Source organism: Psychrobacter sp. CX5, assembly GCF_057621535.2.
In genome coordinates this window covers 2,883,575-2,998,917 of the sequence record NZ_CM177735.1, presented here as the reverse complement: position 1 = coordinate 2,998,917, position 115,343 = coordinate 2,883,575, and the positions used below count along the sequence as shown (strand labels likewise).

74 protein-coding genes and 1 tRNA gene (1 of these 75 cut by a window edge) are annotated in these 115,343 nt (G+C 40.3%); 36 read left to right on the top strand and 39 right to left on the bottom strand.

Features of this window, described 5'->3' with window-relative positions; all coding sequences use genetic code 11:
• Positions 1–11,630, top strand: partial view of an immunoglobulin-like domain-containing protein gene (locus AC21OG_RS11515; RefSeq protein WP_487376815.1) — the 3' portion only. Its footprint begins 8,902 nt before the window's first position; only the last 11,630 of its 20,532 coding nucleotides appear in the window; the start codon falls outside the window, past its left edge; it ends in the stop codon at positions 11,628–11,630.
• Positions 11,631–11,761: 131 nt separating this feature from the next.
• Here AC21OG_RS11515 and AC21OG_RS11510 read toward each other — a convergent pair whose 3' ends face one another.
• A complete protein-coding gene (locus tag AC21OG_RS11510; RefSeq protein ID WP_487376813.1) occupies positions 11,762–12,514 on the bottom strand; it encodes a YebC/PmpR family DNA-binding transcriptional regulator in 753 nt (250 codons plus the stop codon).
• 394 nt (positions 12,515–12,908) lie between these two features.
• Between AC21OG_RS11510 and AC21OG_RS11505 the strand changes: the two genes are divergently transcribed.
• From AC21OG_RS11505 to AC21OG_RS11495, 3 genes are all read left to right on the top strand, one after another.
• The gene (locus AC21OG_RS11505; protein ID WP_486547908.1) at positions 12,909–13,739 is read left to right on the top strand and encodes an ion transporter; all 831 of its coding nucleotides are present in this window, start codon (positions 12,909–12,911) and stop codon (positions 13,737–13,739) included.
• A 327-nt stretch (positions 13,740–14,066) separates the two neighbouring features.
• Positions 14,067–15,371 carry an ABC1 kinase family protein gene (locus AC21OG_RS11500; RefSeq protein ID WP_487376812.1) on the top strand — a complete coding sequence of 435 codons (1,305 nt, stop codon included), beginning with the start codon at positions 14,067–14,069 and terminating at the stop codon, positions 15,369–15,371.
• 95 nt (positions 15,372–15,466) lie between these two features.
• Complete coding sequence (locus tag AC21OG_RS11495) at positions 15,467–16,141, top strand: YoaK family protein (RefSeq protein WP_487376810.1); 675 nt, start codon at positions 15,467–15,469, stop codon at positions 16,139–16,141.
• Between the two features lie 294 nt (positions 16,142–16,435).
• Here AC21OG_RS11495 and AC21OG_RS11490 read toward each other — a convergent pair whose 3' ends face one another.
• Positions 16,436–16,864, bottom strand: a complete 429-nt coding sequence (locus AC21OG_RS11490) for an Lrp/AsnC family transcriptional regulator (RefSeq protein WP_491185089.1) — start codon at positions 16,862–16,864, stop codon at positions 16,436–16,438.
• 340 nt (positions 16,865–17,204) lie between these two features.
• Here AC21OG_RS11490 and leuA point away from each other — a divergent pair, with 340 nt between their 5' ends.
• Positions 17,205–18,974, top strand: a complete 1,770-nt coding sequence (gene leuA, locus AC21OG_RS11485) for a 2-isopropylmalate synthase (RefSeq protein ID WP_487376847.1) — start codon at positions 17,205–17,207, stop codon at positions 18,972–18,974.
• Positions 18,975–19,141: 167 nt separating this feature from the next.
• Here leuA and AC21OG_RS11480 read toward each other — a convergent pair whose 3' ends face one another.
• From AC21OG_RS11480 to AC21OG_RS11450, 7 genes are all read right to left on the bottom strand, one after another.
• Positions 19,142–19,399, bottom strand: a complete 258-nt coding sequence (locus AC21OG_RS11480) for a YfhL family 4Fe-4S dicluster ferredoxin (RefSeq protein ID WP_486547912.1) — start codon at positions 19,397–19,399, stop codon at positions 19,142–19,144.
• Between the two features lie 161 nt (positions 19,400–19,560).
• Positions 19,561–20,130 carry a YdcF family protein gene (locus AC21OG_RS11475; protein ID WP_487376806.1) on the bottom strand — a complete coding sequence of 190 codons (570 nt, stop codon included), beginning with the start codon at positions 20,128–20,130 and terminating at the stop codon, positions 19,561–19,563.
• 457 nt (positions 20,131–20,587) lie between these two features.
• Positions 20,588–22,069, bottom strand: a complete 1,482-nt coding sequence (locus AC21OG_RS11470; protein ID WP_487376846.1) for a peptidase U32 family protein — start codon at positions 22,067–22,069, stop codon at positions 20,588–20,590.
• An 849-nt stretch (positions 22,070–22,918) separates the two neighbouring features.
• Positions 22,919–24,049, bottom strand: a complete 1,131-nt coding sequence (locus tag AC21OG_RS11465; RefSeq protein WP_487376845.1) for an S-(hydroxymethyl)glutathione dehydrogenase/class III alcohol dehydrogenase — start codon at positions 24,047–24,049, stop codon at positions 22,919–22,921.
• Between the two features lie 220 nt (positions 24,050–24,269).
• Complete coding sequence (locus AC21OG_RS11460) at positions 24,270–25,148, bottom strand: mechanosensitive ion channel family protein (protein WP_487376804.1); 879 nt, start codon at positions 25,146–25,148, stop codon at positions 24,270–24,272.
• Positions 25,149–25,463: 315 nt separating this feature from the next.
• The gene (locus tag AC21OG_RS11455) at positions 25,464–26,936 is read right to left on the bottom strand and encodes an aminoacyl-histidine dipeptidase (protein ID WP_487376802.1); all 1,473 of its coding nucleotides are present in this window, start codon (positions 26,934–26,936) and stop codon (positions 25,464–25,466) included.
• Positions 26,937–27,231: 295 nt separating this feature from the next.
• A complete protein-coding gene (locus tag AC21OG_RS11450) occupies positions 27,232–27,465 on the bottom strand; it encodes a hypothetical protein (protein WP_487376800.1) in 234 nt (77 codons plus the stop codon).
• Between the two features lie 591 nt (positions 27,466–28,056).
• Here AC21OG_RS11450 and nhaC point away from each other — a divergent pair.
• Positions 28,057–29,517, top strand: a complete 1,461-nt coding sequence (nhaC, locus tag AC21OG_RS11445) for a Na+/H+ antiporter NhaC (protein ID WP_487376798.1) — start codon at positions 28,057–28,059, stop codon at positions 29,515–29,517.
• Between the two features lie 517 nt (positions 29,518–30,034).
• Here nhaC and AC21OG_RS11440 read toward each other — a convergent pair.
• A complete protein-coding gene (locus AC21OG_RS11440; RefSeq protein ID WP_487376797.1) occupies positions 30,035–31,021 on the bottom strand; it encodes a glutathione S-transferase family protein in 987 nt (328 codons plus the stop codon).
• A gap of 519 nt (positions 31,022–31,540) precedes the next feature.
• On the opposite strand from AC21OG_RS11440, the gene potA reads away from it, so the two are divergent.
• From potA to AC21OG_RS11410, 6 genes are all read left to right on the top strand, one after another.
• The gene (gene potA / locus AC21OG_RS11435) at positions 31,541–32,689 is read left to right on the top strand and encodes a spermidine/putrescine ABC transporter ATP-binding protein PotA (RefSeq protein ID WP_487376843.1); all 1,149 of its coding nucleotides are present in this window, start codon (positions 31,541–31,543) and stop codon (positions 32,687–32,689) included.
• A complete protein-coding gene (potB, locus tag AC21OG_RS11430; protein ID WP_487376795.1) occupies positions 32,682–33,587 on the top strand; it encodes a spermidine/putrescine ABC transporter permease PotB in 906 nt (301 codons plus the stop codon). Before potA ends, potB begins: the two co-directional genes overlap by 8 nt.
• Positions 33,588–33,597: 10 nt before the next feature.
• Positions 33,598–34,374, top strand: a complete 777-nt coding sequence (gene potC, locus AC21OG_RS11425) for a spermidine/putrescine ABC transporter permease PotC (RefSeq protein WP_487376793.1) — start codon at positions 33,598–33,600, stop codon at positions 34,372–34,374.
• A 9-nt stretch (positions 34,375–34,383) separates the two neighbouring features.
• The gene (locus AC21OG_RS11420) at positions 34,384–35,544 is read left to right on the top strand and encodes an ABC transporter substrate-binding protein (protein WP_487376791.1); all 1,161 of its coding nucleotides are present in this window, start codon (positions 34,384–34,386) and stop codon (positions 35,542–35,544) included.
• Positions 35,545–36,012: 468 nt separating this feature from the next.
• Positions 36,013–38,418 (top strand): substrate-binding domain-containing protein, encoded by a 2,406-nt coding sequence (locus AC21OG_RS11415; RefSeq protein ID WP_487376789.1) that lies wholly within the window; start codon positions 36,013–36,015, stop codon positions 38,416–38,418.
• A 324-nt stretch (positions 38,419–38,742) separates the two neighbouring features.
• A complete protein-coding gene (locus AC21OG_RS11410; protein WP_487376787.1) occupies positions 38,743–40,671 on the top strand; it encodes a protein kinase domain-containing protein in 1,929 nt (642 codons plus the stop codon).
• Positions 40,672–41,027: 356 nt separating this feature from the next.
• Here AC21OG_RS11410 and AC21OG_RS11405 read toward each other — a convergent pair.
• Positions 41,028–41,104, bottom strand: a tRNA-Ile gene (locus tag AC21OG_RS11405).
• A gap of 94 nt (positions 41,105–41,198) precedes the next feature.
• On the bottom strand, positions 41,199–42,407 hold the full coding sequence (locus tag AC21OG_RS11400) for a tRNA nucleotidyltransferase/poly(A) polymerase-related protein (protein ID WP_487376785.1): 1,209 nt from the start codon (positions 42,405–42,407) through the stop codon (positions 41,199–41,201).
• Between the two features lie 334 nt (positions 42,408–42,741).
• Here AC21OG_RS11400 and AC21OG_RS11395 point away from each other — a divergent pair, with 334 nt between their 5' ends.
• Positions 42,742–43,425, top strand: a complete 684-nt coding sequence (locus tag AC21OG_RS11395) for a BLUF domain-containing protein (RefSeq protein WP_487376783.1) — start codon at positions 42,742–42,744, stop codon at positions 43,423–43,425.
• Between the two features lie 430 nt (positions 43,426–43,855).
• Here the strand turns inward: AC21OG_RS11395 and AC21OG_RS11390 are convergent, their stop codons facing one another.
• The 3 genes from AC21OG_RS11390 to AC21OG_RS11380 all read right to left on the bottom strand — a co-directional run bounded on the left by AC21OG_RS11390 (position 43,856) and on the right by AC21OG_RS11380 (position 50,003).
• The gene (locus AC21OG_RS11390) at positions 43,856–46,138 is read right to left on the bottom strand and encodes an NADP-dependent malic enzyme (RefSeq protein ID WP_486547818.1); all 2,283 of its coding nucleotides are present in this window, start codon (positions 46,136–46,138) and stop codon (positions 43,856–43,858) included.
• 322 nt (positions 46,139–46,460) lie between these two features.
• Entirely contained in the window at positions 46,461–48,071 is a 1,611-nt protein-coding gene (locus AC21OG_RS11385) for a protein adenylyltransferase SelO (RefSeq protein ID WP_487376781.1), read from the bottom strand.
• A 459-nt stretch (positions 48,072–48,530) separates the two neighbouring features.
• Positions 48,531–50,003: an acyl-CoA desaturase gene (locus AC21OG_RS11380; protein ID WP_487376780.1), complete on the bottom strand. Its 1,473-nt coding sequence runs from the start codon at positions 50,001–50,003 to the stop codon at positions 48,531–48,533.
• Between the two features lie 529 nt (positions 50,004–50,532).
• Here AC21OG_RS11380 and AC21OG_RS11375 point away from each other — a divergent pair.
• The 4 genes from AC21OG_RS11375 to AC21OG_RS11360 all read left to right on the top strand — a co-directional run bounded on the left by AC21OG_RS11375 (position 50,533) and on the right by AC21OG_RS11360 (position 56,171).
• Positions 50,533–51,864, top strand: coding sequence for an enoyl-CoA hydratase/isomerase family protein (locus AC21OG_RS11375; protein ID WP_487376779.1), 1,332 nt, complete (start codon positions 50,533–50,535; stop codon positions 51,862–51,864).
• A gap of 522 nt (positions 51,865–52,386) precedes the next feature.
• Positions 52,387–53,610: an alanine racemase gene (locus AC21OG_RS11370; protein ID WP_487376777.1), complete on the top strand. Its 1,224-nt coding sequence runs from the start codon at positions 52,387–52,389 to the stop codon at positions 53,608–53,610.
• Positions 53,598–54,932 carry a D-arabinono-1,4-lactone oxidase gene (locus tag AC21OG_RS11365; protein ID WP_487376775.1) on the top strand — a complete coding sequence of 445 codons (1,335 nt, stop codon included), beginning with the start codon at positions 53,598–53,600 and terminating at the stop codon, positions 54,930–54,932. The genes AC21OG_RS11370 and AC21OG_RS11365 overlap by 13 nt, the downstream gene beginning before the upstream one ends.
• A gap of 138 nt (positions 54,933–55,070) precedes the next feature.
• Positions 55,071–56,171 carry a WG repeat-containing protein gene (locus AC21OG_RS11360; RefSeq protein ID WP_491185042.1) on the top strand — a complete coding sequence of 367 codons (1,101 nt, stop codon included), beginning with the start codon at positions 55,071–55,073 and terminating at the stop codon, positions 56,169–56,171.
• 129 nt (positions 56,172–56,300) lie between these two features.
• Here AC21OG_RS11360 and AC21OG_RS11355 read toward each other — a convergent pair whose 3' ends face one another.
• The 5 genes from AC21OG_RS11355 to AC21OG_RS11335 all read right to left on the bottom strand — a co-directional run bounded on the left by AC21OG_RS11355 (position 56,301) and on the right by AC21OG_RS11335 (position 61,184).
• Positions 56,301–56,930, bottom strand: coding sequence for a glutathione S-transferase family protein (locus tag AC21OG_RS11355; protein ID WP_487376772.1), 630 nt, complete (start codon positions 56,928–56,930; stop codon positions 56,301–56,303).
• 10 nt (positions 56,931–56,940) lie between these two features.
• The gene (locus AC21OG_RS11350) at positions 56,941–57,618 is read right to left on the bottom strand and encodes a type 1 glutamine amidotransferase domain-containing protein (RefSeq protein WP_487376771.1); all 678 of its coding nucleotides are present in this window, start codon (positions 57,616–57,618) and stop codon (positions 56,941–56,943) included.
• Positions 57,619–57,810: 192 nt separating this feature from the next.
• Positions 57,811–58,860, bottom strand: coding sequence for an NADPH-dependent curcumin/dihydrocurcumin reductase (curA, locus tag AC21OG_RS11345; RefSeq protein ID WP_487376770.1), 1,050 nt, complete (start codon positions 58,858–58,860; stop codon positions 57,811–57,813).
• A gap of 96 nt (positions 58,861–58,956) precedes the next feature.
• Entirely contained in the window at positions 58,957–60,183 is a 1,227-nt protein-coding gene (locus AC21OG_RS11340; protein ID WP_487376769.1) for an iron-containing alcohol dehydrogenase, read from the bottom strand.
• Between the two features lie 290 nt (positions 60,184–60,473).
• Positions 60,474–61,184 carry a TetR/AcrR family transcriptional regulator gene (locus tag AC21OG_RS11335; RefSeq protein ID WP_487376842.1) on the bottom strand — a complete coding sequence of 237 codons (711 nt, stop codon included), beginning with the start codon at positions 61,182–61,184 and terminating at the stop codon, positions 60,474–60,476.
• 644 nt (positions 61,185–61,828) lie between these two features.
• Between AC21OG_RS11335 and AC21OG_RS11330 the strand changes: the two genes are divergently transcribed.
• Together AC21OG_RS11330 and AC21OG_RS11325 are read left to right on the top strand one after the other, a co-directional pair.
• A complete protein-coding gene (locus tag AC21OG_RS11330) occupies positions 61,829–66,703 on the top strand; it encodes an NAD-glutamate dehydrogenase (RefSeq protein ID WP_487376768.1) in 4,875 nt (1,624 codons plus the stop codon).
• Positions 66,704–67,107: 404 nt separating this feature from the next.
• Entirely contained in the window at positions 67,108–67,464 is a 357-nt protein-coding gene (locus AC21OG_RS11325) for a hypothetical protein (RefSeq protein WP_487376767.1), read from the top strand.
• A 59-nt stretch (positions 67,465–67,523) separates the two neighbouring features.
• On the opposite strand, the gene AC21OG_RS11320 is transcribed toward AC21OG_RS11325, so the two are convergent.
• The 4 genes from AC21OG_RS11320 to AC21OG_RS11305 form a co-directional block, all read right to left on the bottom strand.
• Positions 67,524–71,624 (bottom strand): AAA family ATPase, encoded by a 4,101-nt coding sequence (locus tag AC21OG_RS11320; protein WP_487376765.1) that lies wholly within the window; start codon positions 71,622–71,624, stop codon positions 67,524–67,526.
• Positions 71,625–71,976: 352 nt separating this feature from the next.
• Entirely contained in the window at positions 71,977–73,203 is a 1,227-nt protein-coding gene (locus AC21OG_RS11315) for a restriction endonuclease (RefSeq protein WP_487376764.1), read from the bottom strand.
• A gap of 300 nt (positions 73,204–73,503) precedes the next feature.
• Positions 73,504–74,616: a Fic family protein gene (locus AC21OG_RS11310; protein ID WP_487376763.1), complete on the bottom strand. Its 1,113-nt coding sequence runs from the start codon at positions 74,614–74,616 to the stop codon at positions 73,504–73,506.
• 174 nt (positions 74,617–74,790) lie between these two features.
• Positions 74,791–76,425 (bottom strand): exonuclease SbcCD subunit D C-terminal domain-containing protein, encoded by a 1,635-nt coding sequence (locus AC21OG_RS11305; RefSeq protein ID WP_487376762.1) that lies wholly within the window; start codon positions 76,423–76,425, stop codon positions 74,791–74,793.
• A 607-nt stretch (positions 76,426–77,032) separates the two neighbouring features.
• On the opposite strand from AC21OG_RS11305, the gene AC21OG_RS11300 reads away from it, so the two are divergent.
• Positions 77,033–78,229, top strand: coding sequence for a methyltransferase (locus AC21OG_RS11300; RefSeq protein ID WP_487376761.1), 1,197 nt, complete (start codon positions 77,033–77,035; stop codon positions 78,227–78,229).
• 179 nt (positions 78,230–78,408) lie between these two features.
• On the opposite strand, the gene cysG is transcribed toward AC21OG_RS11300, so the two are convergent.
• Positions 78,409–79,890 (bottom strand): siroheme synthase CysG, encoded by a 1,482-nt coding sequence (gene cysG / locus AC21OG_RS11295; RefSeq protein ID WP_487376760.1) that lies wholly within the window; start codon positions 79,888–79,890, stop codon positions 78,409–78,411.
• Between the two features lie 135 nt (positions 79,891–80,025).
• Between cysG and AC21OG_RS11290 the strand changes: the two genes are divergently transcribed.
• Positions 80,026–80,397 carry a hypothetical protein gene (locus AC21OG_RS11290; RefSeq protein WP_487376759.1) on the top strand — a complete coding sequence of 124 codons (372 nt, stop codon included), beginning with the start codon at positions 80,026–80,028 and terminating at the stop codon, positions 80,395–80,397.
• Positions 80,398–80,799: 402 nt separating this feature from the next.
• Here AC21OG_RS11290 and AC21OG_RS11285 read toward each other — a convergent pair whose 3' ends face one another.
• From AC21OG_RS11285 to AC21OG_RS11275, 3 genes are all read right to left on the bottom strand, one after another.
• Complete coding sequence (locus AC21OG_RS11285) at positions 80,800–81,429, bottom strand: phosphoadenosine phosphosulfate reductase domain-containing protein (protein ID WP_487376758.1); 630 nt, start codon at positions 81,427–81,429, stop codon at positions 80,800–80,802.
• Positions 81,430–81,674: 245 nt separating this feature from the next.
• Positions 81,675–82,304, bottom strand: a complete 630-nt coding sequence (locus tag AC21OG_RS11280; protein ID WP_487376757.1) for a DUF934 domain-containing protein — start codon at positions 82,302–82,304, stop codon at positions 81,675–81,677.
• A complete protein-coding gene (locus AC21OG_RS11275) occupies positions 82,297–83,979 on the bottom strand; it encodes a nitrite/sulfite reductase (RefSeq protein ID WP_487376756.1) in 1,683 nt (560 codons plus the stop codon). The genes AC21OG_RS11280 and AC21OG_RS11275 overlap by 8 nt, the downstream gene beginning before the upstream one ends.
• Positions 83,980–84,280: 301 nt before the next feature.
• Between AC21OG_RS11275 and sat the strand changes: the two genes are divergently transcribed.
• A complete protein-coding gene (gene sat, locus AC21OG_RS11270; RefSeq protein ID WP_487376755.1) occupies positions 84,281–85,552 on the top strand; it encodes a sulfate adenylyltransferase in 1,272 nt (423 codons plus the stop codon).
• A 374-nt stretch (positions 85,553–85,926) separates the two neighbouring features.
• A complete protein-coding gene (locus AC21OG_RS11265) occupies positions 85,927–87,540 on the top strand; it encodes a phospholipase D-like domain-containing protein (RefSeq protein WP_487376754.1) in 1,614 nt (537 codons plus the stop codon).
• Positions 87,541–87,616: 76 nt separating this feature from the next.
• On the opposite strand, the gene AC21OG_RS11260 is transcribed toward AC21OG_RS11265, so the two are convergent.
• Positions 87,617–88,468: a M48 family metallopeptidase gene (locus tag AC21OG_RS11260; protein WP_487376753.1), complete on the bottom strand. Its 852-nt coding sequence runs from the start codon at positions 88,466–88,468 to the stop codon at positions 87,617–87,619.
• 4 nt (positions 88,469–88,472) lie between these two features.
• Entirely contained in the window at positions 88,473–91,781 is a 3,309-nt protein-coding gene (locus tag AC21OG_RS11255) for a type I restriction endonuclease subunit R (RefSeq protein WP_487376752.1), read from the bottom strand.
• Positions 91,782–92,182: 401 nt separating this feature from the next.
• On the opposite strand from AC21OG_RS11255, the gene AC21OG_RS11250 reads away from it, so the two are divergent.
• The 3 genes from AC21OG_RS11250 (at position 92,183) to AC21OG_RS11240 (ending at position 94,256) form a co-directional block, all read left to right on the top strand.
• Entirely contained in the window at positions 92,183–93,325 is a 1,143-nt protein-coding gene (locus AC21OG_RS11250; protein ID WP_487376751.1) for a helix-turn-helix domain-containing protein, read from the top strand.
• Positions 93,326–93,808 carry a PIN domain-containing protein gene (locus tag AC21OG_RS11245; RefSeq protein WP_487376749.1) on the top strand — a complete coding sequence of 161 codons (483 nt, stop codon included), beginning with the start codon at positions 93,326–93,328 and terminating at the stop codon, positions 93,806–93,808.
• A 247-nt stretch (positions 93,809–94,055) separates the two neighbouring features.
• Positions 94,056–94,256 carry a type II toxin-antitoxin system RelE family toxin gene (locus AC21OG_RS11240; RefSeq protein WP_487376748.1) on the top strand — a complete coding sequence of 67 codons (201 nt, stop codon included), beginning with the start codon at positions 94,056–94,058 and terminating at the stop codon, positions 94,254–94,256.
• A gap of 520 nt (positions 94,257–94,776) precedes the next feature.
• Here the strand turns inward: AC21OG_RS11240 and AC21OG_RS11235 are convergent.
• The 3 genes from AC21OG_RS11235 to AC21OG_RS11225 form a co-directional block, all read right to left on the bottom strand.
• Positions 94,777–95,256, bottom strand: coding sequence for a hypothetical protein (locus tag AC21OG_RS11235; RefSeq protein WP_487376746.1), 480 nt, complete (start codon positions 95,254–95,256; stop codon positions 94,777–94,779).
• 122 nt (positions 95,257–95,378) lie between these two features.
• Positions 95,379–96,599: a restriction endonuclease subunit S gene (locus AC21OG_RS11230; RefSeq protein ID WP_487376745.1), complete on the bottom strand. Its 1,221-nt coding sequence runs from the start codon at positions 96,597–96,599 to the stop codon at positions 95,379–95,381.
• A complete protein-coding gene (locus AC21OG_RS11225) occupies positions 96,589–98,145 on the bottom strand; it encodes a type I restriction-modification system subunit M (protein ID WP_487376743.1) in 1,557 nt (518 codons plus the stop codon). Before AC21OG_RS11225 ends, AC21OG_RS11230 begins: the two co-directional genes overlap by 11 nt.
• A gap of 324 nt (positions 98,146–98,469) precedes the next feature.
• Between AC21OG_RS11225 and AC21OG_RS11220 the strand changes: the two genes are divergently transcribed.
• The gene (locus AC21OG_RS11220; protein WP_487376741.1) at positions 98,470–98,799 is read left to right on the top strand and encodes a hypothetical protein; all 330 of its coding nucleotides are present in this window, start codon (positions 98,470–98,472) and stop codon (positions 98,797–98,799) included.
• A gap of 125 nt (positions 98,800–98,924) precedes the next feature.
• The gene (locus AC21OG_RS11215) at positions 98,925–99,323 is read left to right on the top strand and encodes a hypothetical protein (RefSeq protein WP_487376739.1); all 399 of its coding nucleotides are present in this window, start codon (positions 98,925–98,927) and stop codon (positions 99,321–99,323) included.
• A gap of 175 nt (positions 99,324–99,498) precedes the next feature.
• On the opposite strand, the gene AC21OG_RS11210 is transcribed toward AC21OG_RS11215, so the two are convergent.
• Complete coding sequence (locus AC21OG_RS11210) at positions 99,499–100,224, bottom strand: hypothetical protein (protein ID WP_487376738.1); 726 nt, start codon at positions 100,222–100,224, stop codon at positions 99,499–99,501.
• Between the two features lie 364 nt (positions 100,225–100,588).
• Here AC21OG_RS11210 and AC21OG_RS11205 point away from each other — a divergent pair, with 364 nt between their 5' ends.
• The 5 genes from AC21OG_RS11205 to AC21OG_RS11185 all read left to right on the top strand — a co-directional run bounded on the left by AC21OG_RS11205 (position 100,589) and on the right by AC21OG_RS11185 (position 106,221).
• On the top strand, positions 100,589–101,791 hold the full coding sequence (locus tag AC21OG_RS11205) for a sulfate ABC transporter substrate-binding protein (RefSeq protein WP_487376737.1): 1,203 nt from the start codon (positions 100,589–100,591) through the stop codon (positions 101,789–101,791).
• Positions 101,792–102,150: 359 nt separating this feature from the next.
• Positions 102,151–103,281, top strand: coding sequence for a sulfate ABC transporter substrate-binding protein (locus AC21OG_RS11200; RefSeq protein ID WP_487376736.1), 1,131 nt, complete (start codon positions 102,151–102,153; stop codon positions 103,279–103,281).
• A 262-nt stretch (positions 103,282–103,543) separates the two neighbouring features.
• Positions 103,544–104,434 carry a sulfate ABC transporter permease subunit CysT gene (gene cysT, locus AC21OG_RS11195; RefSeq protein WP_486547768.1) on the top strand — a complete coding sequence of 297 codons (891 nt, stop codon included), beginning with the start codon at positions 103,544–103,546 and terminating at the stop codon, positions 104,432–104,434.
• Positions 104,435–104,477: 43 nt separating this feature from the next.
• Positions 104,478–105,395 (top strand): sulfate ABC transporter permease subunit CysW, encoded by a 918-nt coding sequence (cysW, locus tag AC21OG_RS11190; RefSeq protein WP_487376735.1) that lies wholly within the window; start codon positions 104,478–104,480, stop codon positions 105,393–105,395.
• Between the two features lie 103 nt (positions 105,396–105,498).
• Positions 105,499–106,221 (top strand): sulfate/molybdate ABC transporter ATP-binding protein, encoded by a 723-nt coding sequence (locus tag AC21OG_RS11185; protein WP_487376734.1) that lies wholly within the window; start codon positions 105,499–105,501, stop codon positions 106,219–106,221.
• Between the two features lie 262 nt (positions 106,222–106,483).
• Here AC21OG_RS11185 and AC21OG_RS11180 read toward each other — a convergent pair whose 3' ends face one another.
• Together AC21OG_RS11180 and AC21OG_RS11175 are read right to left on the bottom strand one after the other, a co-directional pair.
• Positions 106,484–107,407 carry a universal stress protein gene (locus tag AC21OG_RS11180; RefSeq protein WP_487376733.1) on the bottom strand — a complete coding sequence of 308 codons (924 nt, stop codon included), beginning with the start codon at positions 107,405–107,407 and terminating at the stop codon, positions 106,484–106,486.
• Between the two features lie 141 nt (positions 107,408–107,548).
• The gene (locus AC21OG_RS11175) at positions 107,549–107,878 is read right to left on the bottom strand and encodes an ArsR/SmtB family transcription factor (protein WP_487376732.1); all 330 of its coding nucleotides are present in this window, start codon (positions 107,876–107,878) and stop codon (positions 107,549–107,551) included.
• Between the two features lie 252 nt (positions 107,879–108,130).
• On the opposite strand from AC21OG_RS11175, the gene AC21OG_RS11170 reads away from it, so the two are divergent.
• From AC21OG_RS11170 to arsH, 3 genes are all read left to right on the top strand, one after another.
• Positions 108,131–109,420, top strand: a complete 1,290-nt coding sequence (locus AC21OG_RS11170; RefSeq protein WP_487376731.1) for an arsenic transporter — start codon at positions 108,131–108,133, stop codon at positions 109,418–109,420.
• 108 nt (positions 109,421–109,528) lie between these two features.
• Positions 109,529–110,044, top strand: coding sequence for an arsenate reductase ArsC (locus AC21OG_RS11165; RefSeq protein WP_487376730.1), 516 nt, complete (start codon positions 109,529–109,531; stop codon positions 110,042–110,044).
• A gap of 76 nt (positions 110,045–110,120) precedes the next feature.
• Positions 110,121–110,888, top strand: coding sequence for an arsenical resistance protein ArsH (gene arsH / locus AC21OG_RS11160; RefSeq protein ID WP_487376729.1), 768 nt, complete (start codon positions 110,121–110,123; stop codon positions 110,886–110,888).
• Between the two features lie 187 nt (positions 110,889–111,075).
• Here the strand turns inward: arsH and AC21OG_RS11155 are convergent, their stop codons facing one another.
• The 3 genes from AC21OG_RS11155 to AC21OG_RS11145 all read right to left on the bottom strand — a co-directional run bounded on the left by AC21OG_RS11155 (position 111,076) and on the right by AC21OG_RS11145 (position 115,152).
• On the bottom strand, positions 111,076–111,819 hold the full coding sequence (locus AC21OG_RS11155; protein ID WP_486547760.1) for a proteasome-type protease: 744 nt from the start codon (positions 111,817–111,819) through the stop codon (positions 111,076–111,078).
• 258 nt (positions 111,820–112,077) lie between these two features.
• A complete protein-coding gene (locus tag AC21OG_RS11150; protein WP_486547759.1) occupies positions 112,078–112,863 on the bottom strand; it encodes a transglutaminase family protein in 786 nt (261 codons plus the stop codon).
• A gap of 3 nt (positions 112,864–112,866) precedes the next feature.
• On the bottom strand, positions 112,867–115,152 hold the full coding sequence (locus AC21OG_RS11145; protein WP_487376728.1) for a circularly permuted type 2 ATP-grasp protein: 2,286 nt from the start codon (positions 115,150–115,152) through the stop codon (positions 112,867–112,869).
• Between the last annotated feature and the right edge of the window lie 191 nt (positions 115,153–115,343).

Below are 115,343 nucleotides of genomic sequence, written 5' to 3'. Positions count from 1 at the left end.
ATCAAAGCTTAGAGGTTACTTTAAGCTATAGCTCAGATGCTACCGATGCCGATGACTTTACTGCTGATAGTAAACAAACCACCGTGACCATAACAGGCACAGCAGAGGGCGTATCTAGTACTGATATTATCAACACCATCAAAGATGATTTACTAGGTGAGGGTACTGAAGCCTATACCCTAACCGTCACTGACGTTAACGATGTGAATAATAGCTTTGAGAAAGTCGACATTGACAATCAAGACAGCGTGACCGGTGAAATAGTTGATGATACCGACGTCACCACCATTACCCTAAGCGGTGATACCAGTGTTACCGAGGGCAGTGACGCTCAATATACGGTTGAAATAGACAATGCCCCTGTTACTGACGTAACCGTAGACATCACTTACACCTATACCAATGCGCAAACGGGTGATATCGAAACCAATACTGAAACAGTCACCATCAAAGCGGGTGAAACGACAGCGACCTTTACGGTAGATGCGGTAGATGATCTGCTTGCTGAGACTGATGAGAACTTCACAGTAACCATCTCTAATCCATTAGGTGGTGGACTTGAATCCATTGTTGTCGATGAGACACAAAACAGTGTTAACACGGCTATCGTTGATGATGCAGTAGACACCAATGATACCGTTTACGCCCGTATTGTCACTAATAACAGTGCCGTAGAAGGAGAGGAACTCACCCATAGCGTTGAACTAATCGATAGCGACGGTAACCTTGTGACGGTTGCAAATGGCGAAGAGATTACCGTTACCCTAATCTATGACAACACCGATGTTGCTACTAACCCAGATGGCAGTAGTGATTACACTGGACAAACCAGCGTGACCATTGAAGCGGGTCAATCAAGTACCGTTATCACCAATAGCACCAATGATGATCACTTTAATGAAGTGGATGAGGTTTATACCGTCAGCATTGATAGTGTGACTCAAGCCAATGGCACCTATGAAGCCGTTGCGGTTAGTACAAAGCCTGAAGAACAAAGCGTCACTGGTACGATATTAAGCAACACCAATACCAATAATGAGCCTGAGAGTGGCTACAACAGCAACGATACGGTTTATGTACAACTTGATGGTAATGCCAGTGTTACTGAAGGGGATGCAAACTCAACCCTCACCCACACCCTTAAACTTGTGGATAGTAATGGCAATGCTGTTAATTTATATGACGGTCAAAGCATAGAAGTTGACCTTATATACAGTCGTGATGACACCGTGAATGCGGACTATGAAGGTAATCGAATTGCAGACACTATTATCATTACGGGTACAGCAGATGGCGTAAGCGAGATAACCCTTAGCCAAACTGCATTCGATGACATCCTTAAAGAGGGAGTAGAGAACTACACCCTAAATATAGAGGCAGTACGTGATACCAGCAGTGGTATTAAATTCGAGAATGTGGTTGTTGATACGGATAACGACAGCGTAACCGGTGAAATTATCGACAACACCGATGTCACCACCATTACCCTAAGCGGTGACACCAGTGTTACCGAGGGCGGTGACGCTCAATATACGGTTGAAATAGACAATGCTCCTGTTACCGATGTAACCGTAGACATTACATACACCTACACCAATGCGCAAACTGGTGACATAGAAACCAATACGCAAACCGTTACCATCAAAGCGGGTGACACCACTGCCACCTTTACGGTAGATGCAGTAGATGATCTGCTTGCTGAGACCGATGAGAACTTTACCGTAACCATCTCTAATCCAGTAGGCGGTGGACTTGAATCCATCGTGGTTAGTGACACGCAAAATAGTGTCAACACAGCAATCGTTGATGGTACAGCAACCAATGATGACACCGTTTATGCTGTCATCACAGGTGATGCCACAGTTGATGAGGGCGACACAGCAGATTATAGCGTTCAGCTACTAGATAACGATGGCAATCCAGTCGTTGTGACCGAAGACACCCAAGTGACAGTGACCTTTAACAATGGCACCACTCAAGATGCTGACACCGAATACACCAATGGACAAACCATCACCGTCACCATTCCAGCAGGACAATCAAGTGCTCCTCTAAATGTTGAAACAGTAGATGACTACCTAGCCGATGATGGTGAAAACTATACGTTAACCATTACTGAAGTAGGGGCGAATGAATTTGAAGCCGTCAATACAGAGGGTTATACAGACAGTAATGGCGTAGAGCATAACAACAATGTGACTACCACCATCAATAGTAACACCGATACCGACAGCAGTAACGAGAACGGTTATGACAGCAATGATATCGTTACCGTTAAGCTTACTGGTAATGCCTCAGAGACAGAAGGCAATGACGTTACCTTAACGCATACCTTAGCGCTTGTTGATGCTAATGATAAACCAGTAGATATCTCATCCGGACAAAGTATCGTCGTTAATTTGGCATATCTCCTTGATGACACTAATGCAAGTGACTTTACTGCTGACAGCAAACTTACAGAGGTAACTTTTGACGCAACGACAGGTAATACCATAACTTTAACCAATACTTTAGTCGATGATACCTTAATAGAAGGTAAAGAGAATTATCTGCTTGAAATCAACTCTATTGATGCTTCAAACAGTGGCTATGAGAAAGTTGAAATACATTCTAAAGACAGTGTCATTGGTGAGATTATTGATGATGTTAATACAAACCCAGATAGTAATTCTCTTAAAGAAGATGGTATTACTAAAGTCTCAGGTAATGTGTTAGACAATGATGAAATTGGGAATGGTACAACAGTTACCTTAACTAATTCGCCAACTAATGAAAGTGATTATGGGTCATTAACGCTTAATAGCAATGGCAGTTATAGCTATGAGCTTGATAACACCAGTACTGCTGTTCAGCAACTAGCCGAAGGTGAATCGGTAGATCAAGTCTATACCTACACATTAGCAGATGGCTCAACCACAGAAACCTTAACCATTACTATTGAAGGTAGTAATGATGCGCCTTCTTTAGATTTGTCAGGTAATGACGATACAACATCTGATTACACTACTAATTTTATTGAAGGTGGTGATGCTGTCGCAATCGCAGATACAAGTGAAATTGTTGATATAGATAACAACGATACGGTATCCAAAGTGGTTGTTGAGCTGACTAATCCAGAAGCTGGAGATAGCCTAACTTTAGGTACGTTACCTAGTGGTTTTAGCGTATCAGGCGATGGTACGTCACAAATTGTCATCACTGGCGATGCAAGCCAGCAAGCCTATCAAGACTTAATAAACTCGATAACATTTGACAATAACTCAACGACGCCAAGTGAAGTCGATAGAGTTATTAAAACGGTGATAACAGATAAAAACGGTCTTGATAGCAACACGACGACAACCACCATTAAAGTGGATGCCACACCGCAAGCGGTCAATGACACTACCCAAGTTGCTGAAGGTGGGGTAACGATCACCAGTGACTCTCAAAACCTTAACTTACTTACCAATGATGACTTAGGCACACCTAATACCACTATTACTGCCTTTAGTTATAAAGATATTAATGGCGAAGCCCAAGTTGGTGTGACAGGAACTGAAGTCACAACCCAATACGGTGAAATCATTATTAACAGTGATGGATCATGGGAATATACTTCTGATATAACTGAGGTGAATCTAGAAGGTGTGGTAGAAGAGATTACTTACACCATAACCGATAGCGATGGTGATACCTCAGACGCTTCGTTTGATATCACGGTAACGGATACTAATCCAACGGCGCTTCGTCCAGAAGTGACGGTCAGTGAAGATGATTTAGCTGATGGCACAGATTCAGTTAAAGAGGCATTAATTGCCAACCATAACCTTGATATTATCAAGGGTGCAGATGCCATTAGTAATACGCAATTAACTGACAGTGAGACCATTAGTGCTCTTAATGCGTTAAATCTTACTTCTGCTGGAGAAAGTCTCGAGTATGCTATTAGTAATGACGGACATACTATAACAGCGACTAAACAAACATCTGGTAATGCCGTATTTACTATTAATATCAATAATCCGACTGATAGCACGGGTGAAGATCAATCATTTACATTCGAGCTGTTAGATCAACTTGATCATGCGACAAATACCGATTCATTAACATTGCCCATTGATTATGTCCTTAAAGATACAGACAGCAGTACTACTCAGCAATTTAAAATCATTATTGTAGACGATGGTGTATTAGCGATAGACGATACAGTTGTCGAAGTTGTTGAAGATTCGTTTGACAACACAGATGCTAGTACGAATGAAGCCACAATCGTTTCTGGAGATGTGACGGATAATGATTTAGGTGCAGATAGCAATTTACAGATAAACAATTTTAGTTATCTTGATGAAAATGGTGATGAAGTTAATGATTCTACAGATTTCGGTACAGCCTTACTGACACCTACAGGCACTTTAACTGTTAACGAAGACGGCACATGGACCTTTAAAGCAGATAAAGCGATTGATAACCGTGACCCAGCGCCAAACCTGCAAGACGATGGTTCATTTAGTTATACATTAATTGATGCAGATGGTGATATTTCTAACAGTGCCACGCAAACGATAAGAGTCACCGATACAACGCCTGAAATTGTATCCGATGAAAGTGTTGTATTAGATGAAAATGAATTGTTTGGTGATTCAGGTGTGCGTAGTACTCATGAAGTATCTATAACCAATGCCTTTAATATTCAAGGTAATGCAGATGATATTGCTGATATCTATTTCACAATGGATGATGGGGAGCCAACTAATTTCTTCTTAAGTAATGGTAACCCACTATATTATCGCTACAAAGAGGATAGTTCGGGCAATATTGACTATAGTACTATTTATGCAACAACGACTCAGGCAGGACCTATTAATGATGGTGTAGATGCCCAAGGTGATTTTGATGAATCTGCTAGCAATGTCGCCTTTAAAGTAGAAATCGACCCAGCTACCCTAAGTTATGACGCAACGTTATATAAGACTATCCGACATTACAATAATGATGCCGACAATGATGGTGAGTTAGACAACATCATATTTAAATTAGATTATGCAGTTATCGATGCAGATGGTTCTATTGATGAAGACACATTTGATGTTGAGGTCAAAAACAGGACAGTTAACTTAGATTTAGATTTTGAGATAAATGAAGCCGATTATGGAGATAAAACCGAGGACGGTAGAGATGTCTTAGTTATCAATGTTGCTGAAAGCTTTGATAACGGTAAAGTAGAAATTTACAATCACGATGAGTCTGCAAGTTATGAGATGTCTACTGGAGAAACTATCTATATAGATATTAATGGTAATAAAGTAGGTGCTACAGATGAAACTGCCGTTGGTACTATCAAAAATAACGGTGATGGTACGCTCGAATTTAACCCCGAAGAAAACTATGCCACCTTTGCCAATACCAATAATGGGAATAAAGTCATCTTCAATGTAAGAGCCGTTGATGGCGGTACGCTAATCGATTTGGAAACTACCATTCAAGTTAATCCTATAGAAGATGCCCCAATTATTGTTATAGATGAAAATATAGTTAAGATTGTTGATGATAATTATACTGTCTATGTCGAAGAAGATACGTCAGCACCGTTAGGCTTTTTAGCACCGATAATTGGAGATTTAGGAGTCGAAGCAAGTACAGATTTATCGAATTATGATGCAGATTATGTGACGGGTACATCGATACCTAATGATGATACCAATGGCGGATCCGTTGATCGTAGCGAGCGCTTAAGTGCTATTACTTTAAGCGGTATTGATGACGGCGCTGAACTATTCTATATGGATGGCGTTAATAAAGTCATTGTTTATGCCGATACTGACACCAGTGGAGAGGTTAGTATAAAGCTAAACGATGGTGTTCACATCTCAGATTCTGCATCACAAATGAGCTATGATATAGAGATGACCACAGCTCAATTTGAATCCCTACAAATCACCCCGCCAGCAAATAGTGGTAACAATTTTGATATCACGATGAGCGTAACCGAATATGAGGTTGATGATTCTGGTAATCCTATTACCACAGACTTTGAGACTCATGGTATAGAAACCACAGCGACAATAACCGTTGATGTGCAAGCGGTTACAGATGAACCTTCTATAGCCCTAGTTGATAATGATACCAATGACAATATAACTCTGAGTGATAGCAATAGCGATGGTTATAATGACACCATTAATGCAATTATTGATGAAGATACCTCATTAAATCTTAAAGACATTATTGATGAGCAGTTTCCAGACAACGATGGTTCAGAGCAATATCAGTATCAGTTTGCAGGTTTGCCTGATGGTACAGAGATAGTTGTTGGTAATATTAGCCAAACAGTTGTCGATGGGGATGTCGTGACTTTCGATCTAACAACCGTTGAAGAAACAACAAACCCTATTATTTCTATCACACCACCAAAAGATTTTGCAGGTAGTATTAATGACGCTACCATCACACTCATAACTAAAGATAGAGAAATGAATGGTGAAGCTGATGTGACGGATGGGGCAGACGACACTCAAAACATAGTATCTGAAGAAACTTCTGTTGCTCTAAATATAACGGTCAATCCAACCATAGATGTGACTGTCGAAACACCAGATAGTGGTGAAGAAGATACTGCTATCAATTTATTTACCCAAACGAATGGTGATTCAGTATTTGAAGTCACTGATGAAGATTCAAGTGAGTCAATATCCAAAGTTGGTATTCTTCAATCTGAAATTGATACGCTAATTTCAAGTGGTGCAGTGATTGCTTTAGATGGTACTGCCATTACAACCAGTGAGTTAAATGTTAATGGTGAATACTACCTACTTGATACAGCTACTCTAGCTAATTACACCATCACGCCGCCTGCGCACAGTAGCACTGATATAGATTTAACCTATTATGTAGAAACTACCGATGGTTCTGTTGATAGTAATAATCCTATTGCAGATAGTAAAACATTCGATGTAACCATTGAAGTTACTCCAGTTGCAGAAAGTGTCGATAGTGACAGTGACAATGACGGCACCAATGATGTCGCAATTAATGATAATCATGACTATCAGACTAACGCATTTGAAGATGGTGATGATGATAAAGTCAGCAGTACAGAGCCTGTGTGGTTTGATTTATCTCAAGAAGGGAGCTTCACACTTGCTGAAAAATGGTCAAATGAAGATGATACTGCAAGTTTTGGAGCAGAAGATCATACAGACGGTACGACTGACTCTGAAGAAACGTTTGCTCGCTTAACGATACAAACCAAAGATGAAAGCGGTAACTTCGTTAATACGGCGAGTGCTCAAATTCGTTATGAGATAGACGGTCAAGTTATTATTGAAACGATAGGCATCGATGGTATAGATGTCCCTGCTGAAGCACTTGAGACTCTGCAATTTATTCCGCCAGAAAACTACGCTGGTGAATTACAGATTATCGTTAAGGCAGTAACCATAGACTATGATGAAGATACCGATGCAAAAAGTGCTGAAGTCGAATCTGGAGAATCTATACTAACCTTAACCGTTGAGTCAGTGCCTGATGATGTTCTGTTAAGTGTTCAACCAGCTCGCGGGGATGAGGATGCAGGACGCTCTGATGGTAATCCAAATGGTGAGTCGCCATATATACCAGACTCTACTATAGATGCGCCTGAAAATGGTATCAAGCTAAAAATCAAAGCCCAGTCAGAAGATGAAGATGGTTCAGAAACCTTTAACATTAATATTGCCGATTTGCCAGATGGTGCCGCTTTATACGTCTATGATCCATTAAGCGGTGCATATGTACTAATCGACAAAAACTCATCGGGGATTGCTGAAAGCATTGAAGTTACTGATTCAAGTGATGGTAATTGGTCTGTTAAGTTAGTAGATTATGACAATGCCAATACGCCGTATTTCATTCCTCCATTAAATGATGATACAGACTATACCTTATCAGTAAGCGGTGAGTCTGTTGAAGATGGGGTCGCTAACTCTACGGGTGAGGCTTTAAATCTATTTGTTAAGGTAAAAGAAGTCCCAGACAAAATTCTTAACGACGAGTTGAATCAGATCACTCAAAGTGATGATTCAACGATAGACAATCCTGCCCCTGGCACCCATGCAATTGTCACAGAAGAAGCAAGTGTAGATAGCAATAACAATAATATTGAGTTTAAGTCTATATTTGCGACTTATAATGATGCGGATACGTCAAATGATATTGTATCTTACGACAGTGATGGTTCGGAGGTAGTGACCTATGTCATAACTGGACTTGATGATCGCTTCACGATGTCTGGCAGTGATGTTACTTTCCTAGGGGGTTCAGAAGCGGGACGCAAATGGGTAGTGACGAAGGATGCTATCGAAACGGGTGAGGTTAATATCCAAACTGAAGATAACTTTGCTGGCGTCATAGACTTTGTTATCAAAGGTATTAGTACAGAAGAAGCAGGCGGAAGTGAAACCGCGCAGAATGATCGAGCAGTTAGCATATTTGTAAAACCTGATGCTTCTGACAATGACGTTGGTAATACAACCGTTGATCAAAATGAAAATGCACCAGTAGTTTTGGATTTTGAATCTGCATTCGATAAAACAGATACACCAGAAGATGCAAGAGATGGTGTTGAAACGCTTGAAAGTGTCTCCGTGAATCTTGCACAACTTGACGCTAGGGGTGTTCAGCTCACGGTAGGTGGTACCGTTATAGACAGTAGTCAGGCTGATACTACTACTGGGTTTTATGTTATAAATAGGGATAGCAATGGTGAATTACCTGAGGTTACAATTGAAGCTTTAATAGATGATTCTGAATCTGGTTATGTCAATCATCAATCTGGTAGTGGCGTATATCAATTTGATATTCAATATAAAGTCACTGATTCTGTATACAGTACAGAACGAGTTTCCGACGCTAGCTTAATTTATCAAGAAGACACTATTAAAGATGCTGTTTATACGGTTAATGTCATTCCAAAAACCGATACGCCATTTTTATTAAATGCTGATGAAATCGATGATCCTGCAACCATTGATAATACCAATACAGACGTTAACGATAATGCAGTAGTCAAAACAGTCACGCTAACGTCTCCAGATGTTGATGGATCTGAAGTATTGACGCGCATAGAGGTTAAAGGGGTTCCCGATGGTCTTTTAGTAGAGGTGAATGCAGAGGGCGCTAGTGGCAACTATGTAGAAGCTATTAAAGCGGGTGATACATGGTATGTAGATTTTGCTAATGAAACCATCGATAGCACGGACAGTGCGAGCGTTGACATCAAGTTCAGCATAAAACCAGGCTATGATGTAAACAGTAGTGAAGACTTACCGATTACTGTGAGAGCTTTCAATCAAGACGCCCCAGATTCAGAAAGATCTGCTCAAGTAACTTTCCCATTAACGATAATCACCAATACGACAGGTGGTGATAATGAGGATCCTGACTTAATAGCAGACTTAACTGTGACACCTATCACGCTGATAGAAGATGGAGAAGGTCAGCCATTAAGCGATTATGTGACAGGTACACTTAATGATATTGCTTATAATAATCAAGATTCTGTGCCGTTCTCCTTCACTATAACCAACCTTCCTGAGGATGTGTTGCTCGAATATACTGACGGTACTGTGTCTGGAGCATCGGTAACCAAACAAGGTGATACTTGGTTAATAAGTGGTAATGCAACTCAAGATTCTGATATTGCGGATCTGTTAAGTCAAATCACATTGGTTCCGACAGGAGATTTTAGTACAAATATCACCGATTCAGCTAATCCTGACAATGAAGCGGTTACGTTAGATATTTCGTTTACGGCAACAGACAGTGAAGGTGACTCTAAAACAGTTACCGCTGCTGATGCAGACTTCCCAATAGGTAATCCGGGATCAAATGATAGTACGTTAATTGTGCTACCAATAACTGATTATATGGACTTCAACGAAGCTAATCCTAGTGATCCAGCAAATGATGACAACATAGTCATTGATGAAGATACCCCTATTGAGCTAACCCTAGATCTAACTAATACTGCTGATTCAGGTAGCGTTACTGTGATTAATGGCAAGGTTTACTTAAAAATTGCTGATGATGCAACAGTCAATGGCGTATTAACAGATACAAACGGTAATCCACTAAACGTCGTTAGCAATCCACCAAATACTGATTTAGTAGGCGATTACTATGAAGTGGAGGTTGACCCTAATAATCCTTCGTCCGCTAACTTTAAATTTCAGCCCGCTACAAATGAAGACGGTAATGTAGTTGTCGAAGCTTATGTCGTGCATCAGGAAATTTCAGATATTGCAAATCACGATACCACCATCAAAGTCTCGCGTAAGGATTTCGAAATAACTGTTGAACCAAGTCCAGATACATTAGTTTTAGAATTATCAAACGATTCAGAATTGGCTGTTGATGAAGATAATGAGGTGAGTATTGTCTACGATACAGTTCAAACCGATGAAGATGATCACCCTGCTACTTTTATTATCGAAAATGTAAATGATGATTTTAACGTCGTCTATATTTTGGATGACGGAACAGTTGAGTCAGCTACTAAGACAGGTTTAGGCTCATGGAGTGTACCGAGTACTGCAGATAACCCAACACCAGTCATTAAAATTATCGCGCCTAATAACTATAGTGGTCAAGAAACTATAGATATTTCAGTGCTTAGCGACGGTGGATTACAAGGTGAGACTACTTCTGTAGACATAGAGTTTAAGCCAGTTGCCGATGCTATTGAGTTTGACCAACAAAAGACAGCTGGTACTGCTTACGAATGGGTCGAACTGAATACCAATACACGACTTATTGATGATGACGGTAGTGAAACGTTAACACTAACCTTATCACCCGAGGCAGGGCAGATGTTTAATGACACTATGTTGTTTAGAATTGGCGATTCAGGAGAGGTTATTGGGCTTAATAATGGTGAGACAGCTAATAATGTGACTGTTAATTTTGATCAATCGGCTAATGATGGAGCAGGTGCTTATACCATATCTGGCATAGGCGTTGATGATGTAAATAGCTTGCAAATAATGTATCAGAATTATAATGGTGACATTAATTATACGGCTCAAACTATAGATCCTAGTAATCCAGATTTAGGACCGGAATCAACAGGAGTTGCAACCCTAAAACTTAATAAATCAGTTGATATCACTACTGGCGATGAAAATAATACCATTAATACGACTGATAGTAGCACTATTGTTAGTGCTGGAGCTGGTGATGACGTTGTAAATGGTGGTGCAGGTGACGATACCATTGATGGCGGTGCTGGGGCTGATACCATAAATGGTGGCGCCGGTGATGATATAATCACTTATGACTCGTCTGACATTAGTATTAACGGCGGTGATGGAGAAGATACATTGCTTATACCATCTACTACTTCTGGTGTTATTGATTTCACTACCCTAAGTGATGTATCAGATATTGAATCCATAGATTTAACTGAGTCTACCGTTGAGCTTTCAAATATATCTGTGCAGGATGTTATCAATATAACCAATAATGATAACGTATTTAAAATTGAGGGAAATGCTGATGACAGTGTTTCATTAGTAGACGGAGAATGGGAATCACCAAGTAGCTCAGGCGGTTACTTTGTTTACAAAGCGGTTAATAGCGATGTCACCTTACTAATCAATGACGATATATTATAAGTCCTAAAATAATTTTCTTTAATAAAACAGCCCGCTATGAAATATAGCGGGCTGTTTGTTTGAGTAGATCAGTGTCGAATATGCTTTTTTAATTGTTGCATCTTAGAAAAAGTAATTTAACTTACTAGAGACTAGTCAGCGCCGAGCTGTTCTAAAATATCATCTGGAAAATCAACATTGGTATATACGTCTTGTACGTCATCTAAGTCTTCTAACATGTCGATCATCTTCATGACCTTTTCAGCATCGTCGATATTGTCAATGACTGCTGTTGTAGAGGGAGACATGGTCACTTCGGCATTGCTAGATTCGTAACCGGCGTCATTTAGCGCATCTTTAACCGCACCAAAACTATCAGGCTCAGTGATTACCATTAAGGTCTCACCGTCATTTTCAATGTCTAATGCGCCTGCCTCTAATGCCACAAGCAAGATTTCATCTTCAAGTGACACATCTTCAAAGGTAATTTCGCCACGTTTGCTAAAAAGATAGGACACCGATCCAGCTGTGCCTAGATTACCATCATATTTAGTAAACGCATGACGCACTTCACTTACGGTACGATTGACATTATCCGTCATGGTCTCAACCAAAACGGCAACGCCGCCAACGCCGTAACCTTCGTAAGTCAGCTCATCCATCTCGCCGCCTTCACTATTACCAGCGCCGCGTTCAATGGCACGCTTAATGGTGTCTTTGGTCATATTAGCGGACAGTGCTTTTTCAACGGCGGCGCGCAGGCGAGGGTTACTCTCTGGGTCTGGGTCACCCTGTTTGGTAGCTGAGACAAGCTCACGAATTATTTTGGTAAAGATTTTGCCACGTTTGGCATCTTCTTTGGCCTTCTTGTGCTTAATATTTGCCCATTTAGAATGACCCGCCATAATCTGTTTATCCTTATTAAAAGTGTGATGTCAAATTGTGAAGTAAATATGTTAAGTGAATAGTTCATTAGCTATAATCGGTCGCTAATACTAAAGAATAAAACCTATAAAATTAAGAGTTTGTTAATAGACAGCGACGACCGTAAGAGATGTTTTTAATACGTTGAAGGTATAATTATATCAGAAATATTAGATTTGCAAGACTGCTATCAGAGGATGAAAATAAAGGTTTGGCATTCAAGATAACGTCATAAATAATGCAATTAAAGACACAACTAGGAGGTTGAACAAATCATTAAATGAGCATGACTGCCAACAAAGTTGATGCAATAGGTAACATTGCTGAATTAATCACGTATAATGACAAGGTATTATAGACCAGTTACCCGTATATATGAAAAAACTCACCTTAAATAAGCTCAATACTTTACGAAATCGCATTCATATTGTGATTGAAGGGACGGATACCCCTTTAGGTAAATTTTTTGACATTGTCTTACTGATCGCAATCGCTGCCAGTGTCGGCGTGGTCATGTTAGACAGTGTGCTTTATTTGCGTTTGCAATATGGTTTGATATTTTTCTATGCAGAATGGTTCTTTACCATTTTGTTCACTATTGAGTATCTATTACGGTTATTCTCCGCGCCCAATCGCTTTCGTTATATTTTTAGTTTCTTTGGGGTTGTGGATCTATTATCGGTATTACCCAGTTACTTAAGTCTTATTTTCGGCGGTGTGCAGTATCTAATTGTTGTTCGTATTCTACGAATATTACGTGTCTTTAGGGTACTAAAGCTCAAAGCCTATATGCAGCAGGCGGGTTTTTTAGCCTCTGCACTTAAAACCAGCCAGCAAAAAATTACCGTATTCTTCTTATCGGTATTACTATTAGTCACGATATTTGGCTCAGTGGTCTATGTGGTGGAAGGCCCTGAAAATGGGTTTACCAGTATCCCCGTGTCTATATATTGGGCAATTGTCACCTTGACGACTGTCGGATATGGGGATATGTCGCCTAAGACGCCCTTAGGTCAGGCCATTGCAAGCATGGTAATGATTACCGGTTATTCAATCATTGCGGTACCTACAGGTATTTTCACCTCAGAGCTTTCAAAGAGTATGCGACCGCAGTTGCATCCGATAACTTGTCCAAATTGTGGTAAGTTTGGTCATGCAGCTGCTGCTCAGTTTTGTGATCGTTGTGGTCATGATCTTCATATCTAGTTTCGTTAATTCTAGTTTCGTTATTTATAGTTGAATCCATCAGATGTACTGTCTAATAGTAAGACTTACTTTAATAGTTAGACCTAGAATGGTTAGACCTAATAGCTTACTTTATGATATTCAAAAAATGCCAACCATGCTCTAATAAATGTCGCATTAACCCTTTTAAAATGTTTAGGCAGTCATATACTAAGCCTATACCTATAAACTTACAAAACCATTCACAAACTAAACCCTTAAAGTTAAAAACCATAGAACTTATAAACTAGATGCTTATAAACTAGATGCTTATAAACTTCAAACCTAGAATAAGAAGAACCCGAAAATATGCCAAATTTATTAAAAAGATCGTTAAATGTTGCCAATCGTGTTCGTCACACTGCTAGCGTAGCAGGCCTTTCAGCGTTAAGAGTGGCAAAAGGGGAGCGTCCCGATGCTGTCATGCTAAGAGAAACCTTTGAACAGTTAGGCACTACCTATATTAAGATTGGTCAGTTTATCGCCAGTACGCCCTCGTTATTTCCTCGTGACTATGTGATTGCCTTTCAAGGCTGCTTGGATCAGACCACACCTCTGCCGTTTAAGTATATTGAGCAGGTCTTAACAGAAGAACTGCTTGAGGGCTCAGAGACGCTAGAAGATAAATTCGCCAGTATTGATAAAAAACCCTTAGCTTCTGCCAGTATTGCACAAGTTCACGCCGCCACATTGCATGATGGCCGTGAGGTTGTGTTAAAGGTTCAAAAGCCTGATGTTGATGTCATCATGCAGACTGATCTTGGTGTGCTGCATGCCGTGACTAAGCTTGTTGAGAGGCTGATGCCACAGATGCGTTTTGCTAATATTTCACCAATTATAGATGAGATTCGCATCCGTATGATTGCTGAGACCGATTTCATTGCAGAAGCTAAAAATATTGATGACTTTCAACAGTTTTTGCAAATGACCGGCAATAAGCAAGTTGTGGCCCCCGAAGTGGTGGAAGAGCTAACGACAAAACGGGTACTAACTATGAGCCGGCTACATGGGATGTCAATGGTGGATGAGGTGGCCATGCGTCAATACTGTAATGATCCTGCACAGGTCATGGCAGATACCCTTAATACTTGGTTTGCAAGCCTCATGTTTTGTAATAGCTTCCACGCCGATCTACATGCGGGCAACTTGATGCTGCTGACAGATGGGCGCATTGGTTTTATTGACTTTGGAATTGTCGGTAAGTTAAAACCGGAGAGTTGGCAGGCTTGTATGGGTATGATGCAGGCGCTCAATGAAAATGACTATGTCACCATGGCGCAATGTATGATAGACATGGGCATGACTCATGAGCGTGAGCATGTTGACCAAGCCCAGTTGGCGGGCGATCTTGCTAAGATGATCACCCGTATTATGGCTGAAGATAAAACCTACACCAGTGGTAAAGCTTTTAATAGCAAAGAGCAGGCGGACGAGCTCAATAAAATGATGCTAGAGATCGTCGAGGTGGGTAAGCGTCACGGTATTCATTTTCCTAGAGATTTTGCCTTATTGACTAAGCAGATGCTATATTTTGATCGCTTTATGCGTACGCTAGCCCCTGATATGGATATGTTTAATGATGCAAGGGTTAATTTATTAGGGCGTCAGGCTTAACCTAATCGCATAAATTAAGCGCATAGCTTAATCGTATAAACTATAAGCTGTAAATTAGGGTTTTAGAACTAAAAAGTGTCCCATAAGAAGTTAATATGATAACCAAATTACCTCGGTGGATTTTAGTAGGTGGGGCGGTACTTGCGTTTAGTGCAGGCTGCGTCAATATCATTGCCTTAAGTGGCTTTACACAGCTATCGGTATCACATGTCACAGGTAACGTCAGCTTATTCTCAGCAGCCATTGCAGCAATGGATTGGTCGTCTCTTTTATTTATTGGCGCATCCTTGTTGTCCTTTTTATCAGGTGCTATTTTAAGTGGTTATCTGGTAGGTCAGCATTCTTTAAAGCTTGGGCGTCAATATGGACTGGCTTTATTTGCTGAAGCGGGACTGTTGATCTGTAGCTTTATACTATTTTTTCATCATGATTACTTTGGTCAATTGCTTGCCGCTATGGCGTGTGGGTTACAAAACGCGATGGTCGCAACCTATAGTGGCGCTGTCATTCGAACGACACACTTAACGGGATTGACGTCCGATATGGGTGCTGCTATCGGCAACTGGTTAGCGGGGCGTCGGATTAGTAAGATGACCTTGGGGTTTCAAGCGATTATATGGTACAGCTTCTGTGGCGGCGGTGTGGTAGGGGCTTTTGGATTTTTCAAAATAGGCTATGCCGCTATGCTTATTCCTATTCTGATTGTTTTTTCGGCAGCGGTGTTTTATCAGATAGCCTCAAGTCAATTGCCAGAAAAAAGAGATGCTTAAGTACCCCTATGGCTTGAGTCTATAATCTATAAGGCGCCAATGGTTGCTCATCCAGATAGTTATCGATTTCAAAACTATACCTTTTCTATAAAATAACCCATCAATGATCAATATTTGTAGCGAGTGGTAAAGCGAGCGTAACCCACGGATTTTTAGATCACTCCTATCATTCAGGTTTAGCTATACTTATTGACTCAGTTATTTACTCAGTTATTTAATAGCTTATTTAATAGCTTATTTAATAGCTTATTTAATAGCTTATTTAATAGCTTATTTAATAGCTTATTTAATAGCTTATTTAATAATGCCGCGGTTAAATACTTCGCGTAGCTCAAAGCTGGTATGCACTTGGCTAACGCCTTCAATGCGATTTAGGCGGTGTAATAAAAACTCTTCATAATGGGCCATATTTCTCACGACGACTTTCAGTAAGTAATCTTCACTGCGACCTGTTACGATACTACAGCTGACGACTTCTTCAAAGCTTTGAATTTTATTTTCAAACTCAGCGAAGCGATCGGCAGTATGCTTATCCATACCGACTGCTATATATATAGCTAAGCTATAGCCAAGCTTCTGTGGGTCAACCGATGCGTGATAACCGGTAATAATACCTGCTTCCTCTAAGCGCTTAACGCGTCTTGCGCAAGGTGTGGCAGATAAGTGAACGGCCTCCGCAATATCAGTAATACTCATACGAGCGTCCTGCTGTAGTAAGGTCATGATTTGATGATCTATTTTGTCTAGCTGCTGATTTTCTTTATCAAAGTGGTTATTAATAGACATTTATTAGTTATCCCGTTCAATAAATAGAGATTATCACTAATTTTAATCTAAAATATATAATAAAACACTATTTAAATGACATATTTACTCAAATTTTGGTGATTTAATCGCTAACGTTTTTGGTATGATAGTCAGCATACATTAGGATAGTTTGTATTGTTTAGAATAGATTGTTTAGGATAGATTATTTAGGTTAATTAGCCTATATCCAATTAAAATTAATTATATACCGAAATGATAATTTAAAGACCAAAGAGGGCATCCCATGAGCCAAGTAATGAGCAAAACAGAAACAGTTGAACCAAAAGTGAAACCTAAATTTGACGCCTTTGATTTTCGTAAATATCAGCCTTTTGCTTTTGCGCCAAACCTACCTGATCGTACTTGGCCAAACAAAACCATTACTCAAGCGCCGATTTGGACCAGTGTAGATCTACGTGATGGTAACCAAGCCTTGATTGACCCGATGACCATTGAACAAAAAATGCAATTTTTTAAAGTGCTGGTTGAAGTCGGTTTTAAAGAGATAGAAATTGGGTTTCCCTCTGCTGCCCAAGTTGAATTTGACTTCGCGCGTAAGTTAATCGAGGAGGGTCACATTCCTGATGATGTCACTATTCAAGTATTGGTGCAGGCGCGTGAGCATTTAATTGAACGTACTTTTGAGGCCTTAAAAGGCGTGCGCCGTGCCATTGTCCATGTCTACAATTCTACGAGCCGAGTACAACGCGATAAAGTATATGGTAAGAGCAAGGATGAGATTAAACAGATAGCATTAGATGGTGCAAAAATGCTTAATGACTATGCTGACAAGCATCCAGAGACGCAATGGGTGTTTCAGTATTCTCCAGAAAGCTTTAGCCAAACTGAAACGGACTTTGCAATCGAAGTATGTGATGCAGTCATAGAAGAATGGCAGCCTCAAAACGGTCGAGAAGTTATTATCAACTTACCCGCTACCGTTGAGTCTTCAATGCCAAATATTTTTGCCGATCAAGTTGAGTATTTTTGTCGTCATCTAAAGCAGCGTAGTGATGTCATCATTAGTTTGCATACTCATAATGACAGAGGAACCGCTATTGCGGCGGCTGAACTTGGCATGCTTGCCGGAGCAGACCGTATTGAGGGTACTTTGCTTGGCAATGGTGAGCGTACCGGTAATATGGACATCATGGTCATGGCGATGAATTTGTTTAGTCAAGGTGTAGATCCCGAACTTGATTTTAGTGACATGAGTAAGATCGTCAACATAGTCAGTGAGTGTAATAACTTGCCTGTGCATCCTCGCCATCCTTATGTGGGCGAACTTGTATTTACCGCGTTTAGTGGCTCGCACCAAGATGCCATTAAGAAATCTTTGGATTATAACGAGAAAAATCGCGAAACAACTCAAAATATCTGGGATGTGGCTTACTTGCCCATAGATCCTGCGCATATTGGGCGTAGTTATCAAGATGTGGTTCGTATTAATAGTCAATCTGGGAAAGGCGGGGTCGCCTATATTTTACAGCGTAATTATGGCTTTCACTTACCACGCTGGATGCAAATTGACTTTAGCCGTGTGGTACAACAAAAAGCAGAAGATGCGGCGCGTGAGCTTAAAAATGAAGAGATTTTAGAAGCTTTTGAATCCACCTATTTACAAAATTCAGGCTTTGAGTTATTAGACCATAGTGTTAATAATAAAGCCGGTCAGGTCGAGTTTCAGGGTCAAGTGGTGATCAATGGTGAAATGGTAGAAATTAACGGTAAAGGCAATGGGCCGTTGTCTTCATTTATCGATGGGGTTGCTCGCCATACGGGTAAACAGCTTCATATTATTAACTATTCAGAGCATGCAATGACGCAAACTTTTGCTAATGGTGTTAATGGCAATAATGATGCCATTAGTAATGACGCTAATAATAGCGATAAGACCAATGCTCAAGCCGCGGCATATATTCAATTAAATGTTGATGGTGAGATATACTCAGGTATTGGGACTCATACTAGTACTGTATCGGCGATGTTGAAAGGGGCGTTATCAGCATTGTCACAAGCCGTTTAAACAGAACTATCTGGCTTAAATATATTTTCTTTTAATTCTAAAAAAGGCTTGCCAGTGTGCAAGCCTTTTTATTGGTTTTGAGTCGGACTAAAGTAAAAAACTGTCGTACTATAAACTTTCATACTATTTAACCAAATTTATTCAACCCAAAGCTTTTTAACGCAAAACTATTTGGCCCAAATCTGCTGATGCTTTTGTCTTAATTGAGCGTCGGTTTCGACGCGCTCAGGATCTTGAATGATACAGTCAATAGGGCAAACCTTATCACAGGTCGGAGCCTCATAAAAGCCCACACATTCGGTACATAGACTAGGATCAATAACATAGGTTTTTTGACCCTTTTGTTCATAACTGATCGCCTCATTCGGGCACTCAGGTTCGCATATATCACAGTTGATACAGTCAGAAGTTATCTTAAGCGCCATAACGCTCTCCTAATATCAGTATGGAGACTTAGAATAATTGTAGATAAACCCTTTACGAGCTTTTAGGGAATTCAGCACACTCTAATTTTTACCAATTAACCCTTACAATTTACTAAGGTGTTATCAATATTTACCAAATAGCTTTATTCACTAAGTAGCTTTTAATATTCTCCCAATAACCATCCACTAATATAAGCAAAATACTCACGGAACCACGCATTATATCGTATTGATAGTGGGGTGGGGCTGGCAAGGGCGATGATATTTTCATACCCTTGTTTTTTTGCAATGGCTTTGGAGCGTGGAATATGAAAGTCACTGGTTACAATCGCAATCGGGTCACTGAGTTGAACGCCTTGTTGTTGCAAAATAGGCTGAGTAAATAAGAAGTTCTCTTCGGTACTGGTGCTTTGCTCTTCACGCATAATATGGTCTAAAGGTATGCCATGCAATGCGTATAAATAGCGAGCCATGGACTCACCTTCACTACGTGTCTCTCCCATACCCATGCCGCCACTGGTGACCACTACAGCATTGGATTGGTCTTTAATCAGTGGAGCGGCAGTGTCAAGACGGCTGGCAAGCGTCGGTGTAGGTACCCCATCTTCCACACCACCTCCTAAAATTATAATGGCCGCAACCGGTTGATACGTCTCGTTTGTCTGTTTGATAGTTTCATTCAACGAAAATGCAAATAGCATAAAACTAATCAACCATATACCAAAAGTCACCCAAAGTCCTTTCCATATCCTACCTAGGACCTTATGTGCTCGAATACTGGATAATATACGTTTCCAAAATAGGGCATGGATGATAAAAATTAACCCGATGAAAAAAGGCACAACGGTACCAACGTTAATTTTATCAGCAGCAATTAACAGCGTACAATCTATAGCTAGGACGAGCCCTAGAATTAGGAGTATTATTCTTATCAAATTAGACATAAGTGTTTGACTATCGTTAAGTTTGGTTTCTATTATAACGTCAACTAAACCCTTTAACGATAAAAGTTCGCTCTTAAGTAAGCTGTCTTAAATCAATTTATAATAAATACCTTTTCTATAAATAACCTATCCTCGATAGTCTTGGTCAGACTCATTGAACTTACTCTTAGTAGTGCTTGTGCTTGTCTTACTCGATTGGTTAATATCTAGATTTTGTATACGTATACAGCCCATAGTTTAGCGATTACGTGAAAATTGGTTGCTTAACGTTTTTCATAATTAATGCGAACTCTAGTAGTTTTGCATCGATATCTTTAAATGGATTGATAATTTGAGCGGTCCAACCTGAGCCTAGCGCCGCCTCGATGGCATTGCCTTTTTTGTCCCACATCTGTTCGAGCGTATAGGTCAAGTTGCCAGCTGGGGTCATAATCTCAATGATGTCGCCTACTTCCAACTTGTTCTTAATGTCTAGGGTCAGTTTTTCTGGGGTAATAGCGATGACTTCCGCGACAAATTGCTGGCTATCCGTTTTTGATGCCCCATAGTCATAATTTTGATATTCACTGTGGACGTGGCGACGTAAGAAGCCTTCGGTGTAGCCTCGGTTTGCAAGCCCATCTAATGCACTGATTAATGTCGTATCAAATGGCTTGCCAGCGACGGCGTCATCAATGGCTTGGCGATAGACTTGTGCAGTACGAGCAACGTAGTAATGCGACTTAGTACGCCCTTCAATTTTTAAAGAGTGAACGCCCATTTGAGTCAGTTCGGGTACCAGCTCTACGGCACGCAAATCTTTAGAGTTCATGATGTAAGTGCCATGCTCATCTTCATACATGGCCATCAGTTCACCAGGGCGGTTTTGCTCTTCTAATAAGACCACCTCATCGCTGGGTTGCTGTACGTAATCTTCGCTTGTATCCTTATGTTTGGTAGCCTCATTATTTAAGACCCCTGTATTCAAAACCCCATTGCCATGTTGATTAATCGTTTCAAATGGTGCGGTGTTGGTTTGTTGAGAATTAGACTGACTATTATCAAACTGCTGAGGATCAAACTGCTGAGGTTGACTGCTGGTGCGCTTATTTTGACTTTGTTGTTCATCGTGATCCTTGCTAATAGGAACGATGTCACCGACTTCATTTTCATGTGCTTTATACGTGTTGTAATTCCAGCGGCAGGCATTGGTACAGGTTCCTTGGTTGGCATCACGTTTGTTTATATAACCTGATAATAAACAACGCCCAGAGTAAGCCATGCACAAGGCACCGTGTACGAACACCTCAATCTCCATACCAGGTACTTCGTCAATAATTTGGCTAATTTCTTTTAAAGACAATTCACGAGAGACGATGACACGACTAACGCCCATTTGCTTCCAGAACTTTACGGTTGCCCAGTTTACGGCATTGGCCTGCACCGATAGATGGATTTCCATATCGGGGAAATGTTCACGCACCATCATAATCATGCCCGCATCAGACATAATCAAGGCATCAGGTTGCATTTCAACGACGGGGCGAATGTCTTCAATAAAGGTCTTTAACTTGGCGTTATGAGCTTGAATATTGACTACCACATAGAACTTCTTGCCCAGGCTATGAGCATAATCGATACCGCGGCGTAAATTCTCTTCATCAAAATCATTATTACGTACTCGTAGACTATAACGAGCTTGACCGGCATAGACTGCATCAGCACCGTAAGCAAAAGCGTATTGCATATTTTTAAACGTACCCGCTGGGCAAAGTAGCTCTGGCTTATGAGGTTCTTGAGGTTTATCTGATGCTTTAGTGGTCGATGTGGCTTGATTGCTTTGATGAGAAGATGTCATGTCATTACCTTTGTGTTAGTAACATTTAATGATGGTTTTGCTTAAAGAGGGTGATTTAGCGACTGTTAATCAGCTTTTAGAACAACTAGGTCCTAATGTTAAAAAGTAATTCTTAGACTAAGGGATTAAGGTTTGGTTTTTAAAATAATAAAGACGGGCATATTATAGAGTATACAGGCCTTTCAATAAATCAGAGGGTTATTAAATTTGGACTTACTCAGAATTAAAATTTGTGGGCTTGGTAATCACCTATTTGCATTGTCTGAGAGGTAAAGTCAGATGTTTAATAAGTGATCCTCAGTCGCCTATAAGTGTTTAAATATCGTTATTTACGTAAGTTTAATAAATAATAGAGCCTAAGCAATAAAAACTAGATTTCAAATCAAATTGCATTGAATACAGCTATTAATCCCTGCATAATATGCGGTGAATAGCGACTTTAATCACCGCACTTAATGCACTAAATATAAATCACTTAAAGTACAAGTTGAATGTCACCTTATGAATACGGTTACCTACATACATGAACGCGACAACTGGACACATTAGCCTCATTAAGCCCCCATTAGTAGTAGCGCTCGGTTGCCTTATAACCATTTTAAAGTATATTACCTATCGCTAACCTAAATTGGAAATTAAAAAAAGACCATTTGTTACGTACAAATGGTCTTTTTTTAAAATGGTCTTTTGAATATTGTAGAGTGATTTTGTTAAATGATTTGTTTTACTTAAGCCGTTTTAAGACTCAGATTCAAGGGCATCAAAGTGAATCACACTGCGAATGCTTTTACCCTCATGCATTAACTCAAAAGCCTCATTAATGTCTTCAAGTGGCATGGTATGAGTAATAAAGTCTTGCAATGGAATTTCGCCAGCAAGATAACGTTCAACGTAGCCTGGTAATTCACTGCGACCCTTCACACCGCCAAATGCGGAACCTTTCCAGACGCGGCCTGTGACCAGTTGGAACGGACGAGTGGAGATCTCTTCACCGGCGCCTGCGACACCAATGATAATCGACTCGCCCCAACCTTTATGACAGCATTCTAGAGCAGAGCGCATGACATCGACATTACCAATACATTCAAAGGAATAATCGACACCGCCATCGGTCAGCTCGACAATAACCTCTTGAATGGGCTTGTCATAGTCTTTTGGGTTAATGCAATCAGTAGCACCCAGTTTTTTAGCCAATTCAAATTTGCTTTCATTAATATCGATACCGATAATGCGACGGGCTTTAGCCATCGTAGCGCCGATGACCGCAGATAGTCCGATACCGCCAAGACCGAAGATTGCCACTGTGGCGCCTTCTTCAACTTTTGCCGTATTCATCACGGCACCCATACCGGTAGTGACGCCGCAGCCTAATAGACAGACCTCTTCAAGAGGTGCTTCTTTATTGACTTTGGCAAGTGAAATCTCTGGTAGTACCGTATATTCTGAGAACGTTGAGCAGCCCATATAATGATAAATGGGTTCGCCGTCTTTATAAAAGCGGGTAGTGCCATCTGGCATAAGCCCTTTACCTTGAGTTTCACGTACCGCAGAGCATAGATTGGTCTTACCAGAGCGGCACATTTTGCAGACACCACACTCCGCTGTGTATAACGGAATAACATGATCACCAACTTCTACACTGGTCACCCCTTCGCCTACTTGCACTACAATACCGCCGCCTTCATGACCTAAAATAGCGGGAAAAACACCTTCAGGGTCTGCGCCCGATAGGGTATAAGCATCGGTATGACACACGCCGCTGGCAAATATTTTGACCAGAACTTCCCCTTTACGAGGCAGCATGACATCTACTTCTTCAATTTTTAGAGGTTCATTAGGGCCCCAAGCCACCGCTGCTTTAGATTTAATAAATTGATCAGACTTATCAGACATAGATTCTCTCGCTTATTTTATGTTTGTTAATTAATAATAGAGCGTTACAGATTTAGTATTTGTGACGACTTGTCATCGTTTATTTAATCCCTTTAATTTGAACTCTTTGAAAGGTAGAGCTAAACGATTATGAATAACCTTCAGTCGCCTATAAGAGTTTAAAATTTTTAATTTCCGTGTGTCTTCAATAAGAAGATTAGTTAGAGGATGAATTAAGCGATACATTCGTGTCGCTAGACTTTTTTACGATGTCATCCAAACCAGAAACGTGAATACTGCGCTGCGGGAAAGGAATATCAATACTGTTATTATCTAAAGCGACTTTGAAGTCTTCAAGTAATTGACACTGCATCGCCCACCAATCCTCATTAGATGACCATACATTTAAGGTTAAGTCGACTGAGTTATCGCCTAAGTTAGTAACCCTTACCACAGGTTCTGGATCCTTGAAGGCCAAAGGATTGTTTTTGACAGTATCCAATAAGACATCTTTGGCCTGCTTTATATTAGCATCGTAACCAATACCAACTGTTATATCGACTCGGCGGTTTGGTAACGACGTGTAATTGACAATGGCGGAGGTACTAATATCACTGTTGGGGATGACCACATCGTGGTTGTTGATGGTGGTGATGTGAGTATTAATTAAGGTAATATCAGTGACGGTACCGGTATAGCTGCTAATTTGAACATAGTCCCCACGTACGAAAGGTCGGAATATGACAATCAATATACCAGCGGCAAAGTTTGATAATTGATCTTTTAAAGCGAGACCAATGGCTAAAGCGGCACCCCCCAAGATTGCCACAATAGAGGTCGTATGTATGCCGACTTGATTTAAAGCGGCGAGGATGACAATCACTAGCAAGACGCCATAGAGCAGTCGACTTAAGAAGCTTGCTGCGGTTTCTTCCAAATGACTGCGGCTCATGACACCGTGGGTAACGTTGACAATCTTTTTTGCAACCCAGCGACCGATGACAAAGATTAGTATTGCTAAAATAAGTCGAACAATAATTTGAAAGGCATTCTCGGTGAGCGTATTAATATCGAAGGTAAAGCCTAAAAAATCCATAGCTTATGTCTCTACTGTTTTAAAATTTAAGGATGACTATTTTAAAGTTCAAGGATGATAAAATTAAAAGTGAATATAAAACTAAGACGTATGGTTGATTAAAATTTTGCAACAGGGTTTAAGCTTAAAAAACTGGGTATAAGCTTAAAAAAAAGAGGCTAATACAAAGTTAGCCCCATTTTGAAAGGTAAACCTGTTTGAATAGGTCAGATACAAGAAATATGATAGCAAAAGTTATAATTTATAAGAGAGTTTTATGTTCGGTTAAGCTCTATTAAATATCAATGACAGATCAGTGAAGACCATTGTTAGATGTTAAGCAGACTTTAATGACCCCAACACCTGGACTAACCATTGCCAAAACTTCTCGACGCTTTCAATATTGACTCGTTCATCAGGCGAATGCGGCATTTGAATAGTTGGACCAAACGATACCATCTGCCAATTTGGATAATTGTGCCCTAATAGACCACACTCCAAGCCGGCGTGAATAACCGTGACATTAGGCTCGACGCCCAGTACTTTGCGACCTTGGTTTATGACAGTATCGGTCAGCGGCGACTGTGGGGCAGGCTTCCAACCCGGATATTCTCCGTCTAAATGAGAGGTCGCTCCAAAAGATTCAAACAAGCGTATCATTCTATTAGCCAAGTCATCGCGTGCCCCATCATCCAACGAGCGCAGCAAGTTTTGAATTTCAAGCTGATCCACTTGAGTATCAATTTTAGCAAGGTTAACCGAGGTTTCTACCACACCTTGAGTGTCCATGCTCATGCGATCCACACCATTTGGACACAAACGTAGCACCGTTAAAATATTGGTTTGCGTCTTTGAATTCCAAACTTGGCTTGGTAACTCAGTCGCTTCAATGTTAACGGTAAAGGCTCTGTCTTCAGGAGGTAAACCACGGCGTATGATATCAACTTCAGCAAGAATCTGACCGCTAATTTCGGTAGCCTCTACGTCACTGGTAAATACTGCAAATCCTTCACGGGGGATGGCATTACGTAAATTACCGGCGTTAATCTCAGCCACCTGAATGGCGCTTGATACGCTGTCCAAAAGTCTGGCAACGATTAACGCAGCGTTCCCTCGTTGTTTGATAATATCAATCCCTGAATGACCGCCTTTAAGGCCTTTTACACTTAACTTATAAGCTTGTTTGTTACTCGTTGCTTCCCATTGAATTGGTAGGGTAAAGGTGGCGTCGACACCGCCTGCACAGCCGATACAAATATCGCCTAACTCTTCGGTATCAAGATTTAGCAGTAACTCTCCATTAAGCCAACCTGCCTGCAGCCCTTTGGCACCCACCATCCCCGTCTCTTCAGTGGCAGTAAATAAGGCCTCTAAAGGTCCATGAGCAATATCATCAGATGTTAATACTGCCAAGGCCGCAGCCACTCCAATACCATTATCCGCACCGAGGGTCGTTCCGTCTGCTGTTACCCAGGCATCATCAAGATAGGTAATAATAGGATCAGTGCTAAAGTCATGTTCACTGTCTTCATTTTTTTGTGCCACCATATCTAGATGGTTTTGTAGAATGACACCCGGTGCATTCTCCATGCCTTTTGTCGCAGGTTTTCGTACTAAGACGTTGCCCACCTCATCACGCTCCGCCCAAAGTCCTAATTCTTCTGCAAAATCTAAAACAAACTGCTGCACTTCATCCTCTTCAAATGACGGACGGGGAATGTTAGTCAAGGTTGAAAAGTAGTGCCACAACTCAATAGGCTTTAGTTTAGGTTCAGATTGAGACAGGGCTTGATCAAGGTATAACGGCATAATGAACTCCAACTATAACGTGCATTGACAAAATTATTTAATCGTTTTGAATTAATCCAGATAGTTATAACAAAGGCAAATATTTTAGGTAAATCAGAGATCTTTATTCAATGGTGTGTGGTTTTAAGAATTGTAATTGTCACATCAACCACAAAAAGAGTAACCACATAATTGAATTAAAAAAATACTAAGAAACCACCATTTAACAAAGTCTCATATAGTGTGTCAATGACGTTTTATATAGTGAAAATAAAGTATATGAGTTTAGAATTAACGATATATAAATCGCTGATCTTTAATGAAAACTTAATAACATTTCGATATCTCTCACCGAAAGATTCTTCATCAACGCTTGGTCTTCTACCGACATTCTGTTGAGATGCTCTTTTACCATAAGGTGTAAACCACGCGCAATTTCAGTCGTTGAAGAATAATAAAGGGTAGGGTCCTCTTTTATTAGCTTTTGTAGATAGTATTGCAACAGTTGTTTCTTTTTATTTTGATCAAGATCTAGGGATTTATTAACCATGTCGTGTACTCCTAAGTGACCGTGTACTCCTAAGTGACATCGACATAGTAGCAAATTTGGCTACATATTTCTTTGACAAGTCTTTTAAATAATACCTCTGCAATCCTAGATAAAACTTCCCAAGATTTCCATATTGATACTAGGATATGGCTAAAAAAGATTTTAGTGAATAATGGTATTAAAAGGAGGTAATAGTGATACAGTTAATATCGAACAAGGTATCACAGTCATCTAATTAATAAGTTTATACTCTAACCCAAAAAAACGTCCTCTCGAGGGCGTTTTTTTTATGTCCTGTAATTTCAACTATCTAAAGCTTTAACATCGATCCATAAACTTTAAAACCGTCAAATCATTCAAAATACTTGATAACTTACATAAATTTTTATACCCTTATGACTCTTTTAACCAAACATTTGTCCAATATTAAAACCGCTAGATGCATACGCTATTAGAGATAAGGAGTTGATTTATAGGTACTAATAGTTGCTAAACGTTCAATCATAAGTTGCTATTGTATTTAATAGACTATGGATCCGGCTAAACCTTTTAAGTGTCATAAGATGTCGCATCAAGGAGAACCTATCGATTATGAAACCAAAAAAGCCGTATGATCCTGAGGTAAAAGGCTATAGAGCCTCATCAAGTTTTATATTAGATATTGCCCCCCTAGTACTCACCGCCATGATATTGATGGTGCAGTTCTTCATCTTCAAAGACTTCACCCCTCACATTCCGTTAGCCTGTGGTATTTTGATTACTGCTATTTTTATGGCGGCGCGTGGTCGTAGCTGGGAGGGTATGGAGTCTCGATTTTTAAGAGTGATTAAGGTTGGCCTGCCCGCTATTATTATCTTGATGGGCGTCGGTATGTTAGTCGGCTCGTGGATTATAGCGGGTACCGTGCCGACTATTTTGTATTACGGGTTTGATATATTTAGTCCTTCATCCTTTTTGGTGTCGGTTTGTATTATTTGTGCAGTTATTTCCATAGCGACAGGCTCTTCATGGGGTACGGTTGGTACAGTCGGTCTGGCAATGATGGGTATCGGAGTAGGGCTGGGTTTACCGCCTGAGTTAACGGGTGGCGCGATTGTATCAGGAGCTTTTTTTGGTGATAAGATGTCGCCACTTTCAGACACCACCAATTTAACGCCAGCGGCAGCAGGAATAGATATCTGGGAGCATATCAAGGGATTATTACCGACTACCTTGCCAGCGCTGGTGATTGCACTGGGTTTATATGCTTGGATAGGCAGTGGCTATAGCTCTGACTCAGTAGATATGTCATCAGTGAGGCAGATGCAGGCCACGCTTTCGGCCAACTACAATATTAGTGTCATAACGCTCTTGCCAGCACTGGTGGTTATTGGTGCCGCAGTCATGAAATTTCCAGCCATTCCCACTGTATTGATAGGGGTGTTTGTGTCGTCACTCATCGCTTTCTTTTTACAAGGGGTCGGTGTACATGACATCTTTACAGTATTGCAAGATGGTTATATTAGTAAAACGGGCATAGAGACCGTTGATCAATTACTGACCAAAGGCGGCGTCATGTCGATGACGTGGGTGGTGACGTTGACTATTTTTGCACTCGCCTTTGTCGGTTCTCTTGAGCACTATGGCACTCTAAAAGCCATCATGGCGAAGCTCAACAAAATAGTGAAAACCAGATTTGGTTTGGTAGGGTCCACCTATGCCATCGTAATAGGGGTGGGTACTCTCATCGGTGATGTTTATACGACGCTTGTGTTACCGGGCCGTTTAATGAAAGACAAATACAAGCAGATGGGCTTTAATCGAACCACCTTGACCCGTTCCATTGAGGACGCTGGTACTTTATTATCGCCCCTTATTCCTTGGAATATGGGTGGTAGCTATGTCGCAGCAACGTTGGGCGCAGCGACGCTTACATATGCGCCGTATGCCTTTGTGTGTTGGATTTCACCGCTGATTGGTTTGCTATGGCTAGTTCTTAATAAGTTCATTCCACGTGAAGAGCCGCAACGCGTCGAGGCGATGGAGAACTTAGTGCATCCAGATGCCCGTTAATACGCTTTAAAAAACAAAGCAAAAACTAAAGCAAAAAAACAGGGGGATGAGACGCATAACGAGTCATACATCCTGCTAAACTTAATGGCACAGTATGATTTTATAGATCACAAGCCAGTTAAAAGACGTATTTTAACTGGCTTCATTTATAGCGAATAGTTTTAAGATTTACCCCAGAGTAAGATTATCGGTAAAATTAAAATGACTTAAATAAAACAACTTAAAGTAAGATAACTTAAATAAGATAACATTTGAAAATAGTACTATTAAGCGGTCTATCTATTATTCATCATTGAGCCGTGGGTTTCGCTTCGCTACACCACACGCTACACCTCATATCACAAGTTACACCTAACTCATTATGGGTTAGTCCTAACTTTTTTATCTATCAAAACTATAAAACCCAGTTGGCTTATAAAGCTGCAACTGGGTTTTTATTTCAAGGGTTCGGTTTAATTTAGGCTCAACCGAGGCTCAATTGAATTAATAGAACCAATAACCGAACCCCTAAACCAAACTAAGCAGATAAGGACTCACGACCATGCGGGGTCATAAAGTCTATCTCTGGTCCACGCGGCACAATTAACGTTGGATTGATAGTATCGTGACTGCCATAGTAGTGGGTTTTGATATGATACATATCTACTGTTTCCGCAACGCCGGGTACTTGATATAAGTCACGCAAATAGCCCCATAGGTTAGGGTAGTCTACGATGCGTCTAATATTACATTTAAAGTGACCGACATAGACAGGGTCAAAGCGTACAAGCGTAGTGAATAAGCGCCAATCTGCTTCCGTGATAGTATCCCCTGTTAAGTAGCGTTTACTGGCTAACGTTTCCTCTAGTTTATCCAACGCCTTAAATAAGCTGATCACTGCTTCGTCATAAGCTTCTTGAGTGGTGGCAAAGCCTGACTTATACACTCCATTATTGATGTTTGGGTAGATAAAGTCATTAAAGTCATCAATTTCAGCACGTAGGTCATGGGGTAAGAAGTTAACGTCTTTATTAGCGCCCACTTCATCAAACGCTGAGTTAAACATACGGATAATTTCAGAAGACTCATTACTGACGATGGTGTTCTGCTTTTTATCCCACAGTACAGGCACTGTCACGCGACCTGAATAGTCTGACTTGGCCGCGGTGTAGATTTCATGCATGTAGTTGGCGTTGTGAATAGGATCAGGAATAACGCCTTTGTCCTCTTTAAAGGTCCAACCATGTTCGTGCATATAAGGATTCACCACCGAAACTGATATTAAATCCTCTAGACCTTTAAGCTTACGATATATTAGAGTGCGGTGTGCCCAAGGACAGGCTAGAGACACGTATAAATGGTAGCGATCTGCTTCTGCTTTAAAGCCTTCACTACCTGACGGGCCCGCACTGCCATCTGCGGTTACCCAGTTTCTAAATCTAGCGATATCACGCTGAAAGCGACCACCGGTTGCTTCAGTATCGTACCACTGGTCGTGCCATTTACCGTCGATTAATAAACCCATAAATTACTCCATTTATTGTATTAACTTTAAGTGGATGTTTATCACTGAATGTTTGATCATTAAATGTTTGATCGTTGAATGTATAATCTCTAAAAAAGGATCTTTAAATCTGTGTAATATCAATGGTAACGATTGACTGTGTAACAATAAACAGAAGTTATGGCAATTAATTGTTCTAGTTATAAGAACATTTGTCACTATTATTTAGGTGCTAATTAAATAGGAAGTTTTACAGATTTCATCTGTCACCAATAGGCCTTGAGTTGAATTTAACTTTACATCAACTGAGGATTATTTATTTGACTGTCTGTCTGTTTGGACGGCCTCAAAGGAGGGGTCAAACGGTTAATAAATAATACCTAATTGCCTTTAAAAGCCTAATACAGTTATTTTCGTCAGTCCTAAGCAATTTATTACAGGGTTAACTATTGGATTTTTAAAACAGGTCATGTAGGATAGCGCTTTACGTCATCCTTCCCATGATACGAGACTGACCCTATGACGCTACAATCCCCCTCAATGTCTCCCGTTTCATCTGTCGCAAATAAACCTGATGTTATTGATGAAAAGAAATCATTGCTACGCATTCGCAGTATTAGCAAAACGTATGACAGTACTCAAATTTTAAAGAGTATTGATCTTGATATTTACGATGGTGAGTTTCTAACCTTATTGGGTCCATCCGGCTGTGGTAAAACCACCTTATTACGTTTAATTGGCGGTTTTGAGATGCCAGATAGTGGCACGATGGCGTTAGATGGTGTCGATATCACCAGATTACCCGCTGAAAAGCGCCCTATCAATACCGTATTTCAACAATATGCGTTGTTCCCACATATGAATGTGTTTGACAACATTGCCTATGGTTTAAAATTAAAAAAAGTACCGAAAGCTGAAATTAAGACGCGGGTGCAAGAAGCATTGGCGATGGTGCAGCTTGAGCACACTATCAATCGACGGGCGCAAGATTTATCTGGGGGTCAGCAGCAGCGTATCGCTATTGCTCGGGCCGTGGTAAATCGTCCAAAGATGCTATTACTCGATGAGCCATTATCAGCGCTAGATGCCAAGATGAGGGTACAAATGCAGTCTGAGTTAAAAAGAATGCAACGTGAGCTTGGCATTACCTTTGTGTTCGTAACCCACGATCAAGAAGAAGCGCTATCGATGTCAGATAGAATTGCGGTAATGAAAGCGGGTGAGTTCCAGCAAATCGATTCACCCATTCGTATTTATGAGAGTCCGGCGAACTTATTTACCGCAAACTTTATTGGCGAGACCAACTTATTCAAAGCGCGTGTACTTGAGGTGAATGAGAGCCGTATTAAGGTTGAAGTTATCGAACAAAAAGAGGGTTTTCATCCGATACGAGATTTGCCACGTCCGAAGTTTGAGGTGCAAGTGGGGCAGAGTATTAACCTGTTATTACGCCCAGAAGATATCCGAGTCTACTATTTAAACGAAGGCTATGATGGTCTAGTCGGACACGTGATTGACAGTGCGTATAAAGGCAGTACCCTTGATTCGGTGATTGAGCTGCAAAACGGCAATAAGATTAAAGCCTCTGAGTATTTTAATGAAGATGACCCGAACTTCAACTATAAGCTTGGCCAAGAAGTCAGAGTAGACTGGGTCGACGGCTGGGAGTGGATATTGCCTGATGAATAAATCAACCTTACCAACCCCCTCGGTAGTCAATAACAAAAATAGTGGACGTACCTTTCAGCGCGTCACCCTGTTTGTGATATGGGCATGGCTGATTATTTTTGCATTAATTCCTAATATCTTGGTGGTGCTGGCAAGTTTTCTGACCCGTGATGACGATACCTTTTTAGCACTGCCTTTGACGTTGGATAGCTATCTACGCTTTGTAGACCCTCTGTATGTCAAAGTGTTTTTGCATTCGCTTAGCATGGCAGCCATTACCACTATTATTTGTTTAATATTAGGCTATCCATTTGCCTGGTTAATTAGCCGTGCCTCCAAACGATGGCAGTCGTTTTTGATGCTGCTATTAATCATTCCATTTTGGACCAACTCTTTGGTACGTCTGTATGCGGTAAAGCTGATTGTCGCCGCTAACGGCCTGTTAAGTACTGCATTAATTGGCATGGGACTTATTGATGAGCCATTGCAAATTTTATATACCCAGAAAGCAGTAATTGGCGGGCTAGTATATTTGTTATTCCCGTTTATGGTATTGCCGTTATATGCCGTATTTACTGATTTGCGTGAGGATATTGTCCTAGCATCAAAGGACTTGGGTGCCAATAAATATCAAACCTTTTGGCATATTATCTTGCCATTGACCACACCGGGTATTATCTCGGGCGTGCTGCTAGTATTACTGCCTGCGATGGGCATGTTCTATGTTGCTGATATCTTGGGCGGCTCACGTAACTTACTGGTGGGAAACATCATCAAGTCGCAGTTCTTAGATGCGCGCGATTGGCCATTTGGTGCCGCTGCCAGTGTGTTATTAACACTGACCATGGCGATATTGATAGCCGCTTATTACGCCAGTAGTAAGCGTATCGGCAAAACTGACCATCACGAAGTGACTTAGGGAGTAGGGTATGAGTGGTTTATTTAAATGGCTGGCACGCCTCTATTTAACCCTGATTTATTTGGTGATGTTTGCACCTATCTTGGTGATGGTGGTGTTCTCGTTTAACGCCTCCAAAGTCGGTTATCACTGGGGCGGTTTTAGTTTTAATTGGTATCATGAGCTGTTTAATAATGAAGCCATGATTCAGGCTGCGATTAATTCTGTATTATTGGCGGTGGTTGCCGCAACAGTGACAACAGTGATTGGCGGATTGACAGCTTTGTCGTTTCAGCGTTATGACTTTAAGGGCAAAAGCGTCTTACAAAGCTTGTTGTTTGTGCTAATGATGTCGCCTGAGATTGTGTTGGCGATTTCATTATTGGCGCTGTTTTTAATCATTGGTATCGAGCTTGGCTTTGTTACCTTGTTATTGGCACACATTACCTTTTGTCTGCCCTTTGTGGTGATTACCGTTTCAGCTAGATTAAGCAGCTTAGATAATAGTGTGCTTGAAGCCGCCCGTGATCTTGGAGCCAGTGAATTTACTATGATCCGTACTGTACTGGTACCGATTATCCTGCCTGCAGTGATGGCAGGCTGGGTATTGGCGTTTACGTTGTCGCTTGATGATGTGGTGGTATCTACCTTTAATACAGGGGCAAGCTTCGAGATTTTGCCATTACAGATCTACTCTATGGTTCGGGTAGGGGTCAAGCCTGAAGTCAATGCGGTGGGCACTATCTTATTGGCAGTCTCGTTAATTGGTCTGGTTATTTCACAATTATTGTTACTCAAAAAACGTTAAGGAGCGCATATGTCATTAAATAACGGGTATTCACGCAGACGTTTTTTGGGCATGTCAGGTGTAGGACTTTTAGCCTTATCCAGCATGAGTTTGACGGCTTGCCAGCGTCGCAACTCAGCCTCAGATGGTGATGCTTCAGATGTTGACACTGAAAATACCACTCAGTCCTCTACGAGTAATACAGTAGGTAAAAATGTGGTCAACGTTTATAACTGGACTGAGTACATCTCTGACAGTGTACTTAAAGCGTTTACGGCGGAGACCGGTATTGATGTCATTTATAGTACCTTTGACTCGAATGAGGCCATGTATGCCAAGCTTAAACTGACTAATGGAAGTGGCAACTATGATGTCATATTCCCCGGGACTGACTTCGTCGATAAGATGCGAAAAGAGAATTTACTAGAGACGATTGATCATAGTAAATTATCAAATTTTAAGCATTTAAACCCAACTTTTTTAGATGCAGAGTTTGATCCAAGTAATAAATTTAGTGTTCCTTATTTATGGGGATCATCAGGTATTGCGGTCAATACACAGCGTATTGATAAATCAGGTATAACCTCATGGGATGATCTATGGCGACCTGAATATGAAGGCCGCGTCATGCTTATGAATGACTTACGTGATGTCTTTACCATGGGGCTATTAACCTTAGGATTCCCACCTAGCACTCAAGACCCAAATCATATTAAAGCGGCTTATGAGAAGCTTTCAAAATTGATGCCGAATGTTCGTACCTTTAATTCTGACGCACCACGTATGCCGTTTATGGAAGGGGAGACTTATTTGGGGCTGGCGTGGAATGGAGAGGTCATCATGGCTCAAGATCAGGGAATGCCTGAGCTGGATTTCGTCTATCCAAAAGAAGGGGCTATTATGTGGATGGATAATATGGCCATTCCAAAAAATGCCAAGAACCTTGAAAATGCATATGCCTTTATCGATTTTATACTGCGTCCAGAAAATGCTGCAGTTATTAGTGAAGAGATTGGCTACGGTACACCCAATAAGTCTGCTATAGCACTCATGCCCGAGGAGACTGCAAACAATCCCATTATTTATCCACCAGAAGAGCAACTCGGTCATGCTTTATTTCGTCAAGATGTTGGTGACGCTACTATGGCATTGTATCAAACGTATTGGGACAAACTTAAAGTGGATATGTAATTAAGGTTATTCAATAAGCCAACCTTTTATTTGGTTTGATCTTAATGTTTTTTAAATAGTTTTAATAACAAAAGATAGTATTAGTATCTGCTAATACTATCTTTTTTTTATTAAATTCTTATCCAGTAACCATCAAATAGGGAAGATAGTCATATGCCAAACTTTAATATTGGTTATTTAAGTAAAGTTAATTTAAAATTTTTTGTAAATTAAATCAAAAACATCAAACATCATTAAATTATTTTATTTATAATATTCGGAATAGTTAAATAAATTAATGACTAAATTAAATAATTTATTTAAGTGAAAGATCTAAATGAGATTCTTTTTAAACTAAATATAGTCGGCATACTTATAAAGAGTCATGGTGTTAAACTCGTTAAGCCTACTCCAGTAATACTTGAACTCGGTTGCCTTGTGACTACTTTAAAGTTCTTTGACTATAATATTAATAATGGATTAATCACTTTGAAAACAACTCTTCGCACACTTGATACCGGTACTATATTAAATAAAAACTATAAAATCTTAAAAACACTAGGTTCGGATAGTTATAGTATTTCATATTTAGCTGAAAATATTAAATTTAATAGCCAGTGTACCATTAAAGAGTTTTTTCCCACCTCTACCTTGAGAGATGATCAAAACCGAGTGATTAATAAACCTGATTCTTCAGATATTAACTTTGATAAAGGTCTAAATACTTTTTACGAAGAAGGTTTGCTATTAGCAGACATTAGTCATCCCAACATTGTTAAAGTTGAAGCTATCTTTAAAGATAATGGCACTGCATATGTCGTTATGCCCTATGTAAGTAATTATACCTTAAAGGACTGGATGCAAGACAACCCATATCCTAGCGCTCAGAAGATTGAAGATGTCTTTTACCCAATTTTGGAGGGGTTAAACGGTGTTCATCAAAAGGGTCTATTGCATACTGATATCCAACCAGAGAACATTGTATTTTCTGAAGATGACACTCCGATACTGACAAACTTTGCCAATGCAAGGTTCGGTTTTACAACCAAAACCAAATCTTTAGACACGGCTTTAACTGCGCCTTATGCGCCTATCGAGCTATACACCAATACTACCAACCTTAGTGCTAGCACTGATCTATACAGTATTGCTGCTTGTATGTATCAAGCCATCACTGGTCAAAAGATACCAGAAGCTATTGATAGATCTAAAGGTTTGCCCTTGCTACCTTTAACGGATATTGAGGCCATCAAATCTAAATATCCTAAAAACCTACTTACCACGATAGACAGAAATTTAGCTTTTAAATCCAGTGATAGAAATCAATCCGTTGAAGAGTTTCAACATGGATTGTTAGGAGTTAACCCTTCTAGATCAGCTCCCTCTAAAGTAGTCAACATCAGCAATCAATCGCCACTTCTCAAAAAAAGTCTGATCGGTATTTTGGCTCTGATTGGTATCGCGGGTTTAATTTACGCTGGCATGTCTATGTTTAACAGCAATAGTTCGAGTGGGGGATTAAGTAGCCAGTCGTCAAGTTCAGATAGTATCTCCACACCTAAGTTGGACCCAAATGACTATCGTAATATCAAGGCGGTAATGAATATTCAAGGATCGAATACTATTGGGTCTGTATTGATGCCTAAGTTATTAGAGACTTATTATCAAAACAATAATTCATCACCACTTGGTTTTGCCTCGATTGGCTTAGAGGATAAAAAGTTCATCTATATTGGTGAAGATGGCGATAAACATGCCATTGACTTAGGGAGTCATGGCTCAAGTACAGGTATTACTGCATTACTCAATCAGCAGGCTCAGCTCGCAATGAGTTCTAGACAAATTAAGGCAGAAGAAGTTAAGCAGCTAGCTGATGCTGGGCTCGGTAACATGACCAGTGATGCTCAAGAGATTGTCATTGGACTTGATGGTATTGCCGTTATTGTCAGTCAATCTAACCCAATAAAATCCCTTACCATTGGTCAATTAACAGATATTTTCACAGGAAGAATAACGAATTGGTCTCAAGTCGGTGGAGATGACCAGCCAATAAACCTTTACATTCGTGATGAGAAATCAGGTACGCGTGATACCTTTGATAGTCTCGTTATGAAAACTGAAAAAGGCGCTAAGGCCACCGCCTTTGAAGATAGTGCGCAGCTGTCGGATACTGTCAGCAATGACGCAGGCGCGATTGGTTACATAGGTCTGCCTTATATTAATAGCGCAAAAGCATTAGCCATAGCAGCCAGCGCAGACTCTATAGCACTGTTGCCAACCTCATTCACCATTTCAACGGAAGACTATCCTCTATCAAGACGCTTGTATCTATACCTCCCCAAAAAGGCTGATTCAGCAGCACGCCATTTGGCGAATTTCACCTTATCCAAAGAGGGGCAAACAATAGTTCGTAACGTTGGATTTATTGATGTTATGCCTGACTTGGTAAAAGTGAGCCAAGAACGATGTGACGACAGTAATAACGCGGGTTATAAAACACTGTGTCAGTCAGGCAAACGCATGGACACCAATTTTAGATTCTCTTCTGGCAGCAGTGAGCTTGATAACAAGGCAAAACAGTCATTAAGAAGGGTTGTTGAGCGTTTAAATCAAACGAGGGTGGAAGGTACTAATGTGAAATTTGCATTGGTCGGGTTTACTGATAATAAAGGTAGAGAGTGTATTAATAATCAAATTGCAGTGGATCGTGCCGCTATAGTAGCAAGAGAACTCGAAAAATACGGTGTTAAAGCAGATATTGTACAGGGTATGGGAGCACAAGCACCAGTCGGTGATAACTCTACCGACTTAGGACGCGATAAAAACCGCCGTGTAGAATTATGGACGCTACCTTCCAATCAAACGCTTAAATTTCCTGATATGCCTAAGTGTTGATACTTTCATAATTGGATAAAATGTTTTTTGTACCCCATTCTCAACTCTTAAGGTAGGTTGTGGCTTTAGCCCAACATTTTTGATTAAAGAATTGATTCGCTGGTCTAAAAGCACCAGCCAACAAAAGAGTAATAATTAGTTTAACTAGAAATATTTCACATGTGTGACAATTTTCACTATAATAGGGTAGAAAATTTTTTAATACTTAATTTAATTTATTTAAATAGTTTGCTTCAAGTATTATAAAATTTAAATCAATTTAGCCTACAAATGTCAAGCCTATATTCATTAAGGGGTCTTGTCTTCAGCAAGTGGAAAAAATAAATGTCGATAGAAAATATACAAGGGTTGCCAACAGGCTATTTAATTCAAGATAAATACAAAATACTTGATAAGTTAGGTAATGATTCAATAAGTATTACTTATCTCGTAAGCTTTAATGGTTCGAATAAACTTCATACTATTAGAGAATATTACCCTAAGACTGCTTTAAGAGACACTGATTCAATAGCTGTCATCGGAAATGGCTCTGACATTGAGTCATTCGGATGGGGCTTGAAAAGATTCAAGGAAGAGGCACAATTATTAAATGAGATTGACCATCCAAATATTATAAAGGTGACAGAGCTTATTGAGGCAAATGGTACCCTTTATTATGTTATGCCTTATCTTGGGAGTACAACTTTAGAAGATTGGATGGAAAGTCATCACTATCCAAGTTCTCAAGCTGTTGAAACAATCTTTTATCCACTATTAAAAGCGTTAAAGTATAGCCATAGTAAAGGACTTCTACATCTAAATATAACCCCTTCAAATATTATAATCACTGAAGATAATGCCCCCGTTCTGATTAATTTTGGGGCTGCGAAGCAACTCATAGGTTTAAAATATAAATATTTAGAGGAGGTATCAACCGAGCCTTATGCCCCTATAGAGACTTGCCAAGGCTTACCTCAGTATAATGAAAGCTCTGATCTCTATAGCTTATCTGCATGTATGTACCAAGCTATCACAGGTAAAACAATTGCAGATGCTATAGAAAGATCCAATGGTATGCCAATACTGCCTCTATCAGATATTAAAGCAATCAAAGAAACATACCCTGATAATCTATTGGACGTTATCGATAAAAATTTAGCGTTTAAAGCGTCAGAGAGGTATCAATCTGTTGAAGAAACTCAACATGCTTTATTTGGCGTCAATATATCGTCACCTGCTTCGCCAGATCCTACTCCACAAATAAATGAGCAATCTTCCAATAATAAGGTGTGGTTAGGGGGGATAGGTTTAGTTTTAATTGGAGGCTTAATTTTATCATCTGTCGCTTATTTTAACCAATCTCCCTCTAAGGACTCTTTAAGTTCAGAGCAATCTTCAGAGACTTCAAATAATTCGAAAACCATCGATAAGGGTACACGAATTGAATCTGATCAATCCGCTTTATCAGATTCAAAGTTAACGACTGACAATGATATTAATATGAGTCAGGAAGACGTCTTGCCAGAGGCTGCTATAGTTGATCAAGAAGAATCTCAGAGCAAGGAATCGGACATCGCTGAAGATAATGAAGCACTTGACTCAGAAAATGAAACCAAACCTGAAGGTGATACCATTGCTGATAAGAGAAAGTTAGCTGAAGCCAAAAAGTTAGCGGACGAAAAAAAACGGGCTGAAATAGAGAAAGCGAAGGCTCAAGCTAAAGAAGCTGAAGCGAAAGCTGTTGCGAGAATGGAAACCCAAAACAATAGAGTGTCTAAAAAAGATAATAACAATACAGAATCAAATAAAACTGCAGCAAATGAAGGGGTGGCGAAAAAGACAAATGTTCCTAATAATAAAAGCAGTAATGTTTCTGCATCTACTCGCCAGAATAGTGCGTCAAATGTTAAGCAGTCTACTAACGTTTCAAGCAATAAAGGTCCTTGGGTACCAGAACTGAGAGAAGGTAAATGGGGCTTTGTTAATCTAGACGGAGAACCTTTGACGCCGTTCATGTTCAATCAGGTCATGGCATTTTCTGAAGGGATGGCAGGAGTTCGTCAAGGCAACAGTTGGGGATTTGTTAATACTACAGGTAAGATTGCTATTCCGCTTAAATTTAGCGAGTCATCAGTAGATCGAACAAGTCGTGGCAGTTATCGCGGGGTTCAACCTTTTGTTTTCAAGCGGGGTAAGGCGTGGGTCAGTAATACATCCACCGGGACGCCAATCTGTATTAATAAGTCAGGCTCCTTTACATCTTGCGAAGATTGATAACCAGTAAATGAAAGACACTGCCTTTGAATAATAATGATTGGTAACACTATTACCAGTGAAAACGTAGTTTTATAGAAAAGTATATTAATTTGTGAACAAAGCGTATGTAGGGGTAGGCGGATAGTATCCTTTATGAGGATGTCATTCTCCCATATGCTTTTATAAATTATGTTTACTGAGCAATAATTTATACATCTCATCAAGCTTACTAACGTAGTACTACCATTGGATTGCCTAGACGCTCTATGAGTTATCTAGAATCCTAAAAAGAGAACAACCTAAATAAAAAAAAGGCTTACCGAATATAACGGTAAGCCTTTAATGTCTAGCAGTGTCTATCAGTATTAGAAATATGGTGGGCCCAGTAGGACTTGAACCTACGACCAAAGGATTATGAGTCCTCTGCTCTAACCAACTGAGCTATGGGCCCTAATAATAAGCGATCAAAGTGCTTAATTAGACGCATTATAATACCTGAATTTTTTAAATTTGCAAGCATAAGGTGCTAAAAAATCTCGAATAAATTACATGATTTTCTCAATAGAGCGGATTCTTTCTACAGCCAAAGCATCCCCAATTGCTTTTCCCGTTAATTCACTATTAATGTCATTGATAGTAACACTGTTATAAGCTTGAATATATCGTTCAAATTGAAGTTGCTGGCAAGCCAGTTCAATAACCTTGTGAACTTGCATTAATTCTAAGAGATCATTAGATGCTTTATCCGCTTTCGTATGTGCGATTAAGGTAGCGATTGACTCAGCTGAACTATGAGGGTAAAGATACAAAGAGGGATAATTCTCCGCATAGGCATTGGCAAATTGAGTCATTTTCTTAGGTACTTTTAAACTTATACCCAGTTGCCTTAAGTCTTTAGACCAAGTTTCATCTACCGTTAAGATGTCAGAAGATACTGCCTTATTATCAAAGTCATTAAATAGATAATTTGCAAAACTAACCATCAAAATAGCCCAACGCTGATGCAAGGCTAAGCTCATCTGTCCTGATAGTTGTAATGCTTTAAACACACCCTGTTTTACTGGCGCTTCAGTTAAAGCAGAAGCCAGGTTTGGCATGATATAGGGTAGGGAGCCTATCTGTATTAAACAGTCAAGGAAAGCTTGAGGCGAGGGTTGCATGAATGCGCGACTTGTCTCTTGCCATACTCGCTCTGCCGTTAAATGCTGAAGCTCGTCGTTTTTATTAATGGTTTGAATGAGCTTTAAGGTATCAGGTGCAATACTAAAGTTATGATTAGAAGAGGGTTCATAAAATCGCCCATAAAATCGAGCAATACGTAGTACTCTTAAAGGATCTTCGCAAAAGGCTTCTGAAACGTGGCGAAGCATCTTATCTTTGATGTCTCGTTGTCCGCCATAAGGATCTATGACTTCTCCAGTAATGGGGGTGTCATTCTCCAGTCCTTTAACTTCAATCGCCATGGCATTAATGGTTAAGTCACGTCGTAATAAATCCTGTTCTAAAGTGACTTCAGGTGATGCATATACTTCAAAGCCTTTATAACCTTTGCCAGACTTACGTTCAGTTCGAGCTAAGGCATACTCTGCTCTGGTTTTTGGATGTAAAAAGACAGGAAAATCACTTCCAACCTGAAGAAAGCCAGCGGCTATCATATCTTCTGGAGTAGCTCCTACGACTACAAAGTCTTTGTCCGTAATAGGTCGTTGCAAAAGCTTGTCACGAACAGCGCCACCTACTATATAAACGTGCATTATGCTCCTTAAAATATAGATGTCTAATCGACAGATGATCACGGTATAAAATATATCATTAATTATTATTAAATATTTGAATCATTACAGTTTTCATTAGTAAAATTCAATGTGTACTAAATTTATTTAATGTATTGCTGATGATGATATTTGTTATAATACATTACTAAAGGTCAGTATTTTTTAAATAAAGATGTCTTTGAATAATTAATAAGCGATTTATTAGACTCATGATCGTTATGACTTAAATTCCTACTTACCACCCTATAAACTACCCTATTAACCATCCTATTAACTACCCTGATTATAAATTAGCAGCAAGGAGTTAATACTTGTGATCATTTCAGATTTTAAAGACTTAGAAAGCTCCGTAGCTAATCTTAAAGATAACGATTTAATTAGACTGGTGTATTCAAGTAAAATTAGCAAAAAAGGCAGATCAGATCCAAATTTATTTCAACAAATACAAAAAAGTGCGGAAGATTATAATAAAAGAAATAATATTAAAGGGTTGTTATGCAATGACCATAACTATTTTTTTCAGTGTCTAGAAGGTGAAAAAAAAGTCGTACTAATTTTAATGTCCAAAATCTTTAAAGATAAACGTCATAAACAGCTTAAAGTTATCTTACTGCAAGCTATTGATAACTATAAATTTAGTACTTGGTGTATGCGCTGTTTGAATCTTGATCATCCAAGCTTTCAGCATTCCCCTCAGCGTTCTCATTGTAATGAAATACAGCAATTTTTACCACTTAAACCGCTCAGTTGGTCAGACTGGTATATTGAATACTTTATAGACTCTATGCAAAGGTTCGAAGAGTCAAATAAATATGATGACTCTGAGGAAGATCTTTACAATGTAATAAGAGATACACAGCCCGCAATCACTTCTCTTTTTGACTCTATGATATTACATGGTTTTATGCTGGTAATAGTACTCGTATTAATAATAATAGGTTTAAGGCACTCCTTTAGCGACGTCGGTGTTTTGAGTCTGCCAGGATTGACAAAATAATACCTTATACATAAAACAACCTATCTAAATCAGTTTTACAGATTCTAATGGTTACCCTGTTCTCAACTTATTTAAACTCATTGTAGGCTGGTGCTTTTAGCCCATCAAATCAAAACCTTTAATCAAAAATGCTGGGCTAAAGCCACAGCCTACGTTAAAAGTTAAGAATGGAGTAATGGTTGCTTTTTATGAATTACGCTCGGACTTATCGACCTAATTTGGTTTAGAGCTAGCGTTGGTCTAAGATCTTAATTTTATGACGTAGTTATGCAGAAAGTAGTTATGCAGAAATGAATTATGCAGAAATGAATTATGCAGAAATGAATTATGCAGAAAAAAGCCAGCAAATGCTGGCTTTTTATGTCAACCGTATCTTCATTAAAATGATGGTACGGTTTATGAAAAGGATGAATTAGCGCTTGGGAGAGTCTTAGCTGTTATTCGCATCAATATCTTGAGCTTCAGTGACTGCTAGTGCGGTCATATTCACCACACGGCGAGCAGTTGCCGAAGGCGTCAAAATATGTACAGGCTTATTCGCTCCAAGCAGGATAGGTCCGATAGACGCACTACCTGTGGCCGTTTTAACTAAGTTAAAGGCAATATTCGCAGCGTCGAGAGTTGGCATGATTAATAAATTGGCGGGACCTTGTAACACGCTATGCGGGAAGTCATGCGCACGAATGCGATTATCAAGCGCTGCATCACCATGCATTTCACCATCAAATTCAAAGTCGACATTCATATCAGTGAGTAATTCATAAACCTTACGCATTTTTACTGCGCTATCGCGGTCAGAGCTACCAAAATTAGAATGCGATAGTAGGGCAACACGCGGAGTGATGCCAAAGCGGCGCATTTGATGAACCGCTAACACAGTCATTTCGGCAAGCTGCTCAGCTGTTGGGTCTTCATGAATGTAGGTATCTGCAATGAATAAATTGCGGTTTTGCATTAATATGGCGTTCATTGAGTAAAAGTCTGAAACATTCTCAAGTTTTCCAATCACTCTACGAACATAGTCTAGATGCAAATGATAATGACTGAACGTACCACAAATCATACCATCAGCATCGCCTTTTTCGACCAATAACGAGCCAATAAGGGTGGTTTTACGGCGCACATCACGACGAGCCAACTCAATGCTGACGCCTTTACGCATATTCTTTTTGTAATAGAACTGCCAATAATCTTTGTAACGCGGATCGTCATCTTGATTAACGATCTCGATGTTTTCACCGTCTTTTAGACGCAAGCTAAGGGCATTAATTTGTGACTCAATTATCGCGGGGCGACCCACTAATATTGGATAAGCCAATCCTTCGTCTACCACTACCTGAACAGCGCGTAGTATATCTGGATCCTCACCTTCACAGTACACGATACGTTTTGGATCTTCTTTAGCACGTGCAAACAAAGGTTTCATAACAAAGGCAGAGTTATAGACAAAGGCAGATAACTTCTGGCGATAAGCGTCAAAGTCCTCAATAGGTAGTGTGGCAACACCACTGTCCATCGCCGCTTTAGCAACGGCTGAGGCAATTTCAATAATGAGGTTAGGTTCAAGTGGACCAGGTATTAGATAATTTCTGCCAAATGTCTTGCTAGTATCAATATATTTTTGACCTTGCAGTGGTGTCGCTTCAACGTGTGCCATAGCAGCAATAGCATACACACAAGCAATTTTCATTTCTTCATTAATAGTCGTCGCGCCGACATCCAGTGCACCACGGAAGATATAAGGGAAGCATAAGGCATTGTTGACCTGATTAGGATAATCTGAGCGACCTGTTGCCATGATCACATCACTGCGAACAGAATGAGCAATTTCAGGCATAATCTCAGGGGTGGGATTTGCTAAGGCAAAAATGATCGGATCTCGCGCCATGCGCTTGACCATATCTGCAGTTAATATGCCTGGCATAGATAGACCCAAGAACATATCGGCGCCATCAATGACATCGTTTAAACTAGTTGCTTCAGTATCACGTGCATAGCGCTGTTTACTTTCATCTAAGTTTTCACGCTTCGTGGTGACGATACCGCGAGAGTCGGACATATAGATATTTGATTTCTGAACCCCTAAGGCGCAGATGAGATCTAAGCAAGAGATAGCTGCTGCACCAGCGCCTGAACAGACGACTTTGATATCTTCAATAGACTTATCGACTAATTGCAATGCATTAATAAGAGCCGCACCAACGATAATCGAAGTACCGTGTTGGTCATCATGAAAGACTGGAATATTCATGCGTTCGCGCAATTCACGCTCAATTTTAAAACATTCCGGTGCTTTGATATCTTCTAGGTTAATACCGCCAAAGGTAGGCTCAAGCGCGGCAACGGCTTCGATAAACTTATCTGGATCATTCTGAGCCACTTCAATATCAAATACATCAATCCCTGCAAATTTCTTGAATAAAACCCCTTTACCTTCCATGACAGGCTTAGAGGCTAGTGGCCCTATATTACCTAAACCCAATACCGCTGTACCATTGGTAATGACACCAACAAGATTACTACGTGCCGTATATTTAGCAGCCAGTTTAGGATCTTTTTGAATTTCTAAACAGGGAACGGCAACACCTGGCGAATAAGCCAGGGCTAAGTCATGCTGGTTTGCAATTTGCTTAGTAGGCGTGACAGAGATCTTACCAGGTATAGGGTGCTCGTGGTAATGCAATGCGGACTGCTCAAATTGCTCTTGATTCATCGCATTGATACTATTTGAATCTGTAGATGTGGTGTTTGAAGTGTTATCGCTCATGTTTAAAAACCAATAATCATTTGAAAAAGGAATTCCGCAAACGGGAGACTCGAAATGTGTAGACGTGTTATTAACGTAGATGCATATAAAAATGCTATAACAAATAAGACGCTTTTTAAAGATATCTAGTATTCAAAATATCTAAGCGTCATCAATGAAGTCATAATTATACATAATTCAACACAATATAGCTTGTGAATCAAAGATGACAGTGAAGTTTTTGTATAAATAAGACAATATAGCGGTTACTGTATGAAATAGTAGGGCATCAAGATGAACAACTAATGACGATTGGTTTAGCATCGGCATCAGGTGGCGTTATATCTGCATTGATAGCGATATCTTGAACCTCATAAGGCGTTTTAAGCAAATCAAACAATCTATCGACTTCTGAAAAATCACCTGTCTCAGCTTTGTCAATAGCACGCTGTGCCATTGCATTTCTTAAAATATAGACGGGGTTAGAGGATTGAAGAGTTTTAATAATATCTTCAACAGAGGCAGTAGCGGTTGATTTGTTTTTATTGGCTAAAAGGGTATCGATATGGGTTGAATAGGTTTCTTGCCACTGCTGCCAAACTTGCAATTGTTCATTATCAAGTTCACTTTCCAATCGTTGTAAAAGCTGTAACTCGTAAGGATGATCATCAGGTTGCAATATAGCAATTAGTGCTCTAAAAGTATTAGTATAGTCTAATTTATTTTGTTCTATTATTTCTAAAAATTCAAAAGCCAGCGTTAATGTGGCGTTAATGTTTGATGAGAGGTCTACAGACACGTCATCAGGAATATCTTCAGATAACAGCCCTACACCCTCTTCAGAGGCCATAAATTCCCATGGCAAGCCAAGCTTACGACAAATCCCCTGTTGATAGTGGCGCATAAATTCAGCTTCATAACTGGACAAACAAGTGGCGAGCGTTTCACGCGATATAGTCTCTTTTTTACCCTCAAATATTGCTTTGCCTGAGAGCTGCATAAAATGCATCATCCAAATATTTAAGTTCCAATGACCAATAGCAGGTTGGTTTTGATAGGTATAGCGACCCGTATAATCTGAATGGTTATTGATCCATGCAGGATCAAATCTTTCTAAAAACCCAAAGGGTCCATAATCTAAAGTTGCACCAGTTATAGATAGATTATCCGTATTCATCACCCCATGTGCAAAGCCAATAAGTTGCCAATCAGCAATCATCTTTGCCGTATTACTGATAACTTTAGTTATAAAATCAGTGACTGGTGTATCAGAGGTGGTTAATTCAGGATAGTAGGTTTCAATCATATATTTTGTAAAGCTGACGAGCAGGTCAGGTGCAAAGCTTGCAATCCACTCAATATGACCGAGTCTCACATGACTGTCAGCAACCCGCATTAGAGCAGCACCTTTCTCCATCGTTTCACGACGCACATTGGTATCTGACGTAATGAATCCTAAAGAGTTTGATGAGCGGTAGCCTAGTGATGACATGGCATGACCGCACAAATACTCTCGTATGGTACTACGTAAGACAGCGCGACCGTCACCCATGCGAGAGTAGGGAGTAAGCCCAGCGCCTTTAAGGTGCAAATCTGTCATTTTGCCGTCCTTATTGATCACTTGAGCCATCAATAAACCACGACCATCACCCAGTTGTCCCGCCCATTGACCAAACTGATGACCAGCATAGGCCATAGCTAATGGCTCAAAGCCCTCGGGAACATATTTTCCAGCCAAAATTTCAACCCAATTTTCCATGAGATCAGGATTTTCATCCCAACCCAAATCATCTGCCACGATTGGATTGAAATGCCCGGCCTTAGGATTGTTTAAAGGCGTAGGCGGTTGTTTGTTAAACAGGCGAGGATCTAATGTGGCATAACTGTTATTAAATTGCATAGTGTCTTTTTTATTGAAGAGAGTTATTGATGAATGTTAATAATTAGCTTTAATAATTAGCGTTAATAATTAGTATAAATAATTAATGTTAAGAAGGATGGTCAGTCTATTGGATAAATTAAAATCTGTTTGATCATTAGAGTTTATTTGGAATTTAACATTTAGAGCTTTAGACCTTTAGACCTTTAGACCTTATTTTAAAAACTTATTGTAACAAACTATGGTCATTAAAATTGTGGTGTGAGTGTTGCGGATATAATGACAATCCGATTTTAAAACGACACAACATTACTAGGGCGTCACGAGTACTCATTAAATTGTGACGCTTTGAGTCAACACGTTGATAGTCATAAAAAAACCCTTCACTGTTGTGAAGGGTTGGAGACAGTTGATAAAATTTGTAAGATTAGCAAAAATAGATATTGTCGCCAAGGTCTTAAAGTCTGCAGGATAACACTCTTACAGAGTTTTAAGACCTATAGTGCGAAATGCCTGCTTTAAATTAGTATTATGGCTATTAATTCGCTTTGAAATAATCTTGTACTGATCTTTGAGTTGTTCATCGACATCATGCAAACGCTCAGAAAATTCAGCTTTTTTCATCTGCACGGCTTTGGTTTTAAGAGCTTGCCATTGTTTGACAGTATCGTCAAATAACTGATACTCAAAATGGATACGGTCCGTAAAGTTTTGAAACTGACGAGATAAATTAAAGTCACTCACCAGTCCGCTTTCATCTGTTATTGAGTTGATTTTATTTTGGGCGTTTTTAAATTGCATCTCAACCTCAGCATGCTTGATTTTCATATTATCAACCACCCGTAGATCTGATGCCAGTCCAACTTTTGCCAACAGCGCAATTAACCATTTTGTTGGATCATACTGCCACCATTTCACCCCATTACGATAATCATATTGGAAAAAGTGATGATAGTTATGATAGCCTTCACCCCATGTTGGTATTGCTAAGATAAAGTTGTCACGTGCAGTATTACTATCCGTATAAGGACGAGTACCATACATATGGCATAAGGAGTTGATAAAGAAGGTTAAATGATGGTTTATCACTAAACGAACCAGACCCGCGAAAAGCAAGGTTGCCCATACATCACCGATTAGCCAACCAATGGCACCAATAAGTCCAACGTTCGCCACGACAACCCAAATGCCATAGTATTTATGCTGAATCTGTAGGAGTTTATCTTTGGTTAAATCTGGAATATTTTTATAATCAAAATCGCCACTAGGATAATTGCGTAACATCCAACCAATGTGACTAAACCAAAACCCTCGCTTAGCAGAATAAGGATCATCCATAGGATTATCAACATATCGATGATGAGTGCGATGACCTGAACACCAATCAAAAGCAGAACCTTGAACTGCTAGCGTGGCACCTACTAAGAAAAAGTTTCGAACTGCAGGATGGGCTTTGTAAGCACGATGTGACATCAGTCGATGGTAGCCTGCCGTGATACTCAAGCCCGTCCATATTGCCACAGCACCGGTTACCATCCAAACAGGCTTACTGACTGTGTGAGTGGCTAAATACCAGGGCGCGAGAATTGCTGCAGCTATAGGAGTGGCAACCAATACTGTCGCAGGTATCCAGTTTATAGGGGCATTTTTAAAGGCAAGCTCTTTTAATAAAGCATCATCAGCGGCGTCTTCACTGTGAACAGATTCACCATCTGATACAGCCGTCTTACCACCAAGATTAAGGTTTGGCTGATAGTTTAATTTTTTAGTATGTGTTGTACTTGAAGTCGAAAGGATGTTTGAGTCTCTGTTGAACAGGTCATCGAGAGGCAAAGCGTTTACAATAGAGTTTATAAGTCGTTTGCTACCTAATAAAATAGAATCGATACTAGACGCCGACAAATGATTTTTTAGAGGGGTCTTATTGAAAAGGTTGATTTTGCTAAAGTGCATATTATAAGCGTTCCTTGCGAATAAAAATTAAGGCGGAGTATAGATGACAATAAACGTCAAAAGCAATCACATTAGATACTATAGAAAAATTAAAACTATAACGGTTAAAACTGAGTTAATGCATAATGATTAATAAATAATTTAATCAAGTATTATAATCATATAATCAACCGATATAAGCCGGTATTAGCCAGTATTAAAAAATTAAGACACCTAACATAAGACACCTAACAAATGGACTAAATTAATAAAATAGAGTAATTAGACTTAATAATAAGTAGCATACCTTAAAAGAATACGAAAGTGAACAGCCATGCACTAAGAATTAGGCTTAACTACACTAACGACACTGTTTATTACCCAGTTAAACATCTAAAAAAATAATAGTAACAAAAGTACTGAAAGACGGATCGTAAGCACTACATTCACTAATGACATAAATTGAAAATTAATTGCTTAATTTTGTTAACATTTTATTCTGATATGGTATATTCATTTACCAAATTATTTAGCTGGGGCAAGCGAAAATATGAAAAATGAACAAGAAGATTTAAAGAAAATTAAAGCGTTAGAATCAGGGATTGAAGTAAAAAGTAAAATGGGCACTAGCGACAACTTACAACACAAACCAATTAATAGTGATTCACAACCGCAAGCTAATAAAACGAATAACGACGAAGAGGTTTTATTTGAAGAAATCGATATTAAACATGATTTGAAAATAGGTTTGGTGGTACTAAATCGTGAGAAATCTTTGAATGCATTGACTACTAATATGTGCCGGCGAATGAGTGCCACATTGACTCAATGGCAAGATGAAGCAAGCCTAGTCGCCGTTGTGATTCGGGGAGCAGGTGATCGGGCATTGTGCGCGGGTGGCGATATTAGACAGTTGTTTGCCGCAAGACAGCAGTGGGATGGGGAAGGTATTGCGCCTCAAGAAGCGATAGAATTCTTTGACAATGAATACAACTTAGATACTCAAATGCATGAATACAATAAGCCTATCATTACTTGGGGTACGGGCATCGTGATGGGTGGTGGCATGGGTGTGCTAAGCAGCAGCAGTCACCGAATTGTGACTGAGACCACACGGGCGGCAATGCCTGAGGTGAATATTGGACTGTTTCCAGATGCAACTGGCAGTTGGTTTTTACAGCGATTTCCTGCCAAAACTGGTTTGTTTATGGGTTTAACGGGTGCAGATGCCAATGCCAATGATGCCCTGCTATGTAATTTAGCGGATTATAAAGCCAATAGCCAAGACTTTGATAAAATGCTTCAGCATCTATGCGAAGCAGAATGGCACAGTGCACTGCAACTAAATACTTCAAAACAAGATTGTGAAAATCTACAGTCTAAAAATAGCCTAAGCAGAGATTTGCATAAAATTGCGTCATCAGCACTAAATCAATTTAGTTTAATCTCGGCTAATGACACTCATTTTGCCCCAAGTAATGTAGCCAAATTCATGAAGCCCATTCAAAAGCTTATGAACTGTGGCGGACTTGATAAAATCGATGAGGTGATGCAGTCTGATACTGCGCTTAAAGAATTTTATCCAGAGTTTGCAGATAGTGAGTGGTTCCAAGCAGCGTTAGGTAATTATCGTTATGGCTGCCCAGTCACTAAGGCAATAACTTACGAGATGTACCAGCGCGCACATAATTTATCTCTAAGTGAAGTGATGGCGTTAGAGACCAATGTGGCGCTGCACTGTGTTAATTATCCCGACTTTAGTGAAGGTGTACGGGCATTGCTCATTGACAAGGATAGAAATCCAAACTGGAGCCGAAGTATGGCGGAGTGTTTAGATGAGGAAGGTCAAGCTTACATTCAACGTCATTTTGAAGATTTATAATATCTTTTAATGAGATAACCTATCCTTGATATGCTTGGTCAGGCTCCTTGAACCTACTATTTTTCGTGTTTGATTTGTCGGTTTTGACTTGCTTTCCTCGATAGGTTAATTTCTAGTTGTGGTATAACATGGTAATGGGCTTGTTATAATGCTGTAAGTTTATATCAAATGGTCTTAGGGCAGTAGCTGAACCTTGGAATGGAGATTTTGCTTCGCTACACCATACGCTACTTATTTTGTATATAATTTTGTACTTTTACAATTGTTGATTGCTTTTTTGGTTAAAACTTTTCTTACTGTTCATTATTTAAGATTAAGAGGTTACCCTTAAACTCATAATCTTATAACGACTGACAAATTTTATTTCTATTATTCATTCTCAACTCTTAACGTAGGCTGTGGCTTTAGCCCAGCATTTTTATTAAAGGTCTTGATTTGCTGGGCTAAAACCACCAGCCTACAATAAGTTTAAAAAAGTTGAGAACGGGGTATTTCTATTACTATCCATAAAAGGAAAGCAAAATGGATTTTGCCAATATTTACCCAGACCCAGTTGTGAGTGCTTGGCTAGATATGGATGCACTCGATCATAATATTCGATTGGTCAATCAAAAAACGCAGGCGGTGAACCTGCGTATCGCCACCAAATCAATACGCTCAATTGATGTCCTTAATTATATCAAAGCTAAAACACCAAATTTTATCGGGTTAATGTCCTATAGTGCAGCAGAGTCAGTATATTTGTTAGAAAATGGCTTTGACAATATCCTCTGTGCTTATCCTACCCTAGATATGTCAAATGTCGCCAAAACCATACCCTATACCAAGCAAAATGCCACCATGATTTGGATGGCAGATCGAATTGAGCATTTAAACGTATTAAGTGAGCTTGGTAAAAAACACGGCAGTACTATCAAAGTCTGTCTAGATATTAATATGTCTATGCCACTACCAAAGCTATATTTTGGGACCAAACGCTCGCAGCTACTTAAAAAAAATGACGTCAAAAAGCTCCTTAAGCAAGCCAAATCTTTGGCGGGTGTTAAAATTGTGGCAGTGATGGGCTATGAGGCACAAATTGCTGGATTGTCAGAGCAACTGCCCAATAAAACGTTGTTAGCCCCTGCAATACGACTATTAAAAAACCGCTCAAAAAAACAGGTCAGTCAACGGCGTGGGTCATTGGTCAACTGGATAACCAAACAAGGGTATTCATTGGAGATTGTCAATGGTGGGGGTAGCGGTAGTATGGACTTTACTAGCGCCCAGCCAGAAGTGACCGAGATCACAGTAGGTTCAGCGTATTATAAACCCGCTTACTTCGACTATATGGACAGTATGAGCGAATTTAAGCCGGCCGCAGGATTTATATTACCTGTGACACGCCAACCTGAAAAAGGAGTGGTAACTTGTCACGGGGGAGGATTTATCGCATCAGGAGCTTCTGGTATTGATAAAGCGCCTGTGGTGCACTATCCAGCAGGTTTATCCATCTTGACTGATGAAGGTTTTGGGGAGGTACAAACGCCCTTGATGGTAGATGCTAAGCACTTTAATTCTGATAAAACGACAAGTAATAGACCAAGTATTGGCGATGTGGTGTGGTGTCGCCATGCAAAAGCGGGTGAGCTATGTGAGCATTTTAATGAGCTGATATGCTATCGAGACTCAAAGCCACAACATGAGGCAGAAGGCTTTGCCAGTGCTATGTTTACATATCGAGGAGAGGGAAAGTGTTTTCATTAAAACAATGGCAAGGTAATGCTAAATGGGAAAATTGGGTTGGCTATGTGACCGCTGAGCCAGAACAAAAATTAACCCCATCATCGGTAGAAGAGATACAGCAGATTATTAAGCAAGCACGTGCAGATCATAAACGAGTACGTGTCACTGGCGCGGCGCACTCCTTTAGCGGCTGTGCAAAACCAGAAGAGATTGCTATAAGCTTAGACAGTATGCGCGGACTTATATCTGTGGATAAAGATGCCAAAGAAGCGACGTTACATGCCGGTACTTATCTTTATGAAATCGGTGATGCCTTACGCGAACATGGCCTGGCATTAGAGAATATGGGAGATGTTCAGGCACAGACCATTGCTGGTGCGGTGAGTACTGCGACCCATGGTACAGGTATTACCTTAGGTTCTGTGGCAAATCAAGTGGTGGCATGGGAGTGGGTAGATGGTAAAGGAGAGCGACACACTCATCGCCGAGGAGACCCTGAAACCGATGAATTAGGCAATGCCTTACATGCCAGCTTAGGTATGCTTGGTATCTTTACAAAATTAACCCTTCGGGTAGTCAATCTGTACGGACTTAAAGAGTCAAATGAGCGCTTAGAGTTCGATGAGGGGCTGGCAGGATTTCATGAGATGGCACGTAACCATCGGCATATGGAATGGTTTTTGTTTCCCGGTACTAATAAACTTCAGCAAAAGACATTATCCGTGATCGAGCCGAAACCAATGACACGCGGACAAAAAATTAAAGACCACTTTGACAGTATTGTCATGTTAAATGGTGCCTTTTATATGTTGTCTGAAATGGCAAGAATGAATCCTAAATTGACTAAAAAGGTCAGTCAAATTTCGGCTAGCTCGGTGCCTAACGCACATCGTGAAGGCTACAGTTATGAAGTGTTTCCCACACCACGTGGGGTAAAGTTTAATGAGACAGAATACTTCATTAAGCTGTCTGATTTTGACGCCTGTATCACCGAGGTCAATGAGCTTCTGCTTGCTGACAATAAAAACTCGCATTTCCCGATTGAGGTACGCACCCATAAAGGCGAGACGGGTATGTTAAGTCCGACGCAAGGTGAGGATTGTGCCGTCTTGTCGTTTCACGTTTATAAAGGTATGGACTGCGAGCCCTTATTTAACTGGGTATATCAATATATGAAAAAATGGCAGGGTAGGCCACACTGGGGTAAAGTCAATAAACATACCTGCGATGAGCTTCACACGTTATACCCTCAGCTTAAACGCTTTCTTGAGATTCGTGCAGACTACGACCCTGATAATGTGTTTATGAATACATGGCTCGATCAAAAGTTTTTAGCTCATTAAGCATTTTTTGTTTAAAATTAATGGCATATAGTAAAGTTTTCTGTTATTTTCAAAGTTAACTTCACTTTTATAACAATATCCCCTAAAAACATGATTTTTAAACTTTTAAATGTAAAACAGATTAATACTTTTAAAGCAGTGACTTTTTCTGTCAAACACTGGATTTTTAAGGGGCTTGCTATAGGCGCCACACTTAGCGTATTGAGTGCGCCTGCACATGCCTGTCAAATACCAAAAAGCTACTACTCAAATGTATTTTGTACTGCCAATAGTGGTTATTTTATAGCGTTAAAAGATTCTGGTCAGCCTGTTGCTCTCATTAATAAACAAGGTAGACGGGTGGCAGACTTGATGCGATATCAAGCCGTTGATGTTAATAAATTAAAAGACGGTTTGTTTCCGGTCCAAAGACTTGGAAAAGTGGGATACGTTAATACCTCTGGTACTGAAGTCATACCGCCAATTTATGACATTATTAAGAATGATAGTCAAACTAAGGGCTGGGCACGCGCTGTCAATAACAACCGAATTGTGGTTAAAAAAGGGGGTAAATTTGGGGTAATTGACACCAAAAACCGTGTGATCATTCCTTTTTCTACCAGTTATAAAACTATTAGCGATTACAATAGCAATCTGGCGAAGATTACCACCCAAAGCACGACTAAATGGGTGGATGTCAATGGCAATCCGGCAATCAACCCTGCGACCCTTTTAGCATCTAAGCTGCCTGCAAACGCAGTTAATACTCCTAAGCCTACGGTTGAATCGAGCAGTCAAAACGCAGCTATTTCGAGCAATCAGACAACCTCCATACAAGCGGTAACAACACCTACTAAAATGACCTCGATACCAGAGATACCACAATCAGTTTCAGGAGAGGTGTGGCAACCAGAACAGCGTGACGGTAAATGGGGCTTTGTGAATAGACAAAGTGTGCCAATGATTACTTTCTCCTTTAATCAGGTTACCCCATTTTCAGAAGGATTAGCCGGAGTACGTTTACAGGACAAATGGGGGTTTGTTAATTTAGCAGGTGAGGTAGTGATACCGTTTGAATTTAATGAATCTGACGTTCAGCGCGATAAGATGGTGACCTACAAAGGCGTTCAGCCTTTTGTCTTTACTGGTGGAAAAGCGTGGGTGGCTAATACATCTAGCGGTCTGCCAATCTGTATAAATACCAAGGGTAAATATGTCGCTTGTAAGGATAATGCGTTAGTTTTGATTAGTCCTCATTAAGTAAGTACGAGATATCGATCTAAAAATGAGTTTAACATTTATTAACGATTGAAAAACCTCTTTTAAAAAAATGATCAATAAAAGAACAGCTCACTTGAGCTGTTCTTTTGTATATAGAAGAATATTGGACTATTTTGAACTGTCGTACTTTGCTTCAAGTTCCATAGCACGCTGGAAGCTTGGTAGTGATGATAAGCTTTGAACATACGCTGCAATATTAGGGTAATCCTTCAACTGACCATGCTTATTTAACACGATAAGGTCAAATGACAACATAAAATCAGCTCCGCTTAGCTTATCGCCGACAATAAAAGACTTTCCTTGAAGGGTTTTATCTAGGTAGCCAAGCGTTTTCTCCATTTCTCTGCTGATATATTCTGATAAAAACTCATTATCATTGACGCCAGCCCGTTGTGTAAAGACTTGAAGGAGTAATGGCACCATCAGTGAGCTTTCGGCAAATTCAATCCACTGTAAGTAATCTTCATAGTCAGGGGTGTCTAAGGCAGGACGTAAACTATCAGAGGCAAAGCGATTTATTAAAATCTGAGTGATAGCCGCAGACTCGGCAATGATACGTCCATCAAGTTCAATGACGGGTGACTTACCTAATGGATGAATCTGTTTCAAATTTTCAGGAGCTTGACTTGTCTTAGGATCCCGCTTGTAGCTTATGACTTCATAAGGCTGTCCGAGTTCTTCTAATAGCCATAATATGCGTAATGAGCGCGACTGATTAAGATGGTGTAATTTAATCATTTAAGGCTCCTTAAGACTGAAGTTTATGAATAAGTCTTTTGGCAACCTCTTCAGATGAAGCAGGGTTTTGACCAGTTACTAATAAGCCATCTTCTACGACGTATGACTGCCAGTCAGGTCCTCTTTCGTAAAGACCACCATTTTCTTTTAAAGCATCTTCTAGCAAGAAAGGAACAACATCAGTCAGACCAACCGCGTCTTCTTCAGTATTGCTAAAGCCCGTTACTTTCTTATCTTTTACTAAATACTGACTACCGACTTTTACATTTTTAAGTGCCGCAGGCGCATGGCAAACGAAGGCTACTGGCTTATCGGTATTTACAAAGTCTTCAATTAAGGAAATCGATTTTTTGTCAATAGCTAAGTCCCACATTGGGCCGTGGCCACCTGGGTAAAATACTGCATCATAATCAGCAGCGTTGATATCTGCTAGTTTATGAGTCGTCGCTAAAAGTTCCTGAGCGGCTTTATCTTCTTTAAACCGATCTGTAGATTCGGTTTGAGCATCTGCCGAATCACTGCTGGGATCAAGTGGGGGTTGACCACCAGCAGGCGACGCTAGCGTGATATCTACACCGGCATCTTTAAAGGCATAATAGGGAGCTGCAAACTCTTCTAGCCAAAAGCCAGTCTTCTTACCTGTATCTCCAAGACTATCATGAGACGTTAATACCATTAATATTTTCATTATTTATCCTTTTATCCTTTGTGTGTATTGGTTTTGATTAGGTTGAAAGTGATAAGCATCTTTTTAGTGATGTCACTATGATTGTATAGTCGGCGAACTTATAAAGAGTTAGGGCGTTAACCTCGTTAAGCCTACTGCAGTAGTACTTGCACTCGGTTGCCTTGTGACAACTTAAAAGTTCTTTGACTATATTTATTCAGGGTCAGCAACCTTAACCACTGTTTTACCAAAGTTATTACCCTCTAACATATCGGAAAAGCCTTGTGGGGCATTACCTAGCCCTTCAATGATGTGTTCCTTGGTCTTAATTTTACCTTCTGAGACCAGTTGACCCATGGTTTGTAAAAATTGAGGGAAGTGGTCACCGTACTCTTCAAATATAATAAAGCCTTTAACGGTTAAGCGTTGTCTTAAAATCGTACTCATCAATAAGCTTAAGCGGTCCTTACCCTCTGGTAACTCAGTCTGATTATAATGAGCAGCAAGACCACAAACCGGAATACGCGCATGGGCGTTGAGTAGCGGCAATACAGCATCGAAGACACGGCCACCGACGTTTTCATAATAAATATCAATACCATCTGGGCAAGCTGCTGCTAGCTGCTCTTCAAAGTCATCGGCATAGTGATCGATACACTGATCAAAGCCTAACTCTTCAACCGCATATTTGCACTTATCTGCACCACCAGCGACACCGATGACCTTTAAATCATGCAATTTGCCCACTTGACCGACGGTGGCGCCCACTGGACCTGTCGCCGCTGCAACTACCAAGGTTTCACCTGCTTGAGGCTTACCGATATCCGTTAAACCCATATAGCCTGTAAATCCTGGCATACCCAGCACGCCCAAACCATAAGAGGGATGGCTCATGTCACTGGTCAGTTTATAGACGCCTTCGCCATCACTCACGCTATAATCCTGCCACCCTGAATAAGCAATGACAATATCGCCTTGTTTGAAATTGTCGAGATTTGACTCAACCACTTGTGACACAGTGGCCCCTAACATCACATCACCAATTTGCAATGGATCGGCATAGCTTTTAGCATCACTCATGCGACCTCTCATATAAGGGTCTAGTGACAAATAAAGGGTGCGTAGCAGCATTTCATTAGCCGCTGGGGTAGGAATATCAGCGCTTGATAGTTCAAAATTATCATCAGTGGGCTTACCATGAGGACGGCTGGCCAGTTTTATTTGACGGTTGCTGTCTTTTGACTGTGTGTTTGCAAATGTCATTTTTATAGTCCTAGTTCTCGTTAAAATGTTTACTATTACGAGTTGTAATAAGATTTATTATAAGAGGTGCTTTCTGATTTTAGGTCGGTTTTGATGTTATGAATTGTCCGGTGTTGTGATACCCGCTGCTCGTTGTAAAATGCGACGTGAGACATCTAAGTCATTAGCTTTATGTTCTCCTAACTTGACCATACCATGCTCTTGAAGTTGCTTAACAATAGGCTCAATTGCTGTCTTATCCAATTCAGCGTCCACTAAATTGACAGGTAAACCTAGACTTCTAAAAAATTCTTCGGTATAGATAATGGCGGTTTCGATGATCTCATCTTCAGTTAATGACTCGTCCTCGATATTGATATTCCAGACATTATGTGCATATTGTAGTAGCTTCTCTTTTTTGCTTTCTTTAAGCTCACGCATAACCGAAGGCAATACAATCGTTAACGTTCGGGCATGGTCGATGCCATGTAGCGAGGTAAGCTCATGACCAATCATATGTGTTGTCCAGTCTTGAGGAACCCCAGCGCCAATGAGACCGTTCAATGCCATAGTCGCGGTCCACATAATATTTTTACGAATCTCAAGGTCATCAGGATTCTCTTTAACCGCCAAGCCCTCGCTAATAAGTATTTTAAGTAAACTTTCTGCAAATGCATCTTGTACCTTGGCATTAACAGGGTAGGTTAAATATTGCTCCATGACGTGAACATACGCATCAGCAATACCATTCATCACTTGACGCTCAGGTAAAGTGAGGGTCTTAGTAGGGTCAAGGATTGAAAATTTTGGATAGACAAGAGGGTTACCAAAGGGTAGTTTTGCATGACGTTCATTATAGTTAATGACACCACCAGAGTTCATCTCAGAGCCTGTGGCAGGTATGGTCAATACTGTTCCTAAGTCCACAGCAGAGTTAATATCTTTGCAATAGCTGGTTAATGCCTCCCACGCTTTATCACGAGATACACTACCGTCTTTATCTTTTAACGATGACACTAACGCCACAAATTTACTGCCATCAATGACCGAACCGCCACCGACTGCTAATATGAAGTCAATATCGTGCTGATTCACCATATCCGCTGCTTTCATTAGGGTAGTGAATTCAGGGTTTGGCTCGATACCGCCAAATTCAAAAATCTCACGAGTACCATTAGACTCAAGTGCTGTTTTAACTTCGTCAAGGGTACCGGTACGTTTGGCTGAACCGCCACCATAGGTGATTAATACATGAGCGTTTTCAGGTACCAGTTTTGACAATTGTTCAATCTGGCCTTCACCGAATACGATACGAACGGGATTGTGGTATTGGAAGTTATTCATATTATTTTCCTTTTTAAATATTTGAACCTTTGTTATAAAGGGCTATGGGGAGTCTTCGTATGCCATCATAGGCGGTAGTATTAAGTTAATGTTAAATTATAGTACTTAATGTATAAATGGATTCTACGCTAAGATTAGACCGGTCGTCTAGTAAATTTTACAAAATCATCCTAAATCTATCCAATAATCCTATAGTAAATCTATAAATATGGCTGTTGAGCATACTGTGCAAAGAGGGGAGCGTACACGCAACAAATAGTCGATTTAAAAATTCTGACTAAAATAGAGTATTATTTTGAATCAAACCCTAATTCCTTGGTCGTTGATAGCCACATTTCTTGTAAAGGGATATCAGACTGGCTAGTTTTAGCGATAAGACTGGCGCCTAACCAACCGTAATACCAACGTTTCGCTGCACTTTGCGCAGCTAAAGCTTCTGCTGCATACAAGTCTTCTGTTTCAGAAGTCGGGTGGTCTATATTTTGTGACAATGTCTCAAAATCAGGTTTGGGTAGCGAGCCATCCTTCCAACCTGCCTTAACTTGTTCACTAATCCAGTTAATCGTTTGTTGGTAACCACCAGATAGTGCTTCTCGCATGGGTTCAGAGATATCGGCGACTTCGCCACTCAACTTAACGACCAAACACTTTTCATGATCGCAGCCATTTTGCTGAGTGTCATACCAATATTGAAAATAGGTGTATAACTTCTGTTGGGCACTTATATTTTGATCTGAAATCAAATCCAACCGCGTTTTATAATGATCAAAATACCCTCGGATAACGGCTTCGCCAAACGCTTCTTTAGACGCAAAATAATGATAAAAAGAACCTTTTGGAATGCCCGCTGTATCTAAAATCAGTTTAATACCGACTGCTGTAAACCCCTTTTGCGCCAAAAGTTTATATCCAGTAGCCAATAGGTGAGATTTGGTATCACCCTCAGCTGTGTTAAATGAGGGGTTAACGAGGGATGTATCATTCGGTTGCAACTCTGGCATGAAGGCGTAAGTATCTGATGTTTGTTCAGAGTTAGAGGTATTGTCTAACGCCTCTTTTTCGAAGGGTTTATGCTTATTAGGACTATTCGAAGGTTTGACAGAAGACATAAAGACATCCCGTTTTGCAAAGAGGCATTCAAGTTTAAAAAATGAAAAGATTTTAGTGCAACGATTATTAAGATTTAAAAAGTGATACGATTTAAAAGTGATAAGAGTTAAAAATTAAAAGTCGCCTGCTATTTTAACACATTTAAATTTGACACATTTATAACAGGGTTTCCGCTTACCGCACGGTTTGAACATTAACGATTTAGCTGATTTTTCATTTTATTATTTAGGCCCTAATTGCATACTTATAATTATGGGTAGTATACCTACCTATGAAACATTATTAAACGCTTTAGTCTGTAGTCATCAGAATGTAGAATCTAGGGTTTATAATACGAATTACATCAAATCGTGACCTAATGAACTCATGCCGACAATAAAACTGTACTCGTCCTTAATTTATTCTCAATTTAATCGAACATTGACTATTCTGATGAACTTTCAACCAAAAAACCGATTTAATTACCAAACGAATAATTAATCAATAAAAAACTTAAATAAAAATGTATCCACAAAGTTAACAATAAGGATGATAAATGCAACCATATGCTTCTTTAACCACTGAGCGTCTTGAAAACATCGTTAATATCGCCCAAGACTATGTCAGTGAAGATAAACAATTACTTAAAGACTTCATCACCGTCTATTACCGTAATTTGGCCACTAGGATCGCCGATAGTGAGTCTGATGAAGACTTAGCGGGTATTGCGTTACACCATTTTGTATTGCTAAAGTCGTATCAAGACAACCAGCCCAAGTTAAGTCTGTTCAATCCCAATGTTGAAGAGCATCATTTCCATAGCAGTCATACGGTCTTGCAATTGGTAGCATACAACCGCCCATTTTTAGTAGATACCTTATCCATGTGTATCGAGGAACATGGGCTCGATGTACACAGTATCCATAACACCATAATCGATATTGAAAGAGATGAGTCAGGTGCTATTTGCACTGTCCAGGATGTACATAATAGCGATACCAAGTATTTGTCAGTAATACACTGTGACATTGAGCGCACTGATAAAGCCACCATGGAGGCATTAGAAGCGTTTATTAAAGAGAAAATCTCAACATTAGATATTGTAGTGGGTGATTGGCAAGCGATGCGTCATAAGCTCATCGAAATAAAAGAGGATTTGGGTAAAAACCCAATCCCAGAGGCTTACCACAAAGCTGAAGAGATAAAACAGTTCTTACAATGGATATTAGACGATCACTTTATCTTTTTAGGGTTTAGAGAGTATCGCATCGAAGGTATTGATGCGTTACCCAATCAAGACTTAACAGATTCTGGTACTGTGTCTAATGAAGTAGCGGACAAAATAGACTTGATAGCTGTGGGTAATAGTGGTTTAGGACTCTTGCAAGGTGAATCTGAGGACACGCAGTCGAAAAGCTTTTCTCAATTACCCAGTCGTTTAAAAGTATTGATGACCGCACCACGGGTGGTGTTACTGTCAAAATCAAGTCAACGATCTCCCATTCATCGCCCGGTATATATGGATTTCTTAGGTATTCATAAATACGACGAATCCGGAAAACTAATCGGTGAATACCGCTTTATCGGGTTATTAACCTCACAAGCGTATCAACTCACCGTACAAGAAATTCCATTATTACGTGAGAAGTGTCAGAAGATTATGAAAATGGCCGACTTCCCTGAAGACGGTTATAACTATCATAAATATATTCACATTATCAATACCTTGCCTCGTGATGATTTATTCCAAGCCAGCACCGATGAGCTCTATGCTATCGTCTCTGGGATTGCGCAAATCAAAGATAAAAAACGATTGAGCTTGTTTGCTCGAGTGGATCATTATCAGCGCTTTGTGTCGTGTTTGGTCTACATTCCTAATGAGAAATTTAACACCGATATACGCCTAAAAGTACAACAAGCCTTGGTCAACGCATTTAATGGGTATTCTTCGGGCTTTACCACTGAGTTTGATGAATCCTTTCATGCTCGAGTCCATGTCCATGTGCGAACCGAACCCGGAAAAATCAATGATGTCGATTTAAGACAGTTAGAGGAAGAGCTTAATACCTTAATGGATGACTGGGCGGATCAATATCAACAAGTGATGGTTGAGACCCTTGGCGAACAAAAAGCCAATAGCTTATTAAAGACCTTCTTACAGAGTATTCCTGAAGCTTATAAAGAGCATTTTGATGCGCGCACTGGCTTAGCCGATACTAAGCGGCTGGCGAGCCTTAGCGCTGATAACCCCATGATTTGGAAGATTTATCAATCGACTGGGGATGCCCAAAATCAATTACACCTCAAGTTATACGGCTTAAATAAGCCCGCTATCTTGTCTCATATATTACCCATACTTGAGAATTTTGGGGTGTCGGTGATTTCAGCCCAGACTTATGAGTTTGACGTGGCTGAAACCCCTCTGTGGCTCCAAGAATATGAGCTAACCTTGCGGCATGCTAAAACCATCGATATGAAGATCGTTCGTGAGCAGTTTGAAGACAGCTTAGCGCAAATATGGGCAGGGCGGGTTGAGAGTGATCCGCTAAATGAGTTGGTATTGTCGACGCGTTTAGGAACGTTTGAAGTCGTCGTTTTACGTGCCTTGATGCGCTATATACTGCAAGCGAAAGCGCCGTTCTCAAGCAACTACATTCAACAAACTTTAGTGAAGCATGGTGATATTGCCGTGTTATTGGTTGAGTTGTTTGATACCCGTATGAATCCATCCATTGGCAATGATGACCGTCAGATTAAAGTCAGTGAACTTAAAGATCAGCTAAAAGATGCATTATCAAAAGTTGAGAGTTTAGATGAAGATAGAATCCTGCAATGGTATCTAGATTTAATCAATGCCATGCTTCGTACCAACTTTTATCAGCGTGATGAGCAAGGCAATCGTAAAGATAGGCTTTCGTTCAAGTTTGCAGCCGATAAGATACCAAACCTTCCTAAGCCAAAACCCATGTTCGAAATCTTTGTGTATTCTCCAAGGGTAGAAGCGATTCATTTACGGGGCGGAAAAGTGGCAAGGGGCGGTCTGCGCTGGTCTGATCGCATGGAAGATTTCCGCACTGAAGTATTGGGCTTAGTCAAAGCGCAAATGGTGAAAAACGCCGTTATCGTCCCCGTCGGCTCAAAAGGCGGGTTTATCGTCAAGCAAAAAACACCCGCTGATGGACGAGAAGCTTATCAAAAAGAAGGGGTGGCCTGTTATCAAACTTTCCTAAGAGGGATGCTCGATATAACCGATAATATAATAGATGGCAAAGTCGTGGCGCCTAAAGACACGGTGCGCCATGATGAGGATGACCCTTATCTGGTTGTCGCAGCCGATAAAGGAACGGCAAGCTTCTCAGATATTGCCAACGGTGTCGCTGCGGAATATGGATTTTGGCTAGATGATGCGTTTGCCTCAGGCGGATCAGTCGGTTATGACCACAAAGCGATGGGTATTACTGCCCGCGGTGCTTGGGAGTCGGTAAAACGTCACTTTAGAATGCTAGGTCGTGATATTCAACATAAAGATGACTTTACGGTGGTGGGTATTGGCGATATGAGTGGTGATGTGTTTGGTAATGGCATGCTATTGTCCAAATATACCAAATTACAAGCTGCCTTCAACCATCTTCATATCTTTATAGACCCGAATCCAGACTTAGAAAGCTCGTTTGCAGAGCGTGAAAGACTGTTCAAATTAGAACGCTCTACTTGGGATGATTATGATAAGTCATTAATAAGCGAGGGTGGCGGCGTCTTCTCACGACAAGATAAGTCCATTGATATTACGCCTGAGATGAAATCGGCCTTTGATATTGAAGAGGATTCATTAACCCCTAACGAGCTAATTAACAGGCTGTTAAAAGCGCCCGTTGATCTGATTTGGAATGGCGGTATCGGTACCTATGTCAAATCCAGTGATGAGAGCCATGCTGATGTTGGCGATAGGGCCAATGATGCCGTTCGAGTCAATGGACAAGAGATTCGAGCCAAAGTATTTGGCGAAGGGGGTAACTTAGGCTGTACCCAGCAAGGCCGTATTGAATTTGCATTATGCGGAGGTCCAGAGCAGGATGGCGGACATCTCTATACCGATGCCATTGATAACTCTGGCGGCGTTAACTGTTCAGACCACGAAGTCAATATCAAAATATTACTAGGCAAGGTGGTCGAGCAGGGCGATATGACCATTAAGCAGCGCAATGAGTTGTTAAAGAGTATGACCGACGAGGTGGCCGAGTTAGTATTACGTCAAAACTATCTACAGCCTCAAGCCATTGAGCTTAGTCATCTGAATCCGGCGGACAATCTGACCGATCACAAGCGCATTATTGACTTTTTAGAGTCAGAAGGACGTCTCGATCGGGCGATAGAGTTCTTGCCATCAAACGAGGTCATTGAGCAGCGCATGCGCACAGGTGCTGGCATGACTCGTCCTGAACTGTCAGTGATATTAGCGTACGGCAAAATGTGGGTATACGATCAGTTATTAGAGTCAGATCTACCTGATGATCCTTATTTTGTTAATGAGCTGCGTAAGTATTTCCCTGATAAGCTAGCAAATCAGTTCTTTGATGAGATGACACGACATCGTTTGCATCGTGAGATTATCAGTACCTACTTGACCAATAGTGTGGTCAACCGTCTGGGTATCGAAGCGATTTTCCGCCTATTTGAAGAGACCAATCAGTCCATTGCGACCATTATCCGAGCTTATGCGATTGCCAGAGATATTTTCCAAGTTACTCAAAGCTGGAAAACGCTCGAAGCACTCGATAATCAAGTCGATGCCATTACATTACTAGAGCTTGAAAACAGAATAAGAGACGTTCTAGAGCAAGGTATCGTCTGGTTAATCAATGCTTATGGTAGTGATTTAGAAGTAGCAAATACGGTTGATCGCTTCAAAAAAGGGGTAGAGGAGTTGACCCAGCCTCAAGGCATCATTGCTACCCAGTTTGATGCAAATCTGGAAGATGATATTGCAGATCTAAATTCGGTAGGCTTAGATCAAAGTGATTCTCAGACCTTTGCTATCTTACCGTATGCCATCGATGCGTTAGATACCGTATTATTGGCAGAGCAATATGACTGCACGATTGATGCGGTAGCGAAGCTGTATTTCGAAGTGTATCAAAACCTGCATATCGACTGGCTAATGGATAAGGTCGAGCATCTACCACAGCAAGATCATTGGGACAGACGTGCCCGTTATGCGCTGCTTAACGAGCTATCACGCAGTATCAGACAGATGATGACCAAGTTGCTGTCACAGGATGAGCCTGAGCAAGCGTTACAACAGTGGCAAAATGCTCATAAACCGTCTATTGAGAGTATGGCCAGCGAAATGGAGAATCTTGAAGGCTCCACGGTTAGCTTATCTGCTTTATCCGTCATGATTAGCGAGATTAATAAACTGATTAGTGAGTAGCTGGCTGTTTGTTAGATTATGTAGCTAATCCTGCCATCCGCTACTATCTTGCTTTGCTAAGGGCGAACCGCTACGCTTTAACCCGTTCCTGCTTCGCGATAACGGCCTAAAGCAAGCGTATCAGCCCTTTGCTTTACCAAGTATATCCGCTACTGTCAGGGCTAAACCGCTCTACCTTTTCACGATTTATTATGAATTAACCTGAATTGGGGTTAGCCTTTTTATTATTCCTGACGAATTACTCAAAAGACTAACCCGACATTTTTTACATAATAAAACTTAAGTCTATAAGATACGTAGGTTGGGCGGAGTTTACGACCCCCAACACTTAAATATGACAGTTAGGGCAGTGGGTTAAGCTTTGATAACGGTATCCTACCCATTAATAGGAATGAGTTACTTATATGACAGTCTCAGCAAGTGTTGATATAAAATTGTCTGCGCCGACCTTAAACCAGATTGATTTGATAAAACTGCTTCTGAGTCATGGATGGTGTATCTACGACAATGGTAGTAAGGTTTACCTTCCTATAAACGATAATGATATGTTTAACTGGAAATGGGACTCACAACTATGCGATGCAGATCTGTTAGATATTCTATCTGTAAAACAAAGTTTAGATGAGTTAATAGGTGTCTCATTATCATGGCAAGATACTAATATAGGCGGAGAGTTTTTAATCTTTGATGATTTATCTATTAGTGTTATATTCAGTAATAATCGAAAAATAAATGAATACGGAATAACTGATTTTAATTAGTATAAATTTTACTCAAATAAATTAGGTTCAAATTCAAACTTACCAATCATAAATTGCCGTTAACTTCCAACAGCATAACACCCTGCACCGCTAATCTGACTATGACCACCCGATATCTTTTCGACCCTAATTTGAGTCAATATTCGCTCTTTTAAGCTCTGTACGTGCGAGATGACCCCTATCAATTTGCCTTCTGCTTGCAGATTGGTCAAAGTATCAAGGGCAATATCAAGCGAGTCCTCATCAAGCGTCCCAAACCCTTCATCCAAAAATAATGAGTCTACACTGATATTTTGACTTGCCATTTTGGATAATCCAAGTGCCAATGCCAAACTAATAATAAACCCTTCACCACCCGACAAATTCTTAGTACTACGAATCTCGCCACCTTGATAATCGTCAATGACATTTAGCTCTAGCGGATTTTCCTCGTCACGGGTAAGCAGGTAACGGTCACTCATCTTTTTAAGCTGGGTATTAGCATTGCTGACCATGATTTGGAAGGTCAAACCTTGAGCAAAGGTGCGATATTTTTTACCATCTGCTGAGCCAATAAGCTCCCTTAAATTTCGCCAAACTGCAAATGATTGTTGTTGCTCTTTAATCGCCTCAAGTTGCGCCTGTTGATTGGCTTTATTGGCTTCATTGTCTTTAAGCTTTTGTTCAAGTGCACCGATTTGTTTATTAAGCTCTGATATCTCGTCTTCTATTGCTGACAGTTTGGTTGTGAGCGTAGTCTTATCAGTAGCATCGTCCTCAACCAACGGATTAGTCAGTTTTGTTGCTAACTGTAGTTTGGTATCCTCTAGTCTATGTTGCGCAATTTTTAAATCACTGTCTATCTGCTGTTGTTGTTTAGCTAATGCCTCACGAGTCTCACGCTCCAACATGGCCTCTTTAAACTCACTTTCATCGGCAAAATCATTGTCTTTTAACAATCCATCAAACACAGTTTGTTGCTGGTCTAACTTTTCACTGGTTTCTGCTATTACTTTATCCAGTTTTAACCCTTGTTGCTTAAGTTGTTCGATACGCTGTTGGTTATTATTATAGTGTTCTTTCACTTTAGATAGCGTTAGTCTGGCATTATCCATTGTCAAACGTAGGCGTTTATCAATGGCGTCTATGTCGGCAACTACATAAGCAGGAGCTTCTTCATTGCTGTCTTTATCATCAACATCAAAATCAACATCAATATCAACATTCTCAACAATGGGCACCTTAATATTAAGCTCACTATCCATCTTATGATAGTGCGTTTGTCTAGTGTTCTGTAATGACTGTAAATTGGCTTGCAAATCCTTGATAGACCCAGTTAAAGCATTCCGTTCACTTTGCAACTGTTCAATCTGAGTCACTAAGCCTTTGATACTTGTAGTTAAATTGCTGATTTCATTACTTAGCGATTGGCTAAGTTCTCGCTGTTGGTTATAGTCCTTTTGCAGTTGTTGCATCCCTCTACAATAGGTGCGCAAAGTGTCTATATACGTTTCAGACTCAGGTATGGTTAGAACCTGTTTATTGGTTATAGAGGCACTTAATTTATTAAGTCCTGTATCTAGGGTCGTCCACTTATCCTGATCATCATCCATATAGGGACTGGCTAAATGACGGATAGACTGAATTAAATGCTCAATCTCCGTAAAATTACTCTCAATATAAGAGTCATCACTGGCAACTTGTTGTTGAGTCAGTTTAATCTTAGTTTCGATATCATTTATTTCTTGCAAGGCAGATTGGGCGTTATCTTGCAAAGCTTTAAGTGCCGTTTCACTTTGGCTAATCTCCTGCATTAACCTATCGTTATCATCAAGCACCGTGTTAAGCGCGTCCTTTTGCGAAGCTAAATCCTGTATAACGTTTTGCAATAGTGATATTAAATCATCGGCTGTCGCTTTTACATTTATTAGCGCTTCGTTAGAGATATCTCTAGCAGGTTTATCAAAATCATGATTATTTAACTTAGCTTCCAAAGTCTTTTGTGATTCATTGAGTTTCGTCACTAATGAATAGTTATCAAAAATCTCTACAAGCTTAGGGCTAACGGTATTTAATAGTTGTTTAAAGGTCGCTATCTGTGAGTGATTATCAACGGCTAATTTTGATGCTTGAGCTAACTGCTCACTTAATTGCTTTTGATAACCGTTCAGCTCATTTTTCGAAGTTACCAAATTAATTTTATCTTCAGCAATAAGCTTCTCGATATTCTTAATTTCAATCGATAATTCACCTAAACGGTTTTTAAGTTCAGCTGTGGGTGAGGGCTTATCTAAACCATCTTGTGACGTGTTCTCTAACAACGGATGATTGCCTGCATAAGGATGCTCAAGCGACCCACACAGCGGGCAAGGCTCATCGTGTTGCAACAAATCAATAAAATCTTCAAGCTTAGCGACTTGTTGCAATAGCTCTAAATTGGTCTTTTTATCCTCATACTCGGTATTCAGTCTATCTAGCGTTTGTTCATTCGTCTCAATACGTTGCTGAAACTTATCCATCTTGGCTTGACTACTCGGTAGCAAAGAAAGAGACGCTTGCACTTGTGAGGTAAGCTCACCTAGCTGACTAAATTGCGCCCGCATATCACTAAGCTGTTTGCTACTTTGGTCGATATGGTTTGATTGATGACGAAGCGATTGTAGAGTTTGCCCTTGCAATAAGTTACGATGTTGTGCCTTTAAAGAGTCAACCTCTTGTTTTTTATGTTCAATTTGAGCATCCGCTCGTTGCTGGCTACTCTTGAGCGTTTTAAGTTTCTGCGTTAACTGCGCCAAGTTACTCAACGCCTGACTTCTATTTGATGCCTTATCCGCATTATTGCTTAACAAGCTTTTAATTTGCTTCCCAAGCTGATGAAATGACTCAATATGGCTGACAAGTTGCTCATGATGCGAGCGAGTAGCAAGATAATCGGTTGCTTTATCCAGCTGAGTCTTCAATTGCGCTTGATCAACTTTAGACGTCTTTAAAGAAGCGTTTAACGCATCAATATTGGTGGTCAGCGAGTCATAACGAGTCTGTTGGTCATCCAAACGCTGTTGAGTCTGCGAAATTTGACCATTAATTCCCCTTATATCACTAATCAAAGGTTGTGCTCTCTCATACTGATTCGACGCCGTTTGCTCAGCTGATACGGCATGGTCCAAATCAATCTTATTTTGGCTAAGCTGACCTTCAGCCTCCGTCAAATCCTGCTTACATTGATGCTGGTCTGTTTTTAAACTGTCCAATTGCTGGCGATAGATCACCAGTTGATTAAAGTCATTGCTAATCTCAAGCGCCTTGTTTGCCTTATCCAAACGCTCCGCATCCGCTGTAAATCCCAACTTCGCTTGCTCAGCATCCAGCACATCTTGCTGATACTGTTTTTGCTTAGCTTGCAAATCCGCAACCGCATCCAGCCACTTAATTTGCGCCTCAAACCCTGCCTGCGTGGCTTTCTTAGTAGCTAGCTCACCACTTAAAGTGCCAATCGTCTCTTGATATTCTGCTTCGGTTTCAGCATCCAAAAGTGACAAACTATCTGCCACCGCTTGCATCCGCTCAAGCTCTTCCTTCTCGATACGAAACTTCTCATGCACGTTTTTAGAGATATCGGCATAAATCTCAGTACCCGTAATCTTCTCCAAAATATCGGCACGTTCATCCGATTTGGCTTTTAAGAATGCTGAAAAACTGCCCTGTGCCAGCAAAATAGAGCGGGTAAACTGTGAAAAATCCATCGATGTCAGCTCAATAATTTTCTTCTTAGTCAGCGAAGATTTTTCCTCTAATACCTTATCGCCGGCACTCAGATTATCGGTATTTACTTCGGCGATCTCATGCGTCGCACTTTGCAAATTCCCATCAGACTTCCCATACGCTCGGCGTTGACCCCAACGGCATCGGTACTGCGTTCCGTTCAACTCAATCACCACTTCGGCATAGCATTCCCCCGTTTGCCGTGTCATCACATCATTGGTTGAGGTAATCTCACCAAGGCGAGGGGTCGCTCCATACAGCGCCAAACAAATGGCATCCAAAATCGTGGTCTTACCCGCACCCGTCTGACCCGTAATGGCAAAAATCCCTTCATTTACAAACGCCGCATCGCTAAAATCGATACGCCATTCGCCCTTCAAGGAATTCAAATTTTTAAGTCGTAGTTCGATTAGGCGCATGATGTCATCTTAGAATTAATATTAGAAATTAGAAGTTAAAAGGGTGCTTTGAAGTTAATCAGGATTGGTAGCTCATCTCGCTTTCCGTTCCTATCTTGTCATCTTACAGGGGCGAGCACTAAAGCCAGAGTCGTTCCTGACTCAGCGATAACGCCTCTAGCTAAGTGCTCGCACCCTGTAAGCTAACAAGGATATCCACTACAATCGAGGCTAAACCGCTCCTTCGATTTGAAGTTAGTGTATAAATAGAGAAGTATTTATTATAGCGAATTTAGAATTGCAATCGGGTGCGCCATGCGCACCAATCATATTCAATAATTTAAAAGGTGAGCGGGGCTTATCCTATGTAAAGCTACTTATCAAACTGATATCGAAACGCTCGCCTATGTCCTTTTGAAGTAGCTTCTTTAACAGTATGAGCATAAAACCTATCTGTAGTGCTGTTCATTAAGATTTTATCGTATTGTTGATCCATAGGAAGATGATAAAGCTTTTCGCCATTTACTGATGTCGTGCATTTAATTTTAGGATAGTCTTTCTTTAGAGGAAGTTGTTTAACTTCGATATTTAGTAGTTCAGCCATATGTTCAGCGAAATCACCTAGATTGTTAGTTATGATGAGTTCGGCATTAACTGTCTTATTTACTCCAAAGTTATTGGAATAAATAGAGTATTGAAGCACTCCAAATAATTGGAAAATATATTTTTCATAAATCTTCTTGTTTTTTGACCAGCATTTGCACTGTACTAATTTTACAATATCTCCTTTTGTACATACTAAATCTATGCCTCTATCGAGTCTACCAGCTAACGCACCTTGGTAGTTTACATTCCATCCTTCTTGTTCAAATAAATACCCGATATACCTCTCATAAAACAAACCAATTTGCACATTGTTTTTTTGATTGTTGGTATATCTATCAAGAGCGAGTTGATTTTTTTTATCTTCGGGTAACTTTTTATATTCGTCAGTTGTCAAGTATTTCAAGGTATTATCTTGATCAGATAAATCCTCTTTAAAATTAATGACTTCATCAAGTATAGCCTCTTCATAATCCTCAAGTAGGGGAAAATATTCATGATAGGTTTTAACTTGATACTCTAATGATTTGTTCTTCTTTATTAACTTCTTATTCTTATTTTTTATTAAATCTTTAATTTCTTTTGCTGTTGAAGGAGCAGGTCTTTTCTTGTTATTGAGGTAGCTTACATATTGTAGATCTCTCGCTGTTTTAGCTTCAGATATCAAGTCAATTAACCAATTACGACCTTCTAGGAAACTTCTTGAAAATACTTCTTCTTTTTGTTTTAATTCCATTTTAAGGCGATTAAGACTTTCTATCGAATTTTTTATGGATTTCAGGTTCAAATCTCTTTCAAGCTCAATAGATTTTAAGCTTTGAGCTTTATCAGCTTCAAAATTATTAATTTGCTTATTGAGATTATCTTTTTCTGTAGTAATATCACTTCGTAACTTTTGCAATGATTTTTTTTCTGCTTCAATCATTTCATCTCTTTTTGGTATCATAAAATAAGCAGTAATAAAGAAACTGATTATCGCTCCATAAACAAACTCCATGGAAAAACTCCTTGTGTGCCAAGCTAAATAGGTTAGCTTGTAGGGTACTGTGCTAAATCACCAGAATTAACATCTTCCTGACTCGCCTTATGCTAAATTTGCTGATAAGCATCTCGAAGCTCGTCTTTCTATAACTTAGCCAGTGTAGGGTGGGTTAGCGAAGCGTAACCCACCAAATAAATATGACAAATGCAGTCTTTTAATAAATATATGGTGGGTTACGTTTTATCTACACCTCTTTGAGGTTTGAAAAATCTAACCCACCCTACAGAGACTTCTTTATGCTATGTGCTGGTGATATTAAAATTGATGGGGCAAACGATATTTTCTAGCTTTGCGCTCGCCACTGGCGATTAATAAATCTTGCTGGACTAAAGCGTTTAGGTAGCGTCTGACGGTAGAGGCGGATTTGCGTATCAAGATTTGAGCGTCACTATTACTAATACTCAAATTTGTCTGTAAGAATTCGCTAATCAACAAATAGGCTTGTTTTTCGTTGTCAGTCAGTTTACTTAATTTATCGCTCACTATATCAACTTTATCGCCCATTTCGCTATCTTTATCGCTCAAATCATCATTCTTATCGCTCATTTCTACCGATTTATCGCTCACATCAGTGGTTTTGGCGTTATCAGGATTATAGCTAACGTTTTTATCAGTACCCTCATTAATGTAGGCATTGACCATATTCAAAATAGCATCAAGCATAAACTCAATAAACACAGTGGAGTTATTGGTTTTATCTGCGAGCCCTAGTACTCTATAATATTCTGCTTGGTTTTCATAGACAATCGTCTCTACAGGTAACCATGCAAACACAGGGTTTTGCAGACTAAATAATACGGTTTGCCACAACCTACCCATGCGCCCATTTCCATCACTAAAGGGGTGTATGACTTCAATTTCATAGTGCATCACCGCATTTTTTATTAAGATAGGCGTGTCGTCGGTTTTTGCCCAGTCAAATAAATCCGTCATGAGCTTAGGGACAAACTGTGGGCGTGCTCCCATATGGATAAGATTGCCTGAACTGTCATAGATGCCAATATCGCTTTGTCGCCATTCCCCTGAATAATCTACCAAGCCCTTTGTCATCATCCCATGTGCGGTTAAAAAATCATTGATGCTATAAGGGTCAAAGTTTAAGATTTGCTCATACGCATCATAGGCGTTTTTAACCTCTTGAATTTCTTTAGGGTTGCCAAGCACCCGTTTACCATTGATAATATCAGTCACTTGCGTTAGGGTTAATGAGTTATTTTCTATGGCTAATGAAGACTGAATAGAACGCAGACGATTGTCTTTTCTTAGGTGCAGTTGCCTTTCATAGGCTACTTCTAATCGTCCTATCTGTTGTGAGATTAGCACGATTTGATTTAGCATGGTATTGGTGAGGGTAAAGGGCGGTTTCATAGCATATCCAAATTTTACAACCTGTATTTATGTTTATATTGGTTGGGGCTTTATAGGATAAACCATCAGGGTGTTATTTACGAGTTAAGAGTATTTAAGACGACTAGATGCGGTGTTGATAAGCGTTAATTAGTTTTCTTGAAGATTTGACTGTTAAAATACGTCTTACTTAATTCAAACCTCACCCGAATTAACATCTTCATGAGTTGCCTCATGCAATATCTGCTGATAAGCATCCCGAAGCTCGTCCTTCTGTGACTCAGCGATATCATGCACCGTCATACAGCGCTCAAAAACTTCCATCACATTCAGGTCCTTTAGCGTCTCAGTGCTATTTTCCGACGTTAATACTTTATTATAATTATTCGTGTTCTTTATCTTTAACGCCTTAAATGCGGTGCCTTCAAGTAATGTCTGTATTTCCTCATTAAGATTACTCATGATTTCATTACCTTCGTAAATAACTTCCAACCAAATAACCTCATCTTTAGGAAGCGTATTAATGGACTGCTCAATATGTGTCATATCTCCTTTAATCTGCATTAACTTTTGAAAGGTAGGGATGGGTATAGAGGTAATCAGCATATGCTTATCGTGATAAACAGGAATAGGCGAGTCGATGCCATTTGTATCAAAGCTGTCTATATAAAAACTATCTACATTAGCTGGATCAGTTGTAATAGTTTCAATCGAGAGTTCTTCAGACGATTTATCTATTTTATCTTCCTCGCTATTACCTTCACTAATCGCATCATCGATACCCGCAAACAGATCATCTATAAATAGACTACCTTGATTTTTAAGTTTAGGCTTAACCGATATTTTTGAGGATGCTTTTGAAGTTGTTATTTCAGATCTAGATGTTTGTATGGTTGGAGTACTAAAGGCTTCATTTGGATTAGGTGATAACTGTTGAGTATTATCAAAACGCTCATCTATCAAGTCGCCAAACCGAATCAACAAAACTTGCTTTAGCTGGCGAGCCTCCCCAAAACCCATCGGAATCGGCGAACCACTATATCGAATGTGCTCACGTGCACCGACACGTTGTGGTACATGCAAATGACCCAGCGCCACATAATCAAAACAGTCTGCAAACATATCAGCCGATATTTTACCCAATGAGCCAACGTATAAATTGCGAACGCCGTCATCATCTGTGGTACGTCCACCGGACGCAAACAAATGACCGGTAGCGATAATCGGTATATGACGTTGGTATTGTTCAGTAAGCTTATCTTGTTGAGCTTTAGCAATTTCTGCCACGCCATCGTAATGTGCTTTGATACCTTCTATGACTTTGCTGTCTTTATCGCTATCAGACTCGCCCGCTCGACTACTGCGAACATCACGATCACGCAAATAAGGGACAGCAGTTATGATACAACAAGGTGTGCCTTCGCTATCATTGAGGGTCAACACCTCGGCTTCTAAATCCTCACAAGCTGTTCCGACGACATGCACATTTAAGAACTTTAAAATATTGCTGGGCGCATCAAGAAAGGTAGGGGAGTCGTGATTGCCCGCAACGATGACGATATGTTGACAGCGTGATTTAGACACTCGACCCAAAAATTCATAATACAGAGATTGGGCTCGATTGCTCGGCGTCATGGTATCGAAAATATCACCTGCGACTATTAGAACATCAACTGTATAGCGGCTGATTGAGTCTTCTAACCATGCTAAAAAAGCCTCAAATTCCTCATAGCGCATCTGACCATATAAGCGACGACCTAGATGCCAGTCCGAGGTGTGCAGTATGGTTAAAGGTTTTGGAGGGGTAGATGGTTTGCTGGACTTTGACATATAGGATATTACAACGCGTAAGTTATTAAGAGGATGACTTAATCAATAATAGATTTAGGATGAAATAATCATACCATAAATGATAAATGCCCAGTATATGTAGCTATTCTTGCTTTCGCTACTATCTATCGTTCCAAGTGAGGCGAGTGTCTAAGGTTTGTCGTGTCGCCTGCTCCGCGCGCCCCGCCAATACCAAGCCATCGCAACTCACTTAGAACAATAGTATATTCGCTACAATCAAGGCTAAACCGCTCCCTAAAGCAGGGTTTGGGATGTATAAAAGGTGGTTTAAGAGTTTCTAAGACTGGTAGGCTAGTGACGAGGTGCGAGATCCAACTAGTCTAAAGTTGGGTGTCGTAAGCTTTACCTAATCTACAAAGTTCTGAATATAAAAATAGCTTTGTCATACGTCAATTTTAAAAGACTATGTCACTCCTATAATATCATTCAAAATTAAACTATAGTCTAGCCGCCGTTAACATAAAAAATAACCTATCTTCTCAAGTTATCAACATCATAGTTGGAGATGACAAGTAATAGTTTTAAATCTAAGACAGTCTATAGTGTATGATATGCCTATTAAATTTATAAGTGAAAGGCAGAACTTGTGTTAGAACCAACAAAGCAGTATGTACAGTGGCAAGAGAACGGATCAGAGCAGCAAGCGCGCTGGTTGTCGCAAAGCGGTTATGATGCACCAAAACGTATGGTAATTATTGATGATACGACAACAGCAGGTGAGGCTTATCGCTTAGCGAATGCTGGCACGTCTATGCTATGGCGAGGTGATTTTCAAAACGCTAAACAGCTTATTCAAGCGCTACAAAGACGTATTGACCGTAATGAGCTGCGCAAAAGTGAGAAAGCAGCCAAAAAAGCGGCTCAAAATGAAAGTGGTTCAAATCAGACTTTAGATTCAGAGGCTTTACCGAATCTATTTCATAAAAATCGTTTGGCTCAAAGTCAGCGCTCTCGAATATTAAGCCGTCTGCTTTTACAGTTAGATGCTGGATATATTAGTCAATTACGCCGCGCGCCTGATGTGAGTGCGGCATGTACTGCTGCTTTTGGTGAAATGAATGAAGCGTGCGTATTGTCTCTACGCGAGTTACAAGGGGCATTAGGGGCGGCTCAGTGGCGTGAAAAAGGGGTCCCGATTAAGGCATTAGGATTATCAATTTACCCACATTACGGTGTATTTGCGCCGACTCGCCAAGAATATGTGCAATTGCTGCTTGATGCACCGCTACCGTCACCATGCGAGGTCGCATATGATATCGGTACGGGAACGGGTTTATTGGCTATTGTATTGGCGAAGCGGGGTATCAAACGAGTAATAGCGACCGACGTAAACCCTAGCGCTCTAGACTGTGCAAAAGACAACCTTGATCGTTTAAAGCTGGCAGATGTGCTATTGCAACAAGCTAACTTGTTTCCAAAACAAGCGCCTAAAGCAAATCTGATTGTCTGTAACCCACCTTGGTTGCCTGCTAAGCCCAGTTCCCCATTAGAGTATGCCGTTTATGATCCTAATAGTACTATGTTACGAGGATTCTTAAAAGGTGCGAAGCAACATTTGGCTGATAATGGCGAGGCTTGGCTCATTTTGTCAGATTTGGCGGAGCATCTAAACTTGAGGTCTCGAGAAGAGCTATTAGGTTGGTTTAAAGAGGCTGGATTGACGGTGAAATATCGACTGGATACTCAGCCAACGCACGGTAAAAGCCAAGACTCGACAGATCCGCTATATGTAGCACGAAGCAAAGAAGTTACTTCGCTATGGTGTTTAATTCGTGTACATTAAACCAAATAGCCTAAGCAATTAAAAGTAGTGGGAGTTGTGCGAGGGACGAGCACCGAGTAAGGTCATTAAAGAAAAGCGGGACTCTCAATCGCATATTTCAGATGGTTTAAATCTTTCGATGCTGAGGCCCTGCTTTTGTTTTAGGTTCTCAATTTAAGTGCTCAATATATAAAATGTGACTAGATCATATTTAGTGCATGTGCCTGCTGATCCGTATTGACAATATGCTCTCCAAACCAAGCCAACTCGTCATGCAGTTTTGCCACTTCACCGACGATTAGCAGAGCAGGGGTAGGTAGGGGATTGGCGTCATGTTTAGCAACGATGTCTTGAAGGGTGCCAGTCATGACTTGCTGAGTGGGTAGGCTGGCTTGGGATATGATGGCGATAGGGGTGTCAGCATCTCGTCCTGCATCCATTAATCCTTTTGTTAAACGTTCGATTGAATGTAGCCCCATATAAAAGACTATCGTCTCATTGGGATTGGTCAATGAGTCAAAGCCATTATTCGGCTCACCAGATTTTAAGAAACCTGTGACAAAACGCACCGATTGTGAGTGTTCACGGTGGGTAAGCGGTATTCCAGTATAGCAAGCGGCGGCACCTGCTGCGGTAATACCAGGCACGACTTGATAGGGTATATTGGCCGCACGTAGCGCTTGTATTTCTTCACCGCCTCGTCCAAATACAAAGGGATCACCTCCTTTTAGGCGCACCACACGCTTACCAGAGTGCGCTGCATTGATCATGAGTTGATTAATGCCTTGTTGAGCCACTGCATGATTGCTGCGTTTTTTACCCACAAAGACTTTATCGGCATCACGGCGGCATAAATCGAGCACTGCATCAGATACTAATGCATCATAATAAACGATATCAGCTTGCTGCATTAATCTTAGCGCTTTAAAGGTAAGTAGCTCTGGATCACCTGGTCCAGCACCGACGATATAGACTTCACCTGTAGCTTTAGTGGGTTTTGCAGAATGAGTAGCGTCTGGATTGCTATCACTATTTCTTATTAAGTCTTGATGGGTTTGTTCAAGTTGCCGTTTTAATGCTTGCTCGGCCTCTACACTACGCCCAGCAAACATCAACTCGCTAACCTTGCCTTCAAATGCCTTTTCCCAAAACTGACGTCTGCCCGTTAATGTCGGGATTTTTGATTTGACTTCATCTCGCATATCACCAGCGAGTTTAGCCAGCTTTCCATAGCCTTGTGGAATTAAGGTCTCTAAGCGGGCACGAGTCAGGCGAGCGAGTACTGGCGCTTTGCCATTAGACGAGATACCGATAACAATTGGATTTCTATCGACTATCGCTGGAAATATAAAGTCACATAGTGGTGGGGTATCGACGACATTAACCGGTATGTTTAACGCCTTACAATCGGCATGCACTTGGTGATTTAAGGCTTCATCGTCTGTACCCGCTATGACAATGCGCTTGCCAGCGATATATTTTTTATCGTAATGTGCGGTAATTAAGCTATGTTTTGAATCACTTAGTAATTCAGTGATTTCTTCACTGATGTGTGGCGCTAAGATAGTAATACATGCACCGGCACGCGACAGCAAGTCTGCTTTACGTTGAGCGACTTCACCACCACCCACGATTAGAACAGGTTGATCTGTTAGTTTAAAGAATAGGGGAAAGGTATTCATATCTCAAAAGCTTACTGTTAGAGTATAATGACATTATGACGCATTCAGTGACAACTATCACCATAGAAATCGCTATTACTTAATTCATAATGCTCATAACGGTGTTTCAATAAGTTGATAAAAATAGGAGCGTTCATGAGTAATAAACAATCAAATCGTGAGCCGTCACAAGATTCTAAAATGGCTAGAATAATTAACATAGTCATTGCGATTGTATTAATTACTCTCTATTTTACTTTTTCTTTTTTATATCCAGATATTTTACCTAAAGGGGTTTTAGATATTATATTGGGTATTACTCTTATATCAATTTGGCTGTTTAGAGCTTATAAAGGCGAAAAAATCCATTTAATTATGATGGTATTATCCGTGTTTATACTCTTGACGGGGATTGATGAAGCTTTTGATTTTCAGATAAAATTAAAACCTATTTATGCGCTAATAGTAGTCAGTATTTTTATAATAAAATTTTTTCATAACGCTATCTCAGGAAAATATGATCCTTAGATCTTTCGTAAATAAGATACTAGGGTATTAAAATAGGGTACATATACAGTTTCAGACTCATTGACTACTATTCATCGTGTTTGATAGATTTGATTTATTGCGCTTGGACTTGCCTTCAATGATAGATTAACTTCTATATTTGGTATAACGTTTAGTTATGGCACTAGGTGCTAGCATTAGGTATTGGAACTAACTTCTAATGATATAAAAAAACACCGCTATTAAGCGGTGTTTTTATTAAGACTAACGCAGAAACAAAATTAAGAGCTACTGGAGGTTCTTTATTTTACTGTCTATAAAGGAAAATTCAGTAGCTGGATAAATAATCTTTAATTGCCAATAAGCGTATAAGTTATAAAGCTAGTTGTTTGCGTAACGCCTATTTAAAATCCTAAATGAAGCTTACAGCTGAGTATGCAGTCCACACTCACGATTTTCTTCTACTTTGGTGGGATCAAAGTAATCAAACTCATTAGGTAAGTTATTTTCTTCTAAATAAACATCTAAGTCAGCATCTGTTTTGTAGAATAAAGGCGCAACTTTTAAGACACCATCTTTCGATTGGCTAAGGACATCAAGACCTTGACGGAACTCAGTTTGATCTTTACGAATGGCATTAAACCAAACGTCAGGTTTTAACTCGCTAAGGGCACGTTTGAATGGTTCAAGTTTTACTTGCTCCGTAAATTCATCATGCAGTGGGTTATTGACACTTGGTATACCGTTAAACGTTGCATCACGATGAGCACTGGTCTGCTTTGGAATATAAGTCACGACATTAAGATCTAAGTCTTTAATCAGCTTATTCGCAAACTTATAAGTTGCATCAGTATTATAACCAGAGTCTACCCATAATACAGTGATATCAGGTTTTTGCTTGGCTACTAAATGCAGAATGGCAGACTCGTAAGGACGAAAATTGGTCGTGATAATAGGATTTTCAGCTTTTGCTAAAGCCCACTCAACGATTTGCTCTGGTGTCTTACCCTGTAGTTCTTGGTTAGCTTGGTCAATATTAATATCGATACTCATAAAATGTCCTTAAGCGAAAAATGTAAATAATAAATCATAGAAGTGTTTAATTAATCAAATAGTTAATCAGTAAAATTCTAAAATAATCATTAAAAAAAGCTATCTTAAAAAGGTTTATCTAAAAAAGGTTTATCTAAAAAAGGTTTATCTAAAAAAGGTTTATCTAAAAAAGGTTTATCTAAAAAAGGTTTATCTAAAAAAGGTTTATCTAAAAAAGGTTTATCAAAAAAGCTATCTGAAAAAAGTTATCTAAACATAGGTAACTGACTTGCAACGCTACCATCGTATGAGGAGGGGAGAGCGCTAAATAGGAACTCAATATCCTCCGTCAGCTTTTCATCAGTGATGACAAAAGTATCCACGCCAGCACGCTTTAAATAGACGATTTGATCAAGGCCAAAGTCGCCAGTGATACGAATCTCACCTGTAAACCCTTGCTGACGTAAATGGCGGGCCTGACTAAAGCTTCGTCCATCAACAAACGAGGGTTGATATAAGACAATTAAGTCAAGATTATGAAGCAGTGTGCGGTCCGCATCTTTACAAGCTTGTAGAAGATCATCAAGCTGTTCAGTACTGACATCAGTATCCGCCCATAAGCCCATCCGGCTTGAGCGCGTCGCAATCAAAGCCAATAACTCACTTAATAAGCCTGTCGGCATACTTGAGGTAGCGGATTTAGCATTTTCTCGTGCCCCAACCACTTCATTAAAAGGCAGTATCACATCTAAGCGCTCTTCTTTATGAAGTAGCTCACTGAGATGAATGCTTTTGATCGACACAGATTCAGGAAGTTCAGGTGTCTCGATGGCATACCAGCTGTCATCAGAAGTTATGTTAACAGCGTCATCATTTAAGACATGATAATTACCCATATACTGCCTCCTTGAAGGGTTTGATACCCACACGTTGTACGAAGTCAGCAAAAGGCTCGGTGCTATCGCCCTCGACATGACGCTGATCAGTATAGACGGTTAATATTTTCTCAAGTGTTGGTGCGACCTCTTCTGTCGCAACTGAGCGACCAAGAATGTTGCCAAGACGGGTGTCTTTCTTCGAGCTACCACCTAAGCTGATCTGATACCAATGTTCGCCTTTTTTATCGACACCTAAGATACCGATATCGCCAACATGGTGATGAGCGCAGGCATTCATACAGCCAGACATATTGAGCTGAATATCACCTAAATCATAAAGATAGTCTAAGTTATCAAAGTGCTTCTCGATTTGCTCAGCAATGTTGTAGGTAGTGGCATTCGCCAGTGAGCACAAATCAAAACCTGGACAAACAATCATATCGGTTAACGTACCGATATTTGGACGCGCTAAATCAATGTCAGTCAGCGCTTGCCATAAGGCGTAAAGGTCTGTTTCTTTAACATCAGCAAAAACTAAGTTTTGTTGATGGGTTGCTCTAATTTCACCGAAGCTATAGCTATCAGCAAGATCGGCGATACGATCAAGTTGATACTCCGTGACATCACCTGCCGGCACGTATTTACCGTCTACCAGTCCTGCCTTTAAGGACACTATGACTGCCCGATAGCCTGCCACTTTATGAGCCACCGTATTACGAGAATACCAGTCAGCAAAGGCCTTTTCTTGTAGATGCCTGTTCAGCTCAGTCTTGCTGGCTAGCGCATCAATATTGTCATAATCAAATTCTGGGAAGTAGCTTTTAGCAGTGTCGAAGTTATCATTAGTCAGTGTTAAAGGCCCATCTTTGGTGAAGGATTCCCACTCTTTTTCGACTAATTTGCCAAACTCTCTAGCGCCCATACTATCTACTAAGATTTTGATACGGGCTTTATATTTATTATCACGGCGTCCATGTAAGTTATACACACGCAAGATGGCATCTAAATAGCTTAGTAGATGCTGGCGAGGCAAAAATTCACGGATGGTTTTACCGATAATGGGGGTACGACCTAGACCACCACCGACAATCACCTCAAAGCCGACCTCACCTTCTTCATTTTTTATCACGTGTAAACCGATATCATGGACCTGAGTAGCTGCACGGTCCTCATAAGTACCAATCACCGCAATTTTGAACTTACGCGGTAGGAAGGCAAACTCAGGATGGAAGGTTGACCACTGACGGATAATTTCGCAATATGGACGGGGATCTTCGATCTCATTGGCATTAACGCCCGCATAAGGATCAGTAGTCGTATTACGGATACAGTTTCCTGACGTCTGAATGGCGTGCATCTGCACCGATGCCAATTCAGCAAGGATATCCGGTACTTCTTCAAGCTTAGGCCAGTTTAATTGTAAGTTGGTACGCGTCGTGAAGTGCCCAAAGCCTTTATCATATTTTCGTGTAATATCAGCAAGCTTACGTAGTTGATAGCTTGCCATTAGTCCGTAAGGCACCGCAATACGTAACATAGGAGCATGGCGCTGTATATAGAGACCGTTTTGTAAGCGTAACGGTAAAAATTGCTCTTCGGGTAACTCCCCGGCTAGGTAACGACGGGTCTGATCGCGAAACTGTTCAACCCGTTCATCGACCATGGCTTGGTCCGCATGAGTGTACTTATACATATCAATTATGCCTTTGATGAATAAAAATCATGGCACTATACTACCTATCCATTGTTAAATCTATAAATTCATAATAGTCATATCTATATCCAAAGACAGCATAGATAAGAATAAGCAAAGTTCGATAGTCTAGTGCAATCAAAATCTAGTGTAATAAAAATCTAGTGCAATCAAATAATGAGCACTATTTTAACAGCTTATGTTCATTTAACAGCTTATGTTTAGCGGCTTATCGTTAATAGCTTATAGTTTATAACTTTTTTTTTAAAACAAACTTACTTAAACAATCGCGGATGATGTTATGACCGAACCAACAACAGAACAAAAAATTGTAAAACGCCTAGGCAAAACCAGCATCGTACCTCCTCATGGTAGCACTGAGCTTAAACCTTTATTACTCGAAGGTGACGACCTTAAGACAGCGCTTGAAGAGGCTAAGTCGTTACCACAGATTACCTTAAGCTCAAGAGAGCGTGGCGACTTAATCATGCTGGGTATCGGCGGCTTTACTCCGCTAGACGGCTTTATGAATCAAGCAGACTGGCAGGGTGTGGTTGATGAGATGACCTTAAAGTCAGGCGATCACAAAGGATTGTTTTGGCCCATTCCCATTACTTTGTCGACCAGTAAAGAGCAAGCCGCAACTTTAGCTGCTGGCGATAAAGTCGCTTTAGTAGCGGCTGATGGCGAAATCATGGGGGTCATTACGGTTGAAGAGACTTACGAGATTGACAAAGATCATGAATGTCAGCACGTATTTACCACCACTGATCCGGCGCATCCCGGTGTCAAGCAAGTCCTTGAGCAAGGGGAGGTCAATGTCGCAGGGTCTGTTAAAGTATTTAGCCAAGGCGAGTTCCCAACGCTGTATCCTGAAATCTACAAAACCCCTGCCGAAACCCGTGCACTATTTGAAGAAAAAAACTGGCAAACCGTGGCTGCGTTCCAAACCCGCAACCCAATGCACCGCTCGCATGAGTATTTAGCGAAGATAGCCATTGAGATTTGTGATGGGGTTATGATTCATTCTTTATTAGGCGCCTTAAAGCCTGGTGATATCCCTGCCGATGTCCGTCAAGAAGCCATTAAAACCCTCATTGACAACTATTTCAAAAAAGACACCGTTATTCAAGCAGGTTATCCATTAGATATGCGTTATGCAGGGCCACGTGAAGCGTTATTACATGCTTTATTTCGTCAAAACTATGGCTGTAGCCATTTGATTGTGGGCCGTGACCATGCTGGCGTTGGTGACTACTATGGTCCATTTGACGCACAAGCCATCTTCGACACTATCGACAAAGATGCAATGGAGACCAAACCGCTTAAGATTGATTGGACGTTTTGGTGCAACGCCTGTCAAGCCATGGCTTCTACCAAGACTTGCCCACATGATGCAGAACACCATGTCAAAGTATCGGGAACCAAGTTACGCAAAGCCTTATCAGAAGATGAAGAGGTTCCAGAGAATTTCAGCCGTCCTGAAGTATTACAAATCTTACGCAATTATTATGCTGGCATTGCAAAAGAAGACCGAGCTGAGATTAAACTAACGGGCGCTTCTGCTGTTTAGGATTTTAGCTGATTCACTTTTCTTATTGATATTATTAAAGCCAGCGCACTGCTGGCTTTTTCGTGTCATAGATATTGATAATTAATGTTACTGTCAGCTATAGTCGTAGTCAGATAAATGAGGTACAAGGCAAGCGAGTGTAAGTACTACTGGTGTAGGCTAAGCGAGATTAACACCGTAACTTTTTTATATGGCTATGACTATACTGCCTTATCTTTAGAACACCCCCCCCTTTAGTCAAGTGTACTAAACCTACTAATTGTAGCGTCTAAATGATAGTGTTTAGACTAACCTATCTCGTTAGGTTAATTTATGGATTTGGGTTAAGCTATATTAATCACTATGACTAAAATACATTAACAATGGGTCCGCTAATGATTTCTGACATCCTCTTAACGTTACATTTCTTAATTTGGTTGGCGATTTCGCTAAGAGTGCTGGCACGCAATGACTTTTCTTCATCAGCTAGACTTGCCTGGATTGTGGTCCTATTTATATTGCCTTATGTGGGAGTCATCGTATATTGGATGTTTGGTGAGATTCATTTAAGATTAAACTTTAATCAGCGTAACCATAAGATTATCACTCAGTTACATGATAACTTCTCTAGTATTTTTAGCGATCAACATCATTTAGAGTCTACTGTAGAGTCTGACTATCGACCTGCATTCGCGTACTCTTCTGCGGTGACCGGGTTCCATACCACAGTGGGTAATCAAGCTGAATTAATGACAGATGCGACTGCCACTAAGCAGCGGATGGTTGCAGACTTTGATGCCGCCCAAGATCATATCCATGTCATGTATTATATTTGGCTAGAAGACGGTATGGGAACGGCAATAGCGGAGGCCTTGATTCGAGCGGCAAAACGTGGAGTGCAGTGCCGAGCGATGGCAGATGGCATGGGCTCGCGCAAAATGATAGGGTCGGAGTTGTGGCGACGGATGGAGGCGGCTGGGGTTGAAGTCAGCGTGGCCTTACCAATTAAGAATATCATCAAGGTGATGCTATTTAGCAGGATAGACCTACGTAACCACCGCAAAATTACCATTATTGACGGTAAAGTTGGCTACGTGGGCAGTCGTAATAGTGCAGATCCAGAGTTTCGAATCAAGCCTAAGTATGGGCCTTGGGTAGATATTATGGTAAGAGTAGAAGGACCCGTTGTTGCTCAAAATCAAATGTTATTTGCCAGAGACTGGCTCATGCAGAATCCAGATACCCCTTACGATAGCTTTCCATTTATTGCCCACTCGCCTGATATTACTCAGTCGACTAAACAACCAACTAATACATCAACGATTCAATCAAACAGTCAGTTAGATAATATAACTAACAACTCAACAAACGACGAAATTAACAACTCAAATAACAACACAATTAACAACGAATATAATAAGAGCCCTAATAATAGCCTGCAGCACAATCGTATTGAAAAAGATGTTGCCGCCCAAGTGTTTGCAGATGGTCCTAGCCAACGTCAAGGAACCACACCTCAGTTCTTAAGCATCCTGATAAATCAGACAAAACATACGCTAATTATCTCCACCCCTTACTTTGTGCCTGACTATACCTTAATAAACATGATATGTGCCACGGCTCATCGCGGCGTAGATGTCACGATGATATTTCCTAAAAATAATGATTCATGGATTGTAGAGGCCACGAGTCACAGTTGTTATCATGTATTACTCGACGCAGGGGTTAAAATATATGAATACAAGCCTGGGTTGCTGCATGCCAAGACGTTAACAGTTGATGGCAAACTTTGTTTAATAGGGTCGACCAATCTCGACTTACGCAGCTTTGATCTCAATTATGAAAATAACGTCATTTTCTATGACGAAGGGCTTACCCAGCAGATTGTTAAACGACAATTCGAGTATATTTCTGATTCTGATAATATTACTTTGTATCAAGTTGAAAAATGGCCATTATACTTACGAATTTGGAATAATATTGTTGCGACAATGGGCCCAGTTTTGTGAGCGGTTGACTCATACAAAGCTAAACCGACTTATCAATCAACTGATTAAAATCTCATTAATCTTATTCATTTAAATCTTAATCATTTAAATAAAGCTCAGCCATACTATCCAGCTGGGTTTTAACCGCTTTCCAGTGCGGCATAACTTGGGTTAATAGTCGCCAAAATCGCTCACTGTGATTATGCTCTACGATATGACATAGCTCATGCAGTATCACATAGTCGATGCATTCCTTAGGGGCTTTGACTAAATGCGGATTTAGTACTAAATTACCTTGAGCCGAACAGCTTCCCCATTGTTTTTGCATAGATAATATCTTGAAAGAGGGTAGGTCATCTACCCAGTTTACTAGTGGCAATACAGCCTCAAGCCGTTCTTTGAATATAACTTTGGCTTTGGCTTTATACCAGTCATCTAGTAGGGATTGCACTTTAGTGGATTGAGCATGTCTATCAGTAGATTGATCACTGATATCGTTTGTTAGGCTGATGGTCAGTTTGCCTTTGATTAGCTTTACCTGATCCGTTTGTTCTGAGTCATGTATGACTTTAAGCATGTAACGCCTTCCCAAATAAAATTGAGTTTCGCCACTGACATAACGTCTGGGTAGCACGTCAGTTTGTTGCTTCGCAAAGTCTTGTAAATGATTCCAAATCCATCGAGTTCTTTTTTTGACTAAAGCTTCTATGGTTTCATTCGGAGTACCTTTAGGGGCAGTGATCACGACACGCATGTCAGGATGAACTTTCATACGTAGTTTACGGGCATTGTCTTTGAATACAACTTGATACGGTATTTTATCTACACCATAATGAATGACACCTTGATTTTCATTTGATGAGTGCCCCGTACTGTCATTTGTAGGGTTTTTAGATAATTGAGTCTCAGATGATGGTGTATTAGGGGTATGTTGAGAAGGGGTTGCCATAAACTTATTTGCCTCTTGAGAGCCCAAGGCGAGTAATATTTATCACTTCATTGGCTAATTCCTTGGCCTTATCCGTGCCGACCGCTTTGAATAATAATTTGATTAATCCAAGTCGGATATCTTTTTCCATTTGCGCAGGGTTTAATGAGTTTTCAGTGACGGACTTATTGACTAAGGCATCAATGTGATAGGCATAGCTGACCATCGTGTCTTCATCCAAACCGTTAAGATCAAGGAAGCTTGGCTCAAATAAAAGTTTAAATAAACCAAAGTACGCCTGCGCATGTTTGTTGTGTTTACCCGATTCATCAACAAACCTATTAGGTACATCAGGCATATTGCGAGCTTTAACGTCTTGCTCAAAGTCCGCAAACATCATGTATTGTTTGACAGGCGCATCAAACATAGCCTTGGCTTCTTCAATAGCCTGTTTTAACAGCTTGGAGAAGTGCTCCTGAGCATAAGGGTCATCCGCCAAGTCTTGCTCAATCATTTTGGTCACACGACTGGTAATCTTATCGGTCTGGTTGCGTGCTTCAGCGTCGCTCATCTGCTCAGGCTTGATGTCTTTACCTAAGTTATTCACCAGATAAGCACCTTCTGGCTCTTTGACTTCAAGACCTGCGATATGTTTGTTAAGTAGGTTTCGAATATCCTCTTCATACTCATCAAAGTTTATGGTCTCATTGGCATCTTCACGTACTTGTTTACGTAGCTCGACCAAGGCTTTTAAGTCTTGTTTATATTTATCTCGCTTACCGTCAAAAGCGGGATCTTCGAAGTAGGAGGCAGATTGTAGCGCCACTTTCATGGCATTGGAAAACTCGGTTAAGGCGGCATAAAAGTCATCACGCTTTTTAAGATTGGCATCGACAATCACACCCTCTCTTTCTTGCATTTTTGGCGATAACGACTGACGCAGTGCCTGACCGTCTTGCTTGTTGCGGACATCAGAGAAAATGCCCCAGACCTTTTTGTGTAGCATGGGCAGTTTCTTGTATTCAGTATCCATAGCACGATACATGCCTGCTAAGTCATCGATATCAAAGCCGCCTTGGGTGCGCTCTGCTAAGTCTTGATACTTCTTAATAGTGGTATCCAGCTCTTTTAAGATACCGCGATAATCAATCAAATACCCAAACTGCTTGTTTTTATGCAATCGGTTAACTCGTGCTATTGCTTGAATCAGGTTATGACTTTTGAGCGGTTTATCAATATACAGCACGGTATTTTTTGGCTCATCAAAGCCAGTTAACAGCTTATCGACCACTATCATAATATCTGGACCGTCGTCTTTACCAAAGGCGTCGATAATATCTTTGGTATAGGTGGTGTCATCCATACCGTACCTAGGCGCTACATTCTCAGTCCACCAGTTTTGGACAATATCTTTACTTTCAGTATCGACGGCATCATGACCTTCACGGGTGTCAGGGGGCGACATAGCGACCACAGAGGTGACTTTGCCAATCGCATCAAGTGCCTGCTTGTAGCGGATAGCCGAGGCTTTAGAATCACACGCCAGCTGTCCTTTTAAGCGTTGCTGTTTAAAGTTTTGAAAATGGTCGGATATGTCATGCGCTATCAGTTCAATACGACCTTCAACTTGATAGACTTGACCTTTACGTGAGAACTTACGTTTTAAGTCCGCTTTTTGCTCTATGGTTAGCTTTTGAGTAATACGGTCAAACCATTTATCTATCGCCGCATCATTGGTATTCAGCTCAGGTATGCGCTCTTCATAGAGTAGGGGCGTGACCGTCTTGTCGACTACCGCTTGCTGCATGGTGTAGGAGTGGATAATCTTACCAAATTTGTTTTCGGTCTTATCGTCTTTGAGTAGCGGTGTACCGGTAAAGGCAACAAAGGCGGCATTAGGTAATGCTTGCTGCATACGGATGTTGTTTTCACCATTTTGACTACGGTGACCTTCATCGACAAGTACAATAATATTTTCACTGGGGTTATAAAACTCATCATATTTGGCCGCAGCACCAAATTTATTGATAATTGAGAACACAATACGCTCATTACTCTTACCGACTTTTTTTGCCAAGTCACGACCGGACAGTGCTTTAGCAAGGCGACGGTCTTTGTCGCTTAGCGCCCCAGCTGAAATAAAGGTACGTGCAATCTGGTTTTCCAAATCAATACGGTCAGTCACCACAAACACACGACATTTCGCCAGCTCTGGCATCCAGATCAGCGCTTTGGATAAAAACACCATCGTAAATGATTTACCACTGCCTGTGGTATGCCAGATAACACCACCCTCACGGCTGCCTTTGCTGTCGATTTGACTGACTCGCTTAACCAGTGCTTTAATGCCAAATACTTGCTGATAGCGCGCCACAATCTTGCCCGCTTTATTATCAAACAAGGTATAAAAACGGGTCATATCTAGCAGTCTATCAGGACGCAGTAAGCTAATAATTAACCGGTCTTGATCGGTCACAGTCAGCTCACCGGCGTGAATCAATGAATCGTACTCATGCCTATCGCTGGCTTGGCGATGAGCAAACAAGGTTTGTAATCCATCCTCGTTTATACGCTCATTTTTAAGACGTTTAAACTCCGCCTCACTGATCTCCTCTTCGATCCACTTTGACCAAAATTTCTCAGGGGTATAGCAGGTGGCGTACAAACCCTCATAGCCATTAACTACCAATAGCAATTGGCTATAAGCGAACAAATGGGGAATGTATTTTTGACCTTGATTGCGAAGATGCTGTGAGATGGCCTGTGTATTGGTAGATTGATTGGGATGATTAGAGTCAGGGCGTTTGGCTTCAATCACCACCACGGGCAAACCGTTCACAAAGCAGACAATATCAGGAACCACATTACCGGTAGCATCAGCGTTTTGGACGACCATCTCTTCGGTCACATGATAGGCATTGTTATTGATATTATGCCAGTCAATCAACTGAATGGTCGGAGAGGTGCGCTTACCCTCAATAAACTCAGTCACACTCACGCCATATAGCAGCGCATCGTATATCTTTTCATTCGCTTGAAGCAAGCCTAAGTTCATCTGTGGATTAAGCTCGCTTATGATTCTATCAATGCTTTTATTTGATAAGTGATGCCGCTTACCCTCAAACATAAAGGTCTGCTTACTCAAATATGCTCGTAACACAGGCAATAGCATCACTTGATTGGTACTAGCCGCTGCATTACTGGCTTTTGATTTACGCAGTGTCAAACACTGCTCAGGAGACAAGTAGCGATAACCCAAAGTCATCAACAACGTCAGGGCAGGTAGCTTGGCACTAAACGCTTCCTTGAAGTTAATACTTGGGCTGGTGTGCATACTTAGGCTCATTTTGAAGGGGTGACTTGATGGGCAATTTTGTTTTGATAGCGGCAGGCTTATGTTGTCACTGCTTTGGATATTATAATGACATATTAAGGATCAAAATAGAATAAAAGGTTTAAAGAGCTCATCCCGCTTTCCGCTACTATCTGCCCGACAGCACAGGGCAGTGGTAACGGCTTATGATGTCGCCTGCTTCGCGCGCCATCCTAAGCCTAACCACTGTAGCCTGTGCCGCCCGTCAGTATATCCGCTGCAATCGGGGCTAAACCGCACCTAAAGCGGGGTTGATAGCAAAAAAACTATTGTTATTAAGGTACTGCTCAAACATTATAGTAGAGAATAACGAGGAGTACTTTTAAAGTTATAACTATTTTTTTATTAATAGTATTGCTATAATGGTTTATGAATTAACATTAATTGGTATTTTTATAAACCATCTAGGAGAATTTACCGTGATTGGTAAGCGCTTACTACTCGCTCGGAAGGCATCAGGTCTATCTCAAGACAAGCTTGGGAAAGTGGTAGGCGTGAGTGCGAATATGATTAAGAAATATGAGCATGATACCAGTATGCCTTCATCTTCAATAATGCTAAAACTTTCAGAAGCGTTATCAACTCGGATGGAGTTTTTTTTCCGACCTATTAATGTTGAATTGACAGATATCGAATATCGAAAAAAAGCAAAAACACCCGTTAAGTTATTAAATCGAATTGAAGCAGATGTACTAGATCAAGCGGAGCGATGGTTAGAACTCGCTAACTTATGGGCAAATTTCCCTATCGGTAAGTTTAAAATAGATATGCATGTTCCTGTTGTTAAAAAGCTTGATGATATTGAGTATATTGCAAATGACTTACGGGCTCACTGGAAATTGGGCACTAATCCAATACCAAATTTGATTGACTTGCTAGAGTCGAAGGGTATTTTGGTTATTGTGACTGATGTGATAAGTGAGGAGGATGGCAACTGTTTTGATGGTTTGCAGGCAACGGTTAATGATATGCCTATAGTTGTCGTTGGTAGTGGATGGACAGGAGATCGCCAGCGATTTACGTTAGCGCATGAATTAGGTCATCTAATATTGCATGGTAAGCTAACTGATCATATTGATGAAGAAAAGGCTTGTCACCGTTTTGCCAGTGCTTTTTTGGTTCCTGCCGAAGAATTAAAAGAAATATTTGGTAGTCAACGCAAAAACATATCACCGCGTGAGCTTGGTTTCATTAAACATGAATTTGGTATAAGTATGTCGGCTTGCTTATATCGTTTAAAAGACTTAGAAATCATTACAGAAAGCAAGCACCGCCAGTACATGTTCCTTTTTTCAAAAAATGGTTGGCGAAAAAAAGAACCGGGTGAACCCTATCCTATAGAGACAACGTATCTATTTCCTCAACTGGTACATCGAGCTATTTCTGAAGATATAATCTCAGAATCTAAAGGTGCCGAGCTGTTAAAAATATCAACTTCTGAGCTTCAACGAAAACGTAGTTTTGAAGATAATTCAACGGCTGATAGCTCGACAGAGGCAGGTTAGATGCAAGTATTGATTAGCGATGCTAATATTTTAATAGATTTAGAGGTAGGTGGTTTATTACGGACAATGTTTACGCTGCCTTTTAAGTTTTGTACTCCAGATGTACTTTATGAAACTGAACTTGCTAATCAACACAGTCATCTAATAGATTTGGGGCTAACACTTAGAGAATTGAGTCCGGATTCTATGATATATGCCTATCGGATAAATCAAGATTATAACCAACCTAGCCTTAATGATTTATTGGCTCTGGCACTAGCCAAACAAGAGTCCTGTCCTCTATTAACGGGAGATAAAAGACTAAGACAGGCGGCAACCAAAGAGGCAGTGGTCGTTAAGGGAACAATCTGGGTCGTTGAGCAGATGATTACACAAGGTGTTATTAGTTCGATTGAGGCGAGGAATGCCTACTTAAAAATGAGAGCCAATGATAGGCGTTTACCATTTAATCTTGCTCTTAAGAATTTAGATAGTTTTAAATAGAATTGCACGGATTAATTCTGCAATAGTTCATTTTCAGATGAAAATAAACAATTAATGCCATTCTTGCTGTTGATGATGACGATTTCCAAGTAGAAGCAGATGTCATAGACGTATTTTTGTATCAACTTTCCTATAAGCCAGCTTCCAGAAGGTTTCAGGGTCTATGATAATGATGACGGTGAAGATTTAGCTCAATTGGTTAAGAGCCGTATACAAAGCATGCCAAAACCTGCCCTTGAGGTATTGGATGTCTGAGTTAAGTGAACCTGAACCTTATAAAGTGATGTTAACACCAGAGTCTAAGAAAGAATGGGAAAATACCAACAAAAGCATTCAATCCCAACTTAGAAAAAAACTTGCAAAAGTACGTTTTAATCCTAAAGTTCCGAAAAACAAACTGAGCGGTATGTCTGATTGGTATAAAATTAAGCTTAGGCGGGCAGGTTAACGCTTAGTGTATCAAGTAGTAGACGATAAAATAGAGTTGATAATATGGGCAGTAGGTAAACGAGAAGACCGCACAGTCTATGATAGTGTTTGAAACGGCTAGGCACAGTCATTGAAAGCGAGCTTTCTTTGTTAGAATTAGATTAAGTAAGAGTAACGGTCATAAAAGTTTTAGTTACTTTTAGAGTATGCTCACTATGATAGGTTGTCATAGGTTACTTTGTTCATAAAGTAACCCTTTTCGTGTGTGAGTAGTAAATTATAGGCAAAGAAAAACCGCCAAGGTTGCGCGTTACCCAGAGGGCACTAAGCGTGACGGTTATGTTGAGTACATTATAGGCGCTAGCAGATAGCGAGTCAATGAGTTTAAGCAAGAGGTGTATACATCCTTGTAAATATATATTCGACAATCGGGGCTAAACCTCACCTAATTCGGGGTTGATAGTTTGAACAGTAGGGTGTCGCTTTGCGCACCATTATAGGGTGTTATATTTATCGGTGCGCGGGGCGCAACCCACGCACTAGAGATTTGCTGTCGTGCTAGCGGGACAGGTTTTATTATTAAGGTCAACAGCAGTGATTGTTTGATTATTAAGGTCTTTTATAGCATAGGTCACCGTGACATCATTAGCAGCGAGATACTTGTCTGTATAAAAAAAATTGTCGCACAATATGCTAATACTACTGGGTCGATATGAATACTCTTGGATTTGTGCTTTTTCTGCATTAGAGTATTCATTAGGATTAATCAACGTTATCGAAGTGGTATAGGGAGACAGTGTCAACATAACATCTTCACCATTGGACGCGGCCATATCCTCTTCCCGTACCGATTCAAAAATGCTTTGATTGAAATCAAACACTTCTTGAGCTGCATCTAGGTCGATATATACATAATTATTGTTTACTGCACCTGACTCGACTAGCATTTCATCTAAGATACTGGCCATAACCGTGGTAGATAAAGCGGTACCAATTAAGAAAACCAATCCTTTCTTCATATTTATTCTCTATTTTAGATAATTTCGAGTTAATAGCTTATCACAACTATTGTTATGTTAGGTTGATTATCCTAGTCTAAGAGCAGGATGAACCCGAAACGCCATTGGCTAATCCAGCCACGTCAATCCACCTTCACCCGAACTTTCCCTGTCAACAGCACTTGCATCAACGCCTTTTTTTCTTCCTGTAAATCAGCAAGCTGATGTTCAAGACATTCGATTTCTTTATCGGCATTGGTTAATACCGCAGCGATTTTTTGTTGTTCTTTAAGCTTTGGAGTCTTAAATTTGATTGATTCAAACTCACTTTTAGATAGTTCTAAAAATGTTGAGCCACTTGCTCGTCTAATGAGCTGGTTAGGATTAAATGAAAGTAAGTAATATATAAATTCAATATCATAATCGTTGTTAGGAACGATGTTTTTAAAGCCTTGATTCGTACACATTTCATGCGAAGTAATTGCCATTGCACCAATAGTTGCACGTGTGCAGACAAGTAGAGAGCCTTCTGGGACAAGTTTAGCAGAACTGTTCTTTAAACCTTCTTTCGTTATTCTTCGTTTACTAGAGCTTATATAGCGTTTGTCTTGCTTAGTAATATCAGTTGGAGTTATCCAGTCAATATCACCGTCCCAATAAGTGCTTTTAGTGGTACTTGGTGTTCCACCTGAATAAATACTTCCAAAGTCACTTATTTTCCTTTCTTCCCATTCATCCTCAAACCGTTTACCGTTATCATCAAGCAAACGCTTTTTACCCGTCAACAACTGCTGCATCAACGCCTTTTTCTGCTGTTTGCTGTTTTCAATCAAACGCTCGGTGATGTTAATTGCTTTGTCCCAAGAGGTTAGGATTTCGGCGATTTTTTGTTGTTCGGGTAGAGGGAATACAAGGATAGGTAGTTTGCGTATATTTGCCATACTCAAAGCGGGTTGCCCTGTTGAACTTGCAAACGCCCACAATCGCGATTGAAAGTATTCTGACTGCATATATTGCAACATGTAGTCGCTATTCATATCGTCAGTAGGTCTTATAAGAGCAACATTTGGTGCTAAATGATATTTATCATTAGAGTCTATTTTAGCTAAGTTACCTAATTTAGAACCTACATATCCGAGGACGATATCATTGGTGATCAGTTTAGAACGGGGTAGAGCGTCCGATACTTTCTTTGGGATAGTATGAGTCTCTGAAAGATCAATGCTACCATTCTTTATATTTAGGCTACGTAAAGCTATAATCTCTCCACCAACTTGATAGTCAAAATGTTTTGTATATTCATAACCTGCCAGTTTAGTAATATAGGCGATCTCACCAAGAGCTAGAGTAGGCTTATTTTCCATAACCAAGCTCCTTAAGATAGTCATTCATCTCAGTCTCCAAGCTGGCAAGCTCCGCCTTAAGTGCCAAACGCTCCTCACGTACCGCCATTAAGTCAATTTCCGCCTCAGGCTCAAAGGTATCGACATAACGCGGAATGTTTAAATTAAAGTCGTTCTCTTTAATCTCATCAAGGCTGGCAACATAGGCATATTTATCAATGAACGCACGTTTATGATACGCATCTACGATTTTTGCTAAGTTTTCATAGGTAAGCTTATTTTGATTTGAGCCAGAGTCATACTCACGACTGGCATCGATAAACAGTACAGAGTCATCAACTTTACCACTGACAGGATCGGTTTTGTTCTTTTTAAACACTAATATCGCCGCAGGAATCCCCGTACCAAAAAACAACTTTTCGGGCAGACCAATCACCGTATCAAGTAGGTTTTCTTCAATCAACTGTTGACGGATTTTACCCTCACTAGAGCCACGAAACAGCACGCCATGAGGCACGACCACACCCATACGGCCCGTGTCTTTCTTAAGGGTCTCAATCATATGAGTGATAAACGCATAATCACCTTTGGTCTTAGGAGGTAAACCCCGATGGAAGCGACCATAAGGATCATCTTGCGCCGTATCATAGCCCCATTTGCTCAGCGAGAACGGTGGATTGGCAGTGACCACATCAAAATGAAGCAGGTTGTTCTTATCATCAACCAATAACGGATGGCGTAACGTATCACCCCATTCGATACGGTGATTGTCCTCCCCATGCAAAAACATATTCATCTTCGCCAATGCCCATGTCGAACCAATGGCTTCTTGACCAAATAGCTCATAGTTTTTTGAGCCAGAGTTGTTGCGTACCATAGCGCCGCACTTTATCAATAGAGACCCCGATCCGCAGGCAGGGTCGCATATCGCATCGCCCTCCGTAGGCTCAAGGAGGGTAGCGAGTAGGGTAGACACCTCTGGCGGCGTATAGAACTCGCCAGCACTGGCACCAGAATCCGCAGCGAAATGCTTAATCAGAAACTCATAAGCATTCCCAATCACATCAAGGCTACCCACACGCGATGGACTAAGATTCATCACCTCTTTGCCGAAGTCTTCTAACAAATGGCGTAGTAGCTCGTTTTTCTTCTTCTCATTACCCAGCTTATCAGTGTTAAAGCTAATATCTTGGAAGACATTTTTCAGCTTATTGCCATTGGCTTCCTCTATAGCGTGTAGCGCTTCATCAATACGCTGACCATTGCCGGGTTGGTGCCGCTTTTCGTACAAGTCCCAAAAGCTAGCGCCATCTGGGAGTACAAAGCGTTGGTTTGACATGAGCTCTTTAACGACCTCAGCATCTTCATATTCTGCCATTAAGGTGTTGTACTCATCTCGATATACATCAGACAAATACTTCAAAAATAGCATGGTTAAGATAAAATCTTTATAAGTGTCAGCGCTAATAACACCGCGAAAGGTATCACAGGCATTCCAGACCGCTTTGTTAATATCGGATTGATTGATGGGCTGAGAAATGGTTGATGAGGCTTGTCGGTCAAGCATGTTAATGATCCTTGCGTTACTAGGGTGTTTATCGATGACTGGCAATAATCAAGTTAGATTAAGAAACTACCGTCATAGATGATCGAGCGAGCTTATACTATCTGATTTTGTCATACTGGTAAATAACGTGATCCTTCCAGTTTATCACTTATAGCTTTCGGCACAGCAATAACGTCAAAATTAAGTTTTTGCTTTTAGCGTTTATAATTTTTAGATTTGATAATTTTGCGTTAGTATTAAAAGCGTTTGTAAACAGTTAAACTAGTTTTAAACGGCTAAATCTACTCAAGCGTTCAAAGGCTTCAAAAATCAAAGGCATCCGATATGAAAAAGACGCTATTGGCATTGTGTATCACTTACGTCTTAATATTTTCGAACTCAGCACAGGCCAATGAAGTTTGCCAAGAGATATCACAGTTGGCAGGCTGGGTAATGGTGGCAAGACAAGAAGGGTTGTCGGCTGCCGAAATGGCGCGAGTGTCTAATAATGCACTAGAGGGCTATGGGCAGGATTATCATGTGTTGGTCAAGGCGATGATTGAGGATGCGTTTAAAGTTCCGCGTTATTTATCTCAACAAGATAAAACGCATGAAATTCATGACTTTACACTTCAGTATTATCAAAGTTGTGAGCAGGCATACGCTAAACCGTAGCGAATTTTAAAGGTTCTAGTGAATAAGTCCTCATGGTTCTAAAGACTCAATCTTTATACTGAATTTCATTGGGTTTTTAGCAGTTTTAAGGTATAGTTTAAAAAACCTAATTAAGATGAGTAGATATGAAAAAGCTGTTATTAGCAGGATTGACCTTTATATCGGCGCTAACCATGCCAATAGTCGCATCCGCAGCTGAACCCCAAGCTTTAGAAGCTCAAGAGCCGCCAGCCATGTGTCAAAGCTTTTATGAATTGGCGATATCTGTGATGGCATTAAGGCAGCAAGGTGCGCCAGAAGAAGCATTGTTAGAAGCAGCGACAGAGCGATATAGCAACTCTCCAAAACAAGGTATCGATGACTTTATTTATTCTTCAACCAATCAGATCGTTGAGTTAGCGTATGAAGCTGACGTTCAGCCGACTGAAGCGTTACAAATTGAGAGCATACAGCAGTATGGCTATCTGGTCTTCGGCGGCTGTATGGAAATGCTAAAAGCGAATGAAAGTTTAGAATCCAGTTAACGGTCTAAGCTTAAGTTAACGGTCTATTATCAGTTAACAACGGCCATTAAACAAAAACTCAGCAATTATCGATTGCTGAGTTTTTTATTTGCAAGCTGGTGTCGTTTATTATTTTGCTGCTTATTTAATTTATTCATCAGTTGCTTTATAAGAGACTTAAACCTTTAAATATTAATCATTCACTGATGTGTAGTGGGTTAACATAGCTTAGTTTAGCGTAGTCGCCTTTTAAAGAAAGATTACCACTGCAAAGCGTATTTAACGCCTCTGGATTGTTACTATCAATAGTAAGCATACCCTCTTTAAAGCGTAAAAAAACCAACCCTTTCTCATCAAGCTGAGTGCCATCTAAGGACGATGTCAAGGAAGAGGCTAGTTGGTTTTGATCGTCATCAAGTCCCTTGACAGGTATGGTGTAAATCAAACCATGTAAGGCATCTTGCCCCATTAACTCAGCGGTACCACGATAGTCGCAGGCAGGAGAATTAGAGGATACGTTTAGCGTGTTCTCGCTGTTGACGTATTTCGAATCGTGACGTAAAGGATCTGGTGCCATACTGACACTTATTGAGATCTGTTTAGCGGGGTCCATAAAACTGACTTGCGCGACATGGACGACGACTTCATTAGAATCATCCAAGTTAGCATTATTTATCAACTTACGGCTGTAATGTCCTGCTATCTTTTCGTTATGGTGACTGCTTTGGTTAGCATTGCGCTCATGATGTTGCTTATGCCCATTATGCGTCAGGTCAGGTCTATGAATTTGAGGGTGCGATTTACTAGGGTATTCACTTTGTGAATGCGGGGGTACATAACAGCCTAATAAAAGGCTTGCAGTTAGTGTACTTAGCATGACAGTCTTAAAAGTCTGAGCAGTTATGGCGTTCGAGAGTTTCATAGTTCACCGGCAAAAGGGCATAGGATTATTTTTTTTAATCTGTCTATATTATAAGGGCGAAACATTAATTTACAAGAATTAACAGGGGTAAAACTCCAAATTATTCACTTGAATTATGTTTATAGCCAATTATTCAATAAAAAGACGACTAATCAATGAATAACTGTTTCAGTCCAGCCTAGTATATTCCTACCTGTATATTCCTACCTGTATATTCCTACCTGTATATTCCTAACAGTCACTTAGATAACCAAAATCATCATTAAACATCATTAGGCCGTCCTGTTAGCATGGCACTCATTACTATCTAAAAGATGGCAAATTATTGCTAATAACAAATTATTGCTAATAAAGGAAACAGTCAATGCCGATCAAATTTAAAGAAGCTTCACCTAAGTTTAAAGCGACTAAGTTAAAAGCGACTAAGTTAAAAGCGACTAAGTTAAAAGTGACTAAGTTAAAAGTGACTAAGTTAAAAGTGACTAAGTTAAAAGTGACTAAGTTTAAAGCGACCAAGATTGCTGCGATATCAGGTATAGCTGCCTTAGCGTTAGGGTTGTCAGCTTGTGGTAATCAAAACAATGAAGACTCCGCAACGACAGAGGGTGCTACGACAGGCGGTCAGGATATCGAGCTACTTAACGTATCCTATGACGTGGCACGAGACTTCTACAAAGACTACAATCCAATGTTCATCGAGCACTATAAGACCGAGCATCCCGGCGTCAATATAAATATCAAACAGTCTCACGGTGGATCAAGTAAGCAAGCACTATCGGTAGCAAATGGTTTGCAAGCCGATGTAGCAACCATGAATCAAGGCTCAGACATAGAGTTATTGCAGAAAAAAGGCTTAGTGGCAGACGATTGGGCGGATCAATTCCCTGATTATTCCGTACCTTTTACGAGCACCATTGTCTTTTTAGTGCGTAAAGACAATCCCAAAAATATTTCAGGTTGGGAAGACCTAACACAGCCCGGTCTTGAGATTGTGATGGCAAATCCAAAAGTCACGGGCAATGGACGTTATGCCTTCTTAGGTGCCTATGGCTACGGCTTGCACAGCTTCAATAATGATGAGGATAAAGCCAAAAGCTTTGTCCGTGATTTACTAAAGAACGTCAAAGTCTATGAAAATGGCGGGCGAGCTGCGACCACTACGTTTGTTCAGCGTAATATCGGTGATGTACTCATTACCTTTGAAAATGAATCAAACTTAGCGGCAACTAAGTTTGGTAAAGGACAAGTAGAGATCGTCTATCCCGACTATTCTATCAAGTCAGAAAGTCCAGTTGCCGTGGTTAAGGCAGTGACAGATAAAAAGGGCACCACGGAAGCAGCAACCGAATACTTAGACTACCTATGGAGTGAGCCTGCTCAGCAATTGGCAGCAGATCTATATTTACGTCCGAGTGTTAAGTCTGTATTGGATGCTAATAGTGATAAATTGCCACCTGTGCAAACTTTCCGCCCAAATGATTCGTTTGGATCTTGGGATGAGATCATGGATAAATTCTTTAGTGAAGGTGGCATCTTCGATCAGTTGGCGGTCAATGCACCTGAGTAAATAAGTTTATGCAACCCAAATTATAGCCCGTTCTCAACTAATTAAAATTTACTTTGACCTTGTTTTAGCCCAGCAAACGTTAAGACTTGGAAATAGGGTAAATTATTAATATCTAAATGACATATAAGTATTAGATTCAATTAGCTGAGGACTATAATCAATGCAGTTATGTAATCATAGCTGCATTTTTTATGCCTGTGCCTTTTAAAACTATTTGTATAAGCTATTTCAATAAAAACTATCTTTGTCAGGCTTATTCCTATCATTCATTTAGATAGGGTTATATATCACTAATTATAATAACAGGTTGCTGATAGCATAAGCGAATTCAAATTATTATGCATTATAGGACACCTGTTATGGCAACTCCTTTATCACTTAGCCAACTGCACAGCGTGCCATTTCAATACTTACCATTACAACTAAGTAAATGGGCAACAATGACCACTTTACTTAGTGTGGGGTTAAGCTTATCCGCCTGTGGCAATCAAACACGAAGTACCACGATTACCAATGCCGACGGCAGTACGACGACAATTGAAACTAAAAACGTTGAGTTGTTAAATGTCTCTTTTGATATCTCGCGTGATTTTTATAAAGAATACAATCCTTTGTTTATTAAACATTATCAATCTCTACATCCAGAACAGAATCTAAAAATTAGTCAATCTCACGGTAGCTCAAGCAAACAGGCGATGTCCGTTGCCAGTGGTCTGCAGGCAGATGTCGTTACTATGAATCAGGGTTCGGATATCAAGAAGCTTCACGATAAAGGGTTGGTTGCGGACAACTGGGCAGCTGCTTTTCAAAACCATGCCGTCCCTTTTACCAGTACCACCGTATTTTTAGTTCGCAAGGGCAATCCTAAACACATTAAAGACTGGAATGACCTTACTCAGCAAGGGCTGCAAATCATAATAGCCAACCCTAAAACCTCAGGTAGTGGACGATATAGCTTCTTAGGGGCTTATGGTTATGGTCTCCACGCGTTTGACCAAGATGAGGCTAAGACCCAACAGTACATGAAGCAACTGTTGGCAAATGTCAGAGTCTATGAAAGCGGCGGACGCTCTGCCACCACTACTTTTTTGCAACGTCAAATGGGCGACGTTTTAGTGACATTTGAAAATGAAGCTCATTTGACTGCTAGCAAATTTGGCAAAGGACAAGTAGAGATAGTCTATCCAAGCTACACCATTGAGTCTGAAAACCCAGTGGCGGTGATTCAACCCGTTGCCAAGAAAAAGGGCACGACTCAGGTTGCAAATGAATACTTGTCTTATTTATGGAGTAAACCTGCCCAGCAATTGGCTGCAGAGTTGTATTTTCGCCCAAGTGATCAGTCAGTACTTGAGTCGAATAGAGATAAACTACCGGCAATAGATACCTTTCGAGCAGAAGAGGTGTTTGGTAATTGGAATACTATAATGAATACCTTCTTTAAAGAAGGGGCTATTTTTGATCAATTAGCGGTTAATGTACCGGAATAAATAAGGTGTAGTTACACCAAGCGCTGGTGTTATGTTAGATCTAATTACTTCTTGTGATATTCCTTTTAGTCACTAAGATAGCCTTATTCATCATTAAACTTAATAAGTGAGCCCTGTTAGCATGTGCACTATTAATATCGCTTAACGTATTAATCTAGCCTAGAGCCTGTATTAATAACGTATTTAACCAAAAGAGCCTTTAACAAAAAGAGCCATCATCCAAATTTAATGCCGTTACCGAATTTAATGTAGTGAGAGTTTAATGAACCAGCCATCCTCAACACCACCACCGGTCAGTCAACAGCGTAAGCGCCCTTGGTTAACAAGATTGCGTCAGCGTAACGTCTTACCCGGTTTTGGTCTGACAATGGGTATTACCGTACTCAGCTTGTCGTTGTTGGTGATACTGCCTTTCGCTATGATGATATTTACCACCTCCCAAATGGGATGGTCTGGATTTTGGGAAACTATTAATCAGCCTACCGTTATGGCTGCCATTATATTGTCACTAAAGATGGCATTCTATGCGATGTTGACCAATCTGGTGTTCGGGACATTAGTGGCTTGGGTATTGGTGCGTTATGAATTCTGGGGTAAGTCAATCATAAATGCCTTAGTGGATCTGCCTTTTGCTTTGCCAACGGCTGTGACAGGTATTTCACTAGCGACTTTGTATGCGCCCAATGGATTGATAGGGCAATGGTTTGAGAAGATTGGGGTACAAGTTGCCTTTACACCTATCGGTATTTGGCTAGCGTTGGTGGTAGTGAGTTTTCCCTTTATTGTACGCGCGGTGCAGCCTGTGCTTGAGGAGTTATCCATTGAGTATGAAGAAGCCGCTGCCGTATTAGGCGCCAATCGATTAACCACCTTTCGTACGGTGATATTGCCAGAGCTGATGCCAGCGCTATTAATGGGCTCAGGAATGATGTTCGCACGGGCGACGGGTGAATATGGATCGGTAATTTTTATTGCGGGAAATATCCCGATGGAATCTCAGATATTACCGGTGATTATTATCAGTAAGCTTGAACAAGGTTCAGTGATAGGGGCGGCAGCGGTTGCCTTATTTATGTTATTGATATCGTTTGTGATCCTACTGGCAATGAATATCCTTCAATGGCGACTGTCACGTCGTGTTGGTGCCAAATAGCATCATTTGAGTTATAAAATACGATTAGATTTGGGAAAGTGTTATGCAAATATCCAATGGTTATAATTATGAAGGCAACGCTGCCACCAGAGATGCGCCATGGATTAGACGCTTATTTATAATAGTGGCTACCTTATTTATGGTGGTCATGTTGGTGATTCCTTTGTTTGCCGTATTTTATGAGGCATTAAAAGGCGGATGGGATCTCTATATTGCTGCATTGACCGATGCAGAAGCCGTTGCAGCCATTAAGCTGACTTTATTAACAGCCGCTATTGTCTTACCTATTAATATGATCATCGGTATCGCGATTGCCTGGTTAGTCACTAGATATAACTTCAAAGGCAAACAGTTGGTTACTACTTTACTTGACTTACCTTTTGCGGTATCACCCGTTGTGGCAGGTTTGATGTTTGTTTTACTATTTGGACTCAACTCTGTAATGGGCGGCTGGTTAGAGTCTTGGGGATTTCAGGTAATCTTTGCTGTGCCGGGCATTGTATTGGCGACCTTATTCGTCACTTTTCCGTTTATTGCCCGTGAGCTAATCCCATTAATGCAATCTCAAGGAGACTCAGAAGAGCAAGCAGCATTAACACTTGGCGCATCAGGCTGGCAGGTATTTTGGCACATTACCTTACCCAATATTAAATGGGCATTGTTATATGGTTTGATACTCACCAATGCTCGAGCTATGGGCGAATTTGGAGCTGTGAGTGTGGTGTCAGGTCATATCCGTGGCGAGACCAATACCATGCCGCTGTTAGTAGAGATTGCCTATAATGAGTATAACTTTACCGCAGCTTTTGCCTTGTCAAGTTTGTTAGCACTATTAGCGCTACTGACACTATTGATACAGCAGGTGATGACAAAAATACAAACGCGTAAGTTTGCTAAAGGTAGCAAGCGTGAACCGATAACTGCCCCCGCATTGGTCATTACGAAAACCAATGAGAGATAAAGATTGAGTGGTAAAGATTGAGTGTCAAAGATAAATGTTTCAAAAAATTTAAGATTTAGCGGTTAGAAAGTGCAACTCAATTGATAATTAAAAAGAGTGAAATATGAGTATAGATATTCAACATGTCCATAAATCCTTTGGCAATTTTGTGGCACTTAAAGACATTACGCTAAGTGTACCGACAGGTAAAATGACGACCTTATTAGGGCCATCAGGCTGTGGTAAGACGACCTTGTTACGAATCATTGCTGGCTTAGAATATGCCGATAGTGGACGGATTTTATTCGACGGCGAAGATGTGACCGATACTCCAGTTCAGAAGCGTCACATCGGCTTTATGTTTCAGCACTATGCGCTATTCCGTCATAAAACCATCAGTGAAAATATCGCCTTTGGGTTGAAGTTATTACCGAAAGATAAGCGTCCCACTAATAATGAGATCAAGCAGCGGGTAGGGCATTTGTTAGAGTTGGTTCAGTTACCAACATTAGCCAATGCTTATCCGCATCAGTTATCCGGTGGTCAACGTCAACGTATTGCGCTGGCACGTGCTTTAGCGGTTCAACCGAAGTTGTTGTTATTAGATGAGCCATTTGGCGCACTGGATGCGAAAGTACGTAAAGAGCTACGCACTTGGCTGAAGTCGATTCATCATGAGCTAGGGGTTACCAGTATTATGGTAACCCATGATCAAGAAGAAGCCCGTGATGTCTCCGATGAGATTGTGGTCATGAATCATGGTTCAGTCGAGCAAATTGGCACACCAGACGCTCTTATCTCCCATCCTGCCAGTGACTTTGTGGCTGATTTCCTAGATTTGGTTTAGTTAAAAGGTAATGAAATTTTGTTTAGTTAGGGCAACTGAGAGTAAATGAAGTTTATTTTTAGTGTACTAAGAATTATTTTTACTCAATAAAAAAGACCTGATAGATATCAGGTCTTTTTTATGGCTACAATATTATTGATGGTATGTTATTGAGGGCTGTTATTTAAAGGTTGTTAGTGCCAGGTTTAAACGTTCCAAAAAATAGGCTGATAATAAGCGAAGTTGTATTATTGCAATGCCGTTTTATTAGCTTATTATCTTATTACCTTAGCAAAATAACAGGGGCAGTGGTTTTGGTTAACAGCTTGGTGGTGGTACTGCCCACCAATAGACGACGCCATTTTGAGTGACCATACGCACCGATGACAAACATGCTGATGTCATTTTCATGCCGAAAAGCGGTTAATGCTTCAACCACTTTGTCATGGTGACTTTTAAGTCCTTGCTGATTACTTTCTATAAGGTGTGCGGTAATATCAAATCCTGCATCACTCATTTTCTTCTGTGCTTTATATAGCGCCGTTTCATTGTCCGTGTCTTTATTGTCCACCATCACGATGTGACCTTTTAGATTCTTGGCAATCTGGTTATCGCATATAAGGTTTATCGCTTTTTTGGCTGTTTCACTTCCGTCATACGCTACCATGTAAGAGTCTGGCGTGATAAATCCATCGGAACATACCATGATCGGAAGATTTACCGCTCGGACCACGTTTTCAATCTGACTGCCGATATTCACATGATCATTCTGATGATCTTGGCCGCGCCGTCCTAAAATAATCACCCGACTGTCATTTACAAAGTGCTCGATTGCAGGCAGGAGTTTACTGCGGCGTAAATAGGTATAAACTTCCGCTTGCGGAAAGGTAGTCAATACATGGGCTTTGGCATCATGCAATAAGGCTTCACCATGTTTGTTCGCTATCCGAGCTGTTTGTTCATCTAAAGAGGCCAACTCTGTTAATAGTGACTTACGGCTGTCCATGCCTATAGCACCGCTTAGATCATGACGATTGGATTTGGGCACATCAATCACGTGTAGCAGACTAACCGGTAAGCCTAGTTCACTGGCATACCATGACGCATAGTCACAGACTGATCGAGTCACATTTGAGCCATCAATACACGCCAAAACGGTATTATCTCCATTGATCGTATGGGACACTGTGCTTTTTGTTAGGTGCATATGGCTATCCTTTTTTATTCCTAGTTTACAACATAGCTAGTAAAGAGAAGCAAAACTTTATTATCAAGTCTGTTTAGGGTTTAATCAAACGTTAAACTTAACCGCTTAGACTTATGAATTAATTTATGTCACTTATTCGCGTTAATCGCAGCATGGATTGTCTATTTCATTATTTATTCCATGATGCATATTATTAAACGTAGCGTCATCCGTTTTAATGGATTGGATAACATCTAAGCACCACTGTGGCAAATCTGGATTAATGGCATACCACATCCAAGTGCCACGACGCTCAGCAGTGACAATACCCGCTTTACGTAAATGACTAAGATGACGGGAAATAGTGGGTTGTGGCTGATTAAGTCGTTCAGTGAGATCGCAAACACACACTGAGTCTTGTGCCCGCATTTGAAGGACCAGCTTTAGCCGAGTAGCGTCAGATAAGGCTTTGAAAAATAGAACCGGTTGCATAAGGCATCTTAGTTATAGGAGTTAGACAAATAATGGAGTAAGCATAATATCGGAGCAGGCATAATAATAAAATTATATTTCTAGTAATTAAGTTATATTCACATATCCGAATATAGTATAATTGTCATTAATTTAGTTTAAACTTTTAAGTGAACAGTCTACTCAGTACAGATTCTTATACTAGCATACCCACAATATTTAAGCTGTAGAGCCCTTTTAATTTTAAAGCCCTGTTATAAATAGAGACCCACTATGTTACTTGCCAGCCTTATTTTTATTTTTACCCTAGTACTGGTCATTTGGCAACCCCGGGGGCTTGGTATCGGAGTCAGTGCCACAATTGGTGCAATGGTGGCATTACTGGTCGGGGTCATTAGTTTTAGAGACATACCTGTGGTTTGGGATATTGTTTGGAATGCTACCTTTGCTTTTATTGCGATTATCATCATTAGTTTATTGCTGGATCAAGCTGGATTCTTCGAGTGGATAGCGCTTCATGTTGCCAGAATAGGGGGCGGAAATGCTAACAAACTGTTTGCATTGATTGTGTTGCTCGGTGCAATAGTCGCCGCTTTGTTTGCCAATGATGGGGCGGCACTTATTCTTACGCCTATTGTCATTGCTATGCTATTAAAGATGCGAGTCTCAGCCGCCACAACCTTAGCGTTTATCATGGCAGCAGGGTTTATCGCAGATACGGCAAGCTTGCCATTAGTCGTCTCAAACTTAGTCAATATTGTATCAGCAGACTTCTTTGATATTAGCTTTGATCGCTATGCGCAAGTGATGGTGCCGGTCAATATAGTCTCTGTGTTAAGCTCCTTAGTAGTGTTATATATGTTTTATCGCCAAGATATACCCTCAAGCTATGATATGGCGAGTTTACCGAAGCCAAGTACGGCTATAAAAGACAGCGTTACCTTTTATACTGGTTGGCTAGTGCTACTGGCTTTGTTAGTCGGATTCTTTGTGCTAGAGCCATTAGGTATCCCCATTAGCTTAATCGCAGGATGTGGTGCGCTAGTATTGATGATTACCGCAATCGTTAATAAAAAGCTATCGGTAACTACCGTGATTAAAGGGGCACCTTGGCAAGTTGTTATCTTCTCTTTAGGTATGTACCTAGTGGTTTATGGTCTTAAAAATGAAGGATTAACCGATTATCTGGCGATAGCATTAAACGTTTTAGGGCACCAAGGACTATGGGCAGCCACGATCGGAACCGGCTTTATGTCTGCTGGACTGTCTTCAGTGATGAATAATATGCCAACGGTATTGATTCAGTCTTTGGCGATAGCGGATACCAACCAGCCTGATATGATCACACAGGCCATGGTGTATGCCAACGTGATTGGTTCGGATCTTGGGCCGAAGATTACACCGATTGGCTCTCTAGCAACGTTGCTATGGTTGCATGTGCTGGCAAGTAAGGATGTGGTTATTACTTGGGGGTATTATTTCAAAGTGGGTATTGTTTTGACCGTACCGGTACTCTTAGCAACGTTGACCGCATTGGCACTATGGCTACCTATTGTTAGTTAGTGGCATAAGGGGTCCGAAAAATATCAATGAGATAAAATAGCCTAAGCAAAAAATTAAACTCTTATAATAAATAATTCACTCCACATATCAATTAAAGTAACTTATCTTATGAAACCTTTAAAAATTCTCTATATCTGTACTCATAACCGCTGCCGTAGTGCACTCTCAGAAGCGATTACCAATCAGATGGCAATCGATGAGTCAGGTGAACGTCGATTGATCGCTAAGAGTGCGGGTAGTGCACCCTCTGGTAAAGTGCATCCACTGACAGTGAAGTATTTGACAGAATCAGGCTATGCGACTGAGGGTCTGACCAGTAATTCGTGGGATGACGCTGAATATATGGGCGACTTCGAACCTGATTTGTTAGTAACGGTATGTGATAATGCCGCCGGCGAAAGTTGTCCTATCTGGCTTGGCAGTTTACCGAATATGGTCAAGATGCATTGGGGACTGGCAGATCCCTCTAAGCATACCGATGATCCGGTGCAAACCAAACAGAACTTTGCCGAGACCATAGCAATGATTGAACAAAGAGTTGCCACCTTAAATGATATTGCCAACTTACCATTAAAACAACGTCATAGTGCCCTTATTGCCTTAAAAAATAGCCTAAGCAAATAAAATTAAATTCGCTATACACCTTAAACTTCATCTCCAAAGAAACAATTAACTCAACAAACAAGTAAATAAAAAATTTATGCTAAATTCTACAAGAATATCTAACAACCTAGATTTATCTGAGCTACCTAATATAGAAAAAGAACAATTTCAAATACCATCAACCACTGATTTTGCTAAAACATATAGCAATCATCCGCCTAAGATTGTGCTGTTGTATGGGTCTTTAAGAGACGTCTCTTATAGCCGTTTAGTGGTAGAGGAGTGTGCACGTATATTGTATGCTATGGGTGCTGAAACCAAGATTTACAATCCACAAGGATTACCCTTACCTGATAGTGAGGACATCAGTCATCCGAAAGTGGCTGAGCTAAGAGAGTTGGTTCAGTGGAGTGAGGGTATGGTTTGGTGTTCCCCCGAACGCCATGGGGCGATGACTGGCATTATGAAGTCACAAATTGACTGGATACCTTTATCAATCGGCGCTGTCAGACCGACTCAAGGTAAGACCTTAGCAGTGATGCAGGTCAATGGCGGTTCGCAGTCTTTTAACACGGTCAATCAACTGCGAATATTGGGGCGTTGGATGCGGATGATTACTATCCCTAACCAGTCCTCTGTACCCAAAGCTTTCTTAGAATTTGAAGACACTGAAGACACACACGGTAATACGATTAAACGCATGAAGCCGTCAGGGTACTATCTACGTATTGTTGATGTGATGGAGGAGTTAATAAGATTTACGCTATTAACCCGGGATAATGCCGAATATTTAGTCGATAGATATTCTGAAAGGGTGGAGAGCGCTGAAGAATTGATGAAGCGGGTTAATCAAAACGACCTTTAAATATCATAAACTAAATTAAATAAAATAGCCTAACCAAAAAAACATCTAAACACTAAACATTATAAGTTAAAAATTGCTCAAAATAGAAAAACATTTTCTAACTAAAAATGAACCCTTTTTGATTAAGAGGGTTCATTTTTATATTACAACCAATTGAACTTAAATTATTATAGATCAATCAAACATTTTAAACTTTCCAGTAATCTTCAGGATAGTCTGGAAGGCCCAGTAATGTATTAGATAAGGCTTCAGACCACAGCTTGCTTAACTCACTAAAATACTCATCATTTTCACATATACGGCGAATAATAGGTTTTTTAAAATTGTCATTTTTGTAAATAACCATATCGATGGGCATACCAACAGATAAATTTGAGCGGATGGTTGAATCAAAAGACAACATGAGCGCTTGGGCAGCATGATGTAAATCTATATCGAACTTAACCGAACGATCCAAAATGGGTTTGCCGTATTTACTTTCACCTAACTGAAAAAAAGGGGTATCTTCTGACGCTCGAATACAGTTACCTTCTGGGTAAATCATATACAACTCTGACTTCTGTCCGTTAATCTGACCCCCTAATAAGAAGGTACTGTCAAAGGTTGAGCTAACATCGTCGTTGGCAACATTTTGAGCTTTAGCAATAACTTCTCGGACTAACTCACCAACCATCTCGGCGGCATCAAACAACGTCAATACAGTCAATAAATTCTGATCAAGGCGCTGATCAATTGCATTTTGTAGTTTGGTAAAAACGGCTTGCGATGTGGCAAGGCTACCTGCCGTTTGAATCACAATACTTCTTTCACCGTCAATACCATAAGTATATAACTTACGGAACGTAGAGATATGATCAACACCGGCATTTGTACGAGTATCACTTGCGAATACCATACCGTCTTTTATTCTTAATGCAGCACAATATGTCATATAAATCCTAATAATAGAGTAGGGGGTGAGGGGCTAACTGCTAGGTTTTAAGTTCACAATTTAGGAATCTAGCTAAAAACGCTATAACAACGCTATCATAACGCTATAAAACTTAGTTTAAATAGATAAGTGAACTCTAAAGTACCCTAAAGCAAATAAACTGAAGCGCATTTTAATCAAATTTTAATAATTTAATAGCCAAGATTTGTTAGTTATTGTATGTTCGTTTCAGTATAACGTTAAGAGATAGCATCGCTCTTAATTTATGCGATTTACCATGACTTGACTATACAGATTTTCATAACCACCACCGATACGGACACCGCGAACGGGTGCAGCATCCAGATAATCACGCCCTATGGCCACATAAACATGATTACTAGGCGTAAATAATTGGTTTGAGATATCAAAGGTATACCAATATCCATCTAGGTACGCTTCAGCCCAAGCGTGACTTGACATATGATTTTGATCAGGATCATAAATATAACCAGACACATAGCGCGCTGGAATGAGAAAGTCTCTTAGGCAACCTAAAAACACATGAGTATGGTCCTGACAAACACCTGCACCTATCTCAAAACTTTCTTTAGCAGTCGTCCCAACATGCGTTACATTAGGCGTGTAAGGCATTTGAGAAATAAGTGCCTTTGCAAACTCTATAAGACTGTCATGATTCGGTGAGGTTAAATAAGGAGAAGCAAATTCACGCATTTGTGTTGAGCAGATCGTCAAGGGTGTTTGAACGGTGAACAGTAAATAAGGGATCTCTCCGGTATCTTGGATGCTTTGAGTTGACGTATCAATTTCAACGATGCCAGATGCTTGCATCTGTAAATTATCATGCAATTCATTACGACTTAATGTGAACCAAGTATTGCCAAAGCCATCCTTTAAAGAAGTGGCGAGTTTCGGTAACATGACCGTCCATTCGTGCACCGTTTGATGTGGTAAATGCATGGGCGACATTCTTATGTATTGCACACTTCGCTGAGCAAGCTCTGCATAATAATAATTCGTTTGATGATTAATATTAAGTTTCATAGTCTATACACCCTGCTGTAGTAAAGAGTTGAATTCTTGACTTAATTGACTGTATTCATCATATGCTTGTGACTGCATTAACTGATTGGTCAATCGAATCAGCTCTCTCCATCGTGTATTTTGCGGTAAGTTGTTCACACACTCTTTAAAGTGGATACAGATATCCGTAACCTCTTCGCCTAATAACACCATGCGTTCTAACTCTTCAAAGTAGCGGCCCAGTTGCCAAAAGCAGGTGACCGTAGGATGCTCTTGCTTCATAGCAGCGTTACACGCCTTAAGCTGAAGGGTTGCCGCACGGTAAGTGCCAGCACTGGATAGACGTTTAATTAAGTTATATAACTCAGCGGTATCTTTACCAAGTACACCTTTTGCTTCTTGTACATTGGCTTCAATCGCCTCGATAACACTTGGTATTTTTACGCTTTCTAAATCTTGCAAGACACCTAGTATGGCGGACTGTGCGTTGTAATAATCGTTTTGCGAACTATCAGCATTAAAGCCCAGATGATGGACAAGTTTATTAATATCGGCATCGTTTAGCTCATTTTTAATAAGTTTATTCATTACCGCATCGTAATAGTGCAATCGTTCACTATATCTACCCAACCAAACAAGATGATTGGCAGTAGACAATAGCAGTATCATTGGTGCATCATCATTACTCTCATAACCCACTTCAACAGGATATGCGGTCACATTGCGATAGGTATGACGTGCCGCGATAGAGTCAATAATTAAATCTTTAGTGTCATTTAGTAGGCTGCTATTGTTTGATTTGCTAACTGAGTCATCGACAATCCAAGTATCTTTAACACCGCCACCTTGGGATGAGTTAACCACCAGCGATCCTTCAACCATCGCAACCCGAGTTAGACCGCCTGGGACAATATCTACACTATTATCGCCATGGCTTAATATAAAGGGACGTAGGTCAATGTGACGTGGAGATACCCCATCAGCTACTGTTGTAGGGTTGGTTGACAATGAAATAGTCGGCTGCGCCACAAATCCTGCTGGATTATCAAGTAAACGCTTACGATAATTCTCAATCTCTTGCTTGGTAGAAGTAGGACCGATTAGCATTCCATACCCTCCGGAGCCTTGAGTCTCTTTGACCACCAGTTTGTCAAGATTGCTCAACACATACTTGAGATCATCAGGCTTGCGGCATTGGTACGTAGTGACATTTGGTAAAATAGGATCTTCATCAAGATAAAATTTAATCATATCGGGTACAAACGGATATAACCCTTTGTCATCTGCGACACCAGTACCTGGGGCATTGACAATGACCACATTCCCTGCGCGGTAGGCACTCATCAATCCTGAAACCCCTAATATCGAATCAGACTTAAAGGCAAGGGGATCTAAAAAAGGATCATCAATACGGCGATAAATAATATCAACCTGAACGTTACCGCGAATACCTTGCATGTACACTTTGCTATCTTCAACGATTAAATCGTAGCCGTGAACCAAGGGCACGTGCATCTCATTTGCTAAGTAGGCATGCTCATAATAAGCACTGTTAAATCTGCCCGGTGTTAAAATAACGATTTGAGGATCGTACTTATCGGTAGAGCTTGCCAAACAAGCTTTAAGACGTTGCGGATAATCATCGACGCTTAAGACAGAAGCAGCTTGATATAGCTCAGGTAGTAGCATTTTAGATATGTTACGACTTTCAAGCATATAAGACACACCAGATGGTGTACGCAAATTGTCTTCTAACACACAAAACCTGCCATCTTCATCACGAATTAAGTCAATGCCACTGATATGCGAATAGATAGGTTTGTCTAATTTGATGTTCATCATCCACGGCTCATAGCAACCACTGGCAAAGACGTAAGACTCTGGTACGACGCCAGATTTCATTATATGCTGCTCATGATAAATATCATCCAAGAACATATTCAACGCATTTATTCGTTGTTTGCAGCCCTTTTCAACCGTTTGCCATTCACTTAGACTGATTATCCTTGGGATAATGTCAAAAGGTATCATCCGTTCAATATTTTGTGCATCGCTATAGACTGTAAAGGTTACGCCTTTCCTATAGAATATATCGGCCGCTTTGTCATTATATTGAGTCAGCTCATCAAGGTTAGAGCTTTCTAACCAGTCTCCTACTTGCTTTGCAACATCGCGATACTCTGAGTCACTGGCTTTTAGCTCATCATAGCTAGGTCGCTTTGTAAATTCAGTTGGATATTCTGACTTTGTTTGGGTTTGGGTTTGCGTTTGAGACTGCGTGCTATTTTTTGAAGATGCTTTTGAAGACATAATTAACTTCCTTTAAAGTCTAAAGCCTTTGTATCCTTACTTACTCATTATTAATATTATAATATCGATTAAAGTAAGAGAAATCTAATATTGTTTAGGAACTTAACCTTAGTATAGAACTTGCAAAGTTCATTCCAAATACTGTATTAAAATGACCAGTAATGAAAATTAAGATGGCGATACGCTAATAT

Coding starts and splice junctions, on each gene's coding strand:
- AC21OG_RS11315 (WP_487376764.1), bottom strand. CDS start 73,203: ATGGAGTTTGTTTATGGAGCGATAATCAGTTTCTTTATTACTGCTTAT.
- leuA (WP_487376847.1), top strand. CDS start 17,205: ATGAGCAAAACAGAAACAGTTGAACCAAAAGTGAAACCTAAATTTGAC.
- cysT (WP_486547768.1), top strand. CDS start 103,544: ATGAACCAGCCATCCTCAACACCACCACCGGTCAGTCAACAGCGTAAG.
- AC21OG_RS11145 (WP_487376728.1), bottom strand. CDS start 115,152: ATGTCTTCAAAAGCATCTTCAAAAAATAGCACGCAGTCTCAAACGCAA.
- AC21OG_RS11170 (WP_487376731.1), top strand. CDS start 108,131: ATGTTACTTGCCAGCCTTATTTTTATTTTTACCCTAGTACTGGTCATT.
- potC (WP_487376793.1), top strand. CDS start 33,598: ATGAGTGGTTTATTTAAATGGCTGGCACGCCTCTATTTAACCCTGATT.
- AC21OG_RS11370 (WP_487376777.1), top strand. CDS start 52,387: ATGGATTTTGCCAATATTTACCCAGACCCAGTTGTGAGTGCTTGGCTA.
- AC21OG_RS11490 (WP_491185089.1), bottom strand. CDS start 16,864: ATGACCTTACTACAGCAGGACGCTCGTATGAGTATTACTGATATTGCG.
- AC21OG_RS11265 (WP_487376754.1), top strand. CDS start 85,927: ATGATTTCTGACATCCTCTTAACGTTACATTTCTTAATTTGGTTGGCG.
- potB (WP_487376795.1), top strand. CDS start 32,682: ATGAATAAATCAACCTTACCAACCCCCTCGGTAGTCAATAACAAAAAT.
- AC21OG_RS11385 (WP_487376781.1), bottom strand. CDS start 48,071: ATGCAATTTAATAACAGTTATGCCACATTAGATCCTCGCCTGTTTAAC.
- AC21OG_RS11240 (WP_487376748.1), top strand. CDS start 94,056: ATGTCTGAGTTAAGTGAACCTGAACCTTATAAAGTGATGTTAACACCA.
- AC21OG_RS11510 (WP_487376813.1), bottom strand. CDS start 12,514: ATGGCGGGTCATTCTAAATGGGCAAATATTAAGCACAAGAAGGCCAAA.
- AC21OG_RS11325 (WP_487376767.1), top strand. CDS start 67,108: ATGACAGTCTCAGCAAGTGTTGATATAAAATTGTCTGCGCCGACCTTA.
- AC21OG_RS11380 (WP_487376780.1), bottom strand. CDS start 50,003: ATGCACTTTAGCAAAATCAACCTTTTCAATAAGACCCCTCTAAAAAAT.
- AC21OG_RS11235 (WP_487376746.1), bottom strand. CDS start 95,256: ATGAAGAAAGGATTGGTTTTCTTAATTGGTACCGCTTTATCTACCACG.
- AC21OG_RS11440 (WP_487376797.1), bottom strand. CDS start 31,021: ATGGGTTTATTAATCGACGGTAAATGGCACGACCAGTGGTACGATACT.
- AC21OG_RS11410 (WP_487376787.1), top strand. CDS start 38,743: ATGTCGATAGAAAATATACAAGGGTTGCCAACAGGCTATTTAATTCAA.
- AC21OG_RS11280 (WP_487376757.1), bottom strand. CDS start 82,304: ATGGGTAATTATCATGTCTTAAATGATGACGCTGTTAACATAACTTCT.
- AC21OG_RS11330 (WP_487376768.1), top strand. CDS start 61,829: ATGCAACCATATGCTTCTTTAACCACTGAGCGTCTTGAAAACATCGTT.
- AC21OG_RS11500 (WP_487376812.1), top strand. CDS start 14,067: ATGCCAAATTTATTAAAAAGATCGTTAAATGTTGCCAATCGTGTTCGT.
- AC21OG_RS11355 (WP_487376772.1), bottom strand. CDS start 56,930: ATGATTAAATTACACCATCTTAATCAGTCGCGCTCATTACGCATATTA.
- AC21OG_RS11255 (WP_487376752.1), bottom strand. CDS start 91,781: ATGCACACCAGCCCAAGTATTAACTTCAAGGAAGCGTTTAGTGCCAAG.
- AC21OG_RS11450 (WP_487376800.1), bottom strand. CDS start 27,465: ATGGTTAATAAATCCCTAGATCTTGATCAAAATAAAAAGAAACAACTG.
- AC21OG_RS11185 (WP_487376734.1), top strand. CDS start 105,499: ATGAGTATAGATATTCAACATGTCCATAAATCCTTTGGCAATTTTGTG.
- AC21OG_RS11175 (WP_487376732.1), bottom strand. CDS start 107,878: ATGCAACCGGTTCTATTTTTCAAAGCCTTATCTGACGCTACTCGGCTA.
- AC21OG_RS11225 (WP_487376743.1), bottom strand. CDS start 98,145: ATGCTTGACCGACAAGCCTCATCAACCATTTCTCAGCCCATCAATCAA.
- AC21OG_RS11350 (WP_487376771.1), bottom strand. CDS start 57,618: ATGAAAATATTAATGGTATTAACGTCTCATGATAGTCTTGGAGATACA.
- AC21OG_RS11285 (WP_487376758.1), bottom strand. CDS start 81,429: ATGAGTATCGATATTAATATTGACCAAGCTAACCAAGAACTACAGGGT.
- AC21OG_RS11230 (WP_487376745.1), bottom strand. CDS start 96,599: ATGGAAAATAAGCCTACTCTAGCTCTTGGTGAGATCGCCTATATTACT.
- AC21OG_RS11155 (WP_486547760.1), bottom strand. CDS start 111,819: ATGACATATTGTGCTGCATTAAGAATAAAAGACGGTATGGTATTCGCA.
- AC21OG_RS11320 (WP_487376765.1), bottom strand. CDS start 71,624: ATGCGCCTAATCGAACTACGACTTAAAAATTTGAATTCCTTGAAGGGC.
- AC21OG_RS11180 (WP_487376733.1), bottom strand. CDS start 107,407: ATGCACCTAACAAAAAGCACAGTGTCCCATACGATCAATGGAGATAAT.
- AC21OG_RS11250 (WP_487376751.1), top strand. CDS start 92,183: ATGGTTTATGAATTAACATTAATTGGTATTTTTATAAACCATCTAGGA.
- AC21OG_RS11290 (WP_487376759.1), top strand. CDS start 80,026: ATGAGTAATAAACAATCAAATCGTGAGCCGTCACAAGATTCTAAAATG.
- AC21OG_RS11375 (WP_487376779.1), top strand. CDS start 50,533: ATGAAAAATGAACAAGAAGATTTAAAGAAAATTAAAGCGTTAGAATCA.
- cysG (WP_487376760.1), bottom strand. CDS start 79,890: ATGAATACCTTTCCCCTATTCTTTAAACTAACAGATCAACCTGTTCTA.
- AC21OG_RS11310 (WP_487376763.1), bottom strand. CDS start 74,616: ATGAAACCGCCCTTTACCCTCACCAATACCATGCTAAATCAAATCGTG.
- AC21OG_RS11150 (WP_486547759.1), bottom strand. CDS start 112,863: ATGAAACTTAATATTAATCATCAAACGAATTATTATTATGCAGAGCTT.
- nhaC (WP_487376798.1), top strand. CDS start 28,057: ATGAAACCAAAAAAGCCGTATGATCCTGAGGTAAAAGGCTATAGAGCC.
- arsH (WP_487376729.1), top strand. CDS start 110,121: ATGCTAAATTCTACAAGAATATCTAACAACCTAGATTTATCTGAGCTA.
- AC21OG_RS11165 (WP_487376730.1), top strand. CDS start 109,529: ATGAAACCTTTAAAAATTCTCTATATCTGTACTCATAACCGCTGCCGT.
- AC21OG_RS11505 (WP_486547908.1), top strand. CDS start 12,909: ATGAAAAAACTCACCTTAAATAAGCTCAATACTTTACGAAATCGCATT.
- potA (WP_487376843.1), top strand. CDS start 31,541: ATGTCTCCCGTTTCATCTGTCGCAAATAAACCTGATGTTATTGATGAA.
- AC21OG_RS11470 (WP_487376846.1), bottom strand. CDS start 22,069: ATGCAATACGCTTTTGCTTACGGTGCTGATGCAGTCTATGCCGGTCAA.
- AC21OG_RS11200 (WP_487376736.1), top strand. CDS start 102,151: ATGGCAACTCCTTTATCACTTAGCCAACTGCACAGCGTGCCATTTCAA.
- AC21OG_RS11305 (WP_487376762.1), bottom strand. CDS start 76,425: ATGTCAAAGTCCAGCAAACCATCTACCCCTCCAAAACCTTTAACCATA.
- AC21OG_RS11245 (WP_487376749.1), top strand. CDS start 93,326: ATGCAAGTATTGATTAGCGATGCTAATATTTTAATAGATTTAGAGGTA.
- AC21OG_RS11455 (WP_487376802.1), bottom strand. CDS start 26,936: ATGCCGTTATACCTTGATCAAGCCCTGTCTCAATCTGAACCTAAACTA.
- AC21OG_RS11460 (WP_487376804.1), bottom strand. CDS start 25,148: ATGGATTTTTTAGGCTTTACCTTCGATATTAATACGCTCACCGAGAAT.
- cysW (WP_487376735.1), top strand. CDS start 104,478: ATGCAAATATCCAATGGTTATAATTATGAAGGCAACGCTGCCACCAGA.
- AC21OG_RS11220 (WP_487376741.1), top strand. CDS start 98,470: ATGAAAAAGACGCTATTGGCATTGTGTATCACTTACGTCTTAATATTT.
- AC21OG_RS11400 (WP_487376785.1), bottom strand. CDS start 42,407: ATGCACGTTTATATAGTAGGTGGCGCTGTTCGTGACAAGCTTTTGCAA.
- AC21OG_RS11210 (WP_487376738.1), bottom strand. CDS start 100,224: ATGAAACTCTCGAACGCCATAACTGCTCAGACTTTTAAGACTGTCATG.
- AC21OG_RS11480 (WP_486547912.1), bottom strand. CDS start 19,399: ATGGCGCTTAAGATAACTTCTGACTGTATCAACTGTGATATATGCGAA.
- AC21OG_RS11390 (WP_486547818.1), bottom strand. CDS start 46,138: ATGAATCAAGAGCAATTTGAGCAGTCCGCATTGCATTACCACGAGCAC.
- AC21OG_RS11420 (WP_487376791.1), top strand. CDS start 34,384: ATGTCATTAAATAACGGGTATTCACGCAGACGTTTTTTGGGCATGTCA.
- AC21OG_RS11205 (WP_487376737.1), top strand. CDS start 100,589: ATGCCGATCAAATTTAAAGAAGCTTCACCTAAGTTTAAAGCGACTAAG.
- AC21OG_RS11335 (WP_487376842.1), bottom strand. CDS start 61,184: ATGCCAGAGTTGCAACCGAATGATACATCCCTCGTTAACCCCTCATTT.
- curA (WP_487376770.1), bottom strand. CDS start 58,860: ATGACATTTGCAAACACACAGTCAAAAGACAGCAACCGTCAAATAAAA.
- AC21OG_RS11260 (WP_487376753.1), bottom strand. CDS start 88,468: ATGGCAACCCCTTCTCAACATACCCCTAATACACCATCATCTGAGACT.
- AC21OG_RS11275 (WP_487376756.1), bottom strand. CDS start 83,979: ATGTATAAGTACACTCATGCGGACCAAGCCATGGTCGATGAACGGGTT.
- sat (WP_487376755.1), top strand. CDS start 84,281: ATGACCGAACCAACAACAGAACAAAAAATTGTAAAACGCCTAGGCAAA.
- AC21OG_RS11495 (WP_487376810.1), top strand. CDS start 15,467: ATGATAACCAAATTACCTCGGTGGATTTTAGTAGGTGGGGCGGTACTT.
- AC21OG_RS11340 (WP_487376769.1), bottom strand. CDS start 60,183: ATGAATAACTTCCAATACCACAATCCCGTTCGTATCGTATTCGGTGAA.
- AC21OG_RS11215 (WP_487376739.1), top strand. CDS start 98,925: ATGAAAAAGCTGTTATTAGCAGGATTGACCTTTATATCGGCGCTAACC.